The 114,797-nt window shown below is 59.1% G+C and carries 107 protein-coding genes and 1 pseudogene (1 of these 108 running past the window's edge); 73 read left to right on the forward strand and 35 right to left on the reverse strand.

Features of this window, described 5'->3' with window-relative positions; genetic code table 11:
* On the reverse strand, positions 1-193 hold a 193-nt coding region (locus HQL44_13735; protein ID MBF0269641.1), incomplete at its 3' end, for a hypothetical protein.
* A 62-nt stretch (positions 194-255) separates the two neighbouring features.
* Here HQL44_13735 and HQL44_13740 point away from each other — a divergent pair.
* A complete protein-coding gene (locus tag HQL44_13740) occupies positions 256-936 on the forward strand; it encodes a hypothetical protein (protein ID MBF0269642.1) in 681 nt (226 codons plus the stop codon).
* A 29-nt stretch (positions 937-965) separates the two neighbouring features.
* On the opposite strand, the gene HQL44_13745 is transcribed toward HQL44_13740, so the two are convergent.
* Positions 966-1,109, reverse strand: a complete 144-nt coding sequence (locus HQL44_13745; protein ID MBF0269643.1) for a hypothetical protein — start codon at positions 1,107-1,109, stop codon at positions 966-968.
* A 317-nt stretch (positions 1,110-1,426) separates the two neighbouring features.
* On the opposite strand from HQL44_13745, the gene tolB reads away from it, so the two are divergent.
* From tolB to ybgF, 4 genes are all read left to right on the forward strand, one after another.
* A complete protein-coding gene (tolB, locus tag HQL44_13750; protein ID MBF0269644.1) occupies positions 1,427-2,740 on the forward strand; it encodes a Tol-Pal system protein TolB in 1,314 nt (437 codons plus the stop codon).
* A 170-nt stretch (positions 2,741-2,910) separates the two neighbouring features.
* Positions 2,911-3,384 (forward strand): peptidoglycan-associated lipoprotein Pal, encoded by a 474-nt coding sequence (gene pal / locus HQL44_13755; GenBank protein ID MBF0269645.1) that lies wholly within the window; start codon positions 2,911-2,913, stop codon positions 3,382-3,384.
* Between the two features lie 230 nt (positions 3,385-3,614).
* A complete protein-coding gene (gene pal / locus HQL44_13760) occupies positions 3,615-4,130 on the forward strand; it encodes a peptidoglycan-associated lipoprotein Pal (GenBank protein ID MBF0269646.1) in 516 nt (171 codons plus the stop codon).
* A 95-nt stretch (positions 4,131-4,225) separates the two neighbouring features.
* Entirely contained in the window at positions 4,226-5,227 is a 1,002-nt protein-coding gene (gene ybgF / locus HQL44_13765) for a tol-pal system protein YbgF (protein ID MBF0269647.1), read from the forward strand.
* A gap of 76 nt (positions 5,228-5,303) precedes the next feature.
* Here ybgF and HQL44_13770 read toward each other — a convergent pair.
* A pseudogene (locus HQL44_13770) lies at positions 5,304-5,396 on the reverse strand (ABC transporter).
* A 192-nt stretch (positions 5,397-5,588) separates the two neighbouring features.
* Here HQL44_13770 and tilS point away from each other — a divergent pair.
* The 4 genes from tilS to HQL44_13790 all read left to right on the forward strand — a co-directional run bounded on the left by tilS (position 5,589) and on the right by HQL44_13790 (position 10,452).
* Positions 5,589-6,800: a tRNA lysidine(34) synthetase TilS gene (gene tilS, locus HQL44_13775; GenBank protein ID MBF0269648.1), complete on the forward strand. Its 1,212-nt coding sequence runs from the start codon at positions 5,589-5,591 to the stop codon at positions 6,798-6,800.
* Positions 6,801-6,875: 75 nt separating this feature from the next.
* Positions 6,876-8,816 carry an ATP-dependent zinc metalloprotease FtsH gene (gene ftsH, locus HQL44_13780; GenBank protein ID MBF0269649.1) on the forward strand — a complete coding sequence of 647 codons (1,941 nt, stop codon included), beginning with the start codon at positions 6,876-6,878 and terminating at the stop codon, positions 8,814-8,816.
* Positions 8,816-9,673 (forward strand): dihydropteroate synthase, encoded by an 858-nt coding sequence (gene folP / locus HQL44_13785; GenBank protein ID MBF0269650.1) that lies wholly within the window; start codon positions 8,816-8,818, stop codon positions 9,671-9,673. The genes ftsH and folP overlap by 1 nt, the downstream gene beginning before the upstream one ends.
* An 8-nt stretch (positions 9,674-9,681) precedes the next feature.
* Positions 9,682-10,452, forward strand: coding sequence for a class I SAM-dependent methyltransferase (locus tag HQL44_13790; protein MBF0269651.1), 771 nt, complete (start codon positions 9,682-9,684; stop codon positions 10,450-10,452).
* Here HQL44_13790 and HQL44_13795 read toward each other — a convergent pair.
* Complete coding sequence (locus HQL44_13795; GenBank protein ID MBF0269652.1) at positions 10,433-11,680, reverse strand: hypothetical protein; 1,248 nt, start codon at positions 11,678-11,680, stop codon at positions 10,433-10,435. The genes HQL44_13790 and HQL44_13795 overlap by 20 nt on opposite strands.
* 93 nt (positions 11,681-11,773) lie before the next feature.
* Between HQL44_13795 and HQL44_13800 the strand changes: the two genes are divergently transcribed.
* Together HQL44_13800 and HQL44_13805 are read left to right on the forward strand one after the other, a co-directional pair.
* Entirely contained in the window at positions 11,774-12,778 is a 1,005-nt protein-coding gene (locus HQL44_13800; GenBank protein ID MBF0269653.1) for an NAD-dependent epimerase/dehydratase family protein, read from the forward strand.
* A gap of 9 nt (positions 12,779-12,787) precedes the next feature.
* Entirely contained in the window at positions 12,788-13,972 is a 1,185-nt protein-coding gene (locus HQL44_13805; GenBank protein ID MBF0269654.1) for a hypothetical protein, read from the forward strand.
* A gap of 17 nt (positions 13,973-13,989) precedes the next feature.
* Here the strand turns inward: HQL44_13805 and HQL44_13810 are convergent, their stop codons facing one another.
* Positions 13,990-15,462, reverse strand: coding sequence for a hypothetical protein (locus HQL44_13810; GenBank protein MBF0269655.1), 1,473 nt, complete (start codon positions 15,460-15,462; stop codon positions 13,990-13,992).
* A 216-nt stretch (positions 15,463-15,678) separates the two neighbouring features.
* Positions 15,679-17,061 (reverse strand): hypothetical protein, encoded by a 1,383-nt coding sequence (locus HQL44_13815; GenBank protein ID MBF0269656.1) that lies wholly within the window; start codon positions 17,059-17,061, stop codon positions 15,679-15,681.
* A gap of 216 nt (positions 17,062-17,277) precedes the next feature.
* Here HQL44_13815 and HQL44_13820 point away from each other — a divergent pair, with 216 nt between their 5' ends.
* From HQL44_13820 to HQL44_13940, 25 genes are all read left to right on the forward strand, one after another.
* A complete protein-coding gene (locus HQL44_13820) occupies positions 17,278-18,666 on the forward strand; it encodes a hypothetical protein (GenBank protein MBF0269657.1) in 1,389 nt (462 codons plus the stop codon).
* Positions 18,667-18,742: 76 nt separating this feature from the next.
* Positions 18,743-19,603 (forward strand): NAD(P)-dependent oxidoreductase, encoded by an 861-nt coding sequence (locus tag HQL44_13825; GenBank protein MBF0269658.1) that lies wholly within the window; start codon positions 18,743-18,745, stop codon positions 19,601-19,603.
* Complete coding sequence (locus HQL44_13830; protein ID MBF0269659.1) at positions 19,600-20,283, forward strand: class I SAM-dependent methyltransferase; 684 nt, start codon at positions 19,600-19,602, stop codon at positions 20,281-20,283. The genes HQL44_13825 and HQL44_13830 overlap by 4 nt, the downstream gene beginning before the upstream one ends.
* Positions 20,277-21,911 carry a carbamoyltransferase gene (locus tag HQL44_13835; protein MBF0269660.1) on the forward strand — a complete coding sequence of 545 codons (1,635 nt, stop codon included), beginning with the start codon at positions 20,277-20,279 and terminating at the stop codon, positions 21,909-21,911. Before HQL44_13830 ends, HQL44_13835 begins: the two co-directional genes overlap by 7 nt.
* Positions 21,912-21,974: 63 nt before the next feature.
* Positions 21,975-22,982: an NAD-dependent epimerase/dehydratase family protein gene (locus HQL44_13840; GenBank protein ID MBF0269661.1), complete on the forward strand. Its 1,008-nt coding sequence runs from the start codon at positions 21,975-21,977 to the stop codon at positions 22,980-22,982.
* A complete protein-coding gene (locus tag HQL44_13845; protein ID MBF0269662.1) occupies positions 22,979-24,529 on the forward strand; it encodes an adenylyltransferase/cytidyltransferase family protein in 1,551 nt (516 codons plus the stop codon). The genes HQL44_13840 and HQL44_13845 overlap by 4 nt, the downstream gene beginning before the upstream one ends.
* Positions 24,529-25,443, forward strand: coding sequence for a Gfo/Idh/MocA family oxidoreductase (locus HQL44_13850; protein ID MBF0269663.1), 915 nt, complete (start codon positions 24,529-24,531; stop codon positions 25,441-25,443). The genes HQL44_13845 and HQL44_13850 overlap by 1 nt, the downstream gene beginning before the upstream one ends.
* Entirely contained in the window at positions 25,431-26,726 is a 1,296-nt protein-coding gene (locus tag HQL44_13855) for a nucleotide sugar dehydrogenase (GenBank protein ID MBF0269664.1), read from the forward strand. Before HQL44_13850 ends, HQL44_13855 begins: the two co-directional genes overlap by 13 nt.
* The gene (locus tag HQL44_13860) at positions 26,710-27,579 is read left to right on the forward strand and encodes an NAD(P)-dependent oxidoreductase (GenBank protein MBF0269665.1); all 870 of its coding nucleotides are present in this window, start codon (positions 26,710-26,712) and stop codon (positions 27,577-27,579) included. Before HQL44_13855 ends, HQL44_13860 begins: the two co-directional genes overlap by 17 nt.
* Positions 27,579-28,241 carry a methyltransferase domain-containing protein gene (locus tag HQL44_13865; GenBank protein MBF0269666.1) on the forward strand — a complete coding sequence of 221 codons (663 nt, stop codon included), beginning with the start codon at positions 27,579-27,581 and terminating at the stop codon, positions 28,239-28,241. Before HQL44_13860 ends, HQL44_13865 begins: the two co-directional genes overlap by 1 nt.
* Positions 28,242-28,250: 9 nt before the next feature.
* A complete protein-coding gene (locus HQL44_13870; protein ID MBF0269667.1) occupies positions 28,251-29,243 on the forward strand; it encodes a GDP-mannose 4,6-dehydratase in 993 nt (330 codons plus the stop codon).
* Complete coding sequence (locus tag HQL44_13875; protein ID MBF0269668.1) at positions 29,240-30,046, forward strand: transketolase; 807 nt, start codon at positions 29,240-29,242, stop codon at positions 30,044-30,046. The genes HQL44_13870 and HQL44_13875 overlap by 4 nt, the downstream gene beginning before the upstream one ends.
* Positions 30,043-30,966 carry a transketolase gene (locus HQL44_13880; GenBank protein MBF0269669.1) on the forward strand — a complete coding sequence of 308 codons (924 nt, stop codon included), beginning with the start codon at positions 30,043-30,045 and terminating at the stop codon, positions 30,964-30,966. Before HQL44_13875 ends, HQL44_13880 begins: the two co-directional genes overlap by 4 nt.
* A gap of 55 nt (positions 30,967-31,021) precedes the next feature.
* A complete protein-coding gene (locus HQL44_13885; GenBank protein MBF0269670.1) occupies positions 31,022-32,161 on the forward strand; it encodes a class I SAM-dependent methyltransferase in 1,140 nt (379 codons plus the stop codon).
* 285 nt (positions 32,162-32,446) lie between these two features.
* Positions 32,447-34,210 (forward strand): hypothetical protein, encoded by a 1,764-nt coding sequence (locus HQL44_13890; GenBank protein ID MBF0269671.1) that lies wholly within the window; start codon positions 32,447-32,449, stop codon positions 34,208-34,210.
* 246 nt (positions 34,211-34,456) lie between these two features.
* Positions 34,457-35,554, forward strand: a complete 1,098-nt coding sequence (locus tag HQL44_13895; protein MBF0269672.1) for a hypothetical protein — start codon at positions 34,457-34,459, stop codon at positions 35,552-35,554.
* An 11-nt stretch (positions 35,555-35,565) separates the two neighbouring features.
* Entirely contained in the window at positions 35,566-35,745 is a 180-nt protein-coding gene (locus HQL44_13900; GenBank protein MBF0269673.1) for a hypothetical protein, read from the forward strand.
* Between the two features lie 69 nt (positions 35,746-35,814).
* Positions 35,815-36,885, forward strand: a complete 1,071-nt coding sequence (locus HQL44_13905; GenBank protein ID MBF0269674.1) for a radical SAM protein — start codon at positions 35,815-35,817, stop codon at positions 36,883-36,885.
* A 10-nt stretch (positions 36,886-36,895) separates the two neighbouring features.
* Positions 36,896-37,558: a class I SAM-dependent methyltransferase gene (locus HQL44_13910; protein MBF0269675.1), complete on the forward strand. Its 663-nt coding sequence runs from the start codon at positions 36,896-36,898 to the stop codon at positions 37,556-37,558.
* Positions 37,551-38,444: an FkbM family methyltransferase gene (locus HQL44_13915; GenBank protein ID MBF0269676.1), complete on the forward strand. Its 894-nt coding sequence runs from the start codon at positions 37,551-37,553 to the stop codon at positions 38,442-38,444. Before HQL44_13910 ends, HQL44_13915 begins: the two co-directional genes overlap by 8 nt.
* 31 nt (positions 38,445-38,475) lie before the next feature.
* Complete coding sequence (locus HQL44_13920; GenBank protein ID MBF0269677.1) at positions 38,476-39,972, forward strand: radical SAM protein; 1,497 nt, start codon at positions 38,476-38,478, stop codon at positions 39,970-39,972.
* Between the two features lie 11 nt (positions 39,973-39,983).
* Positions 39,984-40,847, forward strand: a complete 864-nt coding sequence (locus HQL44_13925) for an NAD(P)-dependent oxidoreductase (protein MBF0269678.1) — start codon at positions 39,984-39,986, stop codon at positions 40,845-40,847.
* Between the two features lies 1 nt (position 40,848).
* Positions 40,849-41,937 (forward strand): radical SAM protein, encoded by a 1,089-nt coding sequence (locus tag HQL44_13930; protein ID MBF0269679.1) that lies wholly within the window; start codon positions 40,849-40,851, stop codon positions 41,935-41,937.
* 174 nt (positions 41,938-42,111) lie between these two features.
* Entirely contained in the window at positions 42,112-42,798 is a 687-nt protein-coding gene (locus tag HQL44_13935; GenBank protein ID MBF0269680.1) for a class I SAM-dependent methyltransferase, read from the forward strand.
* A gap of 74 nt (positions 42,799-42,872) precedes the next feature.
* Entirely contained in the window at positions 42,873-43,934 is a 1,062-nt protein-coding gene (locus HQL44_13940) for a hypothetical protein (protein MBF0269681.1), read from the forward strand.
* Here the strand turns inward: HQL44_13940 and HQL44_13945 are convergent.
* The 10 genes from HQL44_13945 to HQL44_13990 form a co-directional block, all read right to left on the reverse strand.
* Positions 43,928-44,641 (reverse strand): class I SAM-dependent methyltransferase, encoded by a 714-nt coding sequence (locus HQL44_13945; GenBank protein ID MBF0269682.1) that lies wholly within the window; start codon positions 44,639-44,641, stop codon positions 43,928-43,930. The two genes, HQL44_13940 and HQL44_13945, sit on opposite strands and share 7 nt — an antisense overlap.
* The gene (locus HQL44_13950; GenBank protein ID MBF0269683.1) at positions 44,635-45,561 is read right to left on the reverse strand and encodes a transketolase; all 927 of its coding nucleotides are present in this window, start codon (positions 45,559-45,561) and stop codon (positions 44,635-44,637) included. Before HQL44_13950 ends, HQL44_13945 begins: the two co-directional genes overlap by 7 nt.
* The gene (locus HQL44_13955) at positions 45,561-46,370 is read right to left on the reverse strand and encodes a transketolase (protein MBF0269684.1); all 810 of its coding nucleotides are present in this window, start codon (positions 46,368-46,370) and stop codon (positions 45,561-45,563) included. The genes HQL44_13950 and HQL44_13955 overlap by 1 nt, the downstream gene beginning before the upstream one ends.
* The gene (locus HQL44_13960) at positions 46,367-47,389 is read right to left on the reverse strand and encodes an aminoglycoside phosphotransferase family protein (GenBank protein MBF0269685.1); all 1,023 of its coding nucleotides are present in this window, start codon (positions 47,387-47,389) and stop codon (positions 46,367-46,369) included. The genes HQL44_13955 and HQL44_13960 overlap by 4 nt, the downstream gene beginning before the upstream one ends.
* A 93-nt stretch (positions 47,390-47,482) precedes the next feature.
* Positions 47,483-49,042: an adenylyltransferase/cytidyltransferase family protein gene (locus HQL44_13965; protein MBF0269686.1), complete on the reverse strand. Its 1,560-nt coding sequence runs from the start codon at positions 49,040-49,042 to the stop codon at positions 47,483-47,485.
* Positions 49,043-49,158: 116 nt separating this feature from the next.
* Positions 49,159-50,052 (reverse strand): hypothetical protein, encoded by an 894-nt coding sequence (locus HQL44_13970; GenBank protein MBF0269687.1) that lies wholly within the window; start codon positions 50,050-50,052, stop codon positions 49,159-49,161.
* Positions 50,053-50,128: 76 nt separating this feature from the next.
* On the reverse strand, positions 50,129-51,457 hold the full coding sequence (locus HQL44_13975) for a hypothetical protein (GenBank protein ID MBF0269688.1): 1,329 nt from the start codon (positions 51,455-51,457) through the stop codon (positions 50,129-50,131).
* Positions 51,458-51,644: 187 nt separating this feature from the next.
* A complete protein-coding gene (locus HQL44_13980) occupies positions 51,645-52,703 on the reverse strand; it encodes a radical SAM protein (GenBank protein MBF0269689.1) in 1,059 nt (352 codons plus the stop codon).
* A 133-nt stretch (positions 52,704-52,836) separates the two neighbouring features.
* The gene (locus HQL44_13985; protein MBF0269690.1) at positions 52,837-54,150 is read right to left on the reverse strand and encodes a nucleotide sugar dehydrogenase; all 1,314 of its coding nucleotides are present in this window, start codon (positions 54,148-54,150) and stop codon (positions 52,837-52,839) included.
* A 164-nt stretch (positions 54,151-54,314) separates the two neighbouring features.
* Positions 54,315-54,923 carry a transferase hexapeptide repeat family protein gene (locus HQL44_13990; GenBank protein ID MBF0269691.1) on the reverse strand — a complete coding sequence of 203 codons (609 nt, stop codon included), beginning with the start codon at positions 54,921-54,923 and terminating at the stop codon, positions 54,315-54,317.
* 179 nt (positions 54,924-55,102) lie between these two features.
* Here HQL44_13990 and HQL44_13995 point away from each other — a divergent pair, with 179 nt between their 5' ends.
* The 3 genes from HQL44_13995 to pcaF all read left to right on the forward strand — a co-directional run bounded on the left by HQL44_13995 (position 55,103) and on the right by pcaF (position 58,045).
* Positions 55,103-55,960, forward strand: a complete 858-nt coding sequence (locus HQL44_13995; GenBank protein MBF0269692.1) for a hydratase — start codon at positions 55,103-55,105, stop codon at positions 55,958-55,960.
* A 78-nt stretch (positions 55,961-56,038) separates the two neighbouring features.
* Positions 56,039-56,830 carry a 2-(1,2-epoxy-1,2-dihydrophenyl)acetyl-CoA isomerase gene (locus HQL44_14000; protein ID MBF0269693.1) on the forward strand — a complete coding sequence of 264 codons (792 nt, stop codon included), beginning with the start codon at positions 56,039-56,041 and terminating at the stop codon, positions 56,828-56,830.
* A 12-nt stretch (positions 56,831-56,842) separates the two neighbouring features.
* Positions 56,843-58,045 (forward strand): 3-oxoadipyl-CoA thiolase, encoded by a 1,203-nt coding sequence (gene pcaF / locus HQL44_14005; protein MBF0269694.1) that lies wholly within the window; start codon positions 56,843-56,845, stop codon positions 58,043-58,045.
* Here pcaF and amrS read toward each other — a convergent pair.
* Complete coding sequence (gene amrS, locus HQL44_14010) at positions 58,042-59,121, reverse strand: AmmeMemoRadiSam system radical SAM enzyme (GenBank protein MBF0269695.1); 1,080 nt, start codon at positions 59,119-59,121, stop codon at positions 58,042-58,044. The two genes, pcaF and amrS, sit on opposite strands and share 4 nt — an antisense overlap.
* Before the next feature lie 97 nt (positions 59,122-59,218).
* On the opposite strand from amrS, the gene amrB reads away from it, so the two are divergent.
* Genes amrB through HQL44_14030 form a run of 4 tightly spaced genes read left to right on the forward strand, consistent with a single transcriptional unit; the run spans position 59,219 to position 62,471 of the window.
* A complete protein-coding gene (amrB, locus tag HQL44_14015) occupies positions 59,219-60,025 on the forward strand; it encodes an AmmeMemoRadiSam system protein B (protein ID MBF0269696.1) in 807 nt (268 codons plus the stop codon).
* Positions 60,018-60,575 (forward strand): AmmeMemoRadiSam system protein A, encoded by a 558-nt coding sequence (gene amrA / locus HQL44_14020; protein ID MBF0269697.1) that lies wholly within the window; start codon positions 60,018-60,020, stop codon positions 60,573-60,575. The genes amrB and amrA overlap by 8 nt, the downstream gene beginning before the upstream one ends.
* Before the next feature lie 2 nt (positions 60,576-60,577).
* Positions 60,578-61,573: a dienelactone hydrolase family protein gene (locus HQL44_14025; protein ID MBF0269698.1), complete on the forward strand. Its 996-nt coding sequence runs from the start codon at positions 60,578-60,580 to the stop codon at positions 61,571-61,573.
* A gap of 1 nt (position 61,574) precedes the next feature.
* A complete protein-coding gene (locus HQL44_14030; GenBank protein ID MBF0269699.1) occupies positions 61,575-62,471 on the forward strand; it encodes a radical SAM protein in 897 nt (298 codons plus the stop codon).
* 8 nt (positions 62,472-62,479) lie between these two features.
* Here HQL44_14030 and HQL44_14035 read toward each other — a convergent pair whose 3' ends face one another.
* Genes HQL44_14035 through lptF form a run of 9 tightly spaced genes read right to left on the reverse strand, consistent with a single transcriptional unit; the run spans position 62,480 to position 73,049 of the window.
* Positions 62,480-62,791 carry a hypothetical protein gene (locus HQL44_14035; GenBank protein ID MBF0269700.1) on the reverse strand — a complete coding sequence of 104 codons (312 nt, stop codon included), beginning with the start codon at positions 62,789-62,791 and terminating at the stop codon, positions 62,480-62,482.
* A 2-nt stretch (positions 62,792-62,793) separates the two neighbouring features.
* The gene (locus HQL44_14040; GenBank protein ID MBF0269701.1) at positions 62,794-64,581 is read right to left on the reverse strand and encodes an acyl-CoA dehydrogenase; all 1,788 of its coding nucleotides are present in this window, start codon (positions 64,579-64,581) and stop codon (positions 62,794-62,796) included.
* A 59-nt stretch (positions 64,582-64,640) separates the two neighbouring features.
* Entirely contained in the window at positions 64,641-65,240 is a 600-nt protein-coding gene (locus HQL44_14045; protein MBF0269702.1) for a hypothetical protein, read from the reverse strand.
* On the reverse strand, positions 65,237-66,646 hold the full coding sequence (locus tag HQL44_14050) for an FAD-binding oxidoreductase (GenBank protein MBF0269703.1): 1,410 nt from the start codon (positions 66,644-66,646) through the stop codon (positions 65,237-65,239). The genes HQL44_14045 and HQL44_14050 overlap by 4 nt, the downstream gene beginning before the upstream one ends.
* A 31-nt stretch (positions 66,647-66,677) precedes the next feature.
* Positions 66,678-67,496, reverse strand: a complete 819-nt coding sequence (gene rsmA, locus HQL44_14055) for a 16S rRNA (adenine(1518)-N(6)/adenine(1519)-N(6))-dimethyltransferase RsmA (GenBank protein MBF0269704.1) — start codon at positions 67,494-67,496, stop codon at positions 66,678-66,680.
* Positions 67,474-68,475, reverse strand: a complete 1,002-nt coding sequence (gene pdxA, locus HQL44_14060; GenBank protein MBF0269705.1) for a 4-hydroxythreonine-4-phosphate dehydrogenase PdxA — start codon at positions 68,473-68,475, stop codon at positions 67,474-67,476. Before pdxA ends, rsmA begins: the two co-directional genes overlap by 23 nt.
* Before the next feature lie 3 nt (positions 68,476-68,478).
* A complete protein-coding gene (locus HQL44_14065) occupies positions 68,479-69,738 on the reverse strand; it encodes a peptidylprolyl isomerase (GenBank protein MBF0269706.1) in 1,260 nt (419 codons plus the stop codon).
* 48 nt (positions 69,739-69,786) lie between these two features.
* The gene (locus HQL44_14070) at positions 69,787-71,934 is read right to left on the reverse strand and encodes an LPS-assembly protein LptD (protein MBF0269707.1); all 2,148 of its coding nucleotides are present in this window, start codon (positions 71,932-71,934) and stop codon (positions 69,787-69,789) included.
* A complete protein-coding gene (gene lptF, locus HQL44_14075; GenBank protein ID MBF0269708.1) occupies positions 71,931-73,049 on the reverse strand; it encodes an LPS export ABC transporter permease LptF in 1,119 nt (372 codons plus the stop codon). Before lptF ends, HQL44_14070 begins: the two co-directional genes overlap by 4 nt.
* A 158-nt stretch (positions 73,050-73,207) precedes the next feature.
* Between lptF and cysQ the strand changes: the two genes are divergently transcribed.
* Both cysQ and HQL44_14085 read left to right on the forward strand, forming a co-directional pair.
* Positions 73,208-74,002 carry a 3'(2'),5'-bisphosphate nucleotidase CysQ gene (gene cysQ, locus HQL44_14080; protein ID MBF0269709.1) on the forward strand — a complete coding sequence of 265 codons (795 nt, stop codon included), beginning with the start codon at positions 73,208-73,210 and terminating at the stop codon, positions 74,000-74,002.
* Between the two features lie 3 nt (positions 74,003-74,005).
* Positions 74,006-74,950, forward strand: coding sequence for a threonylcarbamoyl-AMP synthase (locus HQL44_14085; GenBank protein ID MBF0269710.1), 945 nt, complete (start codon positions 74,006-74,008; stop codon positions 74,948-74,950).
* A 5-nt stretch (positions 74,951-74,955) separates the two neighbouring features.
* Here the strand turns inward: HQL44_14085 and arfB are convergent, their stop codons facing one another.
* The 3 genes from arfB to HQL44_14100 are packed head-to-tail and all read right to left on the reverse strand — an operon-like array spanning position 74,956 to position 76,927.
* Complete coding sequence (gene arfB / locus HQL44_14090) at positions 74,956-75,381, reverse strand: aminoacyl-tRNA hydrolase (protein ID MBF0269711.1); 426 nt, start codon at positions 75,379-75,381, stop codon at positions 74,956-74,958.
* 10 nt (positions 75,382-75,391) lie between these two features.
* Positions 75,392-76,027 (reverse strand): guanylate kinase, encoded by a 636-nt coding sequence (gmk, locus tag HQL44_14095; GenBank protein MBF0269712.1) that lies wholly within the window; start codon positions 76,025-76,027, stop codon positions 75,392-75,394.
* A gap of 9 nt (positions 76,028-76,036) precedes the next feature.
* Positions 76,037-76,927, reverse strand: a complete 891-nt coding sequence (locus tag HQL44_14100) for a YicC family protein (protein ID MBF0269713.1) — start codon at positions 76,925-76,927, stop codon at positions 76,037-76,039.
* A gap of 189 nt (positions 76,928-77,116) precedes the next feature.
* Between HQL44_14100 and HQL44_14105 the strand changes: the two genes are divergently transcribed.
* Genes HQL44_14105 through HQL44_14125 form a run of 5 tightly spaced genes read left to right on the forward strand, consistent with a single transcriptional unit; the run spans position 77,117 to position 80,532 of the window.
* The gene (locus HQL44_14105; protein ID MBF0269714.1) at positions 77,117-77,431 is read left to right on the forward strand and encodes a nucleotidyltransferase family protein; all 315 of its coding nucleotides are present in this window, start codon (positions 77,117-77,119) and stop codon (positions 77,429-77,431) included.
* Positions 77,431-77,784, forward strand: coding sequence for a DUF86 domain-containing protein (locus tag HQL44_14110; protein ID MBF0269715.1), 354 nt, complete (start codon positions 77,431-77,433; stop codon positions 77,782-77,784). The genes HQL44_14105 and HQL44_14110 overlap by 1 nt, the downstream gene beginning before the upstream one ends.
* The gene (locus HQL44_14115; protein MBF0269716.1) at positions 77,781-78,539 is read left to right on the forward strand and encodes an SDR family NAD(P)-dependent oxidoreductase; all 759 of its coding nucleotides are present in this window, start codon (positions 77,781-77,783) and stop codon (positions 78,537-78,539) included. The genes HQL44_14110 and HQL44_14115 overlap by 4 nt, the downstream gene beginning before the upstream one ends.
* Entirely contained in the window at positions 78,536-79,786 is a 1,251-nt protein-coding gene (locus HQL44_14120) for a glycosyltransferase (GenBank protein MBF0269717.1), read from the forward strand. The genes HQL44_14115 and HQL44_14120 overlap by 4 nt, the downstream gene beginning before the upstream one ends.
* Positions 79,783-80,532, forward strand: a complete 750-nt coding sequence (locus HQL44_14125; GenBank protein ID MBF0269718.1) for a PIG-L family deacetylase — start codon at positions 79,783-79,785, stop codon at positions 80,530-80,532. Before HQL44_14120 ends, HQL44_14125 begins: the two co-directional genes overlap by 4 nt.
* Here the strand turns inward: HQL44_14125 and panB are convergent.
* From panB to HQL44_14155, 6 genes are read right to left on the reverse strand one after another with little or no spacing between them, the layout of a single operon-like run.
* Entirely contained in the window at positions 80,516-81,340 is an 825-nt protein-coding gene (gene panB / locus HQL44_14130; protein MBF0269719.1) for a 3-methyl-2-oxobutanoate hydroxymethyltransferase, read from the reverse strand. The two genes, HQL44_14125 and panB, sit on opposite strands and share 17 nt — an antisense overlap.
* A 44-nt stretch (positions 81,341-81,384) precedes the next feature.
* Positions 81,385-82,038: an ATP-binding cassette domain-containing protein gene (locus tag HQL44_14135; protein MBF0269720.1), complete on the reverse strand. Its 654-nt coding sequence runs from the start codon at positions 82,036-82,038 to the stop codon at positions 81,385-81,387.
* Complete coding sequence (locus HQL44_14140) at positions 82,032-82,757, reverse strand: ABC transporter ATP-binding protein (GenBank protein MBF0269721.1); 726 nt, start codon at positions 82,755-82,757, stop codon at positions 82,032-82,034. The genes HQL44_14135 and HQL44_14140 overlap by 7 nt, the downstream gene beginning before the upstream one ends.
* Positions 82,751-83,569, reverse strand: coding sequence for an ABC transporter permease (locus HQL44_14145; GenBank protein ID MBF0269722.1), 819 nt, complete (start codon positions 83,567-83,569; stop codon positions 82,751-82,753). Before HQL44_14145 ends, HQL44_14140 begins: the two co-directional genes overlap by 7 nt.
* Positions 83,566-84,555 (reverse strand): ABC transporter permease, encoded by a 990-nt coding sequence (locus HQL44_14150; GenBank protein ID MBF0269723.1) that lies wholly within the window; start codon positions 84,553-84,555, stop codon positions 83,566-83,568. Before HQL44_14150 ends, HQL44_14145 begins: the two co-directional genes overlap by 4 nt.
* Complete coding sequence (locus HQL44_14155) at positions 84,552-86,039, reverse strand: ABC transporter substrate-binding protein (GenBank protein ID MBF0269724.1); 1,488 nt, start codon at positions 86,037-86,039, stop codon at positions 84,552-84,554. The genes HQL44_14150 and HQL44_14155 overlap by 4 nt, the downstream gene beginning before the upstream one ends.
* Before the next feature lie 190 nt (positions 86,040-86,229).
* Between HQL44_14155 and fabD the strand changes: the two genes are divergently transcribed.
* From fabD to HQL44_14270, 23 genes are all read left to right on the forward strand, one after another.
* Complete coding sequence (gene fabD / locus HQL44_14160) at positions 86,230-87,171, forward strand: ACP S-malonyltransferase (GenBank protein MBF0269725.1); 942 nt, start codon at positions 86,230-86,232, stop codon at positions 87,169-87,171.
* A 17-nt stretch (positions 87,172-87,188) separates the two neighbouring features.
* Positions 87,189-87,926, forward strand: a complete 738-nt coding sequence (gene fabG / locus HQL44_14165) for a 3-oxoacyl-[acyl-carrier-protein] reductase (protein ID MBF0269726.1) — start codon at positions 87,189-87,191, stop codon at positions 87,924-87,926.
* Between the two features lie 218 nt (positions 87,927-88,144).
* Complete coding sequence (locus HQL44_14170; GenBank protein ID MBF0269727.1) at positions 88,145-89,890, forward strand: PocR ligand-binding domain-containing protein; 1,746 nt, start codon at positions 88,145-88,147, stop codon at positions 89,888-89,890.
* 382 nt (positions 89,891-90,272) lie between these two features.
* A complete protein-coding gene (locus HQL44_14175) occupies positions 90,273-91,016 on the forward strand; it encodes a 4Fe-4S dicluster domain-containing protein (protein MBF0269728.1) in 744 nt (247 codons plus the stop codon).
* Positions 91,017-91,036: 20 nt separating this feature from the next.
* The gene (locus HQL44_14180) at positions 91,037-92,764 is read left to right on the forward strand and encodes an FAD-binding protein (GenBank protein ID MBF0269729.1); all 1,728 of its coding nucleotides are present in this window, start codon (positions 91,037-91,039) and stop codon (positions 92,762-92,764) included.
* A 29-nt stretch (positions 92,765-92,793) separates the two neighbouring features.
* Entirely contained in the window at positions 92,794-93,201 is a 408-nt protein-coding gene (locus tag HQL44_14185) for a 4Fe-4S dicluster domain-containing protein (GenBank protein ID MBF0269730.1), read from the forward strand.
* Positions 93,202-93,603: 402 nt separating this feature from the next.
* A complete protein-coding gene (locus HQL44_14190; protein ID MBF0269731.1) occupies positions 93,604-94,482 on the forward strand; it encodes a CoB--CoM heterodisulfide reductase iron-sulfur subunit B family protein in 879 nt (292 codons plus the stop codon).
* Between the two features lie 10 nt (positions 94,483-94,492).
* Entirely contained in the window at positions 94,493-94,765 is a 273-nt protein-coding gene (locus HQL44_14195) for a 4Fe-4S binding protein (GenBank protein ID MBF0269732.1), read from the forward strand.
* On the forward strand, positions 94,755-95,930 hold the full coding sequence (locus HQL44_14200) for a 2-oxoacid:acceptor oxidoreductase subunit alpha (GenBank protein ID MBF0269733.1): 1,176 nt from the start codon (positions 94,755-94,757) through the stop codon (positions 95,928-95,930). Before HQL44_14195 ends, HQL44_14200 begins: the two co-directional genes overlap by 11 nt.
* A complete protein-coding gene (locus tag HQL44_14205; GenBank protein ID MBF0269734.1) occupies positions 95,927-96,862 on the forward strand; it encodes a 2-oxoacid:ferredoxin oxidoreductase subunit beta in 936 nt (311 codons plus the stop codon). The genes HQL44_14200 and HQL44_14205 overlap by 4 nt, the downstream gene beginning before the upstream one ends.
* A complete protein-coding gene (locus HQL44_14210; protein MBF0269735.1) occupies positions 96,862-97,449 on the forward strand; it encodes a 2-oxoacid:acceptor oxidoreductase family protein in 588 nt (195 codons plus the stop codon). Before HQL44_14205 ends, HQL44_14210 begins: the two co-directional genes overlap by 1 nt.
* A complete protein-coding gene (locus HQL44_14215) occupies positions 97,446-99,404 on the forward strand; it encodes a CoB--CoM heterodisulfide reductase iron-sulfur subunit A family protein (GenBank protein MBF0269736.1) in 1,959 nt (652 codons plus the stop codon). The genes HQL44_14210 and HQL44_14215 overlap by 4 nt, the downstream gene beginning before the upstream one ends.
* A 5-nt stretch (positions 99,405-99,409) precedes the next feature.
* A complete protein-coding gene (locus HQL44_14220) occupies positions 99,410-99,859 on the forward strand; it encodes a hydrogenase iron-sulfur subunit (protein ID MBF0269737.1) in 450 nt (149 codons plus the stop codon).
* A complete protein-coding gene (locus HQL44_14225) occupies positions 99,859-100,893 on the forward strand; it encodes a Coenzyme F420 hydrogenase/dehydrogenase, beta subunit C-terminal domain (protein ID MBF0269738.1) in 1,035 nt (344 codons plus the stop codon). The genes HQL44_14220 and HQL44_14225 overlap by 1 nt, the downstream gene beginning before the upstream one ends.
* Before the next feature lie 22 nt (positions 100,894-100,915).
* On the forward strand, positions 100,916-101,953 hold the full coding sequence (locus HQL44_14230) for a 4Fe-4S dicluster domain-containing protein (GenBank protein MBF0269739.1): 1,038 nt from the start codon (positions 100,916-100,918) through the stop codon (positions 101,951-101,953).
* A complete protein-coding gene (locus HQL44_14235) occupies positions 101,950-102,774 on the forward strand; it encodes an FAD/NAD(P)-binding protein (protein ID MBF0269740.1) in 825 nt (274 codons plus the stop codon). The genes HQL44_14230 and HQL44_14235 overlap by 4 nt, the downstream gene beginning before the upstream one ends.
* A 21-nt stretch (positions 102,775-102,795) precedes the next feature.
* The gene (locus tag HQL44_14240) at positions 102,796-104,070 is read left to right on the forward strand and encodes a carboxylate--amine ligase (protein MBF0269741.1); all 1,275 of its coding nucleotides are present in this window, start codon (positions 102,796-102,798) and stop codon (positions 104,068-104,070) included.
* Positions 104,071-104,117: 47 nt separating this feature from the next.
* A complete protein-coding gene (locus tag HQL44_14245) occupies positions 104,118-106,817 on the forward strand; it encodes a CoA-binding protein (protein ID MBF0269742.1) in 2,700 nt (899 codons plus the stop codon).
* Positions 106,818-106,850: 33 nt separating this feature from the next.
* Entirely contained in the window at positions 106,851-109,082 is a 2,232-nt protein-coding gene (locus tag HQL44_14250; GenBank protein MBF0269743.1) for an NADP-dependent isocitrate dehydrogenase, read from the forward strand.
* A gap of 133 nt (positions 109,083-109,215) precedes the next feature.
* Positions 109,216-111,789 (forward strand): bifunctional aconitate hydratase 2/2-methylisocitrate dehydratase, encoded by a 2,574-nt coding sequence (gene acnB / locus HQL44_14255; protein ID MBF0269744.1) that lies wholly within the window; start codon positions 109,216-109,218, stop codon positions 111,787-111,789.
* A 182-nt stretch (positions 111,790-111,971) separates the two neighbouring features.
* Entirely contained in the window at positions 111,972-113,576 is a 1,605-nt protein-coding gene (locus HQL44_14260; protein MBF0269745.1) for an FAD-binding oxidoreductase, read from the forward strand.
* Positions 113,577-113,580: 4 nt separating this feature from the next.
* Positions 113,581-114,090 (forward strand): TIGR00645 family protein, encoded by a 510-nt coding sequence (locus HQL44_14265; protein MBF0269746.1) that lies wholly within the window; start codon positions 113,581-113,583, stop codon positions 114,088-114,090.
* Between the two features lie 3 nt (positions 114,091-114,093).
* Positions 114,094-114,797: the 5' portion of a hypothetical protein gene (locus tag HQL44_14270; protein ID MBF0269747.1), read on the forward strand. The gene runs 862 nt beyond the window's last position; the window shows 704 of its 1,566 coding nt (coding positions 1-704); its start codon is at positions 114,094-114,096; its stop codon lies off the right edge, out of view.

Here is a 114,797-nt window from a genome sequence, read left to right on the forward strand (position 1 = left end):
ATTGGCGGCTAGCTTTCCCGATCTCAATCGCGTCTCCTGCTACGCGCTTCCTGCCGATGCCGATGGTGATGATGCCCTTCTTGTCGAGATAGGGGTATTCGACCGTGCCTTCGTTCCGGCGGATCAGGTCGCGCATCTTGGTCTTGGCGCTGTCGGGCAAGTTGTAGGCGGATTGCTGTGTGTTTTTCGTCATGATACGATCTCCTAAAGGTTGAGGGCGCGCCGAATCCGCCCTTGCCTCGCTGGGAGGAAAGGATGATGAGACGAGCCGTTCAGTTGAAAGTTGGATTAGTGCTTCTGTTGGCGCTGCTTGCTCTGCCCCGGTCAGGGCAAGGCGAAGAAGACACAGAGGTGCGCCTGACCTATGTGCCCAACTGGGCCCCCATTCCCGGCAATCAGGGAATGACGTGGTTTGCGAGCAAATCTTGGATGCCTGCGACGTTTCAAAGCCAGCAAGCAGTCGGCATCATGACCATCCATGAGGGCGGAACCATTACCTTCGAAAAGAATCTCCGCCCCTGGTCCTACCGGGTGCTGGCGGAAAAGCCGGATTTCGTGCTGCTGTTCATGCGCATGAATCACACATATCCCGACGATAAAATATCCGACATCCGCTACAGTTTCGTCATCTTGGCACCTTACGTGTCCGAAATCGTCGGAACTCGCGATAAGCTGCCGCCTGACTTTCGCCCGCTCGCCATGCATTTCTTTTACTGCCTTGGCAATTACAGCCCACCTCACAGCGACGGCAGGGATGAATTCCGAACCCGTGAGGCGCATTGGAACATGCCGAAGGAAGATCTTTTGGCTTTCTGGCATCGCAACAAGTTGTGCAATCCGGTGGCGATGCATGCTGATTCGAAAGAGCTTGCAAAATACTTTCCGAACAAACCAGCCCCAAACTGGGGCTGGGATTTTTATTCCGAATTACGGTAGCGCGATTGATCGTCTTTCCTTCTCGAGGCTCAGACAACCGACTTGATGTAGGCTTTCTCTTCCTTGCTCAGCTTCGGCGGCTTGTCGCCTTCAGCCCATGCTGATCCCAAATCCTGCAGCATGCGGACAACGGCGATCACGCAGAGCACAAGCAATCGGCGGCTTCGCTTCATGACGGCGATCCATTCTGGGCGCAATAAGGGCGGTAATGAGGGCAGTATAGGTGGATGCTCGCAGTGGTGTCAATGACTAAATTCATTAAAATCACTGATATTTTCCGCTTGCGGAATATTCCCCCATCATCCAGTTCAGCCCGCAGAAACATAGGACAGCAGCGGATTCGCGTCATGACGGCGATCCATTCCATTTATCAGGTTGGAAGTGGGCATTGCCCTAATCTTGCCTGATTCCCCCTGTAGACAGGCGCTGGTACTTGACAGAAACCCGGTTCCGGCCCACAAACACCCCATATCTGGGGAGGAAAAACGCAATGCTCCGCAAGCTGTTGATCGTTGGATTGATGTTGCTCGCCGCACCGGCCATGGCCGAGGTGCGTATCGACATCACGCAGGGCAATGTGAAGCCCTTGCCGGTCGCCATCGCCGACTTCCAAGGCGTCAAAGGCAACGAGGGCCAGCTGGGCCTGGATATCAGCCGCGTTATCGCCGCCGATTTGGAACGTTCGGGCCTGTTCAAGCCCATCGACAAGCGCGCCTTCATCCAGTCGGCCGAGTCGCTGGCCGTGCAGCCCCGTTTCGGCGATTGGCGCCAGATCAACGCCCAGGCCCTGGTCCAGGGCCGGGTCGAGGTGCAGCCCGATGGACGTTTGCGCACCGAGTTCCGTCTGTGGGACGTATATGCCGAACAGCAGATGATCGGTCAGGCTTACTTTACGTCGCCCACCAACTGGCGTCGCGTCGCCCATATCGTCGCCGACGCCATCTACAAGCGTTTGACCGGCGAAGACGGCTATTTCGACACGCAGATCGTTTACGTCGCCGAGTCGGGACCCATGACCCGGCGCGTCAAGCGTCTGGCCATCATGGATCAGGATGGCGAGAATCATAAGTTCCTGACAGACGGTTCCGATCTGGTGGTGACGCCGCGCTTTGCGCCCAATTTGCGTGAAATCACTTATCTGTCCTTCTATCGCAACACGCCCAGGGTCTACATTCTGAACATCGATACCGGACGTCGCGAAGTGGTGGGCGACTTCCCCGGCATGACCTATGCGCCCCGTTTTTCAGGCGATGGCAACAAAGTGGTGATGTCCGTTTCCGTCGATGGAAATTCCGAAATCTATGAAATGGATTTGCGCACGCGCCGTTCGCAGCGCCTGACGGATCATCCGTCCATCGACACGTCGCCCAGCTATTCTCCCGATGGATCGCAGATCACCTTCAACTCGGATCGCGGCGGCACGCAGCAGCTTTACGTCATGAACTCCGATGGCTCGAACGCGCGCCGCATTTCCTTCGGCGACGGGCGCTATGGCACGCCCGTCTGGTCGCCGCGTGGCGATCTGATCGCCTTCACCAAAATGAAGGGCGGCACCTTCTACATCGGCGTCATGCGCCCCGATGGATCGGGCGAGCGACTGCTGACCGAGGGCTATCTGGTCGAAGCGCCAACCTGGGCGCCCAATGGCCGCGTTCTCATGTTCTTCCGCCAGTCGCAGACGCGGGGAAAAGCGGGCAGCGACAGCTTCAAGCTCTATTCGATCGATCTGACCGGCTATAACGAACGCCAGGTCGTAACGCCGATGGACGCTTCCGATCCGGCTTGGTCGCCGCTGATACCGTAGCAACATTGCAACAGTGTGTTGCTGTTGCAATGAATTGAGAAAAAATGCGGTTGACAATCGCACTGCAATATCGTTTTTTACCCCCTACGGGTTCCGCCCCATCGGGCGTAGCCCCCACGTATCAATTGATCCATGTCAATCAATCCCGTATCCGCTGAGGGGTAAAAAAAATGAAGCTGCGTGTTCTGAGCCTGTTTGCGGCTCTTGCTATTCTGACCGCCTGCGAAACGGCCCCCACCACCACTGGTTCGGATGCCGGCAAGGGTACCCAGGTGAAGCAGGCTGCTCCTGGTTCCAAGGAAGATTTCATCGCCAACGTCGGCGATCGCGTGTTCTTCGACTATGACAAGTCGGATCTGCGCGCCGATGCCAAGGCCCAGCTGGACAAGCAGGTCGAGTGGCTGAAGAAATATCCCAATGCCAAGGCGCTGGTCGAAGGCCATTGCGATGAGCGCGGCACCCGCGAATACAACTTCGGTCTGGGTGAGCGTCGCGCCAAGTCGATCGTCGAGCACCTGAAGGCCAAGGGCATTGCCGCCGCCCGCGTGCGCATGGTCTCCTATGGTAAGGAGCGCCCTGCCGTTCTCGGCTCGAACGATGCTTCGTGGGCCCAGAATCGCCGTGGCGTGACGGTGGTCGAGTAAATCTCGACCAACTCGCCTTCGGGTAATTTGCTTAAATGCCTGGCTCTGTCTCTGGATTTCCAGAGACAGGCTGGGCATTAAGTATTTGTGCCTTGAAAAGGCCTTAATTCAGCCCAATTTGGGCTATGATGCTTTGGCAGGATCCGCAAGTTACCGCGCATTCTTGTGACAACCAGGCGCTCTAAGCCGAACCGGCTTTCGGGCGCCGTTTTTGGAGAAGGGGAATCCCGATGAAACGCTTTTCGTCTTTCGCCGTCGTTCTTGGAGCCGCGCTGGCTCTGGCCGCCTGTTCGTCCGATCCTGAAATCGGCAGCGATGCCAAGGGGTCCGGCACCGGAATGGGTGGCGGCACCGGCGTTACGTCTGGCGTTGGACCCAGCGGAGTCGGAACTGGCAACAATCCCTTCTCGCAGGAAGGCGTTGCCGACCGCGTCTTTTTTGAGACGGATCGCTCTGATTTGACCGCCGACGCGCAGGCCACGCTGACCCGTCAGGCCGCCTGGATGGGCCGTAATCCCAGCGTCCGCGCCGTGATCGAGGGGCATTGCGACGAACGCGGCACGCGCGAATACAACTTTGCGCTCGGCGAGCGCCGCGCCAAGGCCGTGATCGAGTTTATGAAGGCGCGTGGCGTTGCCGCCGCCCGTCTGCGCATGGTGTCGTTCGGCAAGGAACGTCCGGTCGCTCTGGGTGCCACGGAAGAGGCGTGGGGCCAGAACCGTCGCGCCATGACGATCATCGAGTAATCGGCGCTTTGCGCTGCGATTTAGTCAATGAAAGAACTCTTCGGCCAAGGCCGGAGGGTTCTTTCCCGGCCTTGCCGCTTAAGGGAATTGAAGGCATGCCTTTGCGCGTTCTATCCGTTTCGATTGTAGCCGCTTCTTTGATGACGCTGGCTTTGGCTGGCGCTCCGGCCCACGCCCAGTCTGATGTGCGCCCACTTCTGGATCGCCTGGACCGTGTCGAGCGGGAAATGACCACCTTGCAGCGCCAAGTTTATCGCGGTGGCGGCGGATCGTCTTCGTCGTCTCAGGCAGCACCCGTGGTGGGCGATTCCAGCGACGCCATCGTCTCCATCCAGGAGCGTTTGGAGCGAATCGAAGGCGAGATGCGCCGTCTGACCGGCAAGTTCGAAGAGTTGGGCCATGCCCAGACGCAGACCAGCCAGCGGATCGAACGCATGGGCAAGGACAACGACCTGCGTTTTTCAGAGATCGAGCAGAAACTGAGTGCGGCGCAGACGGCGGCCCAGGGGCCGCAGGCCGGCCCCGTGCCCCAACACAATCCGCCGCCTGAATTGATGCAGAATTCGCAGGCCAAGCCGGGCGAGGAAACCATTGTTCTAAAGCCGCCCGCGGGCGCTGACGCAGGCAAGGGCGGCACGTTGCAGGCTTCACAAGCCGCCAAGCCGCCGCCGCCAGCGGGCCAAGCGCCCACCACAGCCGCTTCCGGCAATGCGCAGGAGCAGTATGACAGGGCCTATGCGCAGTTGAAGGGCGGCAATTACGAAGCCGCCGAGAAGGCCTTCGCCGCTTTCGTGCAGGCGCATCCCAACGACGCCCTGGCGGGCAACGCCCAATATTGGCTGGGCGAGTCGTTCTATGTGCGCGGCGATCATCAAAAAGCCGCCGCCGCCTTCGCCGAAGGCTATCTCAAATATCCCAAAAGCCCCAAGGCTTCCGACAATCTGCTGAAACTTGGTCTGTCGCTTGACCAGTTGGGGCAGAAAAAGGAAGCCTGCGCCAGTTACGCCCGGCTGGAGAAGGAATTCAAGTCGGTCTCTGGCGCCGATGCGGCCAAGCGCAAGGCAGCTTCGGAAATGCAGCGCCTGAACTGCAAGTAACCCTTCAGCCCCAGGCATCCGGCCCCACACTTTTTCTGTTCTTCGGCGCTGGAAGTGAATTTGTCGGATTTTTTAATCCGTCATGGCCGGGCTTGACCCGGCCATCCACGATTTTCTTTGCAAAAGCACCAGAAGGCAAGGCGTGGATGCCCGGCTCAAGGCCGGGCATGACGATGTGTTGAAAGATTGGCAAATCTACGCGAAACGTCGAGGAGCCGTTTTTTTCTTGCCGATGGCCGACGGCTGATGGCTGAATGCGCGCATGATCGATCTTGCCGATTTCAGTCAGCGCTTGCAGGGTTTGGGACCTTTCGAAAACCGGCCGCGTCTTGCCGTTGCGGTTTCCGGCGGTTCCGACAGCATGGCGCTGACGCTGCTGGCCCATGAATGGGCGCAGGCCCGCGCCGGGCAAGTAACGGCGCTGATTGTCGATCACGCTTTGCGCCCTGGGTCGCGCGGCGAAGCCCTGCAGGTGAAACGTTGGCTGAAACGGCGCGGCATTCCTGCGCGGATTCTAACTTGGCAGGGCGAAAAGTCAGCCAACGGGCGCATGGCGGCGGCCAGAAGTGCCCGCTACGCCCTGCTGGAAGATGAATGTAAAAATCGGGGCATTCTGCATCTGCTCTTGGCCCATCAGTTGGAGGATCAGGCGGAAACCTGCCTGATGCGCATGGCGCGGGGCAGTGGCGCCGAGGGTTTGGCGGCCATGTCGCCTCTGGCCTATGCAAGGCATGTCCGCCTGCTGCGCCCCTTGCTGGGAGCGACGCGTCAATCCTTGAAGGACTATCTGGAAAGCCGGGATCAAGATTGGATTTCCGATCCCAGCAACGACAATCCAAGTTACGAACGCGTGCGCCTGCGCCAGTCCTTGCCGCAATTGGCCGGGATCGGGCTGTCGGCGCAGGCCCTGGCGGCCAGCGCCGCCAAATTCCAGCGCTTGAAAAGGCATCTGGAAGACGAAACGGCCATCCTTTTGGCAAAGCATGTTTCTGTTGCCCATGTCGGCTATGCTTGGTTGGAGCCTGCCTTTCTGGATGAGCCATTGGAACCCCAGCGCTGGTCCTTGGCCCGTCTGCTGGCTTGCGTGGGAGGGGGAAGCTATCTGCCCGCCTCCCAGCAGGTCGAAAAATTGAGCATGGCCATGCAAGACAAAGCCTGGCGCGGGGCGACCCTGGGCGGCTGCCGCTTGCTGCGCCATCAGGGACGCATTCTCGTGACCCGCGAGGCGCAGGCCTGCCAAGCCCCCCTTCGCCTCGCCTCTGGCCTAGGCGGCCTTTGGGACGGGCGTTACCAATATCTTTGCTCGGCGGGTGTCAAGGGACGGGGGCTGACCCTGGGGGCGCTGGGAAGCCAGGGTGCTCAGCAATTGGCCCGTTTGGCCCCAGAGCTTAAGAAGAACGCCGGGGTTCCGTTCCAGGCCTGGGCCAGCTTGCCAGCTATTCGCGATGCAAGAGGTGTTTCCGCGCTTCCAGGACTAGGGTATAAACGAGGCAGTCGATGCCTTGAACCTTTGACGGAATTGATCTTTCTGCCTAGACGGGCGCTTACGGGGTCAAGTCTGCTCTTGTCATAGGTTATTGGTTGACTATCTCTTGGTAATGGCTGGCCATGTGGTTGGCCGGTTTTCGTCTTTCAAAGGGTTCCTTCCTTGAACTTCAGCAAAAACATCGCCCTGTGGCTGGTTGTCGCTCTTGTCCTGGTCATGCTGTTCAACATGTTTCAGGCCCCCACCCACAAGGCGGGATTCAATACGCTCCCCTTCTCGGACTTTATGGCCGAGGTCGATGGCAATCAGGTCAAGGAAGTGCTGATTCAGGGCAAGTCGATCAGCGGACGCTTGGCCGATGGGCGCACGTTCAACACCTACGCGCCCGACGATCCCTCTCTGGTCGCCAAGTTGAGGGACAGCGGCGTGCGCATTACGGCGGCTCCTTCCGATGAAAACGCCCCCACATTCTGGGGCGTGCTGATTTCCTGGTTCCCGGCCCTGCTGCTGATCGGTTTCTGGATTTTCTTCATGCGTCAGATGCAGGCAGGCAGCGGCAAGGCGATGGGTTTCGGCAAATCCAAGGCCCGCCTGCTGACCGAAAAGAGTGGCCGCGTGACCTTCGAAGACGTGGCGGGCATCGAGGAAGCCAAGCAGGAATTGCAAGAAATCGTCGAATTCCTGAAGGATCCGCAGAAATTCACCCGGCTGGGTGGCCGGATTCCCAAGGGCGTTTTGTTGGTTGGCCCCCCCGGCACGGGCAAGACGCTGCTGGCGCGCGCCATTGCAGGCGAAGCCAACGTGCCTTTCTTCACCATCTCGGGTTCAGACTTCGTTGAAATGTTTGTAGGCGTTGGCGCTTCTCGCGTGCGCGACATGTTCGAGCAGGGCAAGAAGAACGCGCCTTGCATCATCTTCATCGACGAAATCGATGCGGTCGGACGCCATCGCGGCGCAGGTCTTGGCGGCGGCAATGACGAGCGCGAGCAGACGCTGAACCAGTTGCTGGTCGAGATGGATGGTTTCGACGCCAATGAAGGCGTGATCCTGATCGCGGCCACCAACCGTCCCGACGTTCTGGACCCGGCGCTTTTGCGACCCGGCCGCTTCGATCGTCAGGTCGTGGTGCCCAATCCCGACATTCTGGGACGCGAGCAGATTCTGAAAGTGCATATGAAGAAGGTTCCGCTGGCTCCCGATGTGGAAGCGCGCGTGATCGCCCGTGGAACGCCCGGCTTTTCGGGCGCCGATCTGGCCAATCTGGTCAATGAGGCGGCCTTGCTGGCGGCGCGCCGGGGCAAGCGGGTCGTCACCATGAGCGAAATGGAAGACGCCAAGGACAAGGTGATGATGGGCGCCGAGCGCCGCTCGATGGTGATGACCGACAAGGAAAAGGAACTGACCGCCTATCACGAGGCCGGTCATGCTCTGGTCAATATTTTCCTGCCGGAATGCGATCCCCTGCACAAGGTGACCATCATTCCCAGAGGTCGGGCGCTGGGCGTGACGATGAGCTTGCCCGAGCGCGACCGGCTTAGCCATTCCAAGATCGAATTCAAGTCGCGCATCGCCATGACCTTTGGCGGACGCGTGGCCGAGGAATTGGTTTTCGGCCCCGAAAAGGTCACGACCGGCGCAGGCAACGACATCATGCAGGCCACGCGCTTGGCTCGGGCCATGGTGACGGAATTCGGCATGAGCGACAAGCTGGGGCCGATCCGTTACAACGCCAACGAACAGGAAATCTTCCTGGGCCATTCGGTGACCCAAACCCAGAACGTGTCGGAAGCGACGGCGCAGGTAATCGACGAAGAGGTGCGCAAGCTGATCGAAGAGGGCGAGAGCACGGCCACGCGCATTCTGACCGAACATCTGGACGATCTGCACAAACTGTCCAAGGCGTTGCTGGAATACGAAACACTTTCCGGCGACGAGGTGAAGGGTCTTTTGGCGGGCGAAGAGATTCACCGCCCCGATCCAAATGACATCAAGCCGAGCGAGGGAGCGGGACGGCGTTCCAGCGTGCCCACTACGGCCAAGCCCAAGACCGGCGGAACGGGGCTTGAACCAGGGGCGGGGCCGGAACCGCAACCCGGCGCCTGATGGCGCAACCTACGCCGCCTTCCAGCTTTGCGGGCGTTCCATTGGGACGCCCGCTTCTTATGGGCATCGTCAACGTCACCCCGGACAGTTTCCATGACGGAGGCCAGTATGCGCTTGCCGAGCAGGCGGTGGTCCATGGGCGCCGCCTGCTTGAGGAAGGCGCCGCCATTCTGGATGTCGGCGGCGAGTCGACCAGACCCGGAGCGGCCCAGGTTCTGGAAAGCGTCGAGAAGGAGCGGGTAATTCCGGTCGTGCGGGCCTTGGCCGGGCGCGGGGCTTTGGTCTCGATCGATACACGCCATCCTGGCGTGATGGTGGCCGCCATCAAGGTCGGCGCCAGAATCGTCAACGACATTTCTGGACTGAGCGATCCGGAAGCTAGGCGCATCGTGCGCGACTCCGGCGCCTATGCGGTGATCATGCATATGCAGGGCGAACCCGGCACCATGCAAGCCGAGCCGCATTACGATGATTGCCTTGCCGAGGTTTATGATTGGTTGGCCGCCCGCGTGGGCTTGTGCGTATCTGAAGGAATTCCCCGCGAGAAGATAGCCATCGATCCTGGAATCGGCTTTGGCAAGTCGCTTGAGCACAATCTGGCCCTTCTGAAGGGGCTTGGCAAATTCCAAGAGATCGGCTGCCCTGTTCTGCTGGGAGTCTCGCGTAAGAGCTTTATCGCCCAACTTTGCGGGGGAATTCCCTCGACGGAGCGATTGCCGGGGTCATTGGCTGCGGCACTTTGGGGTGTCTCGCAAGGGGTTCAAATCCTTCGCGTTCACGACGTGGCCGAGACGGCGCAGGCGCTTACCGTGTGGACAAAGGTTGACGGGTTCTGCCAAACTGAACGGGATGAATAGGGGGGCATATGGCTGGCCTTGACGACGTGCGGGAATACTGGAATCGAAGGCCTTGCAATATTCGCCATTCCCTCAAAGAGGTCGGCAGCCGGGACTATTTCGACGAGGTCGAGCAGCGCAAGTATTTCGTCGAGCCGCATATCCCGGGCTTTGCCGACTTCGCCCGCTGGCAGGGCCGCAAGGTGCTCGAGATCGGTTGCGGCATCGGCACCGACGCCATCAACTTCGCGCGCGCAGGGGCCGACTATTCGGCGGTCGAACTGTCGGCGACCAGCCTCGACTTGGCCCGCAAGCGCTTCGAAACCTACGGCCTTCAGGGCCGCCTGATCGAGGGTAACGCCGAAAGTCTAGCCCCCCTGTTTCCTGGCGAACGCTTCGACCTGATCTATTCCTTCGGCGTCATCCACCACACGCCGGATCCGAAGGCGGCGATCCGCGAAATTCTCAAGATCATCCATCCCAACGGCGAATTGCGCCTGATGCTGTATGCGCGCAATTCCTGGAAGGCGTTCATGATCGAGGAAGGTTTCGACCAGCCCGAGGCGCAGTCAGGCTGCCCGATCGCCTTTACCTACTCTGAAGAGGATGTACGAAAGCTGCTGGACGGTTTCGACATCGTCGAGCTTCGTCAGGCACATATTTTTCCGTATGTCGTCGAAAGTTACGTCAAATACGAATACGAGGTCCAGCCCTGGTTCAAGGCCATGCCGCCCGCGATGTTCCAGGCCCTGGAGCGCCATCTGGGCTGGCACATGCTGATTACCGCAAGACCGAAGTAGGCTCCAGCACAGTTTCCGGAAGGAAGGCGTCGGCCAGCCCCCAATTGGCGTCGTTGAAGGCCGCACGCGTTCCCGCCAACTGGAAGCCTTCGACGATGTTCTCGACCTCTTCCCACAAGATGAACGGAATGCCGCGCTTGGCGACGCGTTCATACATTTGCCGCTCGCCCTCGGGCGTGAAGCCGGAACCGGCGCTGTGTTCGATATGGAAGTGGCGCAGCGGGAAGGGAAGCACCTCTTCGGTGACGTGTCCGCTGGCCACCGCGCCAAGCAGCAGCAGGCTGTCGATATGCATCGAGAAGCCGTCGTATTCCGGATAACCCTGCAGGGCGAACCACTTGTCGCGCGCCATCAGTTCGAAATCGCCGCAGGCGTTGGTGTGCGCCTGGACCTGGCTATCCTTCTTGCGCCACTGAAGACGCAAGTTGGTCGCAAAGGCCTCGAATTCCTTTCGCCACTGGCTGGCCACGGCGCCCAGCACGGAACCAGCCAGGGCCTTGCGCTGCGTGAAGGGTTGGTTTCCCGGCCCGGCCAGAATGCGTCCGGCCAGCAGCAGCCCCGAGGCGGCGGCCGGGGTTTGCCGGCTCAGTTCCTTCAAGAGCTTGACACCCAGCAAGGCGGCCCAGGCCAGTTTCGACGACGAGATGGCGAAAATGCCGCCATCGCGCAAATCGAAGGTCCAGTGCGCGCCGTTGATGCGGATGGGATGTTGTGCCGCATAGGCCAGCACCTCGCCGATCGGCCCACCATCCGGCAGATCGGTGGGCACGTCGACGCGGTCGTTGCGGTACAGCCGGTCGGGGCGAAGCCGTCTGGCCGCCAGATGCTCCATCATCTCGTCCGAGAACAGGATGTCAATGTTGCTGCACAGGACGTACTCGCCCTTGGCGCGGCGGATGCCGGCGTTCTTGGCGGTGAACTGGATCAAAGGCAGTTTGTCGGCGACTTGAAAACGGCCGTGGATCTCGGGCGGCACCTCGATGATCCGCAGCCGGCCCGGTCCCCGTTCAGCGGGCCAGCGAAGCGCGTCGATCAGGCGCTGGCGATCCTTTGGCGGATTCCATTCCACGAACACCAGTTCCGAGGGCAGGCCAAACCGCTTGACCTGGTGAAACCAGCCATCGACGAAAAACTGCATGCGCTGCATGATGTTGAGTCCATGGTCGTCGTTGCGGCTGGTGACGACCAGGGACAAGTAAGGGGGCGATTCGTGGGGAGACGTGGTCATGACGCCAGCTTACCACGAACAGAATTTGCTTGGCAGCCTGTGAGTTTGCCTTCAAAGTAAGGTTCATATCTGGCGAAGGGGTGGACGAATTCCGTGAATATCAATGATCTGATCGTCGTCACCGGTGCGGGCGGCTTTATCGGCGGCCATTTGCTGGCCGAGCTGCGCGCCAAGGGGTTCAGGCGCCTCAGGGGCGTCGACATCAAGCCGTTCGACCTGTGGTTCCAGCGCTTCGACGACGTCGACAACCAGTCGGGCGATCTTAAGGACATTGCCGTCTGCAAGCGCGCCGCCGAAGGGGCGGACTATGTCTTCAACTTCGCCTGCGACATGGGCGGTATGGGCTTCATCGAGATCCACAAGGCTGAATGCATGTTGTCGGTGCTGATCAACACCCACATGCTGATGGCTGCCCGCGAGTCGGGCGTCAAGCGCTTCTTCTATTCCTCGTCGGCCTGTGTCTACGCCGCCGACAAGCAGACCGACGTCCATGTGACGGCGCTTAAGGAAGCCGATGCCTATCCGGCCATGCCTGAGGACGGCTATGGCTGGGAGAAACTGTTCAGCGAGCGCATGTGCCGCCATTTCACCGAGGACTTCAAGCTGGAGACCCGGGTCGTGCGCTTTCACAATGTCTACGGGCCGTGGGGCACCTATGACGGCGGGCGCGAGAAGGCGCCAGCCGCGATCAGCCGCAAGGTGATCGCCGCCAAGCTGGCGGGCAAGCACGAGATCGAAATTTGGGGCGACGGCGAGCAGACGCGCAGCTTCATGTATATCGACGACGCGCTTTACGGCGTGCAGGCGGTGATGAACAGCGACATCACCGAGCCGATCAACCTGGGCAGCGCCGAGTTGGTTAGCATCAACCAGTTGGTCGACATCGTCGAGGACATCGCCGGTATCAAGCTCGAGCGGCGCTACAATTTGAACGCCCCCAAGGGTGTCAGGGGCCGCAACAGCGACAACACGCTGATCGAAAGCCATCTCGGCTGGGAGCCCTCGACGCGTCTTAGAGATGGCATGGCCAAGACCTATGCCTGGATCGAACGCATGATGACCAGCGGTGAGGACAACACCCGCTTCAAGCATTTCTGATTCTGGATCATGAACGCGCCTGCGGCCAAGGAGGATTTCGGCCCCTATCTCTCGGTCGTTCTGGCGGCCCGCAACGGGTCTGACGAGGTTTTGCGCCGATTGAACCTAACGGTCGAGTCCTGGCTTGCGCATAGCCAGCGCACCGGTCTGGCCTTGGAAATCATCGTCGTCGAATGGAATCCCGATGCCGCCCGCTCGGGGCTGGAAAAGTGTCTTCCCGCCGGGCAGGGCGCTTGCCGGGTGGGCGTCGTCACCGTGTCGCCCGAGGTGCATCAGGCTTTCCCCGGCAGCGAATGCTGCGACCTGTTCGAGCATTTGGCGTTGAACGTGGGGATCGTCAGGGCCAAAGGGCGTTTCGTGCTGGCGACCCGCTCGGGCGTTTTGCCGTCGGTCGAGCTTGCGGATTTCCTTGCCCAACAGCGGCTGCTGGCGGGAACGCTTTACCGTTGCGACGGCTGGCAGGTGCCGTTGCCTGAGAAGGATGACGGTTTCGACCCGGCAAGCCAACCGGTGCACAAGGTCTTCCGGCGCCGTGAAACGCTCGATCTCAAAACACAGCGGGTGGCCCTCAATTACCAGCGTCCCCTGGCGATCTGGTGGGAAACGCTTAACCCCATCCTCAACTTCACGATTTTCTTCCTCGACGCGTTGCCTGACCTTTTCAGGCAGGTCTTGGAACGCTTTAAGGCGTCCAGGAAACGGGCGCAGTCCTCTTATGTTGCGGAAGTCAAACTGTTGCTGCGCAATCTACTCCGCACGCCAGTTTTCATCTTCGACAAGGGGATTTACCAATTCCGGGTGCGGCGCATGACCTGGCTTTATTTCTGGCCCTGTCACGTCAACGCTTGCGGCGACTTCATTTTGATGGAGTGCTCGCTTTGGCAGCGCTTGAGAGGATTTCCCGAATTCCATGGCAGTGCCCAGAATACCGATGTCGCCTTTCTATTAAGCGCCCTGTCTGCCAAAGATGCCAGGGAATGTGGACTGGCTTGGCCCAAACGGGTTTTCAAGCTGGCAAGCTCAGAAGCCGACGTCGCTACGACACCGCCGGGTTTGCCGGCCATGGATTTCCTGGCCGCCGCTAAAATGGCCGACGAGCGGCGTTGCCAAGCCTCGCCCGGTCCGCTGAACGGAGAGGAGTGGGGTCTTGGACCTCTGATGCTGCGCGAGCGTTTTTTGAAGGGCGCGGCATAAACCGCCTGTGCCGCAGGTTAGGCGCCCTGCTGGGGTATCTCTGGCGGTAGCAGCCCCTGGCGGATCATCTCCTGGCGCAGCCGTTCGGTTTCCCTGGCTTGCATACGGCTGATCGTCTCCTCTCGCGCTTTCAGGGTCACCTGAAGATTCTCGACCATCTGTTCGAGATTGGTGATGCGCCGGCCATGCCAGCCAAGGGCCTTCAGGTCGCGGTCGAAGAGACTTCCGGTTTCACCGGTTGCCGGCGCCTTGTCCTGGCTGGCTAGCGGCGCTTGCCCGTCTTGGCGCTCCAGGTTCCAGCTTGCCGCCAGAAAGTCGCCGATGGCCTGGGCCATGATCCGGTAGCCTTTGCTTTCGCCGTTGGGTTCGGTAACGCAGTGAATCCAGTCGGCATAAACACGCTCGGCTTCGTTATTGAAAATGTGGGTCAGGCTGTGGATATTGAGCCCCTGGGACCGAAGTTCGAGCAGTTGATCGCGCATGGCTTCGTAAGCGCCGGCCATGCCTGGATTGGCTTCTGCGGTTTCCTCGGGCGAGAGTGGCTTGTCGATGGCTGGGATGGGCTGGATGAAGTATGCGGATTTCAGGGCGAAGCGGCGCGCCATGTCCTCCATGGTCAGCATAAACGATTTGTACTGGACCATTTGGTAAGTGCGGCACATTTCTTCCGGCCAAGTGTCCGGCAGGGCGAACAGCGAGTCGATAGTGGTTTTCCAGGAACCGCGTGGTCGATGCACCCACCGCCTGGCGATCCAGTCTGCCGTTCCCGACAAGACCAGCATGGCTAGAAAGGACGAGCGCAAAACGGGCGTTGCGACAAGCAGGCGCTTCAGGGCGGTGGACAGGCTACGCCCAATCAGACTTGAGCGCGTATTGGCGGCCAACGGACTGACCGCTTGGAAGTTGTCGGCCGGTTTGGCGAGGCTGCTATGGCCGCCCAGAAGCCAGTACTCATTGAATCCTTCGAGGGAGACGATGGCATCGACTGCGTTGGCATACAACAGCAACATGATGGCCTGCTGGGGTTGTTTCCATGCGCCGTCACCGCCATTCAGGGTACGGAAGGGCTTGCCGTTGGGGCTTTTGTAATGCCGGTTGAGATGTTCTTCAAGAAACAGCGGCCCGTTCGGAAATATCTGGCCAAACTGGGCAGCCACCGAGCCGCCGGTAATCAGGATGGTAAAATAATCCTCGTCGCGGACGAGCGGGAAATCGCGGCCAAACAGGCCAATATTGTTGATGTGAGGCAGGCTGTGTGGCGGATTGGCGTGATGGACGAATCCCAGCCAGGGATGGGGAAAGACGGTTTCGTAGTACGAAGCCGTCAAGGGGATGATACCCTTGACGGTCATGCTGCCGCCCAACAGGGTTTCCCGCCGCTTGGCCATCGGGATGAAGCGGCCATCGCGGACAAGGAAATAGATCAGCGCTCCTAGTTCCGTCACTCCGGCCGCCACAGCAAGCGAGGCAAGAAGGACGAGGGCTGTCATCCTGCTCTACCAGAGCGGATAAAGCTGGTCGGTGGTCGGCGCCTTACGCTTTCGCTTGGCGCGCAAGCCCAGCACGACGGCGACAATGGCCACCAGTACGACGGCACCTGCGATGGCGGCAAGAATCTCAAGCATGGCACATTGTCCAAAATGAGCGGCTTTCTCATTTTTCCATGTTTGCCCAGCCATGACAATGGAGCTGTGACCCTTGGCGGGTCATGGATTATCGGCCTCAATCGCGGCGCACATGTCTTCGAATGCCGGTTGGATGACCTCCAGCCGGTCGTCGTCCCAGACCCAGCGCTGAAACCGGGTCGCGTGCGGGGGCGACTGGCCGGGGTAATAACAGCGTTCGATTTGTGAGGCGAGATCGCTTTCCCGGCTGCTGGAGACAATCGGCTTGAAATACAGATACCGGCACAGGTCGTTGTACTGGCATAGCTGGATCGGCCCCCCCGTCGTCAAAAGATTGAGGTAGGATGCTTCGTAGAGGGCCATGCGAAGCCCCAGGTTGAAGGCCGCTTCAGTAAAAAAGGCAAAGCCCGCCAGTTCTGGCAGCGGCGGCGCCAAGGCGGCATCGGTGTCAGGGACGATGATGGGCAGATAGCGGCTGAGGTCGAGAGACCTAGCAAAACCAGCCCAAGCCGCGATGTCGCTGTTGCGTTCGGGTGTCTTTTGCGACTGGCGCAAGGTGATGGTGACCGGCTTGCGTCCCTTAAGGCGGGACGCAATCCATTGTCCGACATAGGCGTGCCCCTGCGACGCCGCCCTGAAACGCAAGGTGCCCGGCGTTTGGCAAAGCTTGGGAATGACCTTCTGGTACAGTTCCGCCAAGGACAATTTACGGAATGACAGCCGGTCGGGAAACACGGCGCTGGCTTGGCTGGCCTCAAGATAGGCGTCCTCGCGCCGGGCTGTGATCTGAACCGATTCCACGCTAGGCAAAAGGCTAGCCATGGGAATCAACAAATTGTCCAACCGCCAATGCCGGTTTTCCACCGGCAAGCAGGCTACGGTCTCCTCCTCCTCGCGGCGCAGGCTTTGATCACGCCCCAAGACAAAGGTCAGGCGGATTGAGGGCAGATTCATCTCGGCCCGCATCATCTCGGCTCCCATCAGGAAGGTGCACAAGTCGAAGCTGGCCGGCATCCAGTCCAGATCGTAAAAGGCATGGACGGCATCGTCGGGGGGTGCAGCTAGCTTGTCTGCAGACAGGCTGATGATTTCCACTCGTGCCCTGGGATCCGTCTTGCCGGTCGCCTTCAAGGCCAGGCACAGAATGTCGGACAGGGCGCAGGCGTTCAGCTTGAAGGGTTGGGGCTTGGACCCGGCCTTAAGGACGACCTGATCGATGTCCGTCGTCTCGTCCCTCGCAATCAGGCTAAAGGCGGCCTCGCCTTCATGGACCTGAACGGTTCCCATGACCGTGAAGGGTTCCCACAAGTCCTTTGGTTGGGTGGCCCGATCGGCGCCCAGCATCCAGACGGTGGAAATTGCCCAGGGATGAGGGCTTGCCGTCACCAGCAGATGGCCACCGTCCTTTTGCGCCTCGGCCCCGCCAAGCAGCGAGCAGGCGGCCGGATCGATCTGTCCAGGCATAACGGAATCCCTGTTTCCACTCTTCAGGTCTTGAAAGATAACAGAGAAATTAGTGATGAATACCGGAAAAAGCGCAAGTGACTCGCCTACGGCCAGACGAGGCCGGATCTTGAACAGACCGCTTGGCGAACCCGCTGGGCCAACCTATGATTAATCTATTGGGGAGCCAGGAAAATTCTTTGCCGCACGTCAGATTCGTTTAGGGGGCCAAGCGACATGAGGGGCGTGATACCGGAAGCCATCGGGCTGAATGTGGTTCGCCACTATGCCGGCGAAGTTGAGCTGTCTGGTGAAACTCTGGTCATCCAAACGCCGCCCGAACAATGGAACTATGCCGTCGCCTTGCCGGTGCGCCATGAAATTCTTGAGAAGGCCGGTTGCGCGCGCTCTCCGGCGCGGATCGAACTTGAGGTGATCGTTCACGCCGGGCGCCTGGGAATCGGTTGCGCCAACAAGAGTGGTAGCGGATTTCTCGACCAGACAATGCTGGAACCTGCCGCGGAACCTAAGCTTATCGAGTTGACGGTCCACGATATCAGCCAATGCAGTGCCCTGGTCCTGCGCAACGACTGGAACCAGAATAAGCCGACATTGGCTTCCGTCTTGTCCGTCAAGGTATCGTGCCAGGAGAATTCGCAAGAAGACGTGCTGTTCGCTTTCTACGATCTGAACTGGATGCCGGCCAGCTTCGACTTCGCCTCGTTCCTGATGGATGCTGAAATCGCCCGCGTTAAGGCGGGATTGGCGCGAATTCACGTCGTCGTCATTCCCGGCAACCTCGACAACAACAAACTGGTCAACGACGACCAGGAAGCCGCCGTGGATCAATTTTCGCGGCGCTGGCGGCTGCACAATCTTTTGCTGCCCTTGTTGCCTTTCTATCCGTCCGTCAGCGGGTTTGCCGTGGCGGAACCCCGCCTTGAGGCGATGCGGATGCTGGCCAGCTGCAAACATACCTATCCTGTGCGCGAGGAGTTGGGCGTGAAGGACATTGCGGCGATCTTTCAAAGTCTGATGCTGAACCTTGCGTCGTGCGATGGCTGCCTGCGTCCCGAAGCACCTTTTCAAGGCAAACGCTATGTCCGCCATTGGATGGACCGTCATCTGGGCCAAGGACGTCTTCCCATCGCCATTACCCTGCGCGATGCCGGCTACAGTCCAGAGCGCAACAGCAACATCGAGGTTTGGGGGGAATTCGCCCGAGGGCTGGATTCCACCCGCTACGCCCCCTTCTTTATTCCGGACACGGATACCGCTTTTCTGGGGCCGCCGCAGGCGCTTGCGGGATTTCCCTGGTTTTCGGACGCCTCGTTCAACTTAGGCCTGCGTTTCGCGGCAAACGAGATGGCATATCTTAATCTTCTGACCAGCGGCGGCGCATCGACGCTCTGCTCGTACAGCAAGTCTGTGCGTTATCTCTATCTCAAGCAGGTCGTAGCCGAGGCTGCCGAGGCGTCGGAAGCGTATTTGCGCCGATTGGGGCATACGCCAGGGCAAAACGTACCTTTTGCCGGTCCTTTTCAGAAATGGATTTGGCAAGACGATACCTTGGAGGTCATCGAAAGCGAGTTCCACGCCATGGTGGCACTTATCGGGCCGCCGTGATAAATCTGTGCGACGCCTCGATTCGGCTGCAGGAAACGCCGAGCCGGATGGCTCAATAGGGGGTAACGGATCGTACATGCGGATATTGGTAACGGGCGCCGGAGGGTTTATCGGAGCAAGGCTTGTCGCCGATTTGATCGCCTCTGGCTTTGACGTTGTCGCACACAGCCGTAAGCCCAAGCCGTCCAACGCCCTCGGCATTCAGTGGATCTCCGGAGACTTGGGAAAACCCATCACCGAGGCGTTGGCGCTGGATGCCATCGTCCATTGCGCCTCGCGCAACCGTTTGCCTGCCGCGCTGCCCAGCGAGTATCTGAACGACAATGTCCGCGCGATGGAACGGTTGCTGGAGCTGGCGGCTCGGACAGAGGTCAAGAAATTCATCTTTCTATCCTCGATTTCCGTCTATGGCCGGGTAACCGATCCTGTGCTGGACGAGGCTACGCCCTGCCGTTTCGAAACAGATTTCGGCTTGAGCAAGCTGATGTGCGAGCGTCTGTTAGCCGAGTCCAGCACCCAATTTTCGGCCATCGCGCTCAGGCTGCCTGGCGTCGTCGGCCCAGGGGCGCACCATGTTTGGCTGGCCAGGTTGTGCCAGTCCTTGCGCCAAAACGATTCGGTGGCGATCCAGAATCCCGAGTCCATGCACAACAATCTCCTGCATGTCGCCGATCTGTCCCGTTTCGTGGGTCAACTTCTGGCCGGGAAAGATTGGCAGGGATTCGAGGCCGTCAACCTGGCGGTCGACGAGGCCTGGCCAGTGCGCCAGGTGGCGGAAACCCTGAAGCGGGCCGTGGGTTCGGACTCGCCGATCATCGTCGAGGAATCTCAATCCTTACCCTATGTGATTGATTCGACTCTGGCCCGAAAGAGTTTCGGATTTTGCACCATGCCGATGCTGGAGACGCTGACCCGCTTTGCCAAGGAGCCCCGATGACCAAGATGCCGTCACTTCATTCCGAGGCCCAGGATCTGACCGGCAGCCAAGGACTGCAATCCCTGGGACTGGGCAGCAGTTGGGCCTATCACGACGATCCCCGCCATCTTCTGTTCTCGATGGCGCGCTACAAATTCGTGGCCAAAATGTTTCTGGGACTAAGCAATGTTCTGGAGGTCGGCTGCGCTGACGGTTTCTTCACGCGCATCGTCCTGCAAGCGGTCGGGCGGGTGACGGGGATCGACATCGACGGGGCGATGATCGAGTCTGCCAGTCAAATCATGAGTCCGCGCTGGCCGTTTACCGCCTTGCGTCACGACATTCTGGAAAGGCCGGTGGAAGGACTTTTTGACGGCGCCTACTCGCTTGACGTTCTTGAACATATCCCGGCCAGCCAGGAAGAGCTTTTTATCATGAATATCCTGGCCTCGCTCAAGCCCGAGGCGTCGCTGATCGTCGGCATGCCGTCCCTGCAGTCGCAGGCCCACGCCTCGCAGGTCAGCCGGGCCCATCACGTCAATTGCAAGGACCAGCCCGAACTTAAGACTCTGTTGAGCAAGTTCTTCCATAATGTCTTCCTCTTTTCCATGAACGACGAAATCGTCCATACTGGCTTCCATCCCATGTCGCATTACAATCTCGCTCTGTGCTGCCACCGCAAGGAAACGCCGCCATGCTGATCCTTGGCCTTCATGGTGGCATTACCCAGCTTCAGCACGACCCTTCGGCAACCCTGATCGGCGATGGTCTGATTCTGGCCGCCGCCGAGGAAGAGCGCTTTAGCCGCGTTAAATCGGCGCTGGGTCAGTTGCCGATCTACGCCACCGCCGCCTGCCTGAAGCAGGCCGGTGTTACGATGAAGGATGTCGACCTAGTCGTGCATTCCGGTTCGACCTTTGCCGATTTGGAAGAACGGATCCGCCGTTACCTGATCCATTATTTTGGCCTTGCTCCGAAAATCCTGATGGTCCGCCATCAGGAAGCTCACTTGGCTTCGGCTTATTACGGCTCGGGATTCGACCGCGCCATGGTGTTGTCGGCGGACGGCTATGGTGATCAGGAAAGCGGGGCCTTCGCCATTGGTGAGGGGCGGGAGTTGACCTTGTTGGAAGGGCGGGGGGCAGACGTTTCGCTGGGTCAGTTCTACGCCGCCATCACTTCGTATCTTGGCTTTTCGGTCAACGAGGACGAGTACAAGGTCATGGGGTTGGCCCCTTACGGCAAGCCGGGGGTCGACCTGTCGCGCTATCTTGAGGTGGGTGAAGACGACTACCGGATTGACTCGTCTCTGTGGGAACGCAAGCCCAAGCCGATGTCGCGCTACGAGTCCTGGTATAACGACAGTTTGGTCGAACATCTAGGGCCGGCCAGGAGACGCGACGACCCGCTGACCGACCGGCACCGTGACCTCGCCTATGCCACGCAGGAAGTCTTCGAGCGGGCGATGGTCGCTTTGGTCACGCGTCTGCACAGGCAAACCGGGATGGACAGCCTGTGCCTGGCCGGCGGCTGCGCCCTCAACTGTTCGGCTAACCGGGTGCTGGCCGAACTGCCTTTCGTCCGCCGCCTGTTTGTGCAGCCTGCCGCTTCGGACCGCGGCATCAGTCTGGGCTGCGCGCTTCTGGGGGCGGCTCAAAGCGGCATCGAGATGCCGCCGGCGCTTCGCCATGTCTATCTGGGGCCCGATTACCCCGGCGAATCGCTTCTCGGCGCTCTCAAGCTGACCGGCCATGCCTATTCGCAGCCGCAGGACCTAGCCTCGGTTGCCGCCCGTCTGCTCGCCAAAGGCAAGATCGTCGCCCGATTTGAGGGGCGGGCGGAATACGGCCCCAGGGCCTTGGGCAACCGGACGATCATGGCCGATCCCAGGTCCGCCGAAATGAAGGACGTCATCAACAGCAAGGTGAAGTTCCGCGAGGAATTCCGGCCTTTCGCGCCCGCCGTGCTGGCAGAGCGTTGCCCCGAAATCTTTGAAATACCGATTGAAAACGGCGCCTCGCCTTTCATGACCATGGCGCTGCCGGTCAAGCCCGGTTGGCTGGGCAAGCTGAAGGCGGTTACCCATGTCCAGGGAACGGCGCGCGTGCAGGCCGTGTACCGCGACGTGTCGCCTGGTTTTTATGATGTGATATCCGCCTTCGACCGGCTGACTGGTGTTCCGGCCTTGCTCAATACCAGCTTCAACGTGCGCGGAGAGCCGATTGTGGAAACCCCCTTGAACGCATTGGCCACCTTTGCGGCGACTGGAATCGATGCCCTGCTGCTGGGGCCGTATCTGCTTGTTAAGCCAGGTGTCGATGCGGGTTGAACTGGTGCCTAGCTGCTAAGGCGTGATAGTCTGACATTCTAGGAACCCAAGAACCTGGTGGAAATGATGAGCAATCCAGTCGCGGTCGTTACCGGGGGAGCAGGTTTCATAGGAAGCCATATGGTCGACCTCTTGCTGGACGAAGGCTACAACGTCCGGGTGATCGATAACTTTTCGGGTGGACATGAACGGAATTTGGCCCATCACGCTGGCAATCCCCGCTTGGCGATCGAACGGGCGGACATCCTGACGCTTGAACCCCAGGCTTCCGTTTTCAAGGATGCCGCCTGCCTGTTCCATTTCGCCGGCATCGGCGACATTGTGCCTTCGATCGAACGGCCGACCGATTACCTCAACACCAACGTCCAAGGGACCGTGCGGGTCCTTGAAGGAGCGCGGGCGGGCGGCATTGGCAAGGTCGTCTATGCCGCCTCGTCGTCCTGCTACGGGCTGGCGGCAACCCCGACCGGCGAGGATCATCCCATCGCTCCCCAATATCCCTATGCGCTGTCGAAATATCAGGGCGAGCAATGCGTTCTGCACTGGCATCAAGTCTACCGGCTGCCGGTCAATTCCATCCGCATCTTCAACGCCTATGGGCCGCGGGTGCGCACGACCGGCGCCTATGGGGCCGTCTTCGGCGTCTTCTTGCGCCAGAAGCTGGCAGCAAAGCCCTTCACGGTGGTGGGCGATGGCACGCAAAAACGTGACTTCGTCTATGTCACCGATGTGGCACGGGCCTTTTTCCTGGCCTCGCAAACGCCGCTGGCGGGGCGGATATGGAACCTCGGTACTGGCAATCCGCAATCGGTCCTGCGACTGGTCGAACTGCTGGGCGGGCCGGTGACCCATGTTCCCAGGCGCCCCGGCGAACCCGACGCCACCTGGGCGGATATTGGTGCCATCACGCGCGATCTGGGTTGGGCGCCGAGGGTCAGCTTCGAAGAGGGGGTCGGGCACATGCTGGACGATATTGAGGTCTGGCGGGACGCCCCATTGTGGGATCCCGATTCCATCAAGACGGCCACGAAAACCTGGTTCGACTTTCTTGGTACGGAAAAAACCGCATGACTCTGACCTTGGCATCGAAATACGGCAACAAGATCAAGACGGCCGAGGAACTGATCGAACTGATCGGCCCCAGGCCGCGCAAGCACTCCGTGGTCATGTGTCACGGCGTTTTCGATCTGGTGCATCCCGGCCATATCCGCCATCTGCTGTACGCTAAAAGCAAGGCCGACATCCTGGTTGCCAGCCTGACCGCCGATCAGCACATCAACAAGGCCCAATACCGCCCGTTCGTGCCGCAGGATCTGCGCGCCCTTAACCTGGCGGCGCTGGAAATGGTCGATTACGTCGTCATCGACCCTGATCCGACGCCTCTTGCCAACATCGCACACATTCAGCCCGACCTTTTCGCCAAGGGCTACGAATACCAGGATACCGGCATTCATCCCAAGACGCAGGAGGAACTGGACCTCGTCACCTCCTACGGCGGCGAGATGCTGTTTACGCCGGGCGACATCGTATATTCCTCGTCGGCGATCATCGAGACGGTTCCGCCCAATCTGACCGTCGATAAGCTGGTCACGTTGATGGAGGCCGAGAACATCACCTTCGACCGGCTGCGCCAGACCCTGGCCAAGGCCAAGGGAATCCCGGTGCATGTCGTCGGCGACACCATCGTCGACAGCCTGACCTACACGACCTTGATTGGCGGTATGACCAAGTCGCCGACCCCGTCGGTACGCTTCGACCGCAAGGTGGATTTCATTGGCGGCGCTGCTGTCGTGGCCAGGCATCTCAGGGCGGCGGGGGCACAGGTGTCGCTCTCGACTGTGCTGGGAAAGGACGAGTTTAAGAAGTTTGTGTTGGACGGCTTGGCCCAAGACGGTATCACCTGCCAGGCGGTGATCGACCGCACGCGTCCCACCACCAACAAGAACGCCATCGTTTGCGGCGGCTATCGCCTTTTGAAGGTGGACAACGTCGACACTCGTCCCGTGATGGGGCCGATTCTCGACAAGCTGGTCAAGCAGATCGCCGAGACGCCAGCCAAGGGCGTGGTGTTCAGCGATTTTCGCCACGGCATCTTCAACCGGCGCACCATTCCCGTGCTGGCTGGCGCCATTCCTGCCGGGGTCCTGCGCGTTGCCGACAGTCAAGTGGCCAGCCGCTGGGGCAACATCCTGGAATTCGAGGGCTTCGACCTCATCACTCCCAACGAGCGCGAGGCTCGTTTCGCCCTGGCCGATCAGGACAGCGGCGTCCGTCCCCTTGCTTCCAGTCTGTTCGAGGCCGCCAAATGCGGCACGCTGATCTTGAAACTAGGCGAGCGCGGCATCATCACTTGGCGTTCGACGGCCGACCATGCGGGCCGCCCCTTCCTGGTGCTGGACAGCTTTGCCGACCGGGTGGTCGATCCGGTGGGGGCGGGCGACGCCCTGCTGGCCTATTCGACGCTGGCCATGCTGGTCGGCGAATCGGAGGCGGTGGCCTCGATCCTGGGCTCGATCGCCGCCGCCCTGGAATGCGAGCATGACGGAAATATCCCGATCGGAATCGACAAAATGCTGGAAAGCATCGCCTCGATCGAGAAGTGCGCGGAGTTCCGCTGATGCGCGTCGTCGTCGCCGGCATGGGCGTCCAGGGCAGAAAGCGCAAGACCATCGCCGCCGCCGACGTGGTGGCCACCGTCGATCCGGTGGTCGAAGGCGTGGACCATAAGCGGATCGAAGATGTCAATCCAGCCAGTTACGATGCCGTCTTGTTGTGCGTCCCCGATCCAGAAAAGCCCACCCTGCTGCCTTGGCTGCTGGAGCGCGGCAAGCATGTCCTGGTCGAAAAGCCGTTGGAACTTGGCGACGGCGACTTCGTGGCGCTCGAAGCGCTGTCGCGCCGTCACGGAGCGTTACTTCAGGTTGGCTACAACCACCGCTACGAGCCGCATGTCGCCCGCATGCGCGAAACCCTGGCCTCGGGCGTTTTGGGTAGAATTTATTATTGCCGTTTCTTTTACGGCAACGGCACGGCGCGCGACGTGCGCAATTCTGCCTGGCGCGATCAGGGCTCGGGCGTTGTCGCCGACCTGGCCTCGCACCTTCTGGATACCGCCTGGGAATGGTTTGGGGATCTGCCGGCGCCGTTTAAGCTGATCTCGGCGCACCGGTTCGAGAACCGCGCCCCGGATCATGCCGTGATGGCCTGCGGGGGCGGCATCCCCATCGAAATGGAAGTGTCCCTGGTTTCCTGGCGCAATCATTTTTCCGCCCTGGTGGTGGGCGAGAAGGGCAGCGCCGAGATCGACTCGCTGTGTAAATGGGGACCGTCCAGCTTTAGCCTGCGTACCCGCGTCCTGCCCAGCGGACGTCCGCCCGAGGAATGCGTCACCCTGGTTCAGCCCGACCCCAGCTGGGCACTTGAATATGCTCATTTTAAAAAGGCCTGCCAGGCTCCGGCGCCCTACGATTCCAGCCGCGACCGGCGGATTGCCTGTCTGCTAGAAGGTATTGCCAAGGAATGCCTGGCATGAAACCTCGCATTGCTTTTGCTGGCATGACCCATCTGGGCCTGGTGTCCAGCGTCGCTGCCGCTGCCAAGGGGTTCGAGGTGCTGGGTTTCGATCCTGACGCCGCTTTGGTCGGGGCTTTGCAAGCCGGGCGCCTGCCGATCGTCGAGCCGGATCTTGACGACACCCTGGCCGCCAACGCCGAGCGTCTGGCCTTTACCAGCCGGATCGAGGACCTGGCGGGTTGCAACGTGGTTTTCCTGTCCGCCGACGTGCCGACCGGAGACGACGGGGGCAGCGATCTGTCCCCCATCCGCCGGTTGATCGAGACGGTTCTGCCGCATCTTGGCGCCGATGCCGTTTTCGTCGTCCTGTGCCAAGTGCCGCCCGGCTTCACGCGGACCGTGGGACGTGATGGGGCGCATCTGTTCTATCAGGTCGAGACGCTGATTTTTGGCCGCGCCATGGAACGCGCCTTACTGCCTGAACGCATTATCGTCGGCAAGAGCGACAGCGGGCTTGCTCTGCCCCCAGCCTATCGGGCCTATCTCGACGCCTTCGGCTGTCCCGTTCTGCCGATGGTCTACGAAAGTGCCGAATTGGCCAAGATCGCCATCAACTGTTTCTTGGTCGCCCAGGTCACCACCACCAACACGCTGGCCGGCCTGGCCGAACGGATCGGCGCCGACTGGGGTGAAATCGCCCCGGCCTTAAGGCTCGACGCCCGCATCGGCCCCAAGGCCTATCTGGGGCCAGGGCTTGGGCTGGCTGGCGGCAATCTCGAGCGCGATCTGGCGACGGTGCAGGCGCTGGCCTGCCAGTTCGGCAGCGAGGCGGGGCTGATCGACGCCATGACCGCCAACAGCAGCCTGCGCAAGGACTGGATGCTGACCACCCTGCACCGCGAGGTGCTGTCCAAGATGCCCAACCCCGTGATTGCCGTGCTGGGCCTGGCTTACAAGGAAAACACCCGTTCGACCAAGAACTCGCCGTCGCTGGCTTTGATCTCCTGCCTGAAGGATTGGCAAGTTAGGGTGTTCGATCCCGTGGTCGATCCTGAAGTGCTGACTCATCCCAAACTGGTTGCGGCCCCGTCGGCGCTGGCGGCGGCCCAAGGGGCCGACGTTCTTGTCATCGCCACCGCCTGGCCCGAATTCCGCTCGCTGACCGGCGAGGTCCTTGAAAAGGTCATGCGCGGGCGTACAGTCATCGATCCCTGGCGCGTGCTGGCGTCGGCGCCGGGCTTCGATCATTTCGTTTTGGGTGTGCCGCCCCGAAGGGAGGCTTCGCTTGCTGCGTCATCATAACAGCGCACCCTCGATGCCCAAGCGGGCCGTCGTCGTCGGCGGTGGCGGCTTCGTGGGCAGGGCCATCGTCAACGCTCTGCGGGCCAAGGGTTGCGAAACCGACGCCGTATTGAAAAGTGAGATCGACCTGCTGGCCGAAGACGCGCCCCAGCGCCTGGCTGCACGCATCCAGGACGGCGATGCGCTTATCCTGGTTTCGTTTCCAGCCCCGGCCCGCACGCATCAGGCCATGCTGGACGCCCTTCGCATGACGGCGGCCATGATCGACGCCATCAAGGGCAGGAAGTTAGCGCAACTGGTGGCGATCTCCAGCGATGCCGTCTACGCTTCCGCGCTCAGCCGCATCGACGAGCGGACCTGCCGCCAGCCCGACAGCTTTCACGGCATGGCCCATGCGGCGCGCGAATTGATGCTGGCCCAGGCCGCCAGCGCGCCTTTCGCCGTTCTCAGGCCCTGCTTGATCTATGGCGCCAAGGATCCCCATAACGGATACGGCCCCAACCGTTTCATGCGTCTTGCCGAAGCGGGCAAGCCGATCACCCTTTCCGGCCAGGGCGAGGAGTTGCGCGATCACATTTTCATCGAGGATGTTGCCGAGCTGGCAGCGCTTAGCGCCTTGTGGCGCTCATCGGGGTCGTTGAATCTGGCTACGGGCCATAGCGTGTCCTTTGCCGAAGTGGCTCAGATTTTGTCGGGCTTGATGCCCGGGCGGGTCCGCATCGAAACCCAGCCCAGGACACAGCCGGTCACCTACCGTCATTTCAGCGTCGAGGAGAGGATCAAGGCCTTTCCGGATTTCCAGCCGACGCCGCTGGCGTTAGGTTTGTCTCACGTCGTCAAGGAAGGACGCTGATGGCCGAAGTCGATTTGCTGGCCAAACTGCCCAAAAGCAAGGGAACGCGTGATCTGGCGGCGCGCAAAGCCGCTCTGACGGCAGAAAACATCCGCCTGTCGCGCGAATACGGTTGGGCCTATTTCGACGGCCCGCGCGAGATCGGCTATGGTGGTTACCGCTATGACGGGCGGTGGATTCCGGTGGCCGAGGACATCGTGCGCCATTTCGGTCTGAAGGCGGGCGATAGGGTGCTTGACGTCGGCTGCGCCAAGGGATTCCTGGTCAAGGACTTGATGACGGCGTGTCCAGGCCTTGAGGCTTTCGGCCTCGACATTTCCGAATATGCGGTGACCCACTGCGAGCCCGAAGTGGTGGGCCGCCTGCATATCGGCAACGCGCTCAGCCTGCCCTTCCCCGACGCTAGTTTTCAGGTCGTGATTTCCATCAACGCCATCCACAACCTGCCCCGCGATGGCGTAGTGCAGGCCCTGAAGGAAGTCCAGCGCTTGAGTGGCGGCAAGGCCTTTGTGCAGGTCGATTCCTACCGAACGCCCGAGCAGCGTGCCTTGTTCCTGGATTGGGTGCTGACCGCCGAATTCCACGATTACCCTGAAGGCTGGTTCAAGCTGTTCGACGAGGCCGGCTACACCGGCGACTGGTATTGGACAATTCTGGAGTAGAGACGCGACATGGCAAAAACCTATGCGATCCTGGGTGCCGCGGGCTGTTTTTCCGTGCAGACCGCACTTTGGCTTCTTGACCATGCCGAACCGTCCAAGGTGATCGGCGTTGGCCGCCATCCCTTGCCCGAGGACTCCTTCTCGCTGGGCGTTCACCGGCGCAAGGGCTACGAATACCACGCCTACCACGTCACCTATGAATGGGAAGAGCTACTGGAACTGCTCGACCGCGAGCGGCCCGAGGTCATCATCAATTTCGCTGCCCAGGGCGAGGGGGCACTTTCCTGGAAGAAGTCGTGGCGCTATTTCGAAACCAACTGCGTTGGGCTGACCAGGCTGGTCGAGCATTTGGGAAAGCGCGATTGGTTGGAACGCTTCATCCATATTGGTACCTCCGAACTGTATGGTTCGGTCGGCCATGCGGTGAACGAGGACCATCCCATCAAGCCCACTAATCCCTATGCTGTTTCAAAGGCCGCCTTTGACATGCATTTGGAATGCATCCGCGACGTGCTGGGTTTTCGGATGAACATCATCCGCCCTTCCAACGCCTATTGCCCGGCCCAGCGCCTGCACCGCGTTATCCCCAAGGCGGTGGTGCTGGGGCTGCAGGGTAAAAAGTTGCCGCTGCAGGGCGGCGGCGCGGTCCGCAAATCCTATTTCCATGCCCGAGACCTAGCTCGCGCGATCTATCTGGTGTCCGAGAAGGCGCCCTTGGGCGCCATCTACAACTGTGGACCCAAGGAGCCTATATCGATCCGTGAGATCGTCGAGAAGACCGCCCAGGCCTTGGGTATGCCGTTCGACGATCTGGTCGAGATGGCGCCCGCCCGCCAGGGCGAGGATGCCTGCTATTGGCTGGATTCGTCGCGTCTCATGCGCGACACCGGATGGGCGCCGCAAATCAGCCTGGAAGAAGGATTGGCCGAGATGGTCGAATGGGGCCGCGCTTATCTTGGCAATTTGCAGGAATATCCGACAGACTATGTGTTAAGAGCATGACCAGGGCTAACGATTTCGATACGGTGGCGGCAAGGCTGCGCTGCCTGAGCTACCGGCGGCGCATCCTCGGCGTAGCGCATGCCGTGCAGGCGGCGCATGTGGCGCCCGCCTTCTCGTGTCTCGAGATGGTCGATGCCATCTATTACGGCCTGAAGGGTGAGCACGATCATTTCCTGATCTCGAAGGGGCACGGGGTGCTGGCCCAGTATGCGGTGCTGGAGGGGCTGGGCATCCTGTCACCTGAGGAACTCGACCGATACGACACGTTGGATGGCCGCCTGGCCGCCCATCCCGACCGCGGCGTTCCGGGCATCGAAGCCTCGACCGGCTCCCTGGGCCATGGCATGGCCCTGGCGGCGGGCATGGCCCTGGCGGAACGCCTGCAAGGAACCATGGGATCTATTCACGTCCTGTTGTCAGACGGCGAATTCCAGGAAGGCTCGACCTGGGAAGCGATGATGATGGCCGCCAATCTCAAGCTTGGCAATCTGGTAGCCTATCTCGACCTCAACGATTTTCAGGGGCTGGGGCGGACCAGCCAAACCCATCCCGCCTTCTATCCGGTGCTGGACAAAGTGCGCGCCTTCGGCTGGGAAGCCCAGGAAGCCAACGGGCACGACGCGGGCATGGTGGTCTCGAAGGTGCGCGACCGGCAGGGCGGCAAGCCCTTCTTGCTGGTCGGGAAAACGGTGAAGGGGCGCGGCGTGTCCTTTATGGAGAACCAGCCGATCTGGCATTACCGCTCGCCCAATGACCAGGAGTACCGGCAAGCGCTCGACGAGTTGCATGAGGTCTCGTCATGAGAAACAATTTCGCCGCTGCCTTCCACGAAGCCGCCGGGCAGGATCCGCGCCTGTGCCTGCTGGTGGCCGATATTTCGCCCGCCGGTTCCATTCAGGCCTTCCGCGAGGCCTATCCCGACCGCTTCATCAATACCGGCGTTGCCGAGCAGGTGATGATCGGCATGGCCGCCGGTATGGCCATGCGTGGCTTGCGTCCCTTCGCCTATACCATTGCTCCGTTCGCGCTCTACCGGCCCTTCGAAATGATCCGGGTCGACCTGGCTTACCAGAATCTGCCCGTCACCGTGGTCGGCATCGGCGGCGGCGTCACCTATTCCGTTCTGGGCGGAACCCACCATGCCCAGGAAGATGTCGCCATCGCCTGCGCCGTGCCCAATATGGCCGTCATCGCCCCTTGCGATCCACTGGAAACGCGCGAGGCCACCAAGTGGTGCGCCGGGCAGGAACGGGGGCCGGTCTATCTGCGCCTGGGCAAGGCGGGCGAGCCGGATCTGACCTCGCAGACCAGCGAGCCATTCGTCTTCGGCAAGCTTAGGTTTTTGACCAAGGGCAGCGACGTCGCCGTTCTGTCCTACGGCCCGATCCTTAAGATGGGGGCCGAGATCGCTAACCGCTTTCGCCAAGAGGGCACTTCGGTCTCGCTGATTTCTGCCCATACGCTGAAACCCTTCGACACCGAGGGCGTGGCCGACCTGCTGGCGAATTGCCGCCGGGTTGTGGTGATCGAAGAGATGGTGCCGCATGGCGGCCTAGCCGACCGGGTGAAGGTGCTCGCCTGGGAACGGAAAGCCACCTGCCGCATCGACACCTTCACGCTGGACGATGCCTTCCACCACCGCTACGGCACACATGCCGAACTGCTGGCCGTTCACGGATTGGAGCTGGAGCGGATTTGGCAGAGTCTTAAACAAGATTCCTGATGACCGGGTGGAATGTCATGATCCTGCAGCGCAGCGCCAACCCGTTGGAGGGAGCATGAGTGCCGAGCAATTCTGCCGCCTGTGTGAAGGCGGCCTTGATCTGCTGGCAGACTTTACTGTGCTGCCCAGGGTGACCTCGGATGCCCGGCCCTGGCCGGCCGGGGGAGAGTTGGCCGTCTGCCGAGACTGCGGCTTGGTCCAGCATCCCGACACTTTGTCCTGGCGGGCCGAAGCCGCCGCCATCTATGCGGAATACGGTTTCTATCTTCAGGCAGATGGGGCAGAGCAGGCGGTCTTCGTCTCGGGACAGCCCAGGCGCCGTTCGGAACAGGTGCTGGATAGCGCTCTAGCGGTGCTGGCGCTGCCTGAACAGGGGCGTGCGGTGGACATCGGCTGCGGCAACGGCGGCATGCTGACGGCATTGTCATCGCGGCTGCCGGGATGGCGATTGACGGGGTACGACCAGGATAATCGCAGCGCTAAATTGGTCGAAGCCATTCCCGGCGTGGAGGTGCTTCATGTCGGCCCTCTCGGCAGCTTAGCGGGGCTGTTCGATTTTGCCACCCTGGCGCATTCCCTCGAGCATTTTCAGCACCCGGCAAAGACGCTGGCGGCGATCCGCCGCCAGTTGACTCCCGACGGCGCCCTGTTGGTCGAGGTTCCCGATCATCGCGCCAATCCCTTCGATCTCGTTTTGGCGGACCACGCCTGTCATTTCTCCCCAGCCACCCTCGACGCCACCTTGCGAGCCGGCGGCTTTGACCCCCTGACGGTGACCTGCGCCTGGGTGCCCAAGGAACTTTCTGCCGTGGCGCGGCCCGGGCCGCCGCAAGCCCCAGGACCAGCGGAATGCGGCGCAAGGAAGGGAGCCGAGGCGGGCGTCGCCTGGCTGAGCGCCCTAGCCGCTCAAGCGCGTGCTGCAGCTTCAACAAGCAAGGGCGTGGCGGTGTTCGGATCGTCGATCGGCGCTAGCTGGATGGTGGGGCTGCTGGGCGAGGCGGTGACGCTGCTGGTCGACGAAGACACTACGCGCCTCGGCCATTTCCATCTCGGCCGCCCAATCGTCTTGCCTGCCCAGGTTCCCGATGGAACCACCGTGTTGGTTCCTCTGGCGCCTGCCGTCGGCGCTGCCGTCGTCGCCCGGCTGGGGCAGGGGCCTGGAGAGTGGCTGGCCCCGCCCAGACTCACTTCCTAGAGCGGGTCGTCTGAAATCGAAGCCGTTAAACGGCTTCGATTGAGGGCGTGAATCCGCTCTACATATAATTTAGGGAACGATGTACATTTTAATCCGTGTCACAAAGTGACTCGGGTTAATACGATCGTGCGCTAGGCCGTTGCCTTGCCATGAACGATACGTTACCCTCCAAGGGGATGCTTTCTATTGCAAGACCGGACCGTTGATGCTCAAAGCACCTCGTTTTCGCCTTCAGCGCCGCTGGAATTCCCTTCAGCTTGCGATCTTGGCCCAGGTTGAAGCGGCATGAATGTTCTTGGCCTCTCTTTCGATTATCACGATGCCGCTGCGGCCCTGCTGGTGAAGGGGGAAATCGTTGCCGCCGCAGAAGAAGAGCGGTTCTCGCGCAAGAAGCATGACGCGTCGTACCCGGCCCGGGCCGTGGCCTTCTGCCTGGAACAGGCGGGAATTGGTGCCGGCGAGCTGGATGCCGTCGTCTTCTACGAATTCCCCTTCCTGAAATTCGAGCGCATTCTCGACCGGGCGATCCGCACCTTTCCAAAAAGTCTAGGCTACATCAAAAAAGCCTCCGAGAGCTGGTTTCGCACCGACAAGTTCGATGTCGCCGCACGCATTTCCGCCGACCTGGGGATCGGCCGCGACAAGATCCATTTCGTTCGCCACCACGCTTCGCATGCGGCGGCAGCCTTTTATTGTTCCCCTTTCGAAGAGGCGACCATCGTTACCCTTGATGGCGCCGGAGAGTTCGAAACGGCCACGATGGGGCTTGGCGACGCACAAGGGCTGCGGGTTCTGAACCGTTTTTGTTATCCGCATTCCGTCGGGCTGTTTTACAGCGCCATGACGGCTTTTCTTGGCTTTGAAGTCAACGAAGGCGAATACAAGGTCATGGGTATGGCGGGATTCGGAAGGCCCACGCAAACCGACAAGATCAGAAAACTGGTCCGCTATTCCGGCAAACGTTTCCGGGTGGACCTGTCCTATTTCAACTTCGACACGCCCGCCGATTCTTTTGCCAAGCCCAAGCTGAACGAGCTTTTGGGCACGCCCAGGATTCCCGAAAGCCCCTTCGATGTCGGCGATCCGGCCCTGCCCGAGGTTGACGATCCTGTGCAGACGTCCAGCCGTCATTACGCCGACATCGCCGCCAGCCTGCAACGCGTGACAGAGGACATCATTCTTGAAATCGTCAAGGACGCTGTCATGGAAACCGGAATCCGCAATGTCGTTTTGGCCGGTGGCGTGGCGCTGAACTCGCTGGCCAATGGGCGGATCATCCGGGAACTTGGCTATCCGCTCTATGTCCATCCTGCGGCGGGCGATGCTGGCGGCGCGCTGGGGGCGGCCCTTCATCACTATGTTTGCACGCACCGGCAGCCAAGGCCGAAGCCCCTGACCCGCGCCTTTCTTGGCAAGGGTTACGACGATGCGCTAATCCGCGACACGCTGGAACGTTCGGCAGTGTCCAGCGTGTCTTACGTCGATGATGATGAAGAGCTGTTGGCAAGAACGGCCAAATTGTTGCAGGATGGCCATGTTGTTGGCTGGTTTCAGGACCGCTTCGAGTGGGGGCCGCGCGCCTTGGGGGCTCGCAGCATTCTGGGCAATCCGGCCATTTCCGGCATGCGGCGCACCATCAACGAGAAAATCAAGTTCCGCGAACCTTTCCGCCCCTTCGCTCCGGCGGTTCTCGCCGAACGGGCCGCTGACTTCTTCGAAATGGATGCGCCCAAGACCCTTAGCCAGCCCGAGAATTTCATGCTGGCCGTCCACCGTGTCCGTCCCGAGATGCAAGCGGTCATTCCGTCGGTTACTCATGTCGACGGCACAGCCAGGGTGCAACTGCTGTGGCCTGATCAAAACCGTTTTCGCAAGCTTGTCGAGGCTTTTGACCGTCTGACGGGCATTCCCGTCATCTTGAATACGTCGTTTAACCGGCGCGGCGAGCCGATCGTCGCTTCGCCGCAGGACGCCTTGACGACCTTCTCCTGGAGCGGCATGGACTATCTGGTCATGTCCAATTTCATCATTGGAAAGGACGTTCTGTAAATGGCGGTTCTGCTGATCCTGCCGGAATTCGAAATCGGTCAGCGCGATTTCTGCCGCTTTCTTGTTTCCTTGTCGCTAAACATGCCTGACCAGTCTGTGACCGTCGCCGCTGCCCCAACCTGGGCGCCTCGCCATAGCCTCAACCTTGGCCGCGATGTCGAGTATCTTGATCCAAGACGGATTGCGGGCAGCTTTCAGCATCTGGTCTTCGTCGTCAAAGACAACGGCAAGGAACCGCCGTTCGACGTGGCGAAGGCCCTGGGTCCAGCCTTGACTGAGATGCATCTATATCGATTTACCCTGTGCTACCCTTATTTCAGGGCCCGTCTGGAATGGCTCTCCGGCCCCGATTATGCCGCCGCCTATCCGGCCATTGACAAGCATGTTTTCAACCGCCTTTCCCCTTATGGAACAGATTTTTTCTATTATTTTCCATATGCCTATTTGTTCCGCGAGTTGGGCGTCGGGCCCTTGAACGAATTCGGCATGCGCATCGATAAGAAGCTCGGCGCTTTTTCCAATCGTGCGTCGAATCATAAGCTGGTTGTCGTCTACGGTGGCTCCGCCGCCTGGAGTCTCGACTGCCTTCACAGCGAAATGTTTTCCTTCCGCCTTGAAGTGAAGCTGAACGAATGGGCGGCGGCCTCGTCGCGCGGCATGACGTTTTCCGTGTTGAACATGGGACAGCATGGCAATGTGGTGATGAATGAGATTATTAATCATGTCCTGTTTGCCGATCAACTGGCGCCGGATATCGTCATTGCTCATGACGGGTTTAACGATCTGGTCTATGGCGTGGTTTGCGATACGGCGCTGCTTAGCCAGCATCAGATTTGCTACCAGCACAATCTCGAGGAATGGTCGCAGATTCTGCATGCGACCGGCGACCGGCCAGGCAATCACCAGGGCGAGAAGATCTACGCAATCAAGAATACGCCGCACGCCATTCTGTCAGCTTACCTGAATAGAAAGAAGCAATTGTCGGATATGGTGACGGCGAAAGGCGGAAAGTTCATCTGGGGGCTTCAGCCTTTTGTCGAAAGCAAGGCCGAGATGCATCCTGAAGAGATAGCATGGAAAAACCGCGCACAAGACGATCAACGCGATCTGGGTAACGGTTTTGCCAATGCAAAAATGCTGCTCGACGCGCTTAGCGGCCATCTGTCGAAAATGGATATCGACAACGTAGACCTTCACCGCAGCTTTCAGCGCCTAGGCGCCGAGCAGCACATTTTCGTTGATAATGTTCATCTTTCGCCCGAGGGCGACGACCTGATCGCCGATGAATATTTCTCTTTCATCCGGCAACGGATAGAAAATGGACGCTGGTTTGCAGATGCTTAAGGAGGGCTGACATGCTGAAAAGAGATGCGAAACGCCTGTTCGGTTTGCTTGTTATGGCGGCAAATGCCGGTCAGTGGCGGACCATTCTGTTCTTTCTGCTCGGATTTCCTTGGCTGCTTGGGCTATTGGCGAAAATCCGAGCAAATCGTGAAGGAGAAAAAATCTCGCCTTTTATTTATACTATTCATTGATTGAAACGCTTTCTGAGATCTCTTATCTTTTCTATATAGGGTTTCGGTCTTGGAGAAACTGCATCGGTCATGTCGGGCCTCGTTTATAGCCATCTGAAGTTCGTCAACTTTCCCGACCGGATTGCGGCCTTGCAGGCCGGAAAGCTGGCGGCTCCCGTGCATGTCCGCATCAAGCCGATCAACCGCTGCAATCACAATTGCTGGTACTGCGCCTATCGTAAGAACAACCTGCAGCTAGGCCAGGACATGAGCGAGCAGGACGTCCTGCCCGAAGCCAAGATGTTTGAAATCGCCGATGACCTTTCGCAAATGGGGGTCCGCGCAGTGACGTTCTCGGGCGGCGGAGAGCCCTTGTTGTACAAGAAGCTGCCCGAGCTGATCGAACTGCTGGACAAGGGCGGCATCAGGGTTGCGGCGCTGACCAACGGAACAGCCTTGTCCGGGCGCAATGCCGAAGCTTTCGCCCGCCATGGAACATGGGTGCGCATTTCCATCGACGCTTGGGATGATGCATCATACGCGCTTGCGCGGGGCATCAAGGACAAGGAATTCACCCGGGTTGTCGACAATATCCGCGATTTTGCGGCGCGGAAAAGCCGCTGTCTGCTGGGTATCAGCATTATCGTCACCAAGGACAATTACCGGCATCTGTCCGGGATGATCTCTCTGTTCAAGTCGCTTGGCGTCAACCATGTCAGCCTGTCGGGCGTCGTAATCGACAACGATGGAAGGGCCAACAACGCTTACCATGCCCCATTCTATGAAGAGGTGACGAAATCCATTCTGGACTGTCAGAAGCGGCTAAGCAGCGATGATTTTCGCATCGTGAATTATTATCACGAAATCGAGGAGCGCTTTGACAAGGCCTATACCTTCTGCCCGTTCCAGCAGTTCCAAACCGTCATTGGCGCCGATGCCACGGTTTATACCTGCCATGACAAGGCTTATACCGCCAAGGGCGTCCTGGGCTCGATCAAGGACCGTTCGTTCAAGGATTTTTGGTTCTCCGACGAGTGCCGCGAGAAATTATGGGCAATCAATCCAAGCCTTGACTGCAGGCACCACTGCGTCGCGCACAAGCGCAATCTGATCTTGACCGAGATTCTCAGCCTCGACCAAGACCACAGCTGCTTCGTATAGCGGATACGTCATGCCGGAAATCGATTTCCTGACCTCGGTCCACAACTGCACGAAGCGCGATTATCTGGCCCGTGTCAATGTCTTCGACAAGTCGGAATGCGCTGTCATTGCCAAGCAGTTCGGCTACGACTATTGGGATGGCGACCGCCGTTTTGGCTATGGTGGATATGCTTACGATGGCCGCTGGCGTCCGGTCGCCGAGGCCATGGCCCGTCATTATGGCCTCAAGGCTCAAGACAAGGTTCTTGATATTGGCTGCGGCAAGGCCCACCTTCTCTTGGAGCTGACCCGTGCGGTGCCTGGCCTTGTGGTGGCTGGTCTCGATTTGTCCGCTTATGCCATCGAGAATGCGCCCGAGGAAATCAGGCCCAATCTGCGTCAAGGATGTGCGACATCGCTTCCCTGGCCTGACAAGGAGTTCGACCTCGTCTTCTCCATCAATGTTTTGCACAACCTATATAATTACGACCTTGTCGCGGCTTTGAGGGAGATCACGCGCACTTCGAACAAAGGCGCCTATGTCTGCGTCGAATCCTACCGGAGCGAACGCGAGAAAATGAATCTGCTGTACTGGCAATTGACCTGTGAATGCTTCTATACGCCAAAAGAGTGGCTATGGCTGTTCGGTCAGGCCGGATACAATGGCGATTACGGTTTCGTGTATCATGAGTAAACAAGCAGAGAGCAGTGGTTTTGACGCCAACAGTGCAAGTGCGGCGCTTGACGATTTGATTCATTGTTTACCGGATATTCACGCCTATCATGCTTCGACAACGCACCTGCACCGGCTTTTGTCACCGATAGCATTGCAGGCGGCGCACGCTTTGTTCCGCGACCCGAACATGCAGTCCAAGAGCTTTTCCGTATTCGGCGATGTCGTGATGCCCTATGTCGAAATGGGAAAAGTCGATTCTGTCGATATTCTTAATTTGAACGAACTTATTTTGTTCTCCTTTTATTGGAAGAACCGTCACATCTACAGTCACGCCGCCGACCTTGGCGCCAATATCGGCTGGCACAGCCTGCTTCTTTCACGGGTGGGCTATGAGGTGCGCGCCTGGGAGCCTGACCCCGGCACTTTCGCCCTTCTTCGGCGCAACCTTGATGCCAATCGATGCGCCAGCGTAACCCCTTATTGCAGTGCCGTTTCAGTGCATGATGGTACGGCGCGCTTCGTCCGCGTTCTCGGCAACCTGACGTCAAGCCACATTGAGGGTTCGAAGACGGCTCCCTATGGTGAGTTGGAAATGTTCGACGTTCCGCTGACGGCTTTTTCTCCGATCGCCGCGTGGGCTGATTTGGTCAAAATCGATATCGAAGGACATGAGGCCGACCTGCTCTGCTCGACCGATGCCTCCGTCTGGCAAGCAACCGACGCCCTGGCCGAGATTGGAACGCATGAGAACGCCCAGCGGTTATTCGAGCATTTCAATCGGATCGGCGTTTCCATCTTCAGCCAGAAGATTGGCTGGCAGCGCGTGCGCAGTGCCGACGACATTCCGGTTCACTATAGCGAGGGCAGCGTTTTCATTTCAACGAAGGCGGCAATGCCATGGTAGGCGCCTTGTCATTCAGGGAAAGCGTGACGCCATGATGCGGGTCATGCTGGTCATCCCGAATTCGGAATGGTATGCCCCGGGGACCTTTTGGCACCTTCATCCCTATCCCCTGGCCTTGCTGGCAGCGATGCTGGACCGTAACGACCACGTCATTCATATTCTCGATGCCAATGCCGATGCTCTGACGCCAGGGCAATTCGAGGCAGCCGTAAGGGACTGGCAGCCCGATGTCGTCGGTGTTTCGGTTCTGGCCAACGAGTTCGCGGTTACAGGCCATGTCGCCTGCAGTTGCGTCAAGAATGTATCGAAAACCATTGTAACCGTGCTTGGCGGCGTCTACCCGACTTCACGCCCAGCTGATGCCATCAAGGATTCGCATGTTGACTTCGTGGCGATTGGTGAAGGCGAATATTTGTTTCCTCAGTTGTTGGACCACCTTGCCGGAAAGGCGCCACTTCCAGACAAAGGACTGGCCTATCTGAAGGATGGGCGCGCCGTCGTCCAGGAGCGCGCCCCTTTCATTCAGGACCTGGATGCCATTCCCTATCCTGCTTACGATCTTATCGACTTTAATCGCTATGCGACGAAGGTCTATAAGTACATTGTCGATGCCCCGCGCGCTCTTCCCTACGCTAAACTCGTGACAAGCCGCGGCTGCCCGATTGGTTGCACCTTTTGTCAGGTTGAAACCATCTCCGGAAAAATGACCAGGTATCAATCGCCCGCCCGGGTTGTCGACGAGATGGAATGGCTGGTCGGCACTTATGGCGTCAAGGCCTTCGAATTCCTGGACGACAATTTTCTGGGCCACCGTGGTCGAGCACTGGCTATTTTCAACGAAATGATCCGCCGGCAGCTTCCCGTCGTTTGGAACGCTATGAATGTCAGCGCCTTTTATCTTTCAGAAGAGATGCTGGAAGTGATGAGGGCTTCGGGCTGCCGGTATGTTTCGATTGCAGTCGAGTCCGGCGTTCAAAGGGTTCTGAAAGAGATTATTCGAAAGCCAATTGACCTAGCCCATGTCAAGCGCCTGATTGCCAAAGCCAAAAGCCTTGGCATGGATACAAGCACGCTTTGGGTTATCGGCTCGCCCGGCGAGACGTGGGATGAAATCCGCACGACTTTGACCGTCGCCGAGGAGATCGACGCCCACTATGTGAAAATCAACTTGGCAACCCCTTATCCGGGCACAAAACTTTTCGATATGGCGGTCAGCGGGGGGTATCTTCCTGAAGACTTTTCATTCGACGACATCGCCTGGGGTCAGGCCAGTTTCCAGACGGAAGAATTCTCAAAAGCCGAGCTGACGGTTCTTCGCGCCTTCGAATGGGACAGAATCAATTTTTCGAATGCCGACAGGTGCCGTGAAATCGCCCGGATGATGGGAATTGGCGAGGATCGCTTGGCCGAAATTCGCCGCTCTACCCGCGAGAATGCCCTCAAGATACTCCCTGGCCTTGGATCGAAGCAGACGGTGAACCAGCCACCGACTTGCGTTGGCGACTTGTCGATCTCGACGAACACCTAGATGGTTCGAACATGACAGTTCTTCTTCTTGGCGGCAGCGGAAAAATCGGAACGGCACTCAGGCATGCCACAACGAATAGGCACGTTCTGTTCTCTCCAAGTTCGTCCGAGCTTGATTGCGCGGATTTCAACGAGCTTGACCGCATTGTCGACGCCTGCCAGCCAAGGGCGATTATCAACGCCGTCGTGTTCGGCAGTGTCGACGCCTGCGAGAACAACCCACAGCGAGCCCTGAAATTGAATGCCTTCCTGCCCCGCCATCTGGCAAGAAGATGCGCCAAGGATGGAATTCACCTCATCCATTTCAGCACGGATGTCGTATATTCCGGCTTGAGCAATCGCGCCCCTTATCGCGAGGATGACAGCCCGGATCCAATTAACACTTATGGCATGACCAAATATCTTGGGGACATCTTCATCCAGGAAGAAGCCAAGAACTATCACATTCTGCGGATTGGCGTGCTGTTCGGAAACAATCGTAAAGGCCATCAGTTTTTCGAGAAGATGGTCGTGCGTGCGAAGCGTGGCGAGGCCCTGAAGGCGGCAACGGATGTCGTTACCTCGCCGACATCAGCTATGGACGTTGCTGAACTGGTTTGTGCGCTTTTGGAAGGGGCCTGCATCTATCCCCCCCTTCTACATGCGGCGAATTCCGGCTCGGCAAGTCTTTACGACTTCCTGTCCTATGGGCTGTCCTGCCTGAATATCACGGCCAAGGTGGACCCTGTTTTGGCTTCGGCGTTCCCATCGGTTGCCCGGCGCTCACTGGCTACGCCACTTGCATCGAATTTCATCGTCAGAAGACCCTGGCAAGAAGCTCTGCTAGACTATTGCCAGGCGACTTTGAATGCGATCTCATCTGCCAAGGACGAATGACATGGCCGATATCTATAATATGAACGGCAGCAAGGTTTTGCATCATCTTGACCGTGTCTTGGCCTGGAAGGAAGGCAAGCGGATTCCTCCTGTTCACATTGATGTTGGCCTGTCGAAGGGGTGCAATATCCACTGTAACTACTGTTACGGCATCACCCAGGCCAACGAATTCAAGAAAGGGGCCAAGAAATGGTTTCCTGAAGACCGCCTGCTTGCCTATATGCGCGATGCGGCGAAGGCCGGTGTACGTTCTATGGCGCTGGTTGGCGAGGCCGAGCCGACACTCAACCCGGCGGTCTACGATGCCATTATTGCCGGCAAAACGAACGGTGCCGACATGGCCATGGCAACGAATGGCATTCTCTACGACGATGGCGCCAAAGGGCAAGCGGCGCTTGAGTATCTGACCTGGCTTCGTTTCAACATATCTGCCGCCAGCGATTCCGCCTATCGGCGTATTCATGCCAGCAAGGAATTCGACACGGCGTGCCGGAAGATAGCGTTCACCGTCGAACAGAAACGCAAGAAGAAGCTGGATGTCACCATTGGTCTGCAAATGGTTCTGACACCTGATAATGTTGGCGAAGCCGTGCCTCTTGCTAAACTCGGACGTGAGTTGGGTGTCGACTATCTGGTCATCAAGCAGTGCGGCGACACCGTTAGCAATAAACTGGGCATTTACGACCGTCTTTCAGAATACAGCGCCTTCGACGACCTTCTGATGGAGGCGGAAAGCTTGAGCACGCCTGGGTATGACATCATCGTCAAATGGCAGAAGATCCAGTCAGCTGGCAAGAGAAGCTACGACGCCTGTTTGGGGGCGCCATTTCTTTTGTATTCGAGCGGAGACGGCAAGCTATACCCCTGCGGCATGTTCTTCGACTGGAGAAGCGACGAATTTCTCATGGGAGATTTGTGCGAACAAAGCTTCGGCGATATTCTGGCCAGTGACCGCTATTGGCAGGTCATCGACAAGGTTGCCAAGACGATGGACGTGCACAAGGAGTGTTATGCGAATTGCCGAACAAATGAAATTAACAATATTTTGTGGCAACTTACCCATCCGCCAAAGCACGTCAATTTCATTTAGGGTCTGTTGAGTATCAGCACGCATAATTTGTCAGCATGATGCCGACAGCCCGGGCAGCTGCTGCTTTGCGGCGTACACGTATGATGTGCTATTCAACCTTTCGGTTGGCCTGGAATCGAGTTATTCTGCGCCAATCAGGAGCGAATGGGCACCGATCGGAAGTGAAGGTTCGTGATGCAAATTAGTATCGATGGGTATGAGAACGAAATTGGTCAGAAACTCTTCAATGGTGTTCTGGCGGTTTACGCAGGGGCGGTCAGGGGCCACATAGCGGAGTTTGGCACTATGAGCGGCAAGACGGCTGAAGTTCTTGCTTTTGGCGTAGCTCACGGCGAAAAGCTATTTCACTCACACAATGTGCTATCCCAGACGATCGGCAAGGAACTTCATTTGTTTGATAGTTTCGAGGGGCTGCCTAAGATCGACAACGCGGCTGATGTCGATTCTCCGCACGTCCGGGATGGGGTCTGGGGATCTGGTTCCTGTAAGGGAGTCAGCCCAGAAGCATTGCGGGAAATCACGGAAAGACACCTTTCTCCCGGCGGGCGGATCAAGATTTTTGAAGGATGGTATAGCGAAACCGTCCCCGCTCTCGACAAGAATACGCTTTACGCGCTGATCCATGTGGATTGCGACCTGTATTCGTCTGCCATGGATGTTCTGGACAATCTTTTTTCCCGTCACATGATCGCGCGTGGGGCATATGTTTTCTTCGACGATTACAACTGTAACTGTGCCGACCCAAAATTTGGAGAGCGCCGCGCCTGGGCTGAGTGCGTCGACAAATTCCATATTAAATTTTCGGATGAAGGAAGTTACGGATTGTTGTCGCACAAATTCATCGTCCACGACTACACGTAACTTGCATTTCTCGAATGGAGGGACAATCGGTCCCGAACCGAGGGGATGTCGTTTAAATGCCAGGGAAAATGCAGATGCCGGGGCTGGAAATCGTCAATGTCGTCTATGGCGACAAGTTCACGGAATTTTTCACCGAAATCAGCCTTGCCTCGCAGCTGTCAGCCCGTAACATTCCGGCGCTAAGCGCGCCCACCAGAACGACCTATCATATTTACACCACGAAGACAGACGCCGAAGCGATACGCCGCTCGGGCGCGTTCAAGAAACTGCAATGCCTGATTAACACGAACATAGTCACTTTTCCGACCGACGATATTCGTGATCAGGCCTACAGAAAGCAGAACAAGTCTTCTGTCTGGGATGTGCTTTGCGATTCCCACCGGCATGCCATCCAAAATGTGACCAACGACCATATTGTTTTTCTGGCGCCAGACTGGGTTATCGCCGACGGCACCTTTCAGAACATCGAGAAACGTCTACATGAGGGGTACAAGACGGTGGTCATTTCCGGCCCCCGCATCGAATGGGAGACCAGTTTTTCCTATTTCCAGGGCTTGGTCGACGCGCAACATGTTCTGACCGCTACAGGACGGATGCTTGTAGACGCAGTCCTTAAATACAAACCCCCTATAATGGATGCCTTCATGTTTGGGCCGGAATGGCAGGCTGACGTTTTCAAATCGTCATGGCCCTCCATTCTTATCTGGCAGGACGAGAATATTGGCTTCATCTCACATAGTGGCCACTTGCACCCGATTGCCGTCAACCGTTCGCATGTCAATAGCAACTTTAAAGGCACGATCGACAGCGATCTTCTAAACACATTCGAGCCCGGATCGGACGAAATATATTTCGCCCAGGATTCTGACGAGATTTGCATTGCGGACATTTCAGCGCGCGAACGGGCCATCGAGACCGTACTCAGCGAGCCGCGAGGGGTTTTTTTCATGGCGGAATGGCTTGCTGTTCATCTTGGTGGTCAGATTAACCGATGGTTTTTAGAAAAGCCTTTCGTTTTCCGTTCCAGCAGATGTATTGATGCTCTCGTCAAAAGGCGCTGCATGGATACAGCCGTTCATACGCTGAACTTGTTGGTCATATCTGACATCCTGCACAAACAGCTGGCCGATCACTGACTTGGCCAAGTCACTTTCGCGCAATGCCGGATTTTCTTGGCGAAAACATTAACCATGTATTCGCATCCTCTTTCGCCGCACATGAGTAGAGTTCTCGAATCGGGGGGGAAGCCATTCCAGATTTGCAGGCCGCTGCTGTTATGTTGGCAGACAAAGCTTGAGCACATCTCAAATCCATTGGCTTCGTAGAACTTCTCGTAGAAGATCGGATTCATGTTGTAAAACCCATGATTCAAGGCGAATAACGGGTTTCCATTGGTTGCAACGCCCCCGACCCTTGTTGCAAGGGCCATATTGGCAATCGCCTGCGCGACATTGAAGCAGTGCTCGATGGTTCCGCCGTCGATAACAGCATCGAACTTTTGATGAAAGTCCTGAGGGATGGGCTCATTCAGGTCGATTTTCAAGGCATCGGGTGACGGATCGTACAAGTCGATGAACGTGGTTTCGAAGCCGAAGAGACGGTAAAACGCCGTCGGGTTCAGGCGCAACCGCCGTCCCTCTCCTTTTTCGTTTTCTTCAGCGATTTCCGCGCCGATCGGCGATTTATCCGTCATTCGCGACGATAAGGTCATCAGGACCCGCTCACTCAGCAGGATGTCGGTGTAGCCCAAGGCAAGCAGCTTGATTCCCTTGTTCACGCCAAGCAACTTATGGATTTGCTCGAAAACGAAGATCGAGAAATCTGCGTTGGCCTCTGTTAGCACTGAGAAATCTCCCTAAGCGCCGTTTCATGTATTTGGTCTGAAGTCAGGCCGGCATCACGCAGCAAATCAGCCTGCGAGCCGTAGTTATGGGAAAACGCGTCAGGCAAGCCAAGCCGCTTAAATCTCGTCAGCGGCATGGCATTATCGACTAAAGCTTCAAGGACAGCGGAGCCTAATCCCCCCGCCAGCACGTTCTCTTCGACGGTTAGAATCGTTTGGCTGCTTCTGGCCAGTGTCCATAAGGCATCAATATCAAGCGGCTTCACGGTCGGCACATGCAGGACGCCGCAGGGCCGCCCCTCGGCGGCTAGCCGCAAGGCAACCTGACGGCAGGCCTCGGTCATGATTCCGGTCGATACGAAATTCGTTGCCTCAGGAGGCAAGACCCAATAGGCACGCCCGATTTCAAAGCCGTTGCGCTCGATCGGCACGACCGGATCCCCGCCTTTTCCGAAACGGATATAAAGCGGCCCTGCGTGGGCCAGCGAGCTTTCCATTGTCAGGCGCATTTCATGCGCATCAGATGGAGCGATAACCGTCATGTTCGGAACAGCCCGCAGGATGGATAGATCCTCTATGGCCAAATGGGTTGGTCCCAGCGGGGCGTAGACCAAGCCACCACCGGATGACAACAGGCGAAGGGGAAGATTGTGCAGGCAGGCGTCAACAACAATTTGTTCGAAACAGCGGCGGCTAAGAAACGTGGCAATGGTATTGACGTAAGGAATGAATCCTTCCAGTGCTAGGCCCGATGCCAAGCCGATCAAATTCTGCTCAGCCACGCCCTCCATGAACCATCGGTCTGGAAATTCCTCACGGAAATTCTGCAATGTTCCAGCCCCCAGATCAGAGCCGATGAATACGACCCTCTGGTCAAGCCGCGCCAATTCGTGAACCATGTTAAGCGCTGTCTGGCGCATTATCCGCCTCCCAGGCAGGCGCGCATAGCCGCAATATCGTCGTCGGACACTTTCGATTTATGATGCCACGCAGCTACGTTCTCGGCAAAGGGCACGCCTTTCCCCTTGACCGTATGGCACACGACCAGTCTCGGCTTTCCAGTAGCGAAGTTATGAGCTTGCAGCGCAGCTGATAGGGCGGAACAATCGTGGCCGTCGACTTCGGAAACGTTAAAGCCAAAACTTCTCCACTTGTCGGCCAAAGGCTCCAATGGCATGACGTCGTCAACCGGGCCGTAGGATTGCAGCTTGTTGTAATCGACTAGGGCCGTCAGGTTGTCCAGGCTATGTTTAGCCGCAGACATGGCAGCCTCCCATACAGATCCTTCGTTTATCTCGCCGTCGCCCATGACGACATAAACGCGGGCTGGATTTTTTTTCAGCCGCAGGCCAAGCGCCATGCCGACGGCGATCGGCAGGCCATGTCCCAGCGCCCCTGTCGAGGCCTCGACGCCTGGGGTTCTTCCTGCCTCGGGGTGTCCGCCCAGGAAGGTTCCATAACGGCAGAAATGGCGCAATTCATGGGGGTCGAAAAACCCCTTGTCGGCCAGAATTGCATAAAGCGCCAAGCATCCGTGCCCTTTGGACAAAATGAATCTGTCGCGCTGCTCCGACTTAGGGTTGGCTGGATCGAATTTCAGAATCTCGTCGTAAAGAACTCTCAGGATTTCAACCAAGGAAAGGGCCGAGCCAAGATGGCCCCGCCCACCGCCTTCCAGGGCCGTCACGATCAAGCGCCGCAAATATAGCGACCGGCTGTCGAGGTTCATATCGCCAGGCTTTCGTTTTTCAGCATGGCTCTGGCCTTGGCAAGTTGGCGGGCTTTGACTGCCGGCCAGTTCGTTTGTCCGGCCAGTTCGCGGCAAGCCCATTTATGCGGAAAGAATTCATTCAGCAGAATCATGCTCCATCTTAGTGCATACAGCGGGTAAAGCAAAGCGAGCCTGATTTCGAAATTCGGGTCCCCATGAAAGCAGGGACTCATCTTCTGCAAAAACATGCGCTTTCTCTCGACGCTCAAGTTCATGCCAGGATGCAGGAAAAAGTCACAGAGCATTTTTATAGGATCGTCCCAGCCAAAATATTCAAAATCGATAAAGAACAGCCCGCCCGGTGTTCGAATGGCGTTGTGCAGGCCGAAGTCGGAAGGATTGAGAGTTCGATGCTTCCTCGGCAGATCATCCTGCCAGCTCTGACCTGTTTCAAGGCAGGCGTTCTTTGCAGCCCTCAAGCGTTCCGACAAAGCCGGAGCAAATTCGTTTGCGAGATAAGATGCCAACTCGGGTTCTTGTTTCAAAGCCGACAGTTTTTCAAAGCGCACCAGTATTTGCCGCTCGATTTCCCAGGCAGACAGGCAGGCTTCGCTGGCCAGGGGAACGCTCCCGGCTTCTTGCTGATCACCAAGATTCTTTAAGGTAGCTAGAAAGTCAGCGGCCTGACCGATGTCGTCATCGCATGGATTGTCGTTGGCTGGCTCACCTTCCTGCCAGTCATAGACGGCAACCCTTGCTTCGAAATCCACCCCGACAGGACGAGGAACGATTTCAATTCCGAAGGACCGCATGAAAACAAGCGCTCGGTATTCAGTGCCGATTCTGTCACGGCAGTCATGCCCAGGCGGCGCGTAGGATTTAAGAATGTAGTTGTCACCGTTCGCCGTTTCGACCCGGAACACGCGGTTGTTGCCTTTTGACGCCAGCAATCGAAGAGGCAACACAGGCTGGCCAATAAGTCTGCCTGCGATTATTTCCAACGCAGCTTGAGCTATTATCGGTTCGGCGGCTGTCATGTCCGTCCTGTTAATATCCCAACCTATATCGAATGGATCGACCGCATTTGTCATCAAGCAGTTTGCGCGGCCATTCCTGTCACTCAACACAGTTCATTTCAACAAAGCTGTGACAAATTTCAGCACTTTTTCCTTCTCGACCGAACGTCTGTGTCCGACGATTCCAACCTTGATAGCGCCGACCGCGTTGCCAACGAATCCAACGACGCTCATATCGCCGCCGGCAGCCACCAAAGGCGCGGTAACGGCAAAGAAAGCGTCTCCGGCGCCCACCGTGTCGACGACGGTCTTGGTGAAGGCGGGCACTTGGTGGCATCCATGCTCGGGTTGCCAGGTCATGCAGCCGTGAACGCCTTGAGTGATAATTGCGCAGGTACAGGCGACGACTTTATGGAAATGCTCCGACACCAGAAGGCCAATATCTGAATACTTGTCGCCCATGGACAGACGTAGTTCTGGAGTGTCGATGCAGACATAGTCAGCTTTTGGATATTTCGTGACCAGATTAAAGCCCAGATTGGCGCTGTTCGACTGGGCGTTTAGGGCAAAGAAGCGGGCGTGTTTTGTGATGGCCTGGCGGCATTCGGCGGTCAGCAGGCCATGTCCGAAGTCGGTAACGACTGTCAGATCGCATCGCGGGGCCAAATCGGCGATTAGGGCCAGAAGTTCCTCTTCCAGGGGGCGGCCCATATAGCTGTCATCCATCTCGTAGACTTCGAACAGCTTACGCATATAACCCAAATCGACGAACCGTGTCTTGCGGGTTGTCGGCACGTTAGGCCTAGTCACGAGGTGTAAGCGGACATTGGGAAGCAAGCTCTTGCGAATGACCTCTTCGTCTTGTGAACTGGCCCCGCCAATCATGGTGATGACATCGACCTGGCTGCAAAAGCTGGCGACATGATTGGCGGCGGCGATGACCCCGCCTGCAAAGACCTCGCTGTCTTTGTAGATGGTGGCGATCATGTTCTCCTTGGGCGACTTGCCCAGCGGTTGAACGTAGCGGTATTCGTCTATGATGGCATCGCCGACGAGAAGAACGCGAAACCCTTGAACGCGCTCCATCAACCCATTTATCTGGTGCAGGATATCCTTCTCGCGCGCCGTCTCGAGATAGCAGCGCAGTTCGGGATCGTAGACATCGAAATATCTATTGATCAGCGACGATGAACTGAAGGTGATGCCTTTGGTAAAGGCGATTTCACCCCCGCAGGCCTCAACTTCGCCGCGTTCGGATTCGATTTTTCCCGTTATGTCGCTGCCGGCGTCTTCGTAGTCGGAGCCTTTCACGTAGACATGGGGGCGGATGGCGCGGATGGCCGTTTCTGCCGAGGGATGACGGTTGATGGCAACCGCGTCGACATAGCCGATGGCTGCGACCATTTCCGCACGCAACAGCTCGGGAAAGATTGGCCGCCCAGGCCCCTTGTTGACGTGCGCATCTTCGGTCAGAGTCACGACCAGGAAGTCTCCGTGCTGCCGGGCCTCTTCGAAATGGCGGACATGGCCCATATGGAGAAGGTCAAAAACGCCATGGCAGTGAACGACCCGCTGCCCCTTCTGGCGGACTGCTACGCAAAGTGCCGCCGCATCGTCCAGCGATGTTATCTTGTCGCGGGCCTTGGCGATTCCTGAATCGTCCTGGCGGGTCATGCTTTCTTCTCCTGCCCTGGATATTTGAACCGTTTAACCGCATCGTGAGCGGTACCGGTTACTTGCGCTTTCATGGAGCATCTCTTGTCCCCATGAGATTGAAAAACCCTATCTTTTTAGCACGACCGTTCTATCGACGCTACCATCGCTTCGAACTCGCGCCAGACGACGCCGGGGTCGTCATCCTCCCACACCCATTTCTGGAAAGGTCCGGCGAAGGGCAGGTTCTTGCCGATGTCATAGCCATACGCCGCAAGATGCCGTTTGGTGCTTTCCGGCGCGTCTTCGACGATGATCTTGAAGAACAGATAGCGGATGTCGGGGCTGTAATAGCAAAGGGCGGAGGGCCCATTCGATGTCAGAAGGTTCAGATATGCCAGCTCATAGACGGCAAAGCGCAATCCCAGGTGGAAAGCTGCGGAAGAAAACCAGGGAAAATCCTCCAAGACCTTTGGCGGCCCCTGAAACGCCGTCTGGGTATCGGGAACGAAAACGGGGCAGAATTTGTCTCTATCCAGGCTTTGGGCAAAACCAGCCCAGGTCTCCAGGTTGCTGTTGCGGATTTGGCTATAGCCGGCGTCGCGCAGCGTAATGACGATGGGCAGGAGGCCAGAGGGCACATGCATCTTCAGCCATTGCCGGGCCAGGGTTACGGCAGCGCCGTCGGCGCGCGGAAAGGCAACAGGTGGCTTTCGGACAAGGCCGGCCACCAGCTCTTGCGACATAGATGCAATGTTCATCTGCCCCAGCATTCCGGGGGGCGGAAAAACATGCTCGGCCTCGTGGTGAAGCCCTACCGCCTCGGCGGAACTGTCTGCCTGACGAAAGCCGGAAACCCTGGGAAAAAAGGCAAGCATGGGCAGCAGGATATTGCTCACGCGCCAACGGCGCTCCTCAGCGCCGAAATATGAGGAATCGGACTGGCAAGTGGTCGGATGGACCAACACGATAAAAACGTCATCGAGTCCGGACTGGGCGCGCGCCAACTCGGCGTTCATGAGAAATGTCATGAAATCGAAGCTGACCGGCATCTGCGCAAGGTCGTAAAAGGCGGTGAGGCGGCTCGTCGAACCGCTCCTTGGAGCTTTAGTTGCAAGCGGCATCGATCAACCCCGCCATGGCATGGAACTCGCTCTCGATCACTTCAAGCCCGGCACTCTCACATATCCGTTTCTGAAATAGACCTACGAAGGGATCGCCACAGTCCGGATCGTGCCCGAAACAAAGAAACCGCACGGCCGGGTTAAAGGAACAGATTGCCGAAGGCCCTCCCATGGGCATCAGATTGAGATAGGCCATCTCGTTGGCAGCAAAATGCAGGCCGGCCGTGATCGCCGCCTCGGAAAACCAGGAAAAGGCCTGCAGGCTAGGGGGCGGCCCCAGAAGCGCCGTACCGGTATCCGGAATGAAGAAAGGGGCATAAATGGATTTGTCCAGGCGCTCTGCGAAGGCGGCCCAGGTCTTGAGATTGTCGTCGCGGTCCAGACAGTCCGCATCGCGCAGGGTGATGGCAATCCACTTGCGCTCGGCTGGGCAATGACGCTCAAGCCACTGGCGGACATAGCGGCGGGCTTGCTCTGGGGCGGCAGGGAGCCGTACGCCATTTAGATTCTTCAGCAGGTTTCTGGACAGGGCAGGCACGTCGCACAAGCCGGTTTCCTTGCAGTCGGGGTAGACATGTGCAAGCCCCGTCATCATTCCTATCGCCTCGGTGTGCGACGCGGCAAACGTCACGTTGGAAACGGATGGAAAGAACGACAGAAGCTGCAAGAGATGGTTACTCATGCCCCTGCGCCAGGAGAACGCATCGACGGTATCGCCCTTCTCAGCGTCCGAAGCGTCACGCGCTTTGGCCTCATTCGGCGCCAAAATCACATGCAGGCTTTCCAGCCCGAGCCGGGCACGCTCGATTTCAGCACCCATGACGAGGCTGGCGAAGTCGATGCCAATCGGCAAAACGTTTAGGTCGAAGAGAACGTGCAGCCTGCGGTCCGCAAAGGGGGCTAGACGGAACGCCTGGGCCGATGAAATGGCGGCAATCGTTGGACGTCCTGTGTCCCCGTCGTTACGAAAGATCAGGGAATTGCACTGCCGCAAGTTGAAGGCCGTAAGGTCGACGGTAACCGGCTCGGGCGCAGGCTCCACCGTCGTCTGATCCAGGAACTCCTGAAGGCCGGGGTCTGCGCAGGCAATCCCCAACTTTCCTTCGTAAACCTGAACTTGAAGGCGAAACAGAGCCGGCGCATCCAGGTCCTCAGGCAGGCTTACCATTTCGTGGCGGACTGGAAGGCCGATAGCGTAGGACCATTGCTTGACGGGTGTTTGAACGATCAAAGTCTCGCCAGACAGCTCCACTTCGCCGCCATACTGGCGCACAACGTCAAGAACGACTACGCCGGGCAGTTCCTGGGTCATCGCCGCATTGCTCTAGAGCCTGTCGAGTATCAGTACACGGCCGTGACGACAGCCAATTTGGCGTCCTTGCAGGAACGAAAGGCGCGTTGGCTTTGCCGACAGAGCCATATCTATGCTCATCGCTTTTCTCGTATCATGCGGCCATATTCTCCACAAGCGCGGCTCGCGCGGTGATACTCAACAGACCCTAGATGAAATTGGAGTGGGGCGGCGGATGCAGCAAATCCCACAGCATTCGGTTGATCTGGTCGGGCCTGCAATGGGGCATGCAAACATGATCGAGATCGGGAATGGCCTGCACGTGCGCCTCGACTTTTGCACGGTTTTCATGGCTCCACAGCGTCCTAAAGTCCATGTCGTAGATCGAGCCATAGCGATAGTCGGGTTCGCCAACATGTGGGCCGCAACTATAGACGTCGCCATTGGAGACGATTTCCGTGATAAAAGGCAGAGCCAAACAACGCTTATAAGGCCGCTTCCAATCCGCTTCGACCATGCCAAAGCGCAGCGTGACTTGGAAAGAGTCGGTGGCGCAGTCCTCGACGCCCGCGAAGGCTTCGGGCGGCGGCACATCAAACTTCATCTGGGTAAGCGGCGAGAGTTCGTGAGGATTGAACTGCTTGACGGTGAAATAATCGGCTCCCGTTTCGCGCACCCGGCGGCACAAGGCGACGACATCCTCGGGGCTCTGCCCTGTGTAAATGAACTGAACGCCGATGGCTATTGGCAGGCCTTCAGACTTCTTAAAAGCCGCCGCTGCCGCTACGTTGTCCAGCACATGCTCGAAATCGGCCTCTTTGGTCTGGTGCACGCGGGCGTAATCGGCGGCGTTAACTCCATTGAGGCTGATCCGAATCCACTCCAGATGCGGCAGGATGCGGCGCATGACCGCGCCGCGCAGAGGAGTCGCATTGGTGTTGACGGCAAGGCTTAAACCCGCTTTTCCCGCATACTCGATAATCTCGGGCAGTTGTTTGTGCAGCAACGGCTCGCCCTCGCCCGAAAAGAACAGGGCCTTCGTTCCCAATTCGCGCACCTCATCGACCAGCCTGATCAGCCGTTCCGCATCGAGGTAGTCGTGGCGCTTGTGGACTTCATGGTAGTAGCAGAACAGGCAAGCGTGATTGCAGACGCTGACCGGACTTATCTGGATGAGAAGAGGATAGACGACCTTGCCTTCCCTAAAGCGTGCCAGCGCTTCGGGATGATAGTAAAGTTTCGTGCCATCAAGCCTGAATTTTTCCATGTAGCTATAATAAGTTAATCGTCATTCCAAGCCAAGGACACAGTTAACCGGCTGCCGGTGACGGATTCGACATGACGGGTATTCCATGAGCGGCATGGAATTGGGATTGTTGAGTGTTATCGCGTGAACTGGACTACCCTTGGCCAGACGCGAAATACCGGCAGCCTGCGCGTTCGAAGTCTTGGCGCGGCAGGATGCGCCAATAATCGAACAGCACCACATCCTTGCCCTGGTTTTTCAATTGCTTCGGGGTTAGGGATTTAAATTCCGGCCAGGCAACCAACACGGCCAGCAAGTCGGCTTGGGCGGCGCACTCGGCCATCGCGGGCACGTAGACGATGCCTTCTGAAATCTGCCGCTGGGCTTCTGGCATGGCCTGCGGGTCGTAGGCGACGACCGGCACTGAACGAGCGATCAGCAGGCGGGCCAGCTTCAGGCTGGGCGAGGCTTCGACGACGCTGGTTTCAGGCTTGTAGGATAGGCCGAGAAGGCCGATCGTTCCTCCTGCCGGCAGGTGCTTTTGCATTTTCTCGGCAAGATAGGCTAGGTAACTGTCGTTGATGTAGTCGGTCGTGGTGGCGATCGGCGCTTCGGTGCCGTTGTTGAGGGCCAGTTTCGAAAAGGCGATGTTGTCGCGCGGAAAGCAGGGGCCGCCGAAGCTGACCGCGCCTTTCAGGTATTTCTTGCCGATGCGGCTGTCCAGCCCCAAGGCGCCGGTAACGACGTCAACGTCGGCGCCGGGCAGATGGTCGCAAAGCCGGGCCAACTGGTTGGCAAAGGAGATGCGCAAGGTCACATAGCTGTTGAGCGAGATCTTTGACAACTCCGCATTGATGAAGTTCATGCGGGCGAAGGTCGGCGGTTTGTCGCAAGAGACGTTGTAAATGCTTTCCACAATGTCGCCGGCGTGGGGGTCCGACTGGCCGATCAGGATGAAGTCGGGGTTCAGCATGTCGTTGATCACGTTGCCAAGGGCGATGAATTCCGGGTTGTAGCACAGGCCGAAATCCTGGCCGCATTTCTTGCCCGATACCTTCTCAAGCAGCGGCTTTACGTGTTTTTCCGTGTCGCCAGGCATCACGGTGCTGGTCAGCGACACCAAGTGGTAACTGGATTTCTTGGCAATGGCCTTGGCGATTTGCTCGGCGGCGGCCAGCACGTAATCGATCACGAAGGTGCCGTCGGGTCCGGTGGGGGTCGGAACGATGATAAAGGATGCTTCAGTCTTGAGCGCCGCTTCTTCCACCGAGGTTGTCGCCGAAAGCCGCGATGCCCCGATGTCGATCTTTTCCTGAAGGCGCGGTTCGACCACTGGGGCTTTGCCCTGGTTGATGGCGTCCACGAAACCCTGGTTCAGGTCGGCGCCGACCACCTCGAATCCCTTGCTGGACAGGACGGCGGCCAAAGGTGCCCCAAGCTTGCCAAGGCCGATTACAGAAATTCGCATGCGTCCTTCTCCTTGTCGCTGGGTCTGCCCAGAGATTAAGCCCATTATGTTCGTCAAGTCTTAGCAGAAAAATGCTTCCATATTTGTTAAGGCTTGCGCGGCCCTGGAAGGTGCCGGCCCCTCGGGCTCCGGAAAGACAGCAAAATCCAATTCGGTCTTGACGATTATTTCTCTACCTTGCTCCCTGCTGGCGCGATGTGGGTGTAAGGCGGCATGCGCTTGCGCCCCTCGTCGACGGCGCTTAAGGATTCTACCGCTTTCATGCCGTCTTTGCAGCGTTTGGTCAGGTGCTGGTATTCCTGGGTGCCCTGGGTTTTGCGCGTGATTCGTTCCGGTGAAATGTCGCCCACGATGCGGGCCGGAATGCCGGTGACCAGGGTGCGCGGCGGCACCTTGAAATCGGCCTTGATGAAGGATTGCGCGCCCACCATCGCCTCGCTGCCGATTTCGGCCCGGTCCATCACCACGGCGCCGATGCCAACCATGGCGTTTTTGCGCACGAAGCAGCAATGCAGCACCGCGCTGTGGCCGATATGGCTGTTTTCTTCCAGCAGCGTATCCCATCCTGGGTCGGTATGAATGACGACATTGTCCTGGATATTGCAGCCCTTCTCGACGATCAGGCGTCCGAAGTCGCCGCGCAGGCAGGCGCAGGGGCCGATATAGCAGTCGGGTCCGATGATGACGTCGCCGATCAGGACGGCGCTGGGATGGACGAAACTGCTGGGATCGATGACGGGCGTGATCCCGTCCAATGCATAAACCAAGGGCATTGCGGCCTCTCTCAACCTAAGGGAAGTAAAAGAACAGATGTTTACATTTACTGGTGGATGAATGGATGCGCAAGTTTTGTCGATTATCTAAAAAAAATGCTTTCCGGGCAACCTTCGGGATGGTGCAATTATCATAAGTAAAACGCGCATAGGTGGAGCGCATCTTGAGGGATGGGAATATGCGCCACTTCGTCAAAGCATCGATACTCGGCTTACTAGCTCTGTATCCGTCTAAAGCCTTTTGTGCTTGTCCAGGACCAGAGTTAATCGCCTCATATGTCACTGAATTCGAGGCGGCAAAAACAAGCCAGGGGTTTGGCAAGGATATTTCCCTTGCCGAGGCCCAATGCGCCAAGTCAAAACTTGCCCAAGCGCTGACGCCCATCCTGGGAGCGCCGGTCGGCTACAAGGCGGTTTTCACCAATCCGGATGCGCAGAAACGTTTCGGTGTCCCGGGGCCGGCCTGGGGGGTGATGTATGGCCGTTGGATGTTCAATAGTAACGCCAAGCTGCCCAAGGGCCTTGGCGCTTTGCAACGCTACGAATCGGATTTTATCGTAATCGTCAAAGATGCGGGCTTGGCCGAAGCCCGCTCACCCCTCCAGGCGCTCCAACACATTAGCGCGTTGACGCCTTTTGTTGAACTGCCCGACATGATGCTGGACGGCAAGATCACCGGTCCCGAACTGATCGCCACCAACTCGGCTTTCCGGGGCGGCGTGTTGGGCGCGCCGATTCAGGTGGTTGCCAAGCCAGAATTGTTGCAGGCCTTGGCAGAGATGGAGATCGTGGTCACCAACGAAACCACCGGCCAGGAAATCGGCCGCGAAAGAGGCCGCGTTTTGATGGATCAGCCGATCAAGGCCGCCATGTGGCTGGCCAAGGCCTTGAAGAAGGACGGCATCAGGCTGAAGCCGGGCGACATGCTCAGCCTGGGTGGCTTCCTGGCCTCGAAGCCCATTCTGCCGGGCTCCGCGGTATCGGTGCAGTACAAGGGATTGCCGGGCGATCCCAAGGTCCTGCTGGCCTTTGAATAAGGCGGCCAATTCCAGGCTTTGACATCCAAATCGGTAAAACGGTATTGTAAGGCCGAATTAACCGAGGGGAGCCCGCGCATGTCCGAATCAACCGTCGCCCTGACCGTTGGCGAAGGCGTGGCGACGATCACGCTCAACCGGCCCGACAAGCTGAACAGTTTTACCGAAGTCATGCATGGCGAACTGCTGTCTATCGTCAGCAACGTGGCGGCCGACGCGGGTGTTCGCTGCGTTTTGTTGACGGGTGCGGGGCGCGGATTCTGCGCTGGGCAGGATTTAAGCGATCCAGTGATGCGCACTGGCCCGGATGCCGTCGATATGGGCGAAACCATCGAGCGTCTTTACAACCGCTTGATCAGGGCCGTGCGCTCGATCCAAGCGCCGGTGGTCTGCGCGGTGAACGGCGTCGCCGCCGGGGCGGGGGCCAATCTGGCTCTGTCTTGCGATATCGTCCTGGCGGCGCGCGGCGCCAGCTTCATCCAGGCCTTTTCGAAGATCGGGTTGGTGCCGGATTCCGGTGGCACTTGGTTCCTGCCGCGTCTGGTGGGACCCGCCAGGGCCATGGCGCTTTCCCTGTTGGGCGAGAAGATTTCCGCCGAGCAGGCCCAGCAATGGGGCATGATCTGGAAAGTAGTGGATGACGCCTTGCTGATGGACGAAGCGACGGCGCTGGCCAAGCATCTGGCCAGCCAGCCCACCAAGGCCTTGGGCTTGATCAAGCAGGCGCTGAACGCCAGTTGGTCGAACACGCTGGATCAGCAGCTTGATCTGGAACGCGATCTTCAGCGTACGGCTTCGCAAAGTCCCGATTACGCCGAGGGCGTGGCCGCCTTTCTGGCCAAGCGCCCAGCCCAATTTTCTGGAAAGTAGGAGATAAACATCATGCGTGACGCCTTCATCTGCGACGCGGTTCGCACCCCCATTGGGCGCCATGCCGGGGCGCTGTCGCCGGTTCGCACCGACGATCTGGCGGCCATTCCCGTCAAAGCCCTGATGGAGCGCAACGGCGGCGTCGATTGGACGAAGCTGGACGAATTGCTGTTGGGCTGCGCCAACCAGGCGGGCGAAGACAACCGCAACGTGGCGCGCATGGCGGTGCTGCTGTCGGGCCTGCCCGATACGGTGGCCGGGGCCACCATCAACCGCCTGTGCGGTTCGGGCATGGATGCGGTGGGGACGGCGGCCAGGGCCATTCGGTTAGGCGAAATCGACATCGCGATTGCAGGCGGCGTCGAAAGCATGAGCCGCGCCCCTTTCGTCATTCCAAAATCGGACAGTGCTTGGTCGAGGGATGCGGCTATCTACGACACCACCATCGGCTGGCGTTTCGTGAACCCCATCATCAAGGCGCAGTACGGCATCGATTCCATGCCCGAGACCGCCGAGAACGTGGCCGAGGAATGGAAGATTTCCCGCGAGGATCAGGACGCTTTCGCGATTCGCAGCCAGCAAAAGGCGGGTGCTGCGATGGCAAGCGGGCGCTTCAAACATGAAATCGCGCCGGTGGTCATCAAGGGCCGCAAGGGCGACACGGTGATTGATGCCGACGAGCATCCGCGCCCCGACACCACGGCCGAGCAATTGGCCAAGTTGAAGGCGCCATTTCGCCAAGGTGGATCGGTGACGGCGGGCAATGCTTCGGGCGTGAACGACGGTGCTGCGGCCTTGATCGTCGCCAGCGAGGCGGCGGTGAAGGCTTATGGCCTTACTCCCAAGGCGCGCATCCTGGGTATGGCGACGGCAGGCGTTGCGCCCCGCGTCATGGGCATCGGCCCGGTGCCCGCCACCAGAAAGTTGCTGGAGCGACTGAAGCTGGACATGTCGAAAATCGACGTGATCGAGTTGAACGAGGCTTTCGCTGCGCAGGGCTTGGCTTGCCAGCGCGAATTGGGCATTGCCGATGACGACCCGCGCGTGAATCCCAATGGCGGCGCGATCGCACTTGGCCATCCTTTGGGCATGACCGGAGCGCGCCTTGTCGGCACGGCGGCTTGGGAATTGCAGATTTCCGGCAAAAGGTTGGCCCTGTGCACGATGTGCATCGGCGTCGGCCAGGGAATCTCGATGGCGATTGAAAGAGTCTAAACGCGCACGGCCATTCTTTTGGCGCCCCAATCGCCGGGCCTTTCTTGGAAGCGCCCGGCGATTTTGTGCCCGCAGAATTTGCACTTGGCGTCCCTGTTCAGGTTCCAGTCTCCCAGCACGAACCAGTCGCGCTCGATCAGCAACTGGCCGCAGGACGGGCACCATGTGCTGCCGCCCTTCGGGTCGTGGACGTTTCCGGTGTAGACGTAATGCAGCCCTTCGCCAAGGGCGATATTGCGGGCGCGCGTCAGCGTCGCCGCCGGTGTATTGGGCAGTTCGGTCATTTTCCAATCGGGATGGAAGGCGGTGAAATGCAGCGGCACGTCGGGTCCAAGATCCTTGGCGATCCAGCCCGCCAGCGCCTTCAATTCCTCGTCGCCATCATTCTGGCCTGGAATGAGAAGCGTGGTGATTTCCACCCAGACTCCGCTTTCTCGCAACAGCCATGTCAGCGTGTCTTTTACCGGCTGCAAATGGCCGTTGCATAGGCGGTGATAGAAATCCTCGGAGAAAGCCTTCAAATCGACATTAGCCGCGTCGATATGTTCGAAGAAATCTGGCCGCGCCTGGGCGGTGATATAGCCCGCCGTCACGGCCACCGTCTTGATGCCCAACTCATGGCAAGCCTTGGCGGTATCGACGGCATATTCCAAGAAGATGACGGGATCGTTGTAGGTAAAGGCGACGGACGAACATCCGCTGTCCCTGGCGGCTTGCGCAATTCGTTCCGGGCTGGCTCGGCTGGTCAGGCGGTCGAATTCCTTGGCCTTTGAAATGTCCCAATTCTGGCAGAATTTGCAGGTTAAGTTGCAGCCAGCCGTGCCAAAGGACAGGATGGGGGTTCCAGGCAAGAAGTGATTGAGCGGCTTTTTTTCGATGGGGTCGATGCAAAAGCCCGATGAGCGGCCATAAGTGGTAAGAACCATGCCGCTTTCATCGGCGGCTCGTACAAAGCACACGCCGCGCTGCCCGGGCTTTAACGCACAGGCCCTGGGGCAGAGGTCACAACGAACGCGGCCATCGTCAAGTCGGGTCCAATGGCGGGCTGGAACCGTATCCGACGCTAAAGTTTCCATAGGTTAATTTTAACGAAGTTTGACTGCACTGTCATTAACCGGTGATTGAAGAATTCCAATTTGAGGAGAATAATGGGCACAGATTGGAAGGTGCGCCATGATCGAGGTGCGGAAGCCTGCCGTGGCAGGGACGTTTTACCCAGATGATGCGGCTGAGTTGAAAGCCGCCGTGTGCGGCTATCTGGAGGGCGCCGCAGCGCTAGGCCAGGATGTTCCCAAGGCGCTGATCGCCCCGCATGCGGGCTATATTTATTCAGGTCCGGTCGCCGCCAGCGCCTATGCGCAGCTGCGTCCATTGAAAGGCAAGATTTCCCGCGTCGTGCTGATCGGGCCGTCGCATCGCGTCGGCTTCAGGGGATTGGCCCTGTGCACCGCATCGGCCTATGCCATTCCAGGCAAGACCATTGCGCTTGATCTGGAGACCGAGGCGCGGCTGGCCAGTCTGCCGGGTGTCGGCATGTTGGACAGCGCCCACGCTTCGGAGCACAGTTTGGAAGTGCATCTGCCCTTCCTGGTCGAGGCGCTGGGCGATTTCCGTCTTGTTCCCATCGTGGCCGGACAGGCCGACCGGACCATCGTGGCGGATGTGCTGGAAGCTGCCTGGGGTGGGCTGGAAACTTTGATCGTGGTCAGCACCGACCTGTCGCATTTTCATGACTATGACGAGGCGCGGGGAATAGATCGCAAAACGGTCGATGCCATCGAACAGCTTAACGCCGATTTCATGGATGGCAATCATGCCTGCGGCGCCGTTCCGGTGGCGGGACTTTTGGAACTGGCCAAGCGCAAATCGCTGGCCGTCAAAACGCTGGACGTGCGCAATTCCGGTGATACGGCGGGGCCGCATGACCGCGTCGTGGGCTATGGCGCCTGGGCTTTCTATGAAGGGGGTGCGCATGCTTGAGGCATTGGGGCCGGTCCTGATTGATCTGGCCAAAAGGTCGATCGAACAGGGACTGAACGAGGGGCGCTTCAAGGACATTGATCTTGCGGGGCTGCCGCACGAACTGGAACAGCCGGGGGCCGTCTTCGTGACCTTGAAGAAATCCGGCGACTTGCGCGGCTGCATCGGCTCGCCCATGGCTTGGCGTCCTTTGGGCCAGGATGTGGTCGAGAACGCCTATAAGGCGGCATTCGAAGATCCCAGATTCCCGCCCCTGACCAAGGCGGAGTGGGGCGTGGTCAATCTGTCGGTGTCGATCCTGACGCCGCCTGTCCGCATGGATATCGAGAACGAGGCTGATCTGCTAACTCAACTGCGCCCTGGGGTGGACGGGTTGATCATCGAGGATGCGGGACGGCGCGCCCTGTTCTTGCCTGCGGTGTGGGAAGCGCTGCCCGATCCCAAATCATTTTTGGCGCATTTGAAGGTGAAGGCTGGCTTGCCTTCAACGCATTGGTCGCCCGGCTTCAAAGCCAGCCGCTTCGAAGCCGTTGAAGTGGATGCGGATTGAAAATGATGATGCGTTTTCTGTTGGCTTTTTGCCTCTTCGCTTCGCTATCGTCGGCGGTCTTGGCCGAACCTTTCGAGTTTTCTTCCCGCACCTATGCCGGGTTTGGGCAATTGCTGCGCCAAGAAACGTCGGGCGAGGTTTCCATCAAGGCCATTCTTGATGTGCCCCCCGGCACAGGGCCGCACCCCGTCTTGGTGGTGGCGCATAGCTGCGCCGGCTTGAACGCCAGCGGTCACGGCGAGAAACTGATCAGGGATGCCGCCCGCGAGGCGGGCTTTGCGACGCTGCTTTACGACAGTTTTGATCCCAGGAACTGGCAAAATGTTTGTACTGGATCGGCGGGTCCGGCGGGAACCCCGTCAGTGATCGCCGACGCCTTTGCCGCCCTTGATGCCTTGTCAGCGGATGGCCGCTTTCGCAAGGAAGGCATCTTCATCGCGGGCGCTTCGATGGGCGGCATGACGTCCTGGTTTTCCGCTCTGGAACCCTTGCGCAATCGTTTGGTCAAAAGTAATGCCCGGTATGCTGGACATAGCGCCTTTTATCCGTCGGGCGATCATGGCTTTATCGCCGACAAAGTCTTTGCGGGCGGCGACGTGCTGGTGATGTTTGGTCAAGACGATGATTGGACGCCGCCCAAGCGCGTACGCTTGATGATGGAGCGCCAAAAGTCCTATTCCAAGGTCGAGACGCCGGAAATTCGCTTTGTCGACTATGAGGGGGCGCGCCATGGCTGGTTGAACGTTGATATCCGCAATGCCAAGAATCTGCCGATGGCCTCGACGCGCCTGAATTGCCCGATCATCTATTATCAACTGAGCGATACCGTTCATTTGCTCTGGGTCGATGGGCGTGAAATGGAGGCGCCCATCGCAGCACTTGGCAAACATCTGTCCGGTTGCGCGGTGCCGGGCGTCACCATCGAAGGCAATATGGCGGTAACGGCCAAATCGCTGGCCGAGATGACGTCCTTCATGAAGCGGGTTCTCGGCAAATAGCATGTACGAGGATCCGGAAGGCTTCGATTACGACTATCCCTTATGGCGTCCTCCTTCCGAGGGCGACAATCTGATCATCCAGGCCACGCTGGGATGCAGTTGGAACCGTTGCCGATTTTGCTCGATGTACAGGTCGAAGCGCTTCATGCCGCGCCCGCTTGCGCAAGTGTTCGCCGATATCGACAACTGGGGACGAAGCTGGCCAGACGCCAGACGGGTGTTTCTGGCCGATGGCGACGCCATGTGCCTGCCCACCGATCATCTGCTGGAGATACTTGAAAAATTGGCGGCTAGCTTTCCCGATCTCAATCGCGTCTCCTGCTACGCGCTTCCTGCCAATCTGCTTAGAAAATCAGTTCAGGAACTGGCCGTCTTGAAGGCGGCAAAATTGTCGTTGGTTTATGTGGGAATTGAAAGCGGATCGCCCAATATCCTGAAGCGGATCGCCAAGGGAGTCACTCAGCGTCAAATGATCGAGGCGCTGAAAAAGCCTGGTCTGGCGGGCATTAAGGTGTCGGCCACGGTGGTTTTGGGGGTGGGCGGTCAAGCCTTGTGGCAGGACCATATCGATGGCACCATCGATGTCGTGAATGCGGCGCCGCCGGAATTTTTGTCTACCTTGCAATTGGGCGTCGCTTCGGAAGTGACGCAAGATTTCGCCAAGGCCTATCCGGAGGGGTTTGAATTTCAAGATGATCTGGGCATGTTGGCCGAACAGGAGCGTCTGATCGCAGGGCTTGATCCGTCCCGCCCCATCATCTTCCGCTCCAATCACGCATCAAACGCCCTGGCCCTAGCGGGAAATTTGCCCAAGGACAAAGAGAAACTGTTGGCCGTGCTTTCTCAGGCTCGCGAGGGTTTGCGCCCCCTAAGGGCGCGGTTCTTAAGAGGGCTGTAGAAGCGTTTTTATACGAAGCGCGTTTCCTGTCCGCAGGTGTCGCATTTGATCCTCGTGGCGCTTTGCTTCAGCGTGTATTTGCCGCAAGCCTTGCAAGGTTGTTTTTCATATCCCTTGGCATGGGCCTGAGCCGACTGATTGGCCAAGAATGAGTCAAGCCGTCGCAGAGCCAGACTTTCCATGTCCTTGCGGCTGGATTTTCCTGGGCAAATGATCGAAATCTCGGTCAGGGTCTGGGTGTCCGTGGCGGTCACCTTGACCATGTTGCCCATGCGTGTGAACTCGAACAGCACTTCCCGCATGGCCATGTTTGCGCCCACGGCTAGAACTCTTCTTCGTCCAGTCCCATCACGGCATCCTTGCCCGCCATCGCTGCCGTCTTCAAGGCGTGAGCTTGCGTCAGATATTGTTCGGCAAAGAAGCGCGCCGTCATCGCCTTGGCTTTGATAAATGAGGGGCTGCCGTCTTTGCCCGCCTCGGCAGCCAGAACGCCGCGGGCCAACAGCCAGCCGCCCGCCACGATGCCCCACAGATTGAGATAGGCAAACGACCCGGCTGCCGTAGCGACGGGATCGCTGGCATAGGTTTCCGCCACCCAGTCAGTGGCCGCCGACAAGGCTTCAAGGGCCATGGCCAGATGCCCGCGCAACAGATGGCATGTTTCGCTTTTGCTGGCCTCCAGTTCGGCTTCCGTGGCCCACATGCGCGTGATCATGGCCCTGGCCGCCGCCCCCTTATCGCGTCCCACCTTGCGACCCACAAGGTCGTTGGCCTGGATGCCGTTGGTGCCTTCGTAGATGGCGGTGATTCTGGCGTCGCGCAGATATTGCGCCGCTCCCGCTTCTTCGATGAATCCCATGCCGCCATGCACCTGCACGCCCTGATTGGCGACGTAAATGCCGGTTTCCGAGCACCAGCCCTTGACCACCGGAATCATCAGATCGACCACGCGCTGCCATTCCTGGCGCTCGACCTCGTTATTGAGGTGGTGGGCGCGGTCGATGGCCCCTGCGGCATAATAGGCCAGCGCCCTGGCGGCTTCAGTGCGGCTGCGCATATCCATCAGCATGCGCCGCACATCGGCATGCGCGATGATGGTGGCCCCCGGTTTGGCGTTCGCGCCCAGCGGCCTGCTTTGCACGCGCAGGCGGGCATAGTCGACGGCGTGCTGATAGGCCCGCTCAGCGATGGCGACACCTTCCAGGCCAACGGCAAGACGGGCGTTGTTCATCATGGTGAACATGTATTCCAGGCCGCGATTTTCCTCGCCGACCAGGAAACCCACAGCGCCATCGTGATCGCCGAAGGACATGACGCAGGTGGGGCTGGCATGAATGCCCAGCTTATGTTCCAGCGAGACGCATCTGGCGTCGTTGCGCACACCCGGCGTCCCATCGTTCTTGGGCAGGAATTTGGGAACGATGAAAAGCGAGATGCCCTTGACCCCCAAAGGGGCGTCGGGCAGGCGGGCCAGCACGAAATGGACGATGTTCTCGGCCATTTCATGATCGCCATAGGTAATGAAGATCTTCTGCCCAAAGATGCGGTAGCTGCCATCGCCACTTTTTACCGCCTTGGCGCGCACCTGCGACAGGTCGGACCCGGCCTGCGGCTCGGTCAAATTCATGGTGCCGGTCCATTGGCCCGAGATCAAGTTGGGCAGATAGATGTCCTTCTGCTCCTTCGATCCGTGGGCGGCCAGCAGTTCGACCGTTCCCTTGGTCAGCATGGGGCACAGGCCGAAGGCCATGTTTGCCGAATCGGTCACTTCCTGCACGGCAATGGCGACCAGCCACGGCAAGCCCTGTCCGCCATAATCCGGATCGAAGGGCAAGGTGCACCAGCCGCCGTCGCGATACTGGTCCCAGGCCTCTTTCCAGCCGGTAGGCGTGCGCACAATGCCATTCTCCAGGTGCGATCCTTCCCGGTCTCCCACCTTGTTCAGGGGATCGAGAACGCCGCTGGCCAACCGTCCGGCCTCGGTCAGCACCGCGCTGACTAGATCGGGGGTGGCTTCGGCGAAGGCGGGCAGGGCGGCGATTTCGGGCAATCCGGCCAGTTCGTTCATGACGAACAGCATTTCATCGACGGGAGCGCGGTAGGCCATGATTTCTTATTCCTTATTTCCTGGTACGTTTGTCAAAACTGTATCAGGTGGTTTTCGCCCCTTCAATCGCGGACATAGCGGATTTCAGAACCGTCTCGGGCGGTGAAGCGCGCTTCGCTCAGCACGCCTTTGGCATCATACCATAGGGTTCGATTCAACTTGCCGGTCAGTGTGAAATATCCGTCTTGCTGGCTGGCGACGATCTCAAGCTGTTTGCCGTCCACGGTATCGACCAGCCTGTCCGCCTTGGTCGTTTGGGGATTCCACAGGCTGGCGGGCATATTCGCCTTTTCAAGGCGGTCGGCCTTTCCATTCAGAGTGACCAGCAAATCTTGCCCTTCCGCCTTGATCGCCAATTCAAGTTTCTTGCCGTCGTCGTTGGTGTTGGACGTCAGAGCCGTCAGACGGCCATGGCTCCAGCTTTCAACGGCGTCATGCTCGAAACGATAAAAGGGAATGCCTAGCAGAACGTACAGAATCCGCGTTTGCACGCGCACGATCTGCGCATCTCCGCTGGTCTCGAACCTGTAGAGGATGCGTCCGATAGACGTGCCATTGCGCATGACCGTGAAAGCCAGTTGGCCGCTATCCGGCGTTCCCGGCATGGTGGCCTGGGCGGGTAGGGCGCAGAACAAGATAAAAGCAAACAGAAGATTCCTCATCCCACCACCTTGCCGGGATTGAGCAGATTCGATGGATCAAGGGCGGCCTTCATGCGGCGCATCAGATTGCGCTCGACCTCGCTTTTATAGCGCGTCATGTCGGGCAGCTTCAAAAGTCCAACGCCATGTTCGGCCGAGAAGCTGCCATTCAGGGCCTGCACGATATCGTGAACGATTGCGGCCAGTCTGTCGCGGTTGGCCAAATATGTTTGCTTGTCCATACCCTCGGGCTGGCTAAGATTGTAATGCAGATTGCCGTCGCCAACATGGCCGAAAGGGCAGGGGCGGATGCCGGGCAGGGCCGATTCGACGGCTTTGGCGGCACGCTCAAGAAATTCGGGGATGGAGGAGACGGGCACGGAAATATCATGCTTCAGGCTGCCGCCCTCGTGCTTTTGCGCTTCGGGGATGGATTCGCGCAGCTTCCAAAGTTGCTCGCGCTGGGCAAGGGTCGCCGCCACGACGCCGTCCGACACCAGACCGGCGCCGATGGCTTCGGCCAGTTCGGTCTCCATCAACTCCTCGAACTCTGCATCGGCGCGCGAGGTTGAAATTTCGGCCAGCACATACCAGGGATGCGCCTCGCTTAATGGATCGCGTGCGCCGGGTATGTGCCTTGTCACGAAATCCAGGCTTCGTCTGGCCATCAGCTCGAAGCCCGTTACCTGTTCCCCCGTGGCTTCCTGCAGGCGGGCCAGAAGCGTCAGCGCGTTGCGGGGCGAATCCAATCCCAGAAAGGCGGTTACGATTTCCCTGGGCTTGGCGTATAGAGCCAGCGTGGCTGCGGTAATGATGCCCAGCGTTCCTTCCGATCCAAGAAAAAGCTGTTTCAGATCGTAGCCTGTATTGTCCTTGCGAAGGCTTTTCAGCCCGTCCCAGACTTGCCCGTCGGCCAGCACCACTTCCAGGCCCAGCACGAAACGCTTGGCATTGCCGTAACGCAGCACCGCCGTGCCGCCGGCATTGGTCGACAGGTTGCCGCCGATCTGGCACGACCCCTCCGACGCCATGCTCAAGGGAAAAAGCAGACCTGCCCCGTCGGCGGCCATTTGCACCTGGGCCAGCGAGCATCCCGCTTCCACGGTCAGGGCTTTGTTGTCGGTATCGACGCCGCGGATGCGATTCATTCGGCCAAGCGACAAGATGATCTGGTCTGGTCTTGAAACGGCGCCGCCAACCAATCCTGTATTGCCGCCCTGGGGAACAAGGCTGACGCCCGCTTGGGCGCAGGCTTTGACGGTGGCCGCCACTTCCTGGCTGGTCGCCGGGCGGGCCACGGCCAGGGCGCGGCTAACGTATGAGCCGCGTTCCTCGTGCAGATAGGCCGCCATCTTTGCCGGGTCGGCCAGTACATGGCCATCCCCCAGGATTTCGCTTAGGCGGGAAATTAGGTTGGTCGAGTTCATGCCGCTATGATCGGACGCCATGGGGCTGCGATCAAGCCTGTTCCAAGGCGCGGGCCAGGGCGGCAAAGCCCGCAAAGCCGATTTCTTCCGCCCGGGCCGTGGGGACGATGCCCGCCTTGGCCAGCAACTCTTCGGCATTGCCCAGACTTTTCAGGCTGGAACGCAACATCTTTCGCCGCTGGCCAAAGGCGCTGGCCGTCACGCGCTCGAACAGGGCGAATTTTGCCGGTTCCGTGGTTGCTTTCGGGGTCAGGCGCACGACGCTGGAAGCCACCTTGGGGGGGGGCGTGAAGGCGGCCCCAGGCAAGTCGAACAGCTTTTTGACCTCGCACTGCCACTGGGCCAGGACGGAAAGCCGTCCATAGGCAGAGCTGCGCACCGGTGCCACCAAACGGTCGGCGACTTCCTTTTGAAACATCAAGGTCAGGCTTTCAAAGTCGTGAATCCGCTTCAGCCAGCCGACCAGCAACGGCGTTCCCACATTGTAGGGCAGATTGGCGACCACGCGCCTGGGGGCGTTGCCCAGTTCAGCGGTTTCGATTTTCGTGGCGTCTCCCTCGATCACCCGCAGGCGCCCTTCGTAGGCGGCTTCGATCTCGGCCAAGGCGTCCAGGCATCGCTTGTCCTTTTCAATGGCGATAACCTGGGCTGCGCCGTTCTCAAGCAAAGCGCGGGTCAAGCCGCCGGGTCCAGGCCCCACTTCGATTGTGGTGCCTTGCGTCAAATCGCCAGCCATGCGTGCGATTTTGTTGGTGATGTTCAGATCGAACAGGAAATGCTGGCCCAGCGATTTCTGGGCCAATAGTCCATGTTTCTCCACGACCTCCTTAAGCGGCGGCAGCATGGGCATTCGCCATCTGGGCCGCCAGTTTCAGGGCGGCCATCAAACTTTGGGGATCGGCCTTTCCCGTTCCCGCCAGCTTAAGCGCCGTTCCATGATCTGGCGAGGTGCGGATGAAGGGAAGCCCCAGCGTTGCGTTGACGCCTTCCCAAAAGCCAAGCATCTTGACCGGAATCAACGCCTGATCGTGATACATGCACATAACAGCGTCGTAGTCTGCCCTGGCTTCGGCATGAAACAGCGTGTCTGCGGGCAGGGGGCCGAAGGCATTGATTCCTTCGCGGCGCAATGCCTCTATGGCAGGGAGAATGATGTCGATTTCTTCGCGCCCTAAAACGCCATCCTCGCCGGCATGTGGATTGAGACCAGCCACGGCAATCCGGGGTTCTGGCAAGGAGAAATAGCGCTTCAAGGCGTTTGACAGGACGCGCCCTTGGCGCAAGATCGCGTCTTGGGTCAGGCGCGCAGGTACTTCTTTGAGAGGGATGTGGATCGTAACGGGGACGACGCGCAAACCGTTTGCCGTCAGCATCATCACGGGCTGCGCCCCGCCCGCCAGTTCGCCCAGAAACTCGGTATGGCCTGGATGCGCGAAACCCGCGGCCTTCAGGACCGCCTTATGGATGGGATTGGTGACCAGAGCGGCGGCCTGGCCTGCCACGACCATTTCGACGGCTCTTGTTATGGATTCGACGACGGCTTTTGCGTTCTCGGCGTCCGGAATTCCTGGTCTAGCTTCAACGCGTAAGCCAAGCGGGACAACTGGCAAGGCATGGTCGAAGCAGTCCTGGGCGTCTTTTGGCGCTTGCACGATCTGAATAGGAACCTGCCAGCCCAAGGCGTTTGCGATGGATTGCAGACGATTGGGATCATCAATGGCGAAGAATGGGGAAAGCCCCTCGCCACGGCGCATCCAGGCTTTCATCGCGATTTCGCCGCCGATGCCGGAAGGTTCGCCCATTGACAGCGCCAAGGGCGCGCCAATCATGGATTATATCCGGACATCGACAATGGCCGTGCGCCTCAGATCGCGCAACAGGCGCCTAGCTTGAATGTCCATCCGTTCCATTTCAAGGCGCCCTACGATCTCCTCGCGGGTAGGCAGTCCTGTTTCATCCTTGCGCGAACAGACCATCAGCACGGCTACGCCGCCCCCTACCTTCTGCGGCGCTGTCACTTTCCCTGCGGGGAGATCTGCCAATGCCGATTGCAAATTGCTTGGCAGTGCCCCTACTTTGATTTTGCCAAGTCTAGGATTGGATGGCGAGCCGATTTCCTTGGATAGTTTTGCGATGTCATCGCAACTTTCAGCGGCACTGGCAGCCGTTTGCACAAGCTCGGTCTGGGCGCGGACTTCATCAGGACGGGCATTCTGAGCAAGGGGAAGAAACAGCTGCGCTAGTTCAAGGACCGAGTTGCTTCTGTCTTGCGCCGCCCCGCTTCTGCGTTCGCGCAGATAGAAGATATGGTAACCGGTCAAGGTGCGAATGGGATTGCTGACTTGCTGCGGTTGCAGGCTTTTGACGATGGTTTCGATATCTGCTGGCAATTGGCCTTCATAGATCCATCCGATATCTCCACCAGTGGCGGCGCTTGCCGTTTGCGAGAATTGACGAGCCAGTGACGGAAATGGGGCGCCTTGTCTTGCCTGTTGAACGATGCGCTCGGCAAGTGTGTGGATTTCACCTTCTTGAGACGGATTGTCTGTGCCCAAGAAAATCTCGGCCAAAAGATATTGCGGGCGGTTCATATTCGATTTTGCCAGTGACAACTGCGCGTCGACTTCGGCGTCCAGGATTTTGATCGCACTGGCGTATTGCATACGTAGCAGCTTGACCCATGTGATTTCCGTTTTGATTTGGGTCAGAAGGCTGTTGAAGTCTATGCCATCTCTTCTGGTGGCGATCTCAAGGCCGCCAGATGGCAGGTTGTTCTGGGCTTCAATGTTTCTGATTGTCTTCTGAATTTCAGATTCAGTGGCTGCAATGCCCTGACGAGCGGCTTCCTGAAGCTGCAGCTTTTCTTCGATCAATTTGCGAAGGACCTGGGGAACCAGACGGCGGCGCACATCGGGGCTGTTTTCCAGGCGGGAATTGATGATGGCCAGCTTCATGCGTTCTTCAAGGTCTCGCATGGAGACGATGTCGTCGTTGACCACGGCGGCAATGCGCTCATTCTCTTGTGCACTGGCGCTTGACGCGGCCATTGCGCCTAGCAGAGGCAGCGAGACCGTCAGAAGGAACGTCAACATTCTCCAGCAAGTCATGATGTCGTGCCTGTGTCCATGAGAGGGGCCGGTTTATTCGGCACTGGCTTGGAACTCGCCAAGCGTCTTCAAGGTGAAGCGGAAGAGAATATACTGCCCGCCGACGTAATCGCGGTCATAGGTGAACTTGTGCATATAATTGGCCGACAAAGCGAAGCACTCATCCTCATAGACCAATTGCGTATTGTAGGAAAGCGGTTCGATGTCGTTGCCAAGATTGTACACTGTTCCGGCATTGGCGGACCAGTAACGTGTCAGCTTCGAGGATAAGGTCATATTCACCTGTTCGCGATCCGGGTAGCCGGTGACGCTGTTCTTGTCGACGAACACGTAATTCGCACTAAGGTTCAAGGCTTTTGGGCCTGCCTGAAAACCGACCTCGCTTCGTCTGGCTGCCAGTGAGTCCTTGTCTAATCGGAAGCGGTAGAGCATCTTGAAATTGCCCATCGGGCTGACGTCAAAACGCCCTACATAGTCCGACAGATTGTCTTGCAAGCCAGAGTCTCTTGCATGTGTTTCGTCGACATGGGCGCGATAGCTCTGGCCCAACAAGGCTGTCATGGCGCCCGGCCGCTTGCCAAAGACGCTCCATTTGACGCCATAGGCAACGCGAGGACCGCCTTCCACGCGATCAAGTCCGGTAAATCGCTGGGGAAGGAAGATGTTGGTGTCGTCATACTCGAAATCGAGGCTGTCCTCATTGGGAATACGCGCAGGATTCATGCCGTTGGGGCTGACCGTGCCCACGACGATCGGCTCCACCACGTCGGTAAAGCGTTCGCCATTGCGCACGAAAGGATAACGCCAATCCAGGGACAGCTGAGGAACGACGCGTCCGCTGAAACCGTTTTCTTCGCGGTTGTGAAGTTGGTAATCGGAAATGTGATAGCCGTCGCCGCGCAATTCCGCCGTCAACTTGTATTTGTCGCCTGCGGGAGCCGTATAGGGCAGGTTCCATGCCAGCCGCGAGGACATTCGCCGGGTGTCCGTTCCCTCGCCCCGGTAGATGTCGAGCATTCCAGCATCGAGGCTCCAATACTGGCCTTGCGATCCAGGCTCGCCCACGCGCCTTAGTTCGGCTACCGGCAGCACGACGGGAGCTTTGCCCGGATCATCGCTTTTCGACAATCCTTGATACAGATAGGACTCCATCCTGGCGTAATTGCGGCCAGAGAAACCCTCGACATAGGGGTGCGTTTCCAACCAGCGGTCAGATCCTCTGAATCCATAGCGGCGCAGATAGGTGTCGTCGCTGGCACGCTCGACCAGATAGCCTGCTCGCCAAGTTTCATCGACATCGAACAGGCCGGTCGCCTTGATATGGCCGCGCACCGTATTTTTCGAATCATAGGTCAGGCTGCCCTGGGTGTCGGTTTTCCCACTCATCAAGCGGTTGCGGTGTTCGCCGATCATGACCACGTTTTCCTTGCCCGTGGCCATCGTTGAAATGGTGGCGTCCTGGTTGTTCGAGATTGCCCAATAATAGGGGACTGTCAGCGAGCCGCCCAACTGGCTGGAGCCGCCGAAACTGGGGGGCAGAAAGCCGCTGTGCCTTTTGACGCGCGGGTCGGCGTGTTCGAAATATGGCGTGTAGGCGACGGGGACGCCCGCGAATTCGAGCCATGCGTCCTTGTATTCGAAGGTCTTGTTTTTCTCGTCATTCGTCACCTTCATGGCCTTGACCTGCCAAAGAGGCGCTTTCTTCGGGTCGTCCTTGCAAGGTTCACAAGCCGAGTAGACGGCTTTTTCCATGACGTTCTTTTCGCCGGAAACGCGCGTGCTTTTGGCAGCGGCCAGACGCGTGCGGTTGGCCATCAGGACTCGCAGGTTCTTGCTTGTCGCTTCCTTCAAATCGCCGGACAGTTCGAAATAATCCGCAAAAAACACGTCGCCGGTGGGTTCCAAAAGGCTGACATTGCCCGAGGCCGAAATGATGTCCTGGCGGGTGTTGTAGGAAATCTGTTCCGCCAGCAGGACGCGGCCCTGATAGGAGACTTCGACATGCCCCCTGGCGGTCATGATGCCAAGTTCTTTGTCCTGGTTGACCTCGTCGGCAGAGAAGTAAACCTGTTCACTGTCAAAGTCGTTCTTCGCCGGTTTCTGTTCGGCGGCGCTCAGATGCGGCGCGGGCAAAAGAAGGGCTGCCAGCAAGACGAGGGCGGAAGCAAAACGGCGGCTCATTTCGACGCCTCGCCGGTTTGGCCGCGCAGCCTGGGCAATCTGGGTTGTCCGATCAAAAGGCCAAGGCAGATCAAGATAGGCAGGACCGGCACCACATAGATCAAGGGGATCAAGGTCAGGGACTTCACGACAAGCCCAGCAACGCCCAATTGTGCAGCTTCGACGGCAATCATCAAAGCAATGGCCAGCACGACCTTGCCCGACATGCCATGGCGTGAGAAGGAGCCGGAAAGCAAGCAGACCAGGGCGACGAAGGCGAAGGCGAGGTGGTAAAGCGGGCTGGAAAGCCTGTGATGCGCTTCTACCCGGAAACGGGCGAAATCCACTGGCCCCACCTCTTGCGCATTGACGGAAAACAGTTCGCCCAATGGCCGTTCGCGGGCATCGCGAAAACGTGGATCATTGTTTTCCAGGTTGGTCATTTCCACGGTGTAGCTGTCGAAATACAACAGCGAAAGCTGACCGCTGTTGTGGATCAGTTCCTGACGATTGCCGTTGATCAGAAGAACGCGAGGTCCGCCGTCCGAACGCACCAAAGCGCCGCGTTCGGCCATCATGGTGACGTCTCTGTCTTTCTTGCGCGTGTCATGGACCAGAACGTCCAGCAGTTCGCCTTCGCCGGTGCGCGAGCGCACATAGACGGTTACGCCGTCTACGATGTTGTTGAATGTGCCTTCCTGTAAAAGAACGCGCGAGATGTCGTTACGGATTTCCCATTGCATTTCGCGGAAGGTCTTGACCGACGCCGGACCCAGCTCGATGGTCAGAAGATAGCCGAACAAGGTCAGCCCGCCCGCCACCAGCAAGGCTGGCCGGGCCAGCGCCATCTGGCTTAGGCCTGCCGAACGCATCACCACCATCTCGCGGTCGGCATCCAGCCGGTTGTAGGTGAACAGCAACACCGCGAACAAGGCGATGGGGGTGATCATGGTCAGGAAGTTGGGCATCAAAAGCATGGTCAGATACAAAAAGCCGCCAATCGAGAGGCCCTTGTTAATGATCAGTTCGACCAGACGCAAGGACTGGCTTAGCCATATCACGCAAGTCAGTCCTATCGTCACCAGGATGGTGCCGATGAGAATCTGGCGCAAAATGTACAGCGTGATCCGTCCCAACGGCCACTTCCCCTGTGGAAAACTTTTTGGAATGAGACCTGTAAACCATCCGGCCACGGGCTGTAAAGCATTGAGACGGTGATGTTTCGCTTCTCGATTGGGGCAATTTTTCCTGCTAGACTGCGCGCCTGTTGCTCCCCCACGAGGACTAGTAGTTCATGCCCCCTCATACCCCGATAGCTGGGAAAACCCCCTCCGCGCCGCTGTTGGAATTATCTGAGATCGCTCTGGCAGCGGGGCAGGCCATCCTTGCCATTTATTCTTCCGATTTTGCCGTTCGCCAGAAATCCGACGAATCGCCGGTCACGGAGGCCGATGAGGCTGCTGAAAGGTTAATTTTGGAATCTTTAAAGAAGACGGATCCCAAGACCCTCATCATTTCCGAGGAAGCCGCCGAGGCAGGCTACATGCCCGACCGGCAGGGACAGCGATTCTGGCTGGTCGATCCTTTGGACGGCACCAAGGAATTCGTCAAGCGCTCTGGGGAGTTCACGGTCAATATCGGCTTGATAGAAAATGGAAGTCCGGTCCTGGGCGTGGTGTTCGCGCCGGTTCTGGATCTGTTGTTTGTTGGCGGAACCGAGGGCGCTTGGAAAAAGGAGGGTTCAGGCCCCTGGCAATCCATTGCTTGCCGCCATCCTCCGGCTGACGGCTTGAGCGTGGTGGCCAGCCGGTCGCATGGCGATCCTGAGAAAATCCATGCCTATTTGGCCGGGCGAAAGATCGCTGGGCTGGTCAAGGCTGGCAGTTCCCTGAAAATCTGTCGCGTCGCGGAAGGGTCGGCGGATGTCTATCCACGCTTCGGTCCGACCAGCGAGTGGGACACCGCCGCCGGACATGCCGTCCTGCTGGGGGCCGGGGGACGCCTGGAAACCCTGGATGGCCAGCCCTTGCGCTATGGCAAGGAAAGCATCCTCAATCCCGATTTCGTGGCTTGGGGACTAAGGGATTAGGCGATGCCTCGTCTTCTGCCCGCCACGCCCGAGAATCTGGCCGAAGCCGTCGCCGTGTTGCGAGAAGGCGGACTGGTCGCTTTCCCAACCGAAACGGTTTACGGTCTGGGCGCCGATGCGTCCAATGATCAGGCGGTGGCGCGCATTTTCGCAGCCAAGGGACGCCCCAGTTTCAACCCACTAATCTCGCATGTCGCCGATATCGAATCTGCGGAACGGATCGCTTGTTTCGACGACCGTTCCAGGAAGCTGGCCCAACGCTTCTGGCCGGGGCCATTGACCTTGGTGTTGCCGCGCAAACCGGAAGGACGGGTCTCGCTTCTGGCCACCGCCGGGTTGGATACGCTGGCCGTCAGAATTCCCAATCATCTTGCCGCGCTAAACCTGCTGCGGGCGTTCAATGGTCCCATCGCCGCCCCCAGCGCCAATCCGTCGGGCAAACTCAGTCCGACCAGGGCGGATCATGTAGTTCAGGGCTTGGGTAAGAAGGCGCAGTTGGTGTTGGATGGCGGGCCGTGCCAAGTCGGGTTGGAAAGCACGGTTCTTTCGCTGGTTCATGATGTTCCCTGCCTGCTGCGCCCAGGTGGCGTCTCTTTGGAGAGCCTGAGAGAAGTTTTGGGGCGGGTTGAGGTCGTTTCGGAAGGCGGGGCGATCCAGTCGCCCGGCCAGATGGAAAGCCATTATGCGCCGCAAGCTAGGTTGCGGTTGAACGCAGACCAGCCCATGCCGGGCGAGGTTCTGCTGGGGTTTGGCCCAAATGCTCCGGGTGAGGCCGCCCTTAATCTAAGCCCGGCGGGCGATCCGATCGAGGCGGCGGCGCATCTGTTCGCCTATTTGCGCGAATTGGACCGGCCAGGAGTCATGACAATTGCCGTCATGCCCATTCCGCATCATGGGTTGGGATTGGCCATCAATGATCGTTTGAAGCGGGCGTCGGCGGACAGGTAGAGTACCTACTCGCCCCTGTCCCTGGGCGAGCCACGCAGCGATTTGGTCGTCGAACGTTTGCCTTTATCGTCCAGGCGGCGGCGTTTCGAAGCGAGAGTTGGGCGGGTTGGGCGGCGCGGCACCGGCGGCGGCACGGCTTGGCGGATCAGGTCGATCAGGCGCTCAAGCCCATCTTGGCGATTGCGCTCCTGCGTGCGGTGACGCTGGGCCGTGATGACCAGAACGCCCTCTTGCGTCATCCGTCGGCCGGCCAGTTTTTCCAACCGCTCCTTGACGTCTTCGGGCAAAGACGGTGAGCCGCGCACGTCGAAACGCAATTGGACGGCGGTGGACAGCTTGTTCACGTTCTGCCCGCCAGGACCGCTTGAACGCACGAACTGCTCTTCGATTTCCTTTTCGTCGATGGCGATTCTGTGGGTGATGCGGATCATGGAGGCGCCGTCAAGCGCCGCGCAGCTTGTTGACGAAATCGGCCAGCCCCACTTGGCGAACGCGCTTTAAGCGCTCGGCGCTTAGGATGGCCTTGACGGCGGCAATGCTGACGGCCAGATCGCGATTGACGATCACGTAATCATATTCCGGCCAGTGGCTCATCTCGTCGGCTGCCTTGCTCATGCGCTTTTGCACGACCTCTTCGGAATCCTGGCCACGCCCCTTCAGGCGTTTTTCCAGTTCCTCGACCGAAGGGGGCAGCACAAACACAGTGACCAAGTCGTCGCGCGCATTGGCGGCTACTTGCTGCGTGCCCTGCCAGTCGATGTCGAACAAGACATCCTTGCCCGAGGTCAGCGCTGCTTCGACCGGCGCCCTGGGCGTGCCGTAGTAATTGTCGAACACTTTGGCATGTTCGAGAAACTCGCCGTTTCCGATCATGCCCTTCATGCGTTCAAGGTCGATGAAATGGTAATCCTTGCCGTCCACCTCGCCAGGGCGGGCCGCGCGCGTGGTCGCCGAAACCGACATCGCCAATTGCGGTTCTGTTTCCAGCAGGGCTTTGGCGATCGAGGATTTTCCCGCTCCTGATGGCGACGAGAGAACCAGCATCAGGCCCCGGCGGTTGATTGCGGCATCGTTCATGGATGGCCCCTATTCGATGTTTTGCACTTGCTCGCGGAATTGTTCGATCACGGCCTTCAGCGCCAGTCCGATGCGCGTCAACTCGACATCCGACGATTTCGAGCACAGCGTGTTCGATTCCCGGTTGAATTCCTGGCACAAGAAATCCAGCCGCCGCCCCACGGGATCGGTTGCTTTCAGCATGTCGCGGGCCGCCTGCACATGGGCGTCCAGCCGGTCAAGCTCTTCCCTGACGTCGCCCTTGGCGATCAGCAGGGCCAGTTCCTGGGCCAAGCGTTCTTCGGAGACCGGCGGCTGGGAATTCAACAACTCGTCCAGCTTGGATTTAAATCCGGTCCTGATGGCTTCGGGGCGCAGGGCTGCCGTCTCTCGAGCCGCCTTGGACAAGCGCTCGATCTCGTTCAATTCCAAGGTCAGGATCTCCGCCATCCTGGCTCCTTCGTCCTTACGCATGGCGGCTAGGCCAAAAAGCGCTTCGTCCAGCGAGGCCAACAGCAGGGCATCGCGTTCCTTAAGTCCCGCCTCGTCCAGGCTGGCTTCGTCGGCGGTTTCGATAACGCCGCGCAGTCCCATCACGCTTTCAGCGCTGGGGGTGGGCAGGCCGTGTTCGCGGGCCAGATCCATGGCCAGGGTCAGATAACTGTCAAGCAGCGCCCGGTTCACCGAGGGTGCCGTGGACTGGCTCTGCCTCGTGACGTTCAAGGAGAGGTTGATATTGCCCCTTTTGGCCCCTTTGGCCACCTTGTCGCGGGCGGGAAGTTCCAAGGAATCGTGGCCGGGCGGCAGGCGCAGGCGAACTTCCAAGCCCTTGCCGTTGACGCTTTTGGCCTCCCAGATCCAGGAGAACTGGGGGCAGGCGCCCTGCGAACGGGCGTATCCGGTCATGCTGATGATCGACATGCGCCTTTTCTGGCCGTTCCCGATTGATCTGGCAAGCGAAAAGCGCTTGTTGCTTGGAAGGACCCGATAAGCTATCCCAGAAAAATGAACAGGAAAGAGGAACGCGAGCGCAGGAAACGCGGGTTGGTCGGCGTGACCGTCTGGGTGCCTGCCCACAAGACCGAAGCGGTGCGCCGGATGGTCAGCCGCATGGAACGCCGTCACCCGGTAAGACGGGCCGAGGTCCTTGATCGCCTAAGTAATGCCCAAGATGAGTTGGCCCGCTTTGGAGTTGCGGGACTGTCGCTGTTCGGCTCGGTCGGCAGGGACGAGGCGTCGCCCAAATCGGACATCGACCTGCTGGTCGAGTTCAAGCCCGGCCGTCCATCGGGCATGTTCGAGCTGATCGATTTGAAGCGTTGGCTGGAGGGGCATTTAGGCCATCCGGCGGACATCGTTACCCCCACCAGCTTGAAGCCGCGTCTGAAAGGACGCATCTTAAAGGAAGCGATTAGGATATTTTGATGACAATCAAGGATTGGCGGGTCAGTCTGGCGGATATTTCCGAAGCGGTGGATCGCATCCACCGTTATATCAAGGGAATGGACATGGACGCCTTCTGCGAGGACGAGCGCACGCAAGATGCCGTGGCGCGCAACCTGGAAATCATGGGCGAGGCGGTGCGCCATCTTCCCCAGGAGATTACTCATCGCTACCCGGATGTGCCCTGGTCTAAACTGGCGGAAATGCGCAATATCCTGGTTCACGAATATCATTCGGTGGCATCTGAAATTTTATGGCGCACGCTGCTGAACGACGTTTTGCCTTTGGGGAACCGTCTGCGAGCCGTCTTGACAGCCGAGGATAGGGGATCATGAAAGAGCCTAGGAATATCCTGATTACAGGCGCTTCCAGCGGTCTTGGGGCTGCGCTGGCCCTCAGCTACGCCCATTCGGGGGTTACGCTGTTCCTGAGTGGTCGTAATGCCGAGCGCTTGGAAAAGGTCGCTTCTGATTGTCGTGGGCGAGGGGCCAGGGTCGAACGCGCCGTGGTCAATGTCGTCGATGAAGATACGATGGCGACCTGGATCGAGGCGGCCGATACGTCGCGGCCTCTCGATCTGGTGATCGCCAACGCGGGAATTTCCGCGGGCAGCCACAAGGGCAAAGAAGAGACCTGCGACCAGATCCGCGCCGTCTTCGCCACCAATGTCGATGGCGTTCTGAACACCATCCTGCCCATCCTGCCCCGCATGAGGGAACGCAAGCGGGGGCAGATCGCCATCATGTCGTCGCTGGCCAGCTTTCGAGGATTTGCTGAATCGCCCGCCTATTGCGCCAGCAAGGCCGCCGAACGCGTGCTGGGTGAGGGTATGCGTCTGCGCCTGAAGCCGCATGGCGTGCAAGTGTCGGTGATTTGTCCCGGCTTCGTCAAAACGCCTATGACCGAGCGCAACAACTTCACTATGCCCTTCTTGATGAATCCCGAACGCGCCGCCCAGGTGATCAAGCTGGGGCTGGCACTTGACAAGGGCCGGATCAGCTTTCCGATGCCCCTGGCCTTCGGCGTATGGCTTCTCTCCTTTTTGCCGGTGGGCCTTTCCGACGTTTTGCTGGGAATTCGCCAGCGATGACGGGAAGGCGTTTGAAGGTTGGCGTGCTGGTCGATCTTGAAAGGCGGGCCAGCGCCGGGGGGCACGTCAAATGCTGGGAGAAATTGGCGCGCGCTGCCGTTTCCCGAGACGATCTCGATCTGACCGTGCATGTGCAGAACGCCAGTGAGGCGATCGAGCCGTTGTCGGACCATGTGCGCTTCATCAGCCATCGCCCCGCCTTCTCGACCGAGCGCTTGTCTTGGATCGTAGGCAATATCCCCGACCACACCGATCTGTCGCCCTGGCATCCAGGAATCGCAAAGGCGCTTCCCGGCTACGACGTCGTCCATACCACGGATGCGTTCTTCGCCATGGCGGGAACGGCGCTGAAGGTTTGTGGCCGAAAGGGCATCCCACTGGTCAATTCCGTGCATACGGATACGCCTGGCTATACGCGCCTTTACACAAGGCGCACCGTCGAGCGGCTGTTCGGCCATGGTTTCCTTTCTCGCCTGCTTCTGGATCGTCTCAAGGTTGATCAATGGCAGGAAGCGCGCATGTTGGCCAAGCTGCGCAAGCATCAGTTTGCGGCTCATTTCTCGCTCGATTCCGACGCCAAGTCGTTGGAGGAAATGAAACGATGCCTGGGAGCTGGGCGGGTAGGCCGATTGCGGCGCGGCATCGACATGGATTTCTTCAGTCCCGAACATCGCGACCGGGCTTGGTTGGAATCGCGTTTCGGCATTGCGCGTGAAAGCGTAGTTGTCTTGTTCGTAGGCCGCGTCAACGCCGGCAAGAACGTCCTGCCCGCCGCCCAAGCGGTTGCCGAAATGGCCGCCAAGGGGCATGACGTCCATTTTCTGGCGGCGGGCGAGGGCGAGGAAATTCCCGTCATCCGCCAGATGCTAAAAGAGCGCGCCTGCCTGCCTGGGAGCGTGCCTTCGGCGGATATGGGGCGTCTTTACGCCAGTTGCGACATATTCCTTTTTCCGTCGATGTTGGATGTATTGGCCAATGTGGTGATGGAAGCCCTGGCTTCTGGCTTGCCGGTGCTGGTCAATGAAAGATCGGGACTGGAGCCGTATTTCGAACCCAATGTCAGCGGACTGGTGGTGCCCGATCATGGTTGGGGCCACGCATTGGAAGGTTTGCTGATGGCGCCTGACCGGCGTCGTATGCTTGGCCTTGCTGCGCGCCAGCATTCAGAACGCGCGCATCCCAGTTGGGGGGACGTTCTGGCCCAGGACATCATGCCCTTCTGGCGCAAGGCCGCGCGTTGGGAATGACGGCGGCGCTTCCTTCCATCCTGGTGTTGGCCCCGCATCCTGACGACGAGGTGGTGGGAGCGGCCATCGCCATGAAACGCGCCATGGCGCAGGGCGCCAAGCTGTCGGTTCTGTTTCTGACCACCGGCATCGCCAGAGAGGCCTGGTTCTGGGAGCGAAACGCCTACTACGCCAAGGCTTCAAGGCGGATGGACGAAGCAAGGCGGGTTGCCGATGCACACGGGTTCTCGATTGCCGGGTCGCTGGATATTCCCAGTCGCCGCCTGATCGAGCATTTGGTAGAAGTCCGCCGAACCGTCGAAGGGTTTGAAGCGCAGCGGCTGTGGGTGCCTGCTTATGAAGGCGGCCATCAGGATCATGACGCCGCCAATGCGCTGGCCCAGACCTTGCGGGGCAGGTTCGAGATTTGGGAATTCGCCGAGTACAATTTCGCTGGCGGACGGGTGAATTCCAATCAGTTTCCAGACGGAATTGGAAACGTCTTGGCGCTTTCGCCCGAGGAGGCCGATTTTAAACGCGCCCTGCTGGAACTTTATGCCAGCGAGCGGGCTAATCTCGATTACGTTTCCTGCCGTCAAGAAGCGATGCGCCTAATGCCCGCGCATGATTATGCATGCCCGCCGCACAAGGGACGGCTGTTTCGCGAGCGCTTTCATTGGGTGCCGTTGCGGCATCCTCGTATCGACTGGCGAAAGCAAGCCGAGATCAGTCGCGGGCTTTCGGATTTCGTCAGCCGTTTTTCCTGATGCCGAAACAATGTTCCAGGGTCGGGAAACTTCTGGCCCGCACTTCGTCGCGATAGGCTTCGAAGGCCTGCTGAACTGGTGGGGCCAGTTCCGCGAAACGCTTCACGAAGCGCGGCTTGAAGGCGCTGAACAGGCCAAGCGCGTCGTCGCAGACCAGGACTTGGCCATCGCAGGCGGGCGATGCGCCGATGCCGATAGTTGGAATGGGCACTTCCTTGGTGATGCGCCTTGCCAGGTCTTCGACCACGCCTTCCACCACCATGGCGAAAGCGCCGGCTTCGGCGACCGCCAGCGCATCTTCGTGGATATGGCTGGCTTCCTGCAGATCGCGTCCGTGGGCTCGAAAGCCGCCCGCCGTGTTGACCGACTGCGGCAAAAGCCCCACATGGGCCATGACCGGGATGCCGCGCTTCGACAGGAATTCGATGGTGGGCGCCATGACGGTGCCGCCTTCCAGTTTCACGCCCTGCGCGCCCGTTTCGGCCATCACGCGCGAGGCCGACGCGAAGGCGTGTTCCGGCGAGCTTTCATAACTGCCGAAAGGCAGGTCGACGATGACGCAGGCGTCGGGCGCGCCGCGCTTCACCGCCTTGCCGTGCTGGATCATCATGTCCAGCGTGACGCCCAAGGTGCTGTCCATGCCGTAAAGCACCATGCCCACCGAATCGCCGACCAGCAGGAAGTCGCAATAAGGGGCGGCAAGGCGGGCCATGGGGGCCGTATACAGCGCCAAGCTGACGATGGGTTCCCCCCCCTTGCGGGCGCGGATATCGGGCGGCATCAGGCGCTTGGTTGGCGAATCGCTCATATAAACCTCCTGCTTTCAGACGGTTATCGCGCTTTTCCGCCCGCTTAGCAACCGTCAGGAATGAGTCGGCCATTTTCCATCCGGCCGATCTGGTCGCACAGCCTTGCCACAATGGCGGGCGAATGCGCGACCAGCAGATAAGACAGGCCGTGCGTTCCCTTCAGCCGTTCAAGAAGATCGAGAATGTCGGCCTGAACGGTCATGTCCAAGGCGCTGGTCGGTTCGTCCAGCAGCAATAGCCGTGGTTTCAGGATCAAGGCCCTGGCGATGGCGACCCGCTGGCGCTGTCCGCCCGACAATTGATGCGGATAACGGCCAAGAAGATCGCCAGTCAGGCTAACCTCCGCGATCGCTTGCTCGATCCGTTTCAGGCGATCCGCCACGCCATGAATGATCAAGGGTTCGGCCAACGCGCGGGCCATCGTGTGGCGTGGATGCAGCGACCCATAAGGATCTTGAAAGACCATGTTGAGGCGTTTGGCCCGCTCCAGGCTGGTCAGCCTTCTCAGGTCGCGCCCCTCGAACGTGATCTTGCCCTTGAAATCGATCAAGCCCGCGATGGCGCGCAGAACGGTGCTTTTTCCCGATCCGGATGGGCCGACAAGGCCGAAACTGTCGCCAGCCGCGACGTCCAGGGAAATGTTGTCCACCAGAATCTTGCCGTCGATGGCCACCGTAAGATCGCGAAGGCTTAGCATGGAAGCCTCGGAATGGATCGGATCAGGCGTTGCGTAAAGGGGTGGACTGGCGTTTGACCTTGTGCAAGTTCCTCGACGATCCGACCGTCTTGCATCACCAAAAGGCGGGGACAGGCCTGCATCGCCAGTTCGATGTCGTGGGTGATCAGCAGCAAGCCCATGCCCTGCGCCGTCATGCGTTCGTCCAGCAACGCCATCATCTGGGCGGCCATGGGCGGATCGAGCGCGCTGGTCGGTTCGTCGGCGATCAGCAGTTTGGGGCGTTGGGCCAAGGTCATCGCCAGATAGGCCCGCTGGCCCTGTCCGCCGGACATTTGGTGCGGGTATCGCTGGGCGATGTCGGGGGAAAGACCAACCTCGGCCAGACAGTCGCCGATGGGCCTGTTGGCCACTTCGCCGATCTGCTGGCCGATTGTCATGGTGGGATGCAGGCTATAGCGCGGGTCTTGCAGCATCAGGCCGACGATCCGTCCGCGAATTTTGCGCCAATCGCTTTGCTTGGCCCGGCTCATCTCGGTTCCGTCAATGACCAGCCTGCCAGCGCCAACCTGCCCCGGATGCGCCACCAGACCCAGCAAGGCGCGGGCCAGCGTGCTTTTTCCCGAACCCGATTCCCCCACAATGGCCATCCGTTCGCCCGGCAATAGACCCAGCGAAACGCCATCAACGACGGCCCTGCCTCCAAATCGCACCGACAGGTCGCGCACGTCGATCAGCATCGATCGCTCCTGGGATCGAGCGCGTCTCGCAGCGCATCGCCGATCAGCGAGAATCCCAGCCCGGCCATCAGGATCGCTAGGCCTGGAAAGCCCGCCACCCAGGGGGCTTCGATCAGATGCGTTCGACCCGCCGCCACCATGGCTCCCCATTCCGGGGCCGGGGGTTGGGCGCCCAGGCCCAGAAAGCCCAGCCCTGCCGCCGTCAAAACGATTCCCGCCAGATCCAGGCTCAGGCGCACCAGCATCGAAGACAGGCCCAGGGGAACGATATGGATGCAGGCGACGCGCAGTTCCGAGGCCCCGCAAAGCCTGGCCGCCGCGATGAAATCAGCCTTTCTGGCCGACAAGGTTTCCGCCCTGGCCTGGCGGGCATAGGGTGGCCAAGCGGTCAGCGCCACGGCGATGGCGGCGTTGACCAATCCCGGCCCCAGGGCGGCGGCCAGGGCCAGGGCCAGAATCAGCCTTGGCACCGAAAGCGCTATGTCGGTCATGCGCATCAGAACAGTTTCGATCCAGCCGCCCAAAGTTCCCGCCAGTGCTCCGATCAGCAAGCCCAGGGGGGCGGCCAGCCCGGCCACCAGGACGGCTAGGCCCAGCGTTTGGCGCGCCCCGGCCAGGGTGCGGGCCAGGACGTCTCGCCCCAGGGCGTCGGTGCCGAACCAGTGGTCCGCCGATGGCGGCAACAGGCGGGCGCTGAGATGGGTTTGCAGGGCGGCATCGGCCATCAAGGGGCCAAAGACGGCCCCCAGGATCAGCGGCATGAGCAGAATAATCCCCAGCCAAGCCAATGGATCGCGAAAAAAACGATTCATGCCGTCCTCGGGTCCAGCCAGCGTTGCATCATATCGGCCAAGAGATTGAGAGCGGCCACGACAAGACCGATCAGCAGCGTTCCCCCCAGGATGGCCGCCATGTCAGCCGCCATCAAGGCGCCGGTCATGTAGGAACCCAGGCCCGGCCAGGAGAAGACGGTTTCGGTCAGCACCGCCCCTTCCAGCAACGAGCAGAGCGTCAGGGCCAGGGTGGTGGTCAGCGGCGCCAGCGCAGCCCCCAGGGCATGGCGCAGCACCACCCGCCACTCGCTTAAACCCTTGGCCCTGGCGGTCAGGATGAAATCCTGCGTCAGCGCGTCCAGCATCAGGGCGCGGCTGGTGCGTGCGAACAGGGCCGTCGAAAACAGGCCCAGCGTCAGGGCTGGCAGAACCAGATGAGCCAGCGCGTCGGCGCCGATGTCGGGGCGCCCGGCCAGCAAGGCATCTGCCAGGATGAAACCGGTCGGGCTGGGGATCAGCCCCTCAAGGTAGAAGCTAAGACGGCCAGGACCAGGCGTCCATCCCAGGGCGGCGTAGAACAGGTAAAGGGCCATCAGCCCCAGCCAGAAAACCGGAACCGAATGGCCAAGCAGGGCGATCAGGCGGGACAGATGGTCGGGCCAGCGTCCCCGCCAATAGGCGCCGACGACGCCAAGCGGCAGGCCCAACGCCAAGCCGATGGCGGTGGCCGCCAGCGCCAGTTCGACGGTGGCGGGAAAGACCTGGGCCAAGTCTTCAAAGACAGGCCGTCCGGTCAGGGTGGACAATCCCAGATCGCCAGACAGGGCGCGCCCGACATGATGCAGAAATTGGATTGGCCAAGGCTGGTCAAGACCCAGCGCCTGGGCGGCGGCGGCTCTGGTCGCTTCATTGGCCCGCTCGCCCACCACGGCCAGCAGCGGGTCGATGGGGGCAATCTTGGCGAAGGCGAAGGTGACGGCCAGCAATGCCAGCAAAGTCAAGGGAAACCAGACAAGCCGCTTCATTTGGCGTTTTTCTTGACGTCGGCATAGCGCATGGAATCGGGCGTCAGACCGGCCCTGAGACCTTGCACGGTTTTTCGCAGGGCCAGGATTTGCATGTCCTGGAACATCACGGCATAGGGGCCATCCCTCAGGGCTTCTCGCTGGGCGGCTTCGTAATGGGATAGGCGCTTTGCCGTGTCGCGCTCGGATTTGGCGGCTTGCACCAATCCGGTCAGTTCAGGAATGTTCCAGCTATTGCGCCAAGCCAAAAGGCGATAGGGCGAGCTGTCGGCATTGTCGGGGTTCCAGGTGAAACCCTGGATGGTGGCGTGTGGGTCGGGATAATCCGGCGACCACTGGGCCAAGGTCAGCATATGCGCCCTGGCCCGGTAGCGGGTCAGCAGTTGCTTGTTGTCCATCTGCACGATTTCAATCGCTACGCCCGCCTTGGCGAAATCGGCGGCGATGGCCTGGGCGATGTCGATCGAAGGCGAGACGTTGCGCACATCCAGCGTCAATTGCAGGCCTTTCGCATAGCCCGCTTCGGCCAACAGGCGTTTGGCCGTTTCGGTATCCTGTTTATAGGGCGTATCGTTCAGGGCACCCGGAAAACCCTGCGCCAGGATGGTTTGGTGGACCGCCTTGGTTCCTTTCAGGATGTTCTTGGCGATGCCGTCATAATCGATCAGCAGCTTGAGGGCGCGGCGCACTTTGGAATCGGCCAGCGCCCTTACCTTCATGTTCATGCCGATATAGAACAGCCCGCCCTGCGGAACGCGGATGATGGTCACATCCGGGTTTGCCGTCAGCTTGGCCATGTCGTCGGGCGACAGGTTGCGCGCGATGTCCAGATCGCCCTTTTCCAGCATCAGGCGCTGCACCGAGCTTTCTGGAATATGGCGGATGCCCACCCGCTCGGGGACGGGAACGCCTTGATGATGAGGGGCAAAGCGGCCCAAAATCACGCCTTGGCCGGGACGCCAAAGCTCTAGCCGAAAGGGGCCGGACCCGCCATCTCTCATGCGCAGCCAAGTGCTGGCGAAATCGCCATCCTTTTCCACTTGGCTGCCCAGGCGCGAATCGACGACCGAGGCGGCATAGCTGGCCAGAATGTTCCAAACCAAGCTGGGCGACAGCGCATCGTCCAGATCGAGAACGAATGTCAGATCGTTCTCGGCCCTGGCCCTTAGGGCGACGTTCTGGGCCGTCAGTCCCAATTGCTTCAAGATCAGGGCGCCGCCTCGGTCCAGCTTGACGGCCCGTTGGAAGGACCAAGCGGCGTCCTGGGCGGTGACCGTTTTCCCTGAATGGAATTTGGCGTTCTTTTTCAAGGTGAAGATGTATTGCCGACCATCTGGGGAGATTTTCCAAGATTCGGCCAGAACGCCCTTGGGCTGGCCGTTTTCCGTGTCGATCAGCCGGTCATAGAGATTGGCTACGATCTCGGCCCCGGAAACTTCGAACACTTCCGCCGGGTCCAAAGTGACCAGATCGTCGAGCCGCATGCCCACCATCAAGATATTGACTGGCGTTTGGGCCCAGGCCGGAGCGCCCAAAACAAGAAGAATGGCGCATATTAGGGTGCGGACATGAAGCATGGCGGCAGTTTTTCACGCCTTCATCGTCCTGTCACGCCTTGACAGGGAGGGGGTGGCTGCCTTTTCTTGTCGGACTTCAAACGGGAGACCCCATCATATGACTCGTGCGTTCGTATTTCCGGGCCAAGGCTCGCAGGCAGTGGGCATGGGCAAGGAATTGGCCGAGGCCTTTGCCGCCGCCCGCGATGTGTTTGGCGAGATTGACGAGGCTTTGGGCCAGAACCTGTCCAAACTGATGTTCGAAGGCCCTGGCGAGGAACTGGTGCTGACCGAGAACGCCCAGCCTGCCTTGATGGCGGTCAGTCTGGCCGTCATGCGCGTGCTGGAGAAGGATGGCGGGTTCAAGCTGGCGGAAAAGGCGGCCTATGTGGCCGGTCATTCCTTGGGCGAATATTCCGCCCTTTGCGCGGCCGGCGCCTTTAGCGTTGCCGATGCGGCGCGTCTTTTGAAGCTGCGCGGCCTGTCGATGCAAAAGGCGGTGCCGGTGGGCGAAGGGGCGATGGCGGCTCTTTTGGGCCTTGATTTCGAACAGGCGATGGAGGTGGCCAAGGAAGCCGCCCAGGGCGCTGTCTGCGCCGCCGCCAACGACAATGCGCCGGGCCAAGTGGTGGTTAGCGGGGCCAAGGCCGCCGTCGAGCGGGCTTTGGCCATCGCCGCGACCAAGGGGGCCAAGCGCAGCGTGCTGCTGCCGGTCAGCGCCCCTTTCCATTGCGCGCTGATGAAGCCTGCCGCCGAAGCAATGGCCGAGGCTTTGGACAAGGTTGCCATCAAGGAACCCGCCGTGCCCTTGATCGCCAATGTGATCGCCGGGCCGGTCTCGTCGCCCGACGAGATCAAGCGCCTGCTGGTCGAGCAGGTGTGCGGCACCGTGCGTTGGCGCGAATCGGTTCTGAAAATGAAGGAACTGGGCGTCGAGACCTTGATCGAGGCGGGCGCTGGAAAGGTTCTGGCCGGTCTGGTCAAGCGCATCGACAAAGAGATGTCGGCGTTGTCGCTCAACACGCCCGCCGATATCGAAGCATTTCTGAAGAACTCTTAAAATCGAAAGGACGCGCCATGTTCAAACTTGACGGCAAGAATGCCCTGATCACCGGGGCCGCGGGCGGCATCGGCGGCGCGGTCGCCAGGGCCATGCATGCCCAGGGCGCCACCGTGGGACTGACGGATATGAATGCGGATGGGTTGGCCAAGATCAAGGCCGAGTTGGGCGAGAGGGTTCACACTTTTCAAGCCAACCTGACCGACCCGGAAGCGCCCGACAAGTTGATTAAGGAAGCCGAGGCCGCCATGGGATCGGTCGACATCCTGGTCAACAATGCGGGCCTGACCCGAGACGGTTTGGCCATGCGCATGAAGGACGCCGATTGGCAGTTGGTGATCGACGTCAACCTGACCGCCGCCTTCCGCCTGTCCAGGGCCGCCATCAAGGAAATGATGAAGCGGCGCAATGGCCGCATCATCGGCATCGCTTCGGTGGTGGGGCAGATGGGCAACGCCGGTCAGTGCAACTATGCCGCTTCCAAGGCGGGTCTGATGGGCATGAGCAAATCGCTGGCCCAGGAAGTGGCCTCGCGCGGCATCACTGTCAATTGCGTGGCGCCTGGTTTCATCGCCACCGCCATGACCGACGTCCTGCCCGATGCCCAGAAGGAAAAGCTGCTTTCCGGCATTCCCATCGGGCGCATGGGCACGTCGGAGGAGATCGCGTCCGCCGTCGTTTTCCTGGCCAGCCCCGAAGCGCTTTACATCACCGGTCAGACCATTCACGTGAATGGCGGCATGGCGATGATCTGAACTTAATTTGCGTGAATTGGCGGGGCGGATGGCTTGTGGCCGTCCGCCCCGTTGCTTTTTCAATTGGCGATCTGTCGGCATGCCGAGAAATGGTGAAATGTGACGTTTTGGTTATAAATTACTTGGTTTGTATCTCCTGATGTTGCACAATCCCACGTTATAAATGCCCGCAAACAATATCAAGGGCTTAAGGCGGGGGAATGGAGCAGCAAGCAAAAATGCCCGACAAACAGAAACGTCGGTTCGAAGATCTCGTCGATATCCGCCAATTCAGCAGCCTGATGGAATCCTTCTATCAGGCGACGGGGATTCCCCACGGATTGATTGGTGTTGATGGCGCGATTCTGTCCGGCATCGGCTGGCAGGACATCTGCACGAATTATCACCGCGCCAACGCGGCGTCGCTTTGCCGTTGTCAAGAGAGCGACAACTACATCGCCAGCCACCTCCATGAAGGCCCATATGTTGGCTACAAATGCGCCAATGGCTTGATGGATTACGCATCGCCGATTTTGATCGACGGCCAGCATGTCGCCACCATCTTTCTGGGGCAATTCCTGCACGAACCTGCGGATGCGGAGGCCTTTCGCAAACAGGCGCGCGAATTGGGATTCGATGAGGAAGGATATCTGGCCGCCCTGTCGAAAGTGCCGGTGATGTCGGTCGAGCAGGCCAGATCCACCATGGCGTTCTTTTCGAAAATCGCCAGCATGCTGGCCACCGGCGGATTTGAACGCCTGCGACATCTCGAGGCGCGAGACGAAGTTGAGAAGCTCAATCTAGGTCTATTGGACCGGGTCGAGGAACGGACCAGGGAACTGACGCTCAGCAACCGCTCGCTTGAAGAAGAGGTTGAAGAGCATAAGCTGATCGAGGGGCTTTTGAAGCGCGAGCACGACTTCGTGCAGGCGCTGATCGAAGGCATGCCTGGCGTCTACTATCTGCTGGATACGGCTGGCCGGTTCGTTCTTTGGAACAGAAACATGGAAATCGTCACCGGCTACGCTGCCGCCGAAATGGCCGGAAAAAGCGCGCTCGATTTGTTCGTGGATGGCGACAAGGAGCAGATTAGTCAGAAGATTAATATGGTGTTTAAGGAAGGACGGGCAGAGGCGGAAGCCTGTCTGATCTCCAAAGACGGTTGTGAAACGCCATACATCTTCACGGGCGTACGCGTGGAACTGAATGGCGTTCCTTACTTGACTGGGGTCGGCATCGACGTGGCCGAACGTCAACGATCTGCCAGGGCCTTGCAGGCAAAGGCCGACGCCGTCGAGCGATCGAATGCCGAGCTTGAGCAATTCGCCTATGTCGCTTCGCATGACCTGCGTGAACCTTTGCGCATGATCAGCAGTTATATCGCCCTGCTTGAACGGCGTTATGGCGCCGCGCTCGATAAGGAGGCGCATGAATTCATCGCCTTCGCCAAGGACGGCGCCCAGCGCATGGATCGGTTGGTGCTGGACCTCTTGGAATTCTCCCGTGTCGGGCGGTCGCAACATCCCATGGTGCTGGTCGATGTGCGCAAAATTCTTGAAGACGCCATGGCGAATCTGTCCATGTCCATTCGTGAAAATGCGGCCAGGATTGAGATTGCGGGCGAGATGCCGACGATAACGGCCAATGCCCACGAATTGACCAGACTGTTTCAGAATTTGATCGGCAATGCCGTCAAATATCGCCATGCCGACAGGCCGCCCCATATTCGCGTCGAGTGCAAGAAAGCGAAATCGGAATGGATATTCTCGGTGGCCGACAACGGCATCGGCATCGACAGTCACTATTTCGACCGCATCTTCCTGATTTTTCAGCGTCTGCACAGCCGCAAGGACTTCGACGGCACCGGCATCGGCCTTGCCGTGTGCAAAAAGATCGTCGAGCATCATGGCGGACGGATGTGGGTAACGTCGGTTCCTGGGATCGGCTCTACTTTTTCTTTCGCGCTGCCCATATCATCTTCGTGATTTGACAGGTTCCAAAAACCTCGCGGGTAGGGAGATGGCTTGGCATTTCCCCACACCAGGCCACCCGAAGGGATGAAAAAATCCCAACCCGAAAGAGTCAATGCGGACCTCCTATCGGGTGTTTCCATTTTCCTTGCCAGACAACAATCTCGCAGCATTAGGTAGGGAGAGACCTGCCCAGGGCAGCGCCGAGGTTCCTTCGCATGGAACTTCGCAAAAAATGGCGCGCAAGGGGTGGGACGGAACGAACCGTGCAGGAAACGTTGAGCAAGACACTTTTATAAATCATCCGTTCGATTGAGGATGAAGAAGCGTCTGATGCGATACAGGTCCTTGTGGCTCTCTCTGTCTTGATGCCTTTGACGCAGACGGAGATGCCCAGATGAGCCGCAAACCTCAGACGAAGGTCGCAGCGGAGAAGCCAAGCAAAACGGTTAAGCAAACGCCGCCCAAGGCGCGGATGGTCACCGTTTACATCATGGGCAAGCGCCATGTCGTGCCCGAACACGCGACCATCATGCGCGCCATCGAATATTCCGGCCAGCAGATCATCCGAGGCGCCGGTTGTCGTGAAGGCTTCTGTGGCGCCTGCGGCACCATTTATCGCCTGCCGGGCGATTACAAAATCCATTCGGGCTTGGCCTGCACCACCTTGGTCCAGGAAGGCATGTCGCTGACACAGATTCCGGCAGTGCCGATGGAGAAGGCGATCTACGACATTGAGAAGCTGTCGCCCGACGTCGACACCATCAAGCGTCTTTATCCGGTGGTTTTCCGCTGCGTGGCTTGCAATACCTGCACGAAAAGCTGTCCGCAGGGCATCCAGGTGATGGATTACATCCAGGCCGCCAAGCGTGGCGACGTGGCCGCCATCATGGACATTTCCTTCGATTGCGTGGGTTGCGGCCTGTGCGCGTTGCGTTGTCCGGCCGAGATCGTGCAGCACAAGGTGGGCGTGTTGGGACGGCGCCTTTATGGCCGCTATCTGGCCAAGGAAAGCAAGGAACTGGACGCCCGGATCAAGCAGGTGCAGGGCGGCGAGTATGACGATGAATACGCATCGATGATGGGAATGGATAAAACCTCTCTCAGCAAGATGTACTACGAGCGCGATATCGAGCCTTAAGAGACGACAAGGAGCTGACCATGTATCCCGATTATCTTGCCGGTCTTTTGAAGGAAGTCGACCGTACGCGCCCCAAGCGCCTGGAACTGGCGAAGTCCGGCAACCCGGTCTATCCGCCGATGAACGCCGAGGAGCGCAAGGACGTTCTGTCCAAGTACCATCCCGATTATTCGAAGGGTGCGCTTCAGAAAATTCGCGTCGGCCCCAACAAGGGCCAGGAACTGACCACGGAAATCACCGAGCTGCTTGAGGCCCATTCGATGGTCGAGCCGCGCTTGATGGACATCCATTTGCGCGAACCCGATTACGAAACCGATCTGCTGATTATCGGCGGCGGCGGCGCCGGTTGCTGGGCGGCCATTACCGCCATGCAGAACGGCGTCAATTCGATGCTGGTGACCAAGCTGCGCCTGGGCGATTCCAACAGCATGATGTCGGAAGGCGGCATGCAGGCTGCCGTGGCCCCGCAAGATTCGCCGACTCGCCACTATCTCGACGCTCTGGGCGGCGGGCATTTCGAGAACAATCCCGAACTGGTGCGCATTCTGACTCAGGACGGCCCTGAAGTGGTCAAGGAACTCGAGCGTCTGGGCGTCATCTGGGACAAGATGCCGGACGGCTCGATGCAGGTTTTGCATGGCGGCGGCACGTCTAGGAAGCGCATGGTTTCGTGCCGCGATTACATCGGCGCTATCATCACGCGCACGCTGATGGACGAGGTGCACAACCATCCGGACAAGATCCAGGTGCGCGAGTTCGAGCCTGCCGTCGAACTGGTGTTGGACGACAAGGGCCGCTGCGCCGGCGCCATTCTCTACAGCCTGGACAGCGAGCAATTCCTGACCGTGAAGGCCAAGGCGACCATCATCACCACCGGCGGCTTCGGCCGTTTGCACATTCGCGGATTCGCCACCACCAACCATTACGGCGCCACCGGCGACGGCCTGGTCATGGCCTATCGCGCCGGCGCCAAGCTGGCTTTCATGGATTCGGTGCAGTATCACCCGACCGGCGCCGTCTTCCCCGAGCAGATCGCGGGCTTTCTGATCACCGAAAAGATTCGCGGCGCAGGCGGTCAGCCCTTGAACAAGCATGGCGAGCTGTTCGTCTTCCCGCGCGAGCCGCGCGACATCGAAAGTGCGGCCATCATTCGCGAGTGCAGCACCGAGCGGAACAACGGGATCGAGACCTATGCCGGTCGTACCGGCGTGTGGCTGGATTCGCCCTTGATCGACATGATCCATGGCGAGGGCTACACCAAGCATCAATTCCCCGGCATGTGCCGACAGTTCAATCGCTTTGGCATCGACATCACCAAGCAGCCGATGCTGATCTATCCGTCGCTGCATTATCAAAATGGCGGCGTCGAGATCAACGGTCGTTGCGAGACCAACATTCCCGGCTTGTTCGTGGCGGGCGAGGCGTCGGGCGGCGTGCATGGCCGCAACCGTCTGATGGGCAATTCTGTGCTGGACTACAACGTGTTTGGACGCCGTGCCGGACGCTATGCCAGCGAATACGCCAAGACGGTGACGGTCGGCAAACTCAGCCTCGAACATGTGACCAAGCATGTCAAAGAGTTGAAGAAGGAAGGAATCGAGACCGATCTGGTTTCCCCGATGATCCTGCCTTCCTATACGCCCGAAGACGTCAAGACCCAGCAGTTGGCCCGGTTGGGCAGCGCTCCGGCCCGCCATTCGATGCTGCGCTCGCGCATCTCTCCGGGCGACAAGAAGGCGGCGGAGTAACGCGCATGGGCTGGGAGATGAACCAGGACATGTCGGTGCGCATCAATAGCGACAAGGAGACGCGCAATTTTGTCGCCAAGGTCGAGCGTATCAGCGGTCAGAATCTGCGCGCCTGCTACCAGTGCGGCAAGTGCTCGGCGGGATGCCCGATGGCCGCCTATATGGATGTGCTGCCGAACCAGATCATCCGCCTGGCCCAGTTCGGTTTCGAAGAGGAACTGGTCAAGTCCGAAGCGATCTGGACCTGCGTTTCTTGTCTTACCTGCAACACCCGTTGCCCCAAGGGCGTCAAGATCGCTGAGGTCATCGAGGCAGTTCGCCAGATCGTTTTGCGTACGCGCAAGGATCACATGAACTTCGAGAAATTGCCTTTGGGCACGCTGCGCAACGTGCCGCCGATCGCTTTGATCGGCAGCATGCGAAAATTCACGTCGTAACCGATTCGTCTTGTGTTCGTCCGACGAAGCAATCCCCGGGTCCTGGCCCGGGGATTTTTGCATGTCGAACTACTTAATTTTCACGCCAGAAGGCTGTTGTGCGAACGCGAAGGCGGCAATATATTTGCTGCATTGCGGTATTGAAATTATGCCAATCGCTTTCCAATTGATGCCATGCAACAGGCGAAACTGGGTTGCCGTTCCAGCCCTACTCTAAGGCATGGAATGACGCCACCCATAGGCGTGTAAAAACCCCCACACGAAAGAGATATCTACATCCTCCAAGCGGGTGTTTCGAAATATCTCATATGGCAACATTCTGCGTCTGCTCGACCGTCAATTCTCGAACGTGGACCTCTTCCGCGTAACGAAGACAGCAAACTGGCGGCGAGCGGGGAGAGAATGAAGTTTAGCTACTATCCGGGCTGCACGCTCAAGAACCACGCCAAGAACTTCGAGGATTCGACTCTGTTCTCGATGTCGCATCTTGGACTTGAGGTCGAGGAAATGTCGCGCTGGAATTGCTGCGGCACCGTCGCTTCGCTTGCGGCAGACGATCTCATCCATCAACTGGCCCCCATTCGCAACCTGATCCGCGTCAAGGAAGAAGGCAACACCCAGCTGGTGACGGCCTGCTCGATGTGCTTCAACACCTTGAAGCGCGCCAACGAGAGGGTTAGGGCCAATCCGACCGAACTGACGCAGATGAACGATTTCATGTACGACGAAGAGACGCCCTACGAAGGCGATGTCGACGTGCATCACGTTCTGGGCGTTGTGCGCGATACGGTTGGGTTCAAGGACGTCAAGGCCAAGGTCGTCAAACCGCTGACGGGCTTGAAAGTGGCCAATTACTACGGCTGCACGCTGGTGCGCCCTAAGCAGGCCGCCATCGACGATACAGAAAATCCCGTCGTCATGGAAAATCTGGTCAAGGCCCTGGGGGCGACGCCTGTCGAATATCCCATGAAGACGGAATGTTGCGGCGCCTACCGCACGGTCGACAATCCCCACATCGTGGCTGACAAAACCTATCAGATCGTAGGTTCGGCCCGCGCCCTGGGGGCGGACGTCATTGCCGTCAGTTGCCCGCTTTGCGCCTACAATCTCGATCATCGCCAGGAAATGACGATCAAGGATCATCCCGATTTCATCGGCCTGCCGGTCGTCTATTTTACGCAATTGATGGCGATCGCGTTTGGCTGCGCCGAACAGGTCTTGCAGTTCGGCCTGCACCACTTCTCGCCCAAGCCGGTGCTTGCCGGCAAGGGTCTGATCTAAGGGGGCGGCGATGTATTTCGGCAAGTTGAAGGAAGCCAAGGGCGTCGTCCACATCAATGAAAGCTGGTGCAAAGGCTGCGGTTTTTGCGTGAACTATTGCCCGACCAAGGTGCTGGTTCTGTCGAAGGACTACAATGCCAAGGGTTATCACCCCCCGCAGGTTCAAGACGCCGAATTGTGCCGTGATTGCAAATTCTGCGAACTGATCTGCCCTGAATTCGCGATTTACGTTTCGCCCGCTCCTTCGGATGGCGACGAGGACAAGGAGACGCATGGTGCGTAAGGTCAAAGCAGATCCCAAGGGCGTTCTTGAAGGCCCGCATTTCATGGACGGCGACCATGCCCTGGCCGAAGGCGCCTTGGCGGCCGGTTGCCGCTTCTTTGCGGGTTATCCGATCACGCCTTCGACGGAAACCGCCGAACGCTTTGCCGAACGCTGCCCCGAAGCGGGCGGCCTGTTCATCCAGATGGAGGACGAAATCGCCTCTATCGCCGCTCTGATCGGCGGCGCCTGGGGCGGCCAGAAGGTGATGACCGTCACCTCGGGTCCTGGCATGTCGCTGATGCTGGAAAACATCGGTCTGGCTTGCATGACAGAAACGCCGATGGTGATCGCCAACGTGCAGCGCGGCGGCCCTTCCACTGGCCTGCCGACCCTGACCGCCCAGCAAGACATGATGCAGGCCAGGTGGGGTTCGCATGGCGATTACCGCGTCATCGCCCTGGTTCCCGACAGCCCGCAGGAATGTTTCGATCTGGCCATCGAGGCCTTCAATCTGTCGGAAACCTACCGCGTTCCCGTGCTGATCATGACCGACGAAACGGTCGGCCACATGCATGAGAAAGTGGTGATTCCGCCCGCCGATAAGATCGAGGTGGTCGAGCGCAATTGGTACGAGGGGCCCAAGGATCAGTACAAGCCCTACAAGTTCGGGGCTGAGAATTACATGCCGGGTCCGATGGTGAAGGTGGGCGACGGCTATCGCTTCCATGTGACAGGCTTGGTGCATGACGAACGCGGTTACCCGCAGGCCACCGTCGAGGCGGGCAAGATCAACATCACGCATTTGATCGAGAAGATCGATTCGAACCGCGACAAGATCGTGCGCTTCGAGGCCGACCAGTTGGATGACGCCGAAGTGGTGGTGGTGTCTTACGGAATCACGTCGCGCATCGCCATCAAGGCGGTGATGGATGCGAGGAAGCAGGGCATCAAGACCGGCAATTTCCGAATGATCACGGCATGGCCCTTTCCGGAAAAGCAGATCCGCGAGATCGCTTCCAAGGTCAAGGCCATCGTGGTGCCGGAGATCAATTACGGCCAGATGGTGCTGGAAGTCGAGCGATTGGCCGCTGGCAAGTGCAAGGTCGTCAGCGTCAACAGCACGGGCGGCGCCGTCCACGATCCCAACGAAATTCTTGCCGCCATCAAAGAGGCCCGGTCATGAACGTGAACGCCAACGCCAATTTCGCGCAAGACAATCCCATGTCGCAGTTTCTGCGCATGGAGCGCATGCCGCACATCTGGTGCCCTGGCTGCGGCATCGGCACCGTGGTGACGGCCTTTGCTGAAGCCATCAAGAAGTCGGGTCTTGATCTCGACAAGGTCGCCATCGTTTCCGGCATCGGCTGCACGGGCCGCACCGCCGGATATGTCAAACTCGATTCCTTCCACAGCACGCATGGACGCGCCATTCCCTTGGCTACCGGCCTTAAGCTGGCCAACCCCGAGATGAAGGTTGTCGTCTTCAGCGGCGACGGCGATCTGACCAGCATCGGCGGCAATCACTTCATCCATGCGGCAAGGCGCAACATGGACATTACCGTGATCTGCGTGAACAATTTCACTTATGGCATGACCGGCGGACAGATGACCCCGACCACGCCACACACGGCGAATGCTTCGACCACGCCTTACGGCAATTACGAATATCCTTTCAGTCTGCCCTTTGTGGCCGATGCCTGCGGCGCCACCTATGTGGCGCGCTGGACCTCGTTGCACGCCCGCCAGATCAGCGGGTCGATCAAGGAAGCCCTGAACCACAAGGGGTTTTCCTTTATCGAGGTGATCGCGCCCTGCACCACGCTGTATCAGCGTCGCAACCGACTGGGCGATGGGTTGGACGCGCTGGAATACTACCAGAACGATGCCGAGATCGCGCACGGCATGGATACCCGCCAGGTCGATATCGACTATCAGGGCAAAATTCGCATCGGCAAATTCGTCGAGAAGCAAAAGCCCACCTATCTTGACAACGTCAATCAACACTATGCGCAGGTGCTGGGCGACGAATACGAACTGTACGGCAAAACCACCCCCGAACGGGAAGCCGAGGAAAAGGCCAAGGCCGAGGCTGCCGCCGCCAAGGGTGGCGCGTGATGATGGAAGTTCGCTTTTCCGGCTTTGGCGGCCAGGGCATCGTTCGCTGCGCTCTGATTACGGGCAAGGCAATCTCGCTCTATGACGACAAGTTCGCCACCATGACCCAGAGCTTCGGACCCGAGGCCAGAGGCGGCGCTTGCAGTTCGCAGTTGGTGGTGTCGGAAACGCGCGTGCTTTATCCCTATGTCACGGTGCCGGGTGTTTTGGTGGCGCTGTCGCAGGAAGCCTACAACAAGTACGAGCCTGAGCTTGGCAATGGCGGCATTCTGATCGTCGAGCAGGATCTGGTGAAGCAGAAGCCCGATACCGGACGCGTGCAGATTTTCCCGGTTCCGGCCACCCGCTTCGCCGAGGAGTTGGGCAATCGCCTGTTCGCCAATCTGGTTGTGATCGGCTTCTTCGCCGCCGTCACGAAATGCGTGACCCCCGATGCCGTCAAAAAGGCGCTGCCCGAGTTGGTGCCGGGCCGCTTCCTGAAAGCCAATATCCAGGCTTTCGATAAGGGCTACGCCTATGGCAACGAACTGATGGCCACCAGGGACGGCGCTGGGAAAATGGCTGATGTCTGTGAGGCTGTAGAATGACAAAGCGTACGGGCGTCTTCGTCTGCCATTGCGGCAACAATATCGCGGCTACCGTCGATGTGGCGCGCGTGGCCAAGGAAATGGGTGAGGTCGAAGGCGTCATCTTCTCGAAAGACTATGTCTATATGTGTTCCGACCCCGGTCAGAGCACAATGGCCAATGCCATCAAGGACAACAAGCTGGACAGCGTCGTCGTTTCCTGCTGCTCGCCGACGCTGCATGAAAAGACCTTTCGCGAGGTGACGGAAGACGGCGGCGAGTTGAACCCATACCGCTGCGAGATCGCCAATATCCGCGAACAGTGCGCCTGGGTGCACAAGGAAAAGCCCAAGGCCACGGAAAAGGCACTGAAGATCACCAAGGCCGCCATCAAGCGTGTGCAGAACAATCAGTCGCTGACCCCCATTGGCGTTCCCGTCACCAAGCGGGTGATGGTGATCGGCGGCGGTGTCGCCGGCATTCAGGCGGCGCTTGATCTGGCCAATGCCGGGCTTCAGGTGGTGCTGGTCGAAAAAAGCCCCACCCTTGGCGGCAACATGATCAAGCTGTCGGAAACCTTCCCGACGCTCGACTGCTCGCAATGCATTCTCTCGCCCAAGATGGTCGAGGTTTCCAAGAACAAGAACATTAAACTTCTGACCCAGGCAGAGGTTCAGGAAGTTTCGGGCTTTGTCGGCAATTTCAAGGTCAAGGTCCGCCAGAAGGCGATCTTCGTCGATCCCGAACTGTGCAAGATCTGCGACGATTGCTCGAAAGTTTGCCCTACCGTCGTCAAGAACGAATATGACGAGAACCTAACGGCGCGCCGCGCCATTTTCATTCCCTTCGCGCAAGCGATCCCAGCGACCTATACGCTGGATGAAAGCTCCTGCCTGGGATTGAACCCCGTTGTTTGCGGCAAATGCGCCGATGTTTGCGAAGTGGGCGCCATCAATTACGACATGCGTCCGAAGATGATCACCGAGGATGTGGGCGCCATCGTCGTCGCCACCGGATTCGATCTGTACGGCAAGGAGAATCTGGGTGAGTACGGCATGGGCAAGTACGAGGACGTGCTTGACGGCTTGCAGTTCGAGCGCCTGTGTTCGGCATCCGGCCCCACCGGCGGCCATGTCCTGCGCCCCAGCGACCACAAGGAACCCAAGAACGTCGTCTTCATCCAGTGCGCAGGCTCTCGCGATCCTGAATCGCACTGCGCCTATTGCTCGAAGATTTGCTGCATGTACACGGCCAAACACGCCACCTTGTACAAGCATCACGTTCCCGATGGCCAAGCCTATGTCTTCTATATCGACATTCGTTCGGGCGGCAAGGGATACGAGGAATTCGTGCAGCGTTCGATGGAACGCGACGAAGTGATGTATTTGCGCGGACGCGTCTCGAAAGTTTACGAGCAGGACGGCAAGATGGTGGTCAAGGGCGTGGACACCATTTCCGGCAAGAATGTTCAGATTGACGCCGACATGGTGGTTCTGGCTTTGGCCATGCAGCCGTCGAAGGGGACTGCGGATGTCGCCAAGACCCTGAAGATCGGGCGCGACAAGGACGGCTTCTTGGCCGAAGCGCATCCCAAACTGCGCCCTGTTGAAAGTGTTACGGCTGGCATTTTCCTGGCGGGCGCCGCCCAGGCACCCAAAGACATTCCGGAAACCGTCTGCCAAGCCAGCGCCGCCGCCAGCAAGGTGATCGCGCTGTTGTCGAAGGATGAGCTGATGCACAGCCCGGCCATCGCCAAGGTGCGCTTGAGCCACTGCACGGGCTGCGAAATGTGCGTTCAGGCCTGCCCATACGGCGCCATCAGCCTGACCGGCCCTGGCGCCAAGGCCAACGTCAATGACGTTCTGTGCGAAGGTTGCGGCACCTGTCAGGCGGTCTGCCTGCGCGCCGCCATCGACGTGAAGAATATCACGCAGTTGCAGATTCACGACATGATCAACGCCTCTCTTGGAGTGTGAGCGCCGTGGCGAACGCAGTAGAAACCGCCAAGGACGAAACGGGTTTCGAACCCAAGATCGTCGCTTTCCTATGCAAATGGTGCTCGTCGGCGGGCAGCGACCTGGCGGGCGTATCGCGCCTCCAATATCCGTCGAACGCCGTGCCCATCACCATCATGTGCTCGGGTTCCATGTCGCCCATGTTCGTGCTTTCCGCCTTCAACAAGGGGGCCGATGGCGTGCTGGTTTCGGGGTGCCATCCGGGAGATTGCCACTATCTGAAAGGCAATTTTTTCGCCAGACGCAAAATTTATCTTGTGCAGAAGCTGTTGCAGTTCGTCGGCCTTGAGAATGACCGTTTCCGCATGAGTTGGGTGTCGGCCGCCGAAGGCGTGAAATTCGCAGGCGTCGTCGATGAGTTCGTGAAAGACATCAAGAAGCTGGGACCGCAAACCCGGCTGAAGGCGAAGCGCTGATGATCGATGTTGCCGCCCTGAGGGCTCACGCCAAGTCTTTGCTCGAGAAGGGAACCGTGCGCGCCGTGATCGGCTATCGCAAAAGCACGGCTGGTCTGTTGGCCGAACCGGCGACGATTGCCGAAGCCGCACAGGCTGACGATCTGATCTTCGATCCCACCTGCGTGCAGAATTTGGCCCTTTATCTGGTCAACGACAAAAAGGAGCGGGCGCATTCCCGCTCGGACGACAAGCGCCCGGTGGCCGTGGTCGCCAAGGGGTGCGATTCGCGCGCCATTACGGTTCTGTTGCAAGAAAAGCATTTCCCGCGCGAAAGCGTGCATGTGATCGGCGTGTCTTGCGAGGGAACGGGCGTCGTCGATGCCCGCAAACTGGCCAAGAAGCTGGACGGCAAGAAGGCGCTGTCGGTGACTTTCGATGGAGCCGAGGCCTTTTCGGTCATGACCGAAGACGGCGCGCAAAGCATACCCGCCGCCCTGGTGATGGCCGAGCGTTGCCTGGAATGCCGTTCGGCGCATCCGACGCTGTCCGACATGACATTTGGCGAGGCGAAGGCGGACAGGACGTTGCATGCCCCTTTCCAGGCGGTGAAGGCGCGCATGAAGGACGAACAGGACGACCGCTGGTCCTTCTGGGCGCGCCAATTCGACCGCTGTCTGCGCTGCTACGCCTGCCGATCGGTTTGTCCGATGTGCTATTGCGAGGAATGCGTGGTCGACAGCATCAGTTTCGCGGTGCTTCCCGATACCACGGCTGATGAGAAGGCGGATCGCATTAAATGGATCGAGCGTTCTCCCGCCCGTTCCGAGACCGCCATGTACCATATGGTGCGCGCCATCCATCTGGCCGGGCGCTGCGTCGATTGCGCGGAATGCGAACGGGTCTGTCCGGTCAACATTCCACTGCGCCTGTTGAACACGCGCCTTGAGATGGAGGCTTTCGAGACCTTCGAGTACAACCCCGGATCGGATATGAATGCGCCGACGTTGACATCGTCGTTCCGCGATACCGATCCCAACAGTTTCATCAGGTAGGCCCATGTCAAAAAACGTTGCCATGGAGAAGATGCTGAACAAGGCTGATCTGGCCGCCTGGATGGGCAAGCTGGACTCGCATCGCCTGTTCTCGCCTGCTCTCGAAGACGAAGATGTCTGGAACTATATGCCGGTGGACGACGCCGCCAAGGTTCAGCTTAATCACCCCAATACCGTGCGCCCGCCCAAAGGCTTTGTCTTTCCGCAGCGCGAAGTGCTTTACGAATATTCGCAAGTTCCCGGCGAAGCCCCCGTTCTGAACGAGACGCTGCCCGATCCGGCGCCCGCCGTCGTTTTCGGCGTGCGGCCTTGTGATTCGCGTGGGCTGGTGCGTCAGGACATCGTGTTCACCAAAGAGTACGAAGACCCCTATTATCATGGTCGCCGCGCCAAGGTGATCTATGTCGGCCAAGCCTGCAACGCGCCGCCGTCGGCGAATTGCTTTTGCATGTCGGTGGGCGGCTCGCCCTCTGCCGAGGACGGTCTTGACGTGCTGATGACCGAGTTGGACGGCAAGTATCATGTCAAGGCCTTGACCCCGCGCGGCGCCGACTTGCTGGCCAAGGGCGGCGATTTGTTCAAGGACGCGCAATCGTCAGACAAGGCCGCGGTCGAGAAGGCCCATGCGCAAGCCAAGGCGCATCCCCAGCGCCCGATCAAGGATTTGGGCAAGGTGGCGGGCGCCTTGAAGGCGAATTTCGATTCGCCCGCCTGGGACGAGATGGCCAAGGCCTGCATCGGCTGCGGCATCTGCACCTTCCTGTGCCCGACCTGCCATTGCTTCGACATCAGCGACGAAGTGAAATGTTCAAGCCCCTGCAAGGGCGAGCGGGTGCGCACCTGGGATACCTGCCAGTTTCCCGATTTCACCATGCACACGTCGGGACACAATCCCCGCGAGACACTGGGATCGCGCCTGCGCCAGCGCGTGTGCCACAAGTTCCTTTACTTCGTCGAGAACCACGATACTCAGCAATGCACCGGCTGTGGCCGCTGCGTTTCGCTGTGCCCCGTGGGCATCGATATCGTTTCCGTCGTCGAGAGGTTGGGGCAGCCATGAGCCAGAACGCTTACCTGCCGAAGTTGGGGCGCATCGCCGCCATCAAGGAAGAAGTCGCCGGAGCCAGGGCCATCAAGACGTTCCGCATCGAGTTCGTGAACGGCGATGGTTTCGAGCATGATTGCGGTCAATGCGCCATGATCTCTGTGTTCGGCAAGGGCGAGAGCATGATCTCCATCGCCTCGGCGCCGCACATCAAGGATTACAAGCAGTTCAGCATCATGCGCACGGGCCGCGTCACCACGGCGCTGCACGATCTGAATGTGGGCGATGTGGTGGGGGTTCGCGGCCCCTATGGCAACAAGTTTCCGGTCAAGGACTGGAAGGGCAAGAATCTGATCTTCATCGGCGGCGGCTGCGGCCTGGCCCCCATCTGGCCTGTGGTGCAGACGGCGGTCAAGGATCGCGGGCAGTTCGGCAAGATCACGGTGTTCTATGGTGGCCGCTCGTCTCGCGACATCATGTACCGCAACGAGCTTGAGAAGCTGAGGGGCGACGTCGACGTGCATCTGTCGATCGACGCCCAGGAAGAAGGCTGGGACGGCTATTGCGGTTTCGTTCCCGCCAATGTGATGACCAAGGCCCCCAAGGCCGACAACGCCATCGCCATCACCTGCGGCCCGCCGATCATGATCAAATACGTCATCCAAAACTTGAAGGATTTGGGGTTCGAGGATGATATGATCTACACGACCATCGAGAACAAAATGAAGTGCGGCATCGGCAAATGCGGGCGCTGCAACGTGGGCAAGGACTATGTGTGCGTCAATGGCCCGGTCTATTCCTGGGCCGCGCTTAAAGACCTGCCGCAAGAATATTAAGCCTAGTTAGGGGTAAAGAAGATGAACATCACCGGCATGCTCTGGGGTTCGAAGCTCCTGAAGATCGTGGATTTCCCGACGTCGGAAATTCTGGGTCCCGAGGCCAGCGAACACGAGATCAAGGACCTGATCGCCAAATGCGGCGAGGTCTTCGTCAAGCCCATCTTCCGGGGCGGCGTCGGCAAGAAGGGCAAGGCTGGCCTTCTGGGGCGCGCCAAGAACCTGAAGACGGCGCTGGCCGAGAAAGAGCGCCTGTATTTCGCCGTGCACACGCATGGCAACCAGACCGCCAAGGCCCAGGGCGTCACCTTCGAGGGCGCGGTTCCGGCCGAGCATGAAGTGTATGTCTCGATCACCGATTCCACCAAATTCAGGGCGCCGACGCTGACCATCACCCACAAGGGCGGCATGGACATCGAGGAATTGGGCAAGGACGACATCGCGGAAATTCCCTTTGATCCGCTGACCGGCCTGAAGTCGTTCGTCATCACCAACGCGCTGTCCGACATCAAGGCTCCGCGCGAGATCATTTCGCCGTTGGCGCAGAACCTGCCCAAGCTGTGGGACTTGTTCCACCACTATGGCATGACGACGCTGGAGCTGAACCCCATCCGCATGAGCCAGAAGAAGCCCGGCACGCTGACCCCGGTCGCCTGCGACTTCAAATGCGGCTTCGACCAGGACGATCCCCGCGTCAAGCGCTTGAAGCTGCCCTCTGAATTGTTCGCCGTCGATTATTCCGACTTCGAGCAGGAGATCAATCAGCTGCGCACCTATCAGGGCCAGTCCGACGTGTCGGTGATCAATCCCAACGGCACCATCCTGGCTCCCACCTTCGGCGGCGGCGCCAATTCGCTGGTTACCGAATTCCTGGGCGACGACGCCATCATCTCGTCGGATTTCGGCGGCAACCCGCCCTATGAGAAGATGCGCGAAGTGATGCGCATCTGCCTGAAGCATTGGTTGAAGCAGACCAATGTTCTGTTCGTCATCGGCGGCAAGGCCAACAACACCGACATCTTCGTGACCTTCCGCGCCATGGCCGACGCTTTGCGCGAATATGTGTCGGCCAATGGCCCGACGCCGCTTTACGTGGTGATTGGACGCGGCGGTCCCAACCTGTCGCGTGGCCTGCTGGCCTTCAAGGACGTCTGCGATTCCTTGGGTCTTCCTTACCGTATCTTCGCCTTCGATTCGGCGATGACCGATGTCGTTCGCTATGCTCAGGAAGCCGACCGCTGGATGAAGGCGGGCGGGCGCGAGATGCTGGCTAAGAAGCTGGGAGTTGCGGCATGACCCAGATCGTCAAGAAATTCGGCCAGGACCCCGCCCAGGAGAGAGCCATGACCAAAAGCAATGGCAAGTTCAAATATTTCGTCGGCATCAATTCGTTGGCCGAACTCGCAACCCCCACCGACCGCGTTTGCGTGCTCAACATTCTGGGCAACGAGTCCAAGGGCGTCACGCCGACCAGCCACGCCTATTCGGGCGGCAATGTCGTGTTCGGCACCTCGCCGGGCCGCAAGGGTGAAGTTCTGGAAACGCCGATCGGCAACATCCCGGTCTACAACAACGTGCGCGAGGGCCTGGAAGACGGCCACAAGTTCAATGTCGGCGTCGTCTATCTGCCGCCCGCCGCCGTGCGCGACGGCGTGTTCGAGCTGATCCGCGTCAATTCCGAAATCAAGAAGATCGTGATCCTGACCGAGAAGGTCTCGGTGCATGATTCGCGCGAAATCCGCGCTTTGGCCCAGCAACGCAATATCGACGTTTTCGGCGCCAACTGCCTGGGCGTTGCCGATTCTTGGAACCATATCCGCATCGGCGGCGCACTGGGCGGCGACAAGCCCGAAGAATCGCTGCGCAAGGGGTCGGTGGCCATCTACTCCAATTCCGGCAACTTCACCACCACCATGGCCAGCTATCTGGTTGCCGCCGGTTGGGGCACCACCACTTCGGTTTCTTCGGGCAAGGATTTGTACATCCATTTCGCGCCCGCTGAATTCGCCCATGCCTTCGACAATGACGCCCGCAGCAAGGCTGCCGTCATGTACATTGAGCCGGGCGGCTATTACGAAAAAGACATTACCTTCACCAAGCCGGTCATCGCCTGCGTGGTTGGCCGCTGGAAAGCCAAGCTGACGCGCGCCGTCGGTCATGCCGGCGCCATGTCGGGGTCGGGCGACAGCGCCGAGGCCAAGGAAGGCTGGTTCAAGGACATTCTGGGCGTGAAGGACATTTTCACCCCTGAAAATCCTGTCGTGTCTTGGAAGGGCGCGGTGGTCACCAACATTTCGCACATCCCGGCGGCTTTGACGGCGGTGATGAAGCAGCATGGCGTCGAGCCTGATTTCGCGCCCGAGGGCGATCTGACCCTGAAGCCCTGGTTCGGCTCGAACCAAGGAATGCCCATGCCGGCGGCGCTCGACATTCCGTTGGTCGAGCCTTTCCAGCCCTATAAGGACCAGATCGCGGAACTGACCAAGCAGGTCGGCGCCATCTTCCCGCGCGAGAGCATGAAGGACCGTTCGGGCAGTTCGATCATGGACGCCAAGACGCAAGTCACGCGCGTCAGCGGCGTTTCCATTCTGGATACGGCCCGCTATCCGCTGGAGTTTAATTTCTGTCTGGCCTTGCTGCGCGAACACAACGACGACAACGACAACGCCCTGTTCAATGTGGGAATCGCCGCCGACGTCAATCTGCATGGCGACGTGATCGCCACGGTGGCCGATGCGGTGCGGGCGGGCGGCAATGCGCCAAATGCCGTGCTGTCGGCCGCTTGCGCCGTTCAAGGGCCGGGCCGCGTCAAGGCGGCAAGAGACGCCGCCGACGCGCTGATCGAGCTTTTCGGCCATTCCGGCCTGAATGACGGAACCGAGGCCGGTTTCGATCTGAAGTCGGTTCTGCCCACCCCCGAACATCTGTCCAAGCTGACCGGCAAAAAGGCCGACGCCAAGGCCAAGGCCATGCTGGCCGGGTTGAATGCTCGCGGCGCCAAGTCGGTGTTCGTCGATTTCCTGAACGGACTTGACGGACATCCCACCGCCGATGCCGTTCTGGCCGCCATCGCCACCACCATTTGCTGGCCCGCCTTGATGCGCAAGAAAATCTCGCGTCACTCGGCCCGCAACATGGCTTGGTACATGCGTCTGTTCGCCACCATCATCGGCGCGTCGGTCGATAGCGCCCAGCACAAGGCGGATAGTTTCTGCGGCGTTGCCAATGGCGACCTGATGAACAAGTGGTCGGCGACCGAAATCGCCTATCTGGCGCTGATGGGCGAGACGCCCAAGCCGGAACAGTTGTTCCCGTTCCAGGTTCTGTTGGGCCTGATCATTTCAAACGGCGTTGGCACCATTTCGGCCCAGGGCTGCAAGGGCGCCGTGTCGGCGGATGGACCAGAAACGCCCGAGCGCGTCCAGGTCAACAAGGCCATGATCGGCTTCCTGACCCACACCGGCTTTGCCCATGGCGGCAACGGTTTCGAAGGCATCCAGTTCCTGATCGACCAGTTCAAGGAAACGGGCCTTAAGGATGCGGGCGATCCCAAACATGGGCTGGATCTGGTGTCCATGGGCACCAAATTCGCCATGGAATTCGGGGCCGAGAAGAAGGCCAAGAAGGGGGTGGGCGACGGCGTTCGCAACATTCCTGGCGTCAACCATCCGGTCTTCAAGGGCCAGTTGGTCAACAAGGACCCCCGCGAGGTCTATTTGTCCGGCCTGTTCAAGGAACGCGGCGAAGTCAACGTGTTCCACGATTTTTACAGTGCGTTGGTGCAGGCTCTCTACGACAATGGCGTCACGGCGAACGTGTTCTGCGTCAATATCGATGCGGTCATTGCCGCCTTGTTGCTCAAGCTGTTGTGGCCGCGCTACCGTTCGGGCAAGTTCTCGGAACAGGCGCTGGAAACGGCGGCCTTTACGGCATTCCTGTTCGGACGTATGGTCGGCTGCGCCGGTGAAATCGACGATCATACAAACCGTGGACGTAATATGGATACGCGGACCCCGGCCTCTCAATGTAGTTTCGTGTCGTAAGGCAGATCAAACAATCGATTGGGGAAATTGAGAATGACCACGCAAACGCCGAAAATTTATTGGACCAAGGTCGACGAAGCTCCGGCCCTGGCTACGTACTCGCTGCTGCCGATCGTCCAGACCTTCACCAAGGCGGCTGGCGTCGATGTCGAGATGAAGGACATCTCTTTGGCCGGGCGCATTATCGCCAATTTTCCGGAGAATCTGACGCCCGACCAGAAGATCGATGACGAGCTGACTTGGCTGGGCGAACTGACCTTGAAGCCCGAAGCCAACATCATCAAGCTGCCCAACGTGTCGGCCTCGGTGCCGCAGTTGAAGGCGGCGATCAAGGAATTGCAGGCCAAGGGCTACAAAATTCCCGATTTCCCTGAAGACCCCAAGACCGACGCCGAAAAGGACATCAAAGCCCGCTATGGCAAGGTGTTGGGCAGCGCCGTTAATCCCGTGCTGCGCGAGGGCAACTCCGATCGCCGCGCCGCCGCGTCGGTCAAGCAGTTTGCCCGCAACAACCCGCATAAGATGGGCGCCTGGGCACCCACGTCGCAGACGCATGTGGCCCATATGAGCCATGGCGATTTCTACGGCACCGAGAAGTCGGTGACCATCGAAGCCGCCACCGATTACAGGATCGAGTTCGTGGGCGCCGACGGGGCGACCAAGGAGTTGAAGGGCAAGGCCAGCTTGAAGGCGGGCGAGGTCATCGACTGCTCAGTGATGAGCAAGAAGGCCCTGCGCGCCTTTTTCGCCGAACAGATCGCCGACGCCAAGTCGCAGCCGGGTCTTTTGTTCTCGCTGCACCTGAAGGCGACCATGATGAAGGTCTCCGACCCCATCATGTTCGGCCATGCCGTGTCGGTGTTCTTCAAGGACGTTTTCGAGAAGCATGCCGCCACCTTCAAGGAGATCGGCGTCAATCCGAACATGGGCCTGGGCGACCTCTACGCCAAGATCGGCAAGCTGGACGCCGCCAAGAAGGCCGAGATCGAAGCCGACATGGCGGCAGCCATGAAGAACGGCCCCGAGATGGCGATGGTGAATTCCGATAAGGGCATCACCAATCTGCATGTCTCCAGCGACATCATCGTCGATGCCTCGATGCCCGCCATGATACGCGATTCGGGCAAGATGTGGGGACCCGACGGCAAGCTGCACGACAACAAGGCGGTCATCCCCGACCGCAGCTATGCGGGCGTCTATCAGGCCGTGATCGAAGACTGCAAGAAGCACGGCGCCTACGATCCCAAGACCATGGGGTCGGTGCCCAATGTCGGTCTGATGGCTCAGAAGGCAGAAGAATACGGCTCGCACGACAAGACTTTCGAAATGTCGGCCAGTGGCGCGGTGCGCGTGGTCGATGGTTCGGGCAAGGTCTTGATGGAGCAGAAGGTGGAGGAGGGCGACATCTTCCGCATGTGCCAGGTCAAGGACGCGCCGATTCAAGATTGGGTCAAGCTGGCCGTGTCGCGCGCCCGTCTGTCCAACACGCCCGCCGTCTTCTGGCTGGATAGCAATCGCGCCCATGACCGCGAAATCATCAAGAAGGTGGAAAAGTATCTGAAGAACCACGACACCAGCGGTCTTGATATCCGCATCATGTCGCCGGTCGAGGCCACCAAGTTTTCGCTTGAGCGCATCCGCAAGGGCCAAGACACCATCTCGGTCACCGGCAATGTGTTGCGCGATTACCTGACCGACCTGTTCCCCATCCTGGAACTGGGCACCAGCGCCAAGATGCTGTCCATCGTTCCTCTGATGAGCGGCGGCGGGCTGTTCGAGACCGGTGCCGGTGGTTCTGCGCCCAAGCATGTCCAGCAGTTCCAGGAAGAGGGTTATCTGCGCTGGGATTCGCTGGGCGAGTTCCTGGCCCTGGGTGTGTCGCTAGAACATCTGGCTCAGACCTTCAAGAACGCGAAGGCCCAGGTTTTGGCCGACGCGCTGGATGCGGCGAACGCCAAGATTCTCGAGCACAACCGTTCGCCTGCCCGCAAGGTCGGCGAGATCGATAACCGTGGCAGCCATTTCTACCTGGCCATGTATTGGGCCCAGGCGCTGGCCGCCCAGACCAAGGACAAGGACTTGGCGGCTCGTTTCGCCCCCTTGGCCAAGGTCCTGACCGAGAACGAGGCCAAGATCAATGCCGAGCTGATCGGCGCGCAGGGCAAGCCGGTGGACACGGGCGGCTATTACAGCCCCGACTTCGACAAGACCTCGAAGGCCATGCGTCCCAGCGCCACGCTGAATGCGGCCTTGGCGGCGGTTTAATTTAGCGAACGCTGAAATGGACGCCGACTAACAAATTAGGTGGCGGCCTCCCCACTCAAAGGGGTGGCCGCCATTTTTCTGTATGCTATAAAGGGGCCGCCTTCGGCCCTCCATCCATCGAAAGGAGCCTCTCGTGCTTGAAGCCTATCGCAGCCATGTCGCGGAACGCGCCGCCCAGGGGATTCCCCCCCTTCCTTTGACCGCCAAGCAAACGCAGGACCTGATCGGTCTGCTGTTGAATCCGCCCAAGGGCGAGGAGCAGTTCCTGGTCGATCTGCTGGTCAACCGCGTTCCGGCGGGCGTGGACGATGCCGCCAAGGTGAAGGCGGAATTCCTGACCAAGGTCGCCAAGGGCGAGACGGCTTGCTCCCTGATTTCGAAGGTCAAGGCTACCGAACTGCTGGGCACCATGCTGGGTGGTTTCAACGTGAAGCCCATGATCGATCTTCTGGCCTGTCCGGAATGCGGCGCTGTGGCTGCCGAGGGCTTGAAGAAAACGCTGCTGATTTTCGACTTCTTCAACGACGTGAAGGCGCTGGCCGATAAGGGCAACGCCAACGCCAAGGCGGTGATGACGTCGTGGGCCGAGGCGGAATGGTTCACCAGCCGCCCCGAAGTGCCGAAAAGCCTGACCGTGACCGTTTTCAAGGTGACGGGCGAAACCAACACCGACGATCTGTCGCCCGCTCCCGACGCTTGGAGCCGTCCCGACATCCCCCTGCACGCCCTGGCCATGCTGAAGAATCCTCGCCCCGGCATCGAGCCGGAGGAAGTAGGCAAACGCGGTCCTGTCAAGCTGATCGAAGGTCTGCGCGCCAAGGGCCATCCGGTGGCCTATGTCGGCGACGTGGTGGGCACCGGCTCGTCGCGCAAATCGGCGACCAACTCGGTTTTGTGGTTCACCGGCGACGACATCCCCTTCGTCCCCAACAAGCGTTTCGGCGGCGTCTGCCTGGGTTCCAAGATCGCCCCCATCTTCTACAACACCATGGAAGACGCGGGCGCTTTGCCGATCGAACTCGACGTCTCCAAGATGGAGATGGGCGACGTGGTCGAACTGCGGCCCTATGAAGGCAAGGCGCTGAAGAACGGACAGGAGATTTGTTCCTTCACCGTCAAGTCCGACGTCATTTTCGACGAAGTGCGCGCCGGCGGCCGCATTCCGCTGATCATCGGTCGCGGCCTGACCACACGCGCCCGCGAATCCCTGGGGCTGAAGCCGTCCACCTTGTTCCGCACGCCCAACCAGCCCGCCGATACCGGCAAGGGCTTTACCCTGGCCCAGAAGATGGTGGGACGCGCCTGCGGCCTGCCCGAAGGCAAGGGCATCCGTCCGGGCGCTTATTGCGAACCCAAGATGACCACTGTGGGGTCGCAAGACACCACCGGCCCCATGACCCGCGACGAGTTGAAGGACCTGGCCTGTCTGGGCTTCTCGGCCGATCTGGTCATGCAGTCCTTCTGCCACACGGCAGCCTATCCCAAGCTGGTTGACGTGAAGACCCATCAGACGCTGCCCGGCTTCATCAGCACGCGCGGCGGCGTTGCCTTGAATCCCGGCGACGGCGTGATCCATTCCTGGCTGAACCGCATGCTGCTGCCCGATACCGTGGGTACGGGCGGCGATTCGCACACCCGTTTCCCGATTGGCATTTCCTTCCCCGCCGGTTCGGGTTTGGTGGCCTTCGGCGCAGCCACCGGCGTCATGCCCCTGGACATGCCGGAAAGCGTGCTCGTGCGCTTCTCGGGCAAGATGCAGCCCGGCATTACGCTGCGCGATCTGGTCAACGCCATTCCTTATGCCGCCATCAAGCAGGGCCTGCTGACGGTGGAGAAGAAGGGCAAGAAGAACATCTTCAATGGCGTGATCCTGGAAATCGAAGGTCTTCCCGACCTTAAAGTCGAACAGGCTTTCGAACTGACCGACGCTTCGGCCGAACGCTCGGCCGCCGCTTGCACCGTGCGCCTGAACAAGGAGCCGGTGATCGAATATGTGCGCTCGAACGTGACGCTTCTGAAGTGGATGATCGCCAACGGCTATCAGGACAAGAACGCGCTGGAACGCCGGGTCAAGGCGATGGAAGCCTGGCTGGCCAAGCCCGTGTTGCTGGAACCCGATGCGGATGCCGAATATGCCGCCGTCATCGAGATCGACATGAACACGATCAAGGAACCGATCCTGGCCTGTCCGAACGATCCCGACGACGTCAAGCTGCTCAGCGAAGTGCAGGGCGACAAGATCGAGGAAGTGTTCATCGGCTCATGCATGACCAATATCGGTCACTTCCGCGCCGCCGGAAAAATTCTGGAAGGAAAGAAGGACATCCCGGCTCGTCTGTGGGTGGCTCCGCCCACCAAGATGGACGCCATGGTGTTGACCGAGGAGGGCTATTACAGCCTGCTGGGCGTTGCTGGCGCTCGCATGGAAATGCCCGGCTGTTCGCTGTGCATGGGCAATCAGGCGCAGGTGAAGACGGGGTCGACGGCGGTCTCCACCTCGACCCGTAATTTCCCCAACCGCTTGGGCATCGACACCAGGGTCTATCTGTCGTCGGCGGAACTGGCCGCCGTCTGCGCTCTGCTGGGCAAAATTCCGACGCCTAGCGAGTACATGGAGCACACCAAGATGCTGGCCGAGAAGTCTGCCGACATCTATCGCTACATGAACTTCGACCAGATCGGCGCCTTCAGGGACGCTGCGGAATAAAGACCGTCATGGCCGGGCTTGACCCGGCCATCCACGTGGACCCCCGGATCAAGTCCGGGGGTGACGGAGTGGGGTTTCAGGCGAGGCGTCGGAGCAATCCGGCGCCTTAGCCCTTTTTCTGCACTACAAGCCGTAAAAATCGCTTGCGCCTGCCCGCAGGTCTGCTACCACCCCCTTCAATCATGATTGCGTTCGATTCTCTTCCCCAGGCTGAGCTGGCCGACGATGGTGGTCGGTCCCTCGAGGCCCAATTGCTGGTCACGGCCGACCCGGCCCCGGCCATTGCCCAGGCTGTGGCCTTGGGCTATGCCGTCATGCCTGCCGGGGGATTGACCAGCGCCATTGGCGCCTTTGCCTACGATCACGAATTGGTTAAGAACTTCAAAGGGGTGCTGGCCGTTCGCCCCAAACAGTCGCCCGAGCCGGAATTGGCCGAACCCGGCACGCCGCTGGAAAAGCTGAAAACCAACCAGATCATGATCGATCCAGCCACCGCCACGGTATCGGCGGGGGCGGGGCTGACCTTTTCTCAGGTGAATGACGTTTTGGGCCATGTGGTGGGGCCTGCCGCCCGTGTGCTGGTCGATCTGACCAGCATCGGTTCGGCGATGGTCGGCGGCGTAGTGGCTTCGGGCAGCATGGGGCCGTTGCGCCTGCGCCCCTCGGCCAGTCTGGTTGGGGTTGCCCTGGCGGCTGGCGGGGCCGAAGCCGAATTGCTGACCGGGGACGACATCTTCCGGGCGGAGGGCATGCAGGGCTGGACGGGGCTGGTCACGGCGGCTCGCCTGCGCTATTTCGAAACGCCTTTGAACGAATTCGGGCTGGTCCTGCCCGTCCAATCGGGCGACACCGACGCGCTGGGCGATTTTCTGGCCTATCTGCATCCCTGGACCAAGACGGACGTGCCTGAAAGCGGCAGTTCGCTGGTTGGGGTCAAGGATGAAGCGACCATCGTCAATGGCGTGGAACTGGTGACGAGAAACTCGCTTGAGCAATTCATTTTGCACGCGGGCGATGATTCCTTGAAGGCCAAGGCCCAAAATCTTTTGCAAAGCTGCGACTATGCTGGTGCCGATTGGCTGGCTTGCATCACCGGCTGGTCGGATCATGCGGTGGATGACGTGCTGGTCATGTTGCTGGATGAGGAAACCGAAACCATCGGCGGCGTGATGATCGATTTCGGCGTCGGTTTTTCGTCGGGGTCCGAAATGGACGCCTTTCGCGCCATCCGCGAAGGCGCGCCCGATTTGGCGCGCACCAAGGCAAGGGTAACGCCGCCAGGCCAGTTGAAGCCATGGACCACCTCGTCCGACGTCAATCTGGTCTGCCTGGAAAAAGATACGACGCCGCTGGCCAACGCCCTGTCTTCCTACCAGACATATCGCGAAGCGGTTGACGCGCTGGGCTTGACGTATGAAGGCAGACTGAAGACCGAAATGACGGTTTACGGCCATCTGAATCCGCATGGCCTTGACCCGCATCATCGGGTTATTCTGACCGGCGCGCCAGAATTCAAGGACGATCTGGCGGCTGCGGCCAAACAGGTGGGCGAATTGAAAAAGGCCCTGATGCGCGATCTGGTGCGGGTGGCCAATGGCTTTGGCGCCGTCATCAATGGGGGCGAGAAGGGAGCGCCTTCGCTGGTGGATCTGATGCGGGCGCTGGGCGGCGAGGCGGGTTTGCCGTCCAATCTGCAATCGGACCTTGCCCGCGCCCGGGCGGCCATTAAGAAGGCGCCCCGGGCATTTTCCTTCCGAGCGCCCGTCGAGTTATTGCAAGGGGAATAAGCAGATGATCGAAAGAACCATCGAGAAGGCACTTTTCGCCAGTCGCTGGCTGCTGGCTCCGATGTATTTGGGCCTGGCGCTGGTGCTGATCATTCTGGCCATCAGCTTCGGCATCGAAGGGGTTCACATGCTGTCGGGGCTGGTCACCACCGGCGAGGGCGACATCATTCTGGCCACGCTCGGCCTGATCGACATCGTTCTGGTGGCCAATCTGGTGGTGATGGTCATTTTAAGCGGCTATGAAAATTTCGTCTCCACGATTGACACGGCGCGCAACGAAAAAGATGCGCCCGATTGGATGGGCAAGGTGGATGCCGGGACCTTGAAGATCAAGGTGGCGGCTTCCATCGTCGCCATCTCGTCGATCCATCTTCTGAAGGCCTTCATGAACATCAGGGACTATCCGAACGACAAGCTGATCGGCATGGTGGGCATTCACATGACCTTTGTCATTTCCGCCTTGTTGCTGGCCTGGATCGACAAGATCGCTTTTGCCGCCCATCGGGAGCATTGATCCTTGGTCCGGCGGGAGCATTGGCCGCTTTTTGTTAAGCTGGGCCTGCTGCCGCTGCTTTTTCTGGCGCTCGAGTCCTGGCTGCGCGCCCAGGCCGGTCCCTTCTGGATATGGTTTCATGTCGATCCCAATTACTTCTATCTGCTGAACGGGCTGATGCTGGCGGTGGGGGAAACCCCCGCCGACGTTTTTCATCCCGGCACGCCGGTTCATGTTCTGGTAGCGCTGATCCTGCGCGTGGCGCATCCCTTGGCCACCAGCGAGGAACTGGCCAATTTGGTGCTGAGCTATCCTGAACATTATCTCGCCATCGCCAGCCGGGCGATGATCAGCCTGAATGCCGCAGCCCTGCTGGTCTTGGGTTTGTCGGCCTATCGGGCGTTCGGTCGCTTCCTGCCCGCCCTGGCGGCGCAGACAGCCCCTTTCGCCACCATGTTCGTGATGAAGCAGGCCTATCACGTCAAGCCCGAGCCGTTCCTGCTGCTGGCGGCTTCGCTGATGGGGTGCTTTCTTTTTGAATTCATTCGCCACCAAGAGACGGATCGAAAATCCTTTTCAATCTATTTCGGCATCGTCGCCGGTTTCGGCGCAGCCTCGAAATTGCTGTTCGCACCCATCGCCCTGGCTCCGCTTTTTGTATTGGCGACAAGGCAACGCATCGGACTTTATGTTCTGGCAGCGGCGGCGGCCTTTCTGATTTGTCTATT

This window comes from Alphaproteobacteria bacterium (assembly GCA_015231795.1).
In the GTDB taxonomy this organism is placed as follows: Bacteria; Pseudomonadota; Alphaproteobacteria; order Rhodospirillales; family WMHbin7; genus WMHbin7.

Excerpts from the sequence above, each read along its gene's own strand:
- HQL44_14210 (MBF0269735.1), top strand. The coding sequence starts at position 96,862 with ATGATGGAAGTTCGCTTTTCCGGCTTTGGCGGCCAGGGCATCGTTCGC.
- HQL44_14175 (MBF0269728.1), top strand. The coding sequence starts at position 90,273 with ATGAGCCGCAAACCTCAGACGAAGGTCGCAGCGGAGAAGCCAAGCAAA.
- HQL44_13880 (MBF0269669.1), top strand. The coding sequence starts at position 30,043 with ATGAGAAACAATTTCGCCGCTGCCTTCCACGAAGCCGCCGGGCAGGAT.
- HQL44_14045 (MBF0269702.1), bottom strand. The coding sequence starts at position 65,240 with ATGAGGAATCTTCTGTTTGCTTTTATCTTGTTCTGCGCCCTACCCGCC.
- HQL44_14145 (MBF0269722.1), bottom strand. The coding sequence starts at position 83,569 with ATGAATCGTTTTTTTCGCGATCCATTGGCTTGGCTGGGGATTATTCTG.
- HQL44_14120 (MBF0269717.1), top strand. The coding sequence starts at position 78,536 with ATGACGGGAAGGCGTTTGAAGGTTGGCGTGCTGGTCGATCTTGAAAGG.
- HQL44_13870 (MBF0269667.1), top strand. The coding sequence starts at position 28,251 with ATGGCAAAAACCTATGCGATCCTGGGTGCCGCGGGCTGTTTTTCCGTG.
- HQL44_14235 (MBF0269740.1), top strand. The coding sequence starts at position 101,950 with ATGAGCCAGAACGCTTACCTGCCGAAGTTGGGGCGCATCGCCGCCATC.
- amrA (MBF0269697.1), top strand. The coding sequence starts at position 60,018 with ATGCTTGAGGCATTGGGGCCGGTCCTGATTGATCTGGCCAAAAGGTCG.
- HQL44_13865 (MBF0269666.1), top strand. The coding sequence starts at position 27,579 with ATGGCCGAAGTCGATTTGCTGGCCAAACTGCCCAAAAGCAAGGGAACG.
- HQL44_14100 (MBF0269713.1), bottom strand. The coding sequence starts at position 76,927 with ATGTCGATCATCAGCATGACCGGATACGCCCGTTCGCAGGGCGCCTGC.
- HQL44_13820 (MBF0269657.1), top strand. The coding sequence starts at position 17,278 with ATGAGGGGCGTGATACCGGAAGCCATCGGGCTGAATGTGGTTCGCCAC.
- HQL44_14105 (MBF0269714.1), top strand. The coding sequence starts at position 77,117 with ATGGAACGCCGTCACCCGGTAAGACGGGCCGAGGTCCTTGATCGCCTA.
- HQL44_13890 (MBF0269671.1), top strand. The coding sequence starts at position 32,447 with ATGAATGTTCTTGGCCTCTCTTTCGATTATCACGATGCCGCTGCGGCC.
- HQL44_13875 (MBF0269668.1), top strand. The coding sequence starts at position 29,240 with ATGACCAGGGCTAACGATTTCGATACGGTGGCGGCAAGGCTGCGCTGC.
- HQL44_14225 (MBF0269738.1), top strand. The coding sequence starts at position 99,859 with ATGATCGATGTTGCCGCCCTGAGGGCTCACGCCAAGTCTTTGCTCGAG.
- HQL44_13845 (MBF0269662.1), top strand. The coding sequence starts at position 22,979 with ATGACTCTGACCTTGGCATCGAAATACGGCAACAAGATCAAGACGGCC.
- tolB (MBF0269644.1), top strand. The coding sequence starts at position 1,427 with ATGCTCCGCAAGCTGTTGATCGTTGGATTGATGTTGCTCGCCGCACCG.
- HQL44_14180 (MBF0269729.1), top strand. The coding sequence starts at position 91,037 with ATGTATCCCGATTATCTTGCCGGTCTTTTGAAGGAAGTCGACCGTACG.
- HQL44_14070 (MBF0269707.1), bottom strand. The coding sequence starts at position 71,934 with ATGAGCCGCCGTTTTGCTTCCGCCCTCGTCTTGCTGGCAGCCCTTCTT.
- HQL44_13795 (MBF0269652.1), bottom strand. The coding sequence starts at position 11,680 with ATGACCACGTCTCCCCACGAATCGCCCCCTTACTTGTCCCTGGTCGTC.
- pdxA (MBF0269705.1), bottom strand. The coding sequence starts at position 68,475 with ATGATTGGCGCGCCCTTGGCGCTGTCAATGGGCGAACCTTCCGGCATC.
- HQL44_14260 (MBF0269745.1), top strand. The coding sequence starts at position 111,972 with ATGATTGCGTTCGATTCTCTTCCCCAGGCTGAGCTGGCCGACGATGGT.
- HQL44_13830 (MBF0269659.1), top strand. The coding sequence starts at position 19,600 with ATGACCAAGATGCCGTCACTTCATTCCGAGGCCCAGGATCTGACCGGC.
- HQL44_13915 (MBF0269676.1), top strand. The coding sequence starts at position 37,551 with ATGAGTAAACAAGCAGAGAGCAGTGGTTTTGACGCCAACAGTGCAAGT.
- HQL44_13850 (MBF0269663.1), top strand. The coding sequence starts at position 24,529 with ATGCGCGTCGTCGTCGCCGGCATGGGCGTCCAGGGCAGAAAGCGCAAG.
- tilS (MBF0269648.1), top strand. The coding sequence starts at position 5,589 with ATGGCGCTGACGCTGCTGGCCCATGAATGGGCGCAGGCCCGCGCCGGG.
- amrS (MBF0269695.1), bottom strand. The coding sequence starts at position 59,121 with ATGGAAACTTTAGCGTCGGATACGGTTCCAGCCCGCCATTGGACCCGA.
- fabD (MBF0269725.1), top strand. The coding sequence starts at position 86,230 with ATGACTCGTGCGTTCGTATTTCCGGGCCAAGGCTCGCAGGCAGTGGGC.
- HQL44_13920 (MBF0269677.1), top strand. The coding sequence starts at position 38,476 with ATGATGCGGGTCATGCTGGTCATCCCGAATTCGGAATGGTATGCCCCG.
- HQL44_13805 (MBF0269654.1), top strand. The coding sequence starts at position 12,788 with ATGAACGCGCCTGCGGCCAAGGAGGATTTCGGCCCCTATCTCTCGGTC.
- HQL44_14150 (MBF0269723.1), bottom strand. The coding sequence starts at position 84,555 with ATGAAGCGGCTTGTCTGGTTTCCCTTGACTTTGCTGGCATTGCTGGCC.
- HQL44_14065 (MBF0269706.1), bottom strand. The coding sequence starts at position 69,738 with ATGTTGACGTTCCTTCTGACGGTCTCGCTGCCTCTGCTAGGCGCAATG.
- HQL44_13950 (MBF0269683.1), bottom strand. The coding sequence starts at position 45,561 with ATGCGCCAGACAGCGCTTAACATGGTTCACGAATTGGCGCGGCTTGAC.
- HQL44_13930 (MBF0269679.1), top strand. The coding sequence starts at position 40,849 with ATGGCCGATATCTATAATATGAACGGCAGCAAGGTTTTGCATCATCTT.
- HQL44_13900 (MBF0269673.1), top strand. The coding sequence starts at position 35,566 with ATGCTGAAAAGAGATGCGAAACGCCTGTTCGGTTTGCTTGTTATGGCG.
- amrB (MBF0269696.1), top strand. The coding sequence starts at position 59,219 with ATGATCGAGGTGCGGAAGCCTGCCGTGGCAGGGACGTTTTACCCAGAT.
- HQL44_13810 (MBF0269655.1), bottom strand. The coding sequence starts at position 15,462 with ATGACAGCCCTCGTCCTTCTTGCCTCGCTTGCTGTGGCGGCCGGAGTG.
- HQL44_14025 (MBF0269698.1), top strand. The coding sequence starts at position 60,578 with ATGATGATGCGTTTTCTGTTGGCTTTTTGCCTCTTCGCTTCGCTATCG.
- HQL44_14250 (MBF0269743.1), top strand. The coding sequence starts at position 106,851 with ATGACCACGCAAACGCCGAAAATTTATTGGACCAAGGTCGACGAAGCT.
- ybgF (MBF0269647.1), top strand. The coding sequence starts at position 4,226 with ATGCCTTTGCGCGTTCTATCCGTTTCGATTGTAGCCGCTTCTTTGATG.
- HQL44_14185 (MBF0269730.1), top strand. The coding sequence starts at position 92,794 with ATGTCGGTGCGCATCAATAGCGACAAGGAGACGCGCAATTTTGTCGCC.
- HQL44_14190 (MBF0269731.1), top strand. The coding sequence starts at position 93,604 with ATGAAGTTTAGCTACTATCCGGGCTGCACGCTCAAGAACCACGCCAAG.
- HQL44_13925 (MBF0269678.1), top strand. The coding sequence starts at position 39,984 with ATGACAGTTCTTCTTCTTGGCGGCAGCGGAAAAATCGGAACGGCACTC.
- HQL44_13965 (MBF0269686.1), bottom strand. The coding sequence starts at position 49,042 with ATGACCCGCCAGGACGATTCAGGAATCGCCAAGGCCCGCGACAAGATA.
- HQL44_13935 (MBF0269680.1), top strand. The coding sequence starts at position 42,112 with ATGCAAATTAGTATCGATGGGTATGAGAACGAAATTGGTCAGAAACTC.
- HQL44_14200 (MBF0269733.1), top strand. The coding sequence starts at position 94,755 with ATGGTGCGTAAGGTCAAAGCAGATCCCAAGGGCGTTCTTGAAGGCCCG.
- HQL44_14240 (MBF0269741.1), top strand. The coding sequence starts at position 102,796 with ATGAACATCACCGGCATGCTCTGGGGTTCGAAGCTCCTGAAGATCGTG.
- HQL44_13940 (MBF0269681.1), top strand. The coding sequence starts at position 42,873 with ATGCCGGGGCTGGAAATCGTCAATGTCGTCTATGGCGACAAGTTCACG.
- HQL44_14000 (MBF0269693.1), top strand. The coding sequence starts at position 56,039 with ATGTCCGAATCAACCGTCGCCCTGACCGTTGGCGAAGGCGTGGCGACG.
- HQL44_13985 (MBF0269690.1), bottom strand. The coding sequence starts at position 54,150 with ATGCGAATTTCTGTAATCGGCCTTGGCAAGCTTGGGGCACCTTTGGCC.
- HQL44_13960 (MBF0269685.1), bottom strand. The coding sequence starts at position 47,389 with ATGACAGCCGCCGAACCGATAATAGCTCAAGCTGCGTTGGAAATAATC.
- HQL44_13825 (MBF0269658.1), top strand. The coding sequence starts at position 18,743 with ATGCGGATATTGGTAACGGGCGCCGGAGGGTTTATCGGAGCAAGGCTT.
- HQL44_14170 (MBF0269727.1), top strand. The coding sequence starts at position 88,145 with ATGCCCGACAAACAGAAACGTCGGTTCGAAGATCTCGTCGATATCCGC.
- HQL44_13855 (MBF0269664.1), top strand. The coding sequence starts at position 25,431 with ATGCCTGGCATGAAACCTCGCATTGCTTTTGCTGGCATGACCCATCTG.
- HQL44_14135 (MBF0269720.1), bottom strand. The coding sequence starts at position 82,038 with ATGCTAAGCCTTCGCGATCTTACGGTGGCCATCGACGGCAAGATTCTG.
- HQL44_13745 (MBF0269643.1), bottom strand. The coding sequence starts at position 1,109 with ATGAAGCGAAGCCGCCGATTGCTTGTGCTCTGCGTGATCGCCGTTGTC.
- HQL44_13975 (MBF0269688.1), bottom strand. The coding sequence starts at position 51,457 with ATGACCCAGGAACTGCCCGGCGTAGTCGTTCTTGACGTTGTGCGCCAG.
- HQL44_14030 (MBF0269699.1), top strand. The coding sequence starts at position 61,575 with ATGTACGAGGATCCGGAAGGCTTCGATTACGACTATCCCTTATGGCGT.
- pcaF (MBF0269694.1), top strand. The coding sequence starts at position 56,843 with ATGCGTGACGCCTTCATCTGCGACGCGGTTCGCACCCCCATTGGGCGC.
- cysQ (MBF0269709.1), top strand. The coding sequence starts at position 73,208 with ATGCCCCCTCATACCCCGATAGCTGGGAAAACCCCCTCCGCGCCGCTG.
- HQL44_13835 (MBF0269660.1), top strand. The coding sequence starts at position 20,277 with ATGCTGATCCTTGGCCTTCATGGTGGCATTACCCAGCTTCAGCACGAC.
- gmk (MBF0269712.1), bottom strand. The coding sequence starts at position 76,027 with ATGAACGATGCCGCAATCAACCGCCGGGGCCTGATGCTGGTTCTCTCG.
- HQL44_13910 (MBF0269675.1), top strand. The coding sequence starts at position 36,896 with ATGCCGGAAATCGATTTCCTGACCTCGGTCCACAACTGCACGAAGCGC.
- HQL44_13995 (MBF0269692.1), top strand. The coding sequence starts at position 55,103 with ATGCGCCACTTCGTCAAAGCATCGATACTCGGCTTACTAGCTCTGTAT.
- rsmA (MBF0269704.1), bottom strand. The coding sequence starts at position 67,496 with ATGCCCATGCTGCCGCCGCTTAAGGAGGTCGTGGAGAAACATGGACTA.
- HQL44_13980 (MBF0269689.1), bottom strand. The coding sequence starts at position 52,703 with ATGGAAAAATTCAGGCTTGATGGCACGAAACTTTACTATCATCCCGAA.
- HQL44_13905 (MBF0269674.1), top strand. The coding sequence starts at position 35,815 with ATGTCGGGCCTCGTTTATAGCCATCTGAAGTTCGTCAACTTTCCCGAC.
- arfB (MBF0269711.1), bottom strand. The coding sequence starts at position 75,381 with ATGATCCGCATCACCCACAGAATCGCCATCGACGAAAAGGAAATCGAA.
- HQL44_14140 (MBF0269721.1), bottom strand. The coding sequence starts at position 82,757 with ATGCTGATCGACGTGCGCGACCTGTCGGTGCGATTTGGAGGCAGGGCC.
- HQL44_14195 (MBF0269732.1), top strand. The coding sequence starts at position 94,493 with ATGTATTTCGGCAAGTTGAAGGAAGCCAAGGGCGTCGTCCACATCAAT.
- HQL44_14205 (MBF0269734.1), top strand. The coding sequence starts at position 95,927 with ATGAACGTGAACGCCAACGCCAATTTCGCGCAAGACAATCCCATGTCG.
- HQL44_14230 (MBF0269739.1), top strand. The coding sequence starts at position 100,916 with ATGGAGAAGATGCTGAACAAGGCTGATCTGGCCGCCTGGATGGGCAAG.
- HQL44_13740 (MBF0269642.1), top strand. The coding sequence starts at position 256 with ATGATGAGACGAGCCGTTCAGTTGAAAGTTGGATTAGTGCTTCTGTTG.
- HQL44_14110 (MBF0269715.1), top strand. The coding sequence starts at position 77,431 with ATGACAATCAAGGATTGGCGGGTCAGTCTGGCGGATATTTCCGAAGCG.
- HQL44_13790 (MBF0269651.1), top strand. The coding sequence starts at position 9,682 with ATGGCTGGCCTTGACGACGTGCGGGAATACTGGAATCGAAGGCCTTGC.
- folP (MBF0269650.1), top strand. The coding sequence starts at position 8,816 with ATGGCGCAACCTACGCCGCCTTCCAGCTTTGCGGGCGTTCCATTGGGA.
- HQL44_13990 (MBF0269691.1), bottom strand. The coding sequence starts at position 54,923 with ATGCCCTTGGTTTATGCATTGGACGGGATCACGCCCGTCATCGATCCC.
- HQL44_14215 (MBF0269736.1), top strand. The coding sequence starts at position 97,446 with ATGACAAAGCGTACGGGCGTCTTCGTCTGCCATTGCGGCAACAATATC.
- HQL44_14265 (MBF0269746.1), top strand. The coding sequence starts at position 113,581 with ATGATCGAAAGAACCATCGAGAAGGCACTTTTCGCCAGTCGCTGGCTG.
- HQL44_13955 (MBF0269684.1), bottom strand. The coding sequence starts at position 46,370 with ATGAACCTCGACAGCCGGTCGCTATATTTGCGGCGCTTGATCGTGACG.
- HQL44_13885 (MBF0269670.1), top strand. The coding sequence starts at position 31,022 with ATGAGTGCCGAGCAATTCTGCCGCCTGTGTGAAGGCGGCCTTGATCTG.
- HQL44_14155 (MBF0269724.1), bottom strand. The coding sequence starts at position 86,039 with ATGCGGCTCGACGATCTGGTCACTTTGGACCCGGCGGAAGTGTTCGAA.
- pal (MBF0269646.1), top strand. The coding sequence starts at position 3,615 with ATGAAACGCTTTTCGTCTTTCGCCGTCGTTCTTGGAGCCGCGCTGGCT.
- HQL44_14050 (MBF0269703.1), bottom strand. The coding sequence starts at position 66,646 with ATGAACTCGACCAACCTAATTTCCCGCCTAAGCGAAATCCTGGGGGAT.
- HQL44_13840 (MBF0269661.1), top strand. The coding sequence starts at position 21,975 with ATGATGAGCAATCCAGTCGCGGTCGTTACCGGGGGAGCAGGTTTCATA.
- HQL44_14245 (MBF0269742.1), top strand. The coding sequence starts at position 104,118 with ATGACCAAAAGCAATGGCAAGTTCAAATATTTCGTCGGCATCAATTCG.
- HQL44_13970 (MBF0269687.1), bottom strand. The coding sequence starts at position 50,052 with ATGACATTTCTCATGAACGCCGAGTTGGCGCGCGCCCAGTCCGGACTC.
- pal (MBF0269645.1), top strand. The coding sequence starts at position 2,911 with ATGAAGCTGCGTGTTCTGAGCCTGTTTGCGGCTCTTGCTATTCTGACC.
- fabG (MBF0269726.1), top strand. The coding sequence starts at position 87,189 with ATGTTCAAACTTGACGGCAAGAATGCCCTGATCACCGGGGCCGCGGGC.
- panB (MBF0269719.1), bottom strand. The coding sequence starts at position 81,340 with ATGAGCGATTCGCCAACCAAGCGCCTGATGCCGCCCGATATCCGCGCC.
- HQL44_14125 (MBF0269718.1), top strand. The coding sequence starts at position 79,783 with ATGACGGCGGCGCTTCCTTCCATCCTGGTGTTGGCCCCGCATCCTGAC.
- HQL44_13815 (MBF0269656.1), bottom strand. The coding sequence starts at position 17,061 with ATGCCTGGACAGATCGATCCGGCCGCCTGCTCGCTGCTTGGCGGGGCC.
- HQL44_14085 (MBF0269710.1), top strand. The coding sequence starts at position 74,006 with ATGCCTCGTCTTCTGCCCGCCACGCCCGAGAATCTGGCCGAAGCCGTC.
- HQL44_14115 (MBF0269716.1), top strand. The coding sequence starts at position 77,781 with ATGAAAGAGCCTAGGAATATCCTGATTACAGGCGCTTCCAGCGGTCTT.